A 98,549-nucleotide genomic window follows, 5' to 3' on the forward strand; every position below is an offset into this window, starting at 1 on the left:
GCTGGTCTTTGGTCAGGATAAAGCCATTGAGGCGTTAACCGAAGCCATCAAGATGAGCCGTGCAGGCCTCGGTCAGGATCACAAGCCTGTCGGTTCCTTCCTGTTCGCCGGTCCGACCGGGGTCGGTAAAACCGAGGTCACCGTGCAGCTGTCGAAGGCGCTCGGCATTGAGCTGCTGCGTTTCGATATGTCTGAATATATGGAACGTCACACCGTGAGTCGCCTGATTGGTGCGCCTCCGGGCTACGTGGGCTTTGACCAGGGCGGGCTGCTGACGGATGCGGTAATCAAACATCCTCATGCGGTACTGCTGCTCGATGAAATCGAGAAGGCGCACCCTGACGTCTTTAACCTGCTGTTGCAGGTGATGGACAACGGTACGCTGACCGATAACAACGGGCGCAAAGCGGACTTCCGCAACGTGGTGCTGGTGATGACCACCAACGCCGGTGTGCGTGAAACCGAGCGTAAATCCATTGGTCTGATCCACCAGGATAACAGCACCGATGCGATGGAGGAGATCAAAAAGATCTTCACGCCGGAATTCCGTAACCGTCTGGACAACATCATCTGGTTCGATCATCTGTCAACGGATGTGATCCATCAGGTTGTCGACAAGTTTATTGTCGAACTTCAGGTGCAGCTGGATCAGAAAGGCGTGTCGCTGGAAGTGAGCCAGGAGGCCCGCGACTGGCTGGCTGAAAAAGGCTACGACCGTGCGATGGGTGCCCGACCGATGGTGCGCGTGATTCAGGACAACCTGAAAAAACCGCTCGCCAACGAGTTGCTGTTCGGCACGCTGGTGGACGGCGGTCAGGTGACGGTGACACTCGACGCGAAGAAAAACGAGCTGACCTACGACTTCCAGGCGGCGCAGAAACGCAAGCCAGAAGCGGCGCACTAAGCGGTTCTTTTTGATGACGAAACCGGGCTCAGGCCCGGTTTTTTTATGGCTGTAAAAATGCGGTTCCAACCTGAGAACAGTCGTCAGTGAAAAACTGTGCCGGACGGTTTCCGGAAGTTCATTGTATTATTTCTGAATAAAACGACAGCAGAAAAGCGGGCTGTTAGCGGATTCAAATATTGAGAGTGACTCTTGCCGTATCCTTGTTAAAGACAAACGAAGAAGCGCCCCCGATAACCTTTCCTTTGCACTCATCAGCTATCTCTTCAGACCCTTTTATTTTTTGCTATTTTTAACTTATTGATTTTATGAAATATAAAAACCTATCTGAAAAAAGGGTCTTTAACCCAGAAATTGATTTTCTCTTTGTAGGACAATAGGATATGCCATGTGGTTTCCAGTTCACTGCCGTGCAGGCAGCTTAAAAATGGACGGGCAGTAATGTTGTGCTGTTATTGGGTGCATTGTCGCGCAGGTGGCCTAATACTTAATAAAGCAGGGTTTTGAATAAATAATAAGTTAACTGCCGTTAAGGCAGTCAATCCGTATTTAGTGATTAACCCGATCGTTTTTCGTTCCTGTTTTCGTATTTTTTAGGTGATCTTGCTGCTACTTTTTTTACATTCAGCACAAGGCATTAAGCGGATATGGCAAACTTTCAAATACGCGACAAGCACAATGCGACAGTCTCCTTTCCGGAGCTGTTCTTCGATCTGATTTATGTCTTTGCGGTGACGCAAATCTCCCATTATCTGCTGCATCATTTAACGCTTAATGGGGCGCTTCAGGCGCTGGAGTTATGGTTTGCAACCTGGCTGGTGTGGCAATACACCGCATGGGTCACGAACTGGTTTGAGCCGGATACGCGCAAATTCAGGCTCATGCTTTTCGCAATGATGCTGGTAGGTCTGTTTTACTCTGCAGCGCTGCCTGGTGCGTTTGCCGGACGTGGCCTTGTCTTTGCCCTGCTGTATGTGGTGATGCAGGTCGGACGGGCGTTTACGGTGATGAAGTTCGCCGAAGCCGGGCTGCCATTGACGAAGAATCTGCGGCGCATTTTCATCTGGCTCTGTATTTCTGCGCTGTTCTGGATGGGTGGCGGGCTGGCTGAAGGGAATATGCGGATGCTGTTGTGGGGGATCGCAATTCTCTGCGAATACGGCTCCCCGATGCTCGGTTTCTGGCTGCCCGTGCTTGGGCGCTCGGACAGCCTGACGGAGTGGAGCATCTCAGGGCATCATCTGGCCGAACGCTGCCAGCTGTTTGTCATCGTGGCGCTGGGGGAAATCATCGTGATGACGGGCTCTGCGTTGTACGATATTGAGCCGTGGTCTGCCCCGGTCATTATCAGCGCCCTGGTGGCATTTGCCTCCTGCCTGACGATGTGGTGGATTTACTTCGACGCCAGCAGCGGCAAAGCCAGCCATATTATCAGCCAGACGAACGATCCCGGAAAACTCGGGGCAAAGTTTCACTATATCCACGTCCTGCTGGTAGGTGCGCTGATTGTGACGGCAGTAGGGATTGAACTGACCATTGCCCATCCTGATGCGCGAATCGAAATGACGGCTGCGCTGGTTCTGTTCGGCGGACCTGTCGGTTATCTGGCGGCAAACGGGCTATTTCGCAAAACGCTTCATGGACGCTTTCCACGCTCTCACGCTATTGGATTGCTGCTGCTTATTCTTCTGCTGGCGGTCAGTGGGGTAACGGACAGGCTGATGATTAGCGGGTTAATTGCCGCTGTATTGATTGCGGTGGCGGTATGGGAAAGTTATTGCGTTTCGGAAGATGAGAAAATTGCGTAAATGAAAAAGGTCGGGGGAAACCCGACCTTTCTGCATTCAGCAACCTGAAAGGGGCTGACAGCGATTAGCGACTACGGAAGACAATGCGGCCTTTGCTCAGGTCGTACGGGGTCAGCTCAACAGTCACTTTGTCGCCCGTCAAAATGCGGATGTAGTTTTTACGCATTTTACCGGAGATATGCGCCGTTACCACGTGACCGTTTTCCAGTTCTACGCGGAACATAGTGTTTGGCAACGTTTCGAGAACGGTACCCTGCATTTCAATATTGTCTTCTTTGGCCATCTAGTCCTCGAGGGGTATCACTACCATAGTTTTGAACCGGCAAGATAATGCCGAAATTCAGCCATTAAGTAAAGATTTACCCGCCACCTTTCGGCCCGAAGCCGCTGGCGGGATAAAATAAGCTCGTTTTTGCGCATTGCCCGTCTGTCACAAACGAACACCGTGTGACGAGCGCAAACGTATAAGGGGGGATTCCTGAAACGATGGCGGGGCAACAGGCAGAAACGACTTCCGGCACAATTATATCACCCTGACAAAAAATGTGCCGAAAACATTTACACTGCGGGTGAAAAGAGCGTTCGGGGCACCCAGAAATGGCCTGGCAGTGGCTCCGCACGCAGTAGAGCCAGATATTCGAGATAATCGCGGCGAGGAATTTCAATGGCACCAAGCGATGCGGTGTGGCTGTTCAGCACCTGACAGTCCAGCAGCTTGCCGCCTGCGCCAGCAAAAGACTGTGTAAACACCAGCAGAGCACTTTTTGAAGCGTTATCCGCCCGACTAAACATCGACTCACCGCAAAAGAGCGCCCCCTGCGCCACGCCGTACATTCCACCCACCAGTTCATTGCCCAGCCACACCTCAATGGAATGTGCATGGCCGAGTTCATGCAGGCGGTGATAGGCCTGAACAATACTTTGCGTAATCCAGGTGCCTTCGTCACGATTGCTGGCACAGCCTGCAATCACCTGGCTAAAGGCATGGTTGAGCGTGATTCTGTAAGGGGATGCTTTATGGAAGCGCTTCATGCTGCGGCTGATGTGAAACCTGTCCGGCCACAGAACAGCCCGGGGATCGGGCGACCACCAAAGAATAGGGTCGCCTGGCGAAAACCAGGGAAAAATGCCGCGCTGATAGGCCATCAGCAGCCTTGCCGGGCTAAGGTCGCCCCCCAGCGCGAGCAAACCATTAGGCTCGCGCAGGGCACCTTCCGGCGACGGAAAGGTAATGGTATGACGTGACAACTGGACCAGCCGCATGCTTCACAACTCCACGCCTGTTAATAGAGAAAGAGTAGCTCACAGACGCTGTCTGAACTGGTAATAACGCCCTTGTTGGACCAGCAATTCTGCGTGATTACCTTGCTCAATAATCTGGCCGTTGTCCATCACAATTATTTGATTAAATCGGGCCAGGCCGCGCAGGCGGTGGGTTACCATCAGGACGGTTTTTTCGCGCATGACTTCCGCCAGCAAATCAAGGATTTGTGCTTCTGTGGTGGCGTCTAACCCTTCGGTAGGCTCATCGAGCAGCATCAGCGGAGCATCATGCAGTAAGGCGCGGGCAATAGCCAGACGGCGCAGCTCACCACCGGACAGTTGACGGCCGCCTTCGCCAAGCCAGCTGTTAAGGCCGCCATCCTCGAGCAGCTTCTCAAGGCCAGTACGCATGAGCACGTCTGCAAGCGCTTCATCTGTTGCCTGGGGCGCGGCCAGCAGGAGATTGTCCCGAAGCGTTGCGCTGAAAAGGTGTACGCGCTGCGGAACCATGCTCATGCTGCGGCGTAGCGTCATCTCATCGAAAGAAGGAAGCGGCTGCTGGTTCAGTAAAAGTTCGCCGTGCTGCGGATCCCATGCGCGGGTCAGCAGCTGCAGGAGCGTTGATTTTCCGCAACCGGTACGACCCAGAATAGCCACATGTTCGCCCGCGTTAACCTGGAGCGTCACGTGTTCCAGGGCTGGCTGCGACTGTTGCGGGTAAGTAAAGCTGATGTCGCAGAGCGTCAGGCTGATGCGGTCCGGAGAGGTCGAAACGGCAGAAGGGAAGGTCACTTCTGGCTGCTGGCTTGTCAGATCGGTAATACGCGAGGCGGAGGCCATCACTTTCCCAAGATGCTGGAACGCGGTGGTTACCGGCGCGAGAGCTTCAAAGGCGGCCAGGGCGCAGAAGACAAACAGCGCAATAAGTGGGCCAGGCTGCATGTTATCACCTACGCCGCCCGCTGCCATCCACAGCATTACAATCACCGCCGTCGCGCCGATAAGCAGCATCAGCGCCTGCGAGAGGGCGGTCAGTTCTGACTGGCGGCGCTGGGCGTCATGCCAGTTCATTTCTGTCTGCTCCATCTGCTCGCGGTAGCGCGTACTGGCGCCAAAAATGGTCAATTCGGCCTGTCCGTGCAGCCAGGATGTTAGCTGCTGACGATATTCTCCACGCAGCCGGGTCAGATTTTCCCCGGTTGGCTTCCCGGTGCGATAAAACAGCGGAGGGAGTGCAACGAGCGTCAGCAGCATAATGCCGCCGAGCGTGAGCGCTAAAGTCGCATCGAGGAAGCTGAGGCCAAACGTCACCACCAGAATCACGACCAGGGCGCTGATCAACGGCGAAATCACCCGCAGGTAGAGGTGGTCGAGCGTGTCGACATCCGCAACTACGCGATTCAGTAGTTCACCCTGGCGAAAACGTGCAAGCCCGCCAGGTGAGAGCGGCAGAAGCTTGCTGAAGGTAAACACGCGTAGGTGCTGCAGCACGCGAAACGTTGCGTCGTGGCTGACGAGGCGCTCGAAATAGCGTCCTGCGGTGCGGATGATGGCGGCGCCACGGACGCCCGCAGCGGGCAGCATATAGTTGAAGCTGTAGGCTCCTGCAAACCCCACGGCCGCGGAGGCCGAAAGAAACCAGCCAGAAAGCGTGATCAGGCCAATACTGGCAAGCAGCGTCACAATGGCCAGGATAATGCCCAGAGATAGCAGCCACTTATGCCGTTTGTACAACGCCAGATAGGGGGCTAAAACGCGCATTTAAATCTCCTCCTGGCGATGAGCGAGCAGGCTGGCGAAATGCCCCTTCGCTTCAGCAAGTTCGTGGTATGCACCCTGTTCCACAATCTGGCCCTGATGCATCACCCAGACGGCATCCCAGTCGGCAAGATTTTCCAACTGATGGGTGACCATGACGGTTGTCTGATTGGTCGACGCTTCGGTTAATGCCTGCATAACGCGTTGTTCGCTGTGCGCATCAAGGCTTGCCGCGGGCTCGTCGAGCAGCAATAACCGGCACGGAGAGAGCAGGGCGCGGGCCACTGCCACACGTTGTGCCTGACCAACGGACAGCCGCGCGGCCTGATCGCCCACTGGCGTATCAAGCCCTTGCGGAAGCTGTCCGATAAATTCGTTTACCCAGGCTCGCGCCAGCGCGTGGTGAAGCGACTGTTCATTGGCCTGGGGATCTGCCAGCAGCACGTTTTCGCGCAGCGTCAGCGCGGGAAGCTGTGGGTTTTGCCCTACCCAGCTTAGCAACTGCCGCCAGGCGTCGGGATCCAGCTCTTTTAGCTCGGTACCGTTGACGGTCAGAGAACCCTCGTACGGCAGAAAACCGGCCAGCGTATTCAGCAGTGAGCTTTTTCCGGAACCGCTCTGACCGACTAACACAATGCGCTCTCCTGCTGCCATTCGGAAATTAAGCGGTCCGGCAAGCGTTTTGCCTTCCGGTGATAAAATCACCAGCTCGCGCGCTTCAAGGCTCACGTTCTGGTTCGTCTCCGGTACAACGCTTCCACGCTGTGGCTGGGCCAGCGGCGCTTCCAGGAAGGTTTTCAGACTATCTGCTGCGCCTACGGCCTGCGCTTTAGCGTGATAAAAAGTGCCGAGGTCGCGCAGCGGCTGGAAAAACTCGGGAGCCAGAATCAGGGCCAGAAAGCCCGCCAGTAGCGTGACAGGCGTGCCGTAGCTGCCAAAATGAAGTTCGCCAAGATAGGAGAAACCAAAGTATACGGCGACAACGGCGATCGAAAGTGACGTGAAAAATTCCAGCACGCCGGAAGAAAGGAAGGCGAGGCGCAGAACTTCCATTGTACGCTGACGGAAGTTTTCAGAAGCCTGACGAATGTTGTCCGTTTCTGCTTCTCCACGGCCAAAAAGACGCAGCGTATCCATTCCTCGCAGGCGATCGAGGAAGTGGCCGCTCAGTCGAGCCAGCGCAAGGAAGTTGCGGCGGTTAGCGTCTGCGGCACCCATGCCAACCAGCGCCATGAACAGTGGTATCAGCGGTGCGGTGCACAACAAAATGAGGGCGGCAGCCCAGTTCATCGGAAAAATCGCCAGCACGATCAGCAGCGGAACAGACGCAGCCAGCGCCATCTGCGGCAAATAGCGTGCGTAGTAATCATGCATATCCTCAATTTGTTCGAGGATCAATGTCGCCCAACTGCCAGCGGGTTTACCCTGAATCCACGCAGGCCCTGCCTGTTGAAGCCTGTCGAGCACCATTTTACGGATCTCCAGACGAATGTGCTGCCCGGCATGAAACCCGACGCGCTCACGTAGCCAGACAACCCATGCACGTAGCACGAACACCATAATCAACAGGATGAAGGGGAACAGCAGCGCCTCACGGGGAATATTCTCCATAATCATATGGTGCAGAATACGGGCCATAAACCAGGCCTGGGCGACGATCAGCACTCCGCTCGCCACGCCAAGCAGACGCGAAAGCATCAGCCAGCGGCGGGAAAGGACGCTTTGCTGTTTTAACCAGCGGGTAAGCTCTTGTTGACGGGTTTTATTCATTGGCGTGCTTAGCAGGTGTCTTATAGGAAATTATCAGGCGCGCCAATGTTACAACGAGGATAAAAGAAAGGCGACTTATCGTCGCCTTATTTACCTTTGTTACTGACTTGTAAAGATTATTTGGCCTGATCGGCCAGACCGTCGAGATAACGCTCAGCGTCCAGGGCTGCCATACAGCCCGTGCCCGCGGAGGTGATCGCCTGGCGGTAAATATGGTCCATGACGTCGCCTGCGGCAAAGACGCCAGGGATGCTGGTCTGGGTTGCATTGCCGTGGATACCGGACTGCACCTTGATGTAGCCGTTTTCCAGTTCCAGCTGACCGTCGAAGATGCCGGTGTTTGGGCTGTGGCCGATAGCCACAAACAGGCCCGCCACGTCCAGAGACTCAATATTGTCGTTGTTCAGCGTGTCACGCAGACGCAGGCCGCTGACGCCCATCTGATCGCCGGTCACTTCTTCGAGCGTGCGGTGGGTATGCAGAACGATGTTGCCATTTTCCACTTTATCCATCAGGCGCTTAATAAGGATTTTTTCTGCGCGGAAGGTATCGCGGCGGTGAATCAGGTGGACTTCAGAGGCAATATTCGCCAGATAGAGTGCTTCTTCAACGGCCGTATTCCCGCCACCGATGACCGCGACCTTCTGGTTGCGATAGAAGAAACCATCACAGGTGGCGCATGCGGAAACGCCGCGGCCTTTAAAGGCTTCCTCTGAAGGCAGACCGAGATAACGGGCAGATGCGCCAGTAGCGATAATCAGCGCATCACAGGTGTATTCGCCGCTGTCGCCGATTAAACGGAAAGGACGGTTCTGCAAATCGACTTTATTGATGTGGTCGAACAGAATTTCAGTTTCAAACTTCGTCGCGTGTTCATGCATGCGTTCCATCAGCAGCGGGCCGGTCAGATCGTTCGGGTCGCCTGGCCAGTTTTCCACTTCGGTAGTGGTGGTCAGCTGACCGCCTTTTTCCATGCCGGTGATCAGCACCGGGTGCAGGTTAGCGCGTGCCGCATAGACCGCGGCGGTATAGCCCGCAGGTCCAGAACCAAGAATAAGCAGTTTACTGTGTTTGGCCGTGCCCATGAGATCCCCATAAATGTTGGCAGACAATGGGCGGGATTGTAGGGAATTTGCGGAACTAATAAAAGAGTGCAGAAATTTTGTTAACGATATGTGTAATAGATTCGGTCAATCGATTGATGATTTTATCAGCGTCAGTGATAACAAATTCTACTGCTATCGGGATGATTATAAGGAGATAACATGAGGATCAAGCCGGAGCGATAATGAATATCTGGCATGTTGTACTAAAAATCGATGTTTTGCTTTGACAATCCCCTGTGCTTTTGCGAAAACAATGAAATGAGAAAAAACAGCGTTTGCCGTGTGGTGAATTTTCATGCACGCAAATGCCATGTTTAACCGGGTCAGCATTATCGACGCATGGCGTGGACAGACGCCATACGAGATAACGGTGGCTGCCGACAGGCAACGGCTTCTCAATACGTACCCTTGGGTTATGCGTGCATCTGGTAACAGATTTTCCACGCAGGCGATGGGCACAGGCTCTGAACAGTGAAGTGCACAGGGTCCAGACGGGAGTAGGGAAGGAATACAGAGAGACAATAATAATGGTAGATAGCAAGAAGCGCCCAGGCAAAGATCTCGACCGCATCGATCGTAACATTTTGAACGAATTGCAAAAGGATGGGCGAATTTCCAACGTCGAGCTTTCTAAACGAGTGGGACTTTCTCCGACACCTTGCCTTGAGCGCGTACGTCGGCTGGAAAGACAAGGGTTTATTCAGGGCTATACCGCGCTGCTGAACCCACATTATCTGGATGCATCGCTGCTGGTCTTTGTTGAGATAACTCTGAATCGTGGCGCGCCGGATGTGTTTGAACAATTTAACTCCGCTGTGCAAAAACTTGAAGAAATTCAAGAGTGTCACTTGGTTTCCGGTGATTTCGACTACCTGTTGAAAACCCGCGTGCCGGACATGTCAGCGTACCGCAAGTTGTTAGGTGAAACCCTGCTGCGCCTGCCAGGCGTGAATGACACGCGTACTTACGTGGTCATGGAAGAAGTGAAGCAGAGTAATCGTCTGGTTATTAAGACGCGCTAACACGGAACAGGTGCAAAATCAGCGTAAGTTGATTACACTCCTGTTAATCCATACAGCAACAGTGCCGGGGAGACCCGGCGCTGTTGTCCGTTTTAGCATCAAGGACCTGGAGAGCCTTTCTTGAGCCAGGAATACACTGAAGAAAAAGAAGTCACCATTAACAGATTAAGCAGCGGGCGCCGTCTTCTGGAAGCGCTTCTGATTCTCTGTTCCCTTTTTGCCATCTGGCTGATGGCCGCATTACTCAGCTTTAATCCCTCCGATCCCAGCTGGTCTCAGACCGCCTGGCATGAGCCGATCCATAATCTTGGTGGTGTGCCAGGGGCGTGGCTCGCGGATACGCTGTTTTTCATTTTCGGCGTAATGGCCTATACGTTGCCGGTAATCATCATTGGCGGCTGCTGGTTTGCTTACCGCCATCGGGCGACGGATGAATACGTCGACTACTTCGCTGTCGCGCTGAGGTTGATTGGTGTCCTCGCCATTATCCTGACCTCCTGTGGGCTTGCGGCGATCAATGCCGATGATATCTGGTATTTCGCTTCCGGCGGCGTCATTGGCAGCTTACTCAGCACTGCGCTGCAACCGATGCTGCACAGCAGCGGCGGAACGCTGGCGCTGCTGTGTATCTGGGCGGCGGGTCTGACGCTGTTTACCGGCTGGTCCTGGGTCAGCATTGCTGAGAAAATTGGCAACTGGATCCTGAACATCCTTACCTTCGCCAGTAATCGCACGCGCCGGGATGATACCTGGGTGGACGACGAAGAGTACGAAGACGAAGAAGACGATCATGCAGAGGCCCCGCGTAATGAGGGGCGTCGTGCCCGAATTCTGCGCGGAGCCCTGGCGCGCCGTCAGCGTATTGCCGACAAATTCAGCAATCCGATGGGCCGCAAAACGGATGAGGCGCTGTTTTCCGGTAAGCGGATGGATGAGTCTGAAGAAGATATTCAGTACAGCGCACGCGGCCAGGCGGCCGACGCCGATGATGTTTTATTCTCCGGCAGCAGCGCGCTTCATCAGCCAAACGCTGATGATGTGCTGTTCTCCGGGAACAGCGCAGCACGTCCGCAGGCGTGGGATGAACAAGATCCATTAATGAACGGACATGCTGTTAACGAGCCTTTAGCTGCCGTTGCGGCAGCAACCGCCACGACTCAAGCCTGGGCAGAACCTGCCGCACCAGCAATGACTGCGCCGGTAGTATCGGCCGCTGAAATGGTCCCTCCTCAAGTTGAGTGGCAGCCCGTGCCAGCGCCGCATATGCCTGAACCGGTGATTGCGCCTTCTCCGGACAACTGGCCGCCGCAGGCACCGGTTGCCAAACCAGAGTATGTGCAGCCTGAAGCATTCCGCCAGCAGCCCACTATTGAGGAACTGTGGCCGGAGCCAGAGCAGGCGTATGTCCCGCCGGAATCAGCGTGGCAGCCTGAGCCGCAGTATTCACCGGAAACGCAATACAACGCCCAACCGCAGTATCAGCCTGTGCCAGAGCCAATGGCGCAGCCAGCGGCAGAAATGCCACCTGTTCAGAATGTGGAACCGGAAGCGGAAATCAAGCCTCAGCGTCCACCGCTTTACTATTTTGAAGAAGTGGAAGAGAAGCGCGCGCGCGAACGCGAGCAGCTTGCCGCGTGGTATCAGCCAACGCCGGAACCCGCGACGGTCATGCCAACTATGCCCGCATCGTCCATTCCAGCACCTTCCGCACCTGCGGCTGATCCTCTGGCCGCCGTTGCGCCAGTAGCGGCAAGCGTTCATCAGGCTACCGGGGCGGCAACCACTATCGCCGCCGCCGCTTCAGCGACTCAGCTGTTCAGCCCGGCGGATTCTCCTCGCGTGCAGGTGAAAGAGGGCATTGGCCCACAGCTGCCGCGTCCGAACCGTGTACGGGTGCCGACGCGCCGTGAGTTGGCCTCCGCTTCGTTTGGCATTAAGTTGCCTTCTCAGCGTATGGCCGAAGAACGTGCTCGTGAACAGGAACGCCAGCAGCACTATTCCGATGAGCCGATGGGCGATGAAGAAGCGGATGAGCTGCACCAGGATGAACTGGCGCGCCAGTTTGCTGCAACCCAGCAGCAACGCTATGGCGAGCAGTACGACGACAACAGCTATGATGAGTCGCCGGAAGATGAAGACTCTGTGGCAGAGGCGGAACTGGCGCGCCAGTTTGCTGCAACTCAGCAGCAGCGTTATGCCGGTGAACAGCCGCAGGGCGCGAATCCCTTCTCCCCTGCGGATTACGATTTTTCACCTATGAAGGCGCTGGTTGATGATACGCCGAAAGCGCCGCTGTTTACGCCGGGGGTAATGCCGGAACAGGCTCCGCAGAGCTATCAGCCTCAGCAACAACAGGCGCACCAGCCACAGCAGCCTCAGGCTTATCAGCAGCCAGCTCCGCAACCTGAGCCGCAGCCGCAGGAAAGCCTGATTCACCCGCTGCTGATGCGCAACGGCGATGATCGGCCGCTGCAAAAACCGACCACGCCGCTGCCGTCACTGGATCTTCTGACCCAGCCGCCGAGCGAAGTTGAGCCGGTTGATACGTTTGCCCTTGAGCAAACTGCGCGTCTGGTTGAGACCCGTCTGGCTGACTTCCGCATCAAAGCGGACGTGGTGAACTATTCACCTGGCCCGGTCATCACCCGTTTCGAACTGAATCTGGCACCCGGTGTGAAAGCGGCGCGTATTTCTAACCTGTCACGCGATTTGGCCCGTTCATTGTCGACCGTAGCGGTGCGCGTTGTGGAAGTTATTCCTGGCAAACCGTATGTAGGCCTGGAGTTGCCGAACAAGAAACGACAGACCGTCTACCTGCGTGAAGTGCTCGACTGCGCCAAGTTCCGTGAAAGTCCGTCGCCGTTGACCGTGGTGCTGGGCAAAGATATTGCTGGCGATCCGGTGATTGCCGACCTTGCGAAAATGCCTCACCTGCTGGTTGCCGGTACCACTGGTTCCGGGAAATCGGTGGGTGTGAACGCCATGATCCTCAGCATGCTGTACAAGGCGACGCCGGATGACGTTCGCTTCATCATGATTGACCCGAAAATGCTGGAGCTGTCGGTCTATGAAGGCATTCCGCACCTGTTGACGGAAGTGGTCACGGACATGAAGGATGCCGCCAACGCGCTGCGCTGGAGCGTCAATGAAATGGAGCGTCGCTATAAGCTGATGTCAGCCCTTGGCGTACGTAACCTGGCCGGATACAACGAAAAAATCGCGCAGGCTGCACAGATGGGCCGCCCGATTCCGGATCCGTACTGGAAGCCAGGCGACAGCATGGCAACAGAACATCCGACGCTTGAAAAACTGCCGTACATTGTGGTGCTGGTGGATGAATTTGCCGACCTGATGATGACCGTGGGCAAAAAAGTGGAAGAGCTGATTGCTCGTCTGGCGCAGAAAGCACGTGCGGCGGGGATCCACCTTGTGCTGGCGACCCAGCGTCCATCAGTGGATGTCATCACCGGCTTGATCAAGGCGAACATCCCGACCCGCATCGCGTTTACCGTATCCAGCAAAATTGACTCCCGTACCATTCTCGATCAGGGCGGCGCGGAATCCCTGCTGGGTATGGGCGATATGCTTTATGCCGGACCAAACTCCAGCGCGGCGCCAACCCGTGTTCACGGCGCGTTCGTTCGCGATCAGGAAGTACACGCAGTGGTTCAGGACTGGAAAGCGCGCGGTCGTCCGCAGTACGTAGACGGTATTACCTCTGACAGCGAAAGCGAAGGCGGAGCAGCGGGCCTGGATAACGGTGAAGAGCTGGATCCGTTATTCGACCAGGCGGTCAATTTCGTAACGGAAAAACGCAAAGCCTCCATCTCGGGCGTTCAGCGTCAGTTCCGCATTGGTTATAACCGCGCGGCGCGTATCATCGAACAGATGGAAGCTCAGGGGATCGTCAGCGAAGCGGGTCATAACGGCAACCGTGAAGTGCTTGCCCCGCCGCCATTCGATTGATTGTTCGTTTGAAAAGTTGCGTAAATAGCCAAAATTTAAGTATTTTCTCCTGTCCACACCGCAGGTGCTGAGCCTACAGTGTGGACAAAGAGACTCCCGCGTCGGGAGTGACGCATTTAAGGAATGAAGATGAAAAAATTTGCCATCACCTGTGCCTTACTGACCAGCGTCGTAGCAAGTCAGGTTTGGGCTGATGCCGCAGGCGATTTGAAAAGCCGTCTGGATAAGGTCAGCAGCTTCCATGCGAGCTTCACGCAGAAAGTGACCGACGGCAGCGGGAATGCAGTTCAGGACGGGCAGGGCGATTTGTCGGTTAAGCGTCCAAACTTGTTTAACTGGCACATGACGCAGCCGGACGAAAGCATTCTGGTGTCCGATGGGAAAACGCTCTGGTTCTACAATCCGTTTGTTGAGCAGGCTACTGCTACCTGGCTGAAAGATGCGACCAGCAACACGCCGTTTATGCTGATTGCCCGCAACCAGTCCAGCGACTGGCAGCAGTACAACATTAAGCAGAGCGGTGACGACTTCGTTCTGACGCCAAAAGGCAGCAACGGAAACCTGAAAGAGTTCACCATTAACGTCAGCCGTGACGGCACCATCCATCAATTCAGCGCCATCGAACAGGACGATCAGCGTAGCAGCTACCAGCTGAAGTCCCAGCAGAACGGCGCGGTGGATGCGTCTAAATTCACCTTTACGCCACCGAAAGGCGTTACGGTAGACGATCAGCGTAAATAAGAGGCGTGCGTGAGCAATCTGTCGCTCGATTTTTCCGATAATGCGTTTCAACCTCTGGCCGCCCGCATGCGGCCAGAAAATTTAGCGCAGTACATTGGTCAGCAACACCTGCTGGCTACCGGTAAGCCGCTGCCGCGGGCCATTGAAGCAGGACACCTGCATTCGATGATTCTGTGGGGGCCGCCGGGAACCGGAAAAACGACGCTGGCGGAAGTGATTGCCCGCTATGCCAACGCCGACGTGGAGCGCATCTCTGCCGTCACGTCCGGCGTGAAGGAAATTCGTGAAGCCATTGAACGCGCCCGACAAAACCGCAATGCTGGGCGACGTACGATCCTGTTTGTCGATGAGGTCCATCGCTTTAACAAAAGCCAGCAGGACGCATTTCTGCCGCACATCGAAGACGGCACCATCTTTTTCATCGGCGCGACAACGGAAAACCCCTCATTCGAACTCAATTCAGCGCTGTTGTCCCGGGCGCGTGTTTACCTGCTGAAATCGCTCACCGTTGAGGATATTGAGCAGGTGCTGACTCAGGCAATGACGGACAGCGCCCGTGGCTACGGCGGTCAGGATATCGTTCTGCCGGACGAGACACGCAAGGCAATCGCCGAACTGGTCAACGGCGATGCACGCCGGGCTCTGAACACGCTGGAAATGATGGCGGATATGGCGGAGCTTGATGCTTCCAGCAAGCGAGTTTTAAAGCCAGAACTGCTGACCGAAATTGCCGGCGAGCGCAGTGCCCGTTTCGATAACAAAGGCGACCGTTTCTACGATTTAATCTCCGCCTTCCACAAGTCCGTTCGCGGCAGCGCGCCGGATGCCGCACTCTACTGGTATGCGCGTATCATCACCGCCGGAGGCGATCCGCTTTATGTCGCTCGCCGTTGCCTGGCGATAGCCTCTGAAGATGTCGGCAATGCCGATCCGCGCGCAATGCAGGTCGCTATTTCTGCCTGGGACTGTTTTACCCGCGTCGGGCCTGCGGAAGGTGAACGTGCCATAGCGCAGGCTATTGTTTATCTTGCCTGTGCGCCGAAGAGTAACGCCGTTTATACCGCGTTCAAAGCGGCGATGGCGGATGCCCGTGAACGTCCGGACTATGACGTGCCGGTGCACCTGCGCAACGCACCAACAAAACTGATGAAAGAGATGGGCTACGGGCAGGAGTATCGCTATGCCCACGATGAGCCTAATGCCTACGCGGCGGGAGAAGCCTATTTCCCGCCGGAAATGTCGCCAACGCGCTATTACCATCCCACATCGCGCGGCCTGGAAGGCAAGATTGGTGAAAAGCTCGCCTGGCTTGCCGAACAGGATCAAAATAGCCCCATAAAACGCTACCGCTAAACAGGGCGTTGCGGTAAGGTTATCGCTGTATCCCTAAAGACCGCAGGCTGCGGTCTTTTTCCTCATTTTAATTCGATAAGCACAGGATAAGCATGCTCGATCCCAATCTGCTGCGTACCGAGCCAGACGCAGTCGCAGAAAAACTGGCACGCCGGGGCTTTAAGCTGGATGTAGATAAGCTGCGCGCTCTTGAAGAGCGTCGTAAAGTTCTGCAGGTAAACACCGAAAATCTGCAGGCAGAGCGCAATTCGCGATCGAAATCCATCGGCCAGGCAAAAGCGCGCGGGGAAGACATCGAGCCATTACGCCTGGAAGTGAACAAGCTGGGTGAAGATCTGGATGCCGCGAAGGCTGAGCTGGAAACGCTGCTCGCAGAAATTCGTGATATCGCACTGACCCTGCCAAACATTCCTGATGACTGCGTTCCGCTGGGCAAAGACGACAGCGAAAACGTGGAGGTCAGCCGCTGGGGCGAGCCGCGTAAGTTCGATTTTGAAGTTCGCGATCACGTGACGCTGGGTGAAATGGCGAAGGGCCTCGATTTTGCTGCCGCCGTTAAGCTGACCGGTTCCCGCTTTGTGGTGATGCAGGGGCAAATCGCGCGTATGCATCGTGCCCTGAGCCAGTTCATGCTGGATCTGCACACCGAGCAGCACGGTTACATGGAAAACTATGTGCCGTACCTGGTGAACCAGGACACGCTGTACGGTACAGGCCAGCTGCCTAAGTTTGGCGGCGATCTGTTCCACACCCGCCCGCTGGAAGAAGAAGCCGACAGCAGCAACTATGCTCTGATCCCGACCGCCGAAGTCCCGCTGACCAACCTGGTACGCGACGAAATCATCGACGAAGACAGCCTGCCGATCAAAATGACCGCGCACACGCCGTGCTTCCGCTCCGAAGCGGGTTCCTACGGGCGTGATACACGCGGCCTGATCCGTATGCACCAGTTCGATAAGGTTGAGATGGTGCAGATCGTTCGCCCGGAAGAGTCGATGGATGCGCTGGAAGAGATGACCGGTCACGCGGAAAAAGTGCTGCAGCTGCTGGGTCTGCCTTACCGTAAAGTTCTGCTGTGTAGCGGCGATATCGGCTTCGGTGCGCGCAAAACCTACGACCTCGAAGTCTGGTTGCCGGCGCAGGACACCTATCGTGAGATCTCCTCCATTTCTAACTGCTGGGATTTCCAGGCGCGCCGCATGCAGGCTCGTTGCCGCAGTAAAGCAGACAAGAAAACCCGTCTGGTGCATACGCTGAATGGTTCTGGCCTGGCTGTGGGTCGTACGCTGGTTGCCGTGCTGGAAAACTATCAGCAGGCAGATGGTCGTATTGCGGTGCCAGAAGTGTTGCGTCCTTATATGAACGGTCTTGAGTTTATCGGCTGAGTCCGACATTTCTGATGAAAAAGCGCCTGAGGGCGCTTTTTTTGTGCCTGTCTTGATGCTGAGCAATAACCCTTCGGATGAAAGCGTAGATACTCCCTTCGAATTATAAGCAGCATAAAACTCTAAAAAAGACTGATTTCGCTATATACATAACTATATAGCGAATAGATCATTTCAATGAGCAATGAAGTGAGTATCCATGAAAATTAAAGCCCCCGATGCTTTGCTGAGCGCAGAAGTCAGTCGCCGAGGTTTGATGAAAACCTCGGCGATTGGCGGGCTGGCGATCGCCAGTAGCGCGTTCACCTTACCGTTCACCCGTATCGCTAATGCAGCGGAAGCCATCGCGCCTGGCAGCGCTGACGGCAAAGTTGTCTGGAGCGCCTGTACGGTCAACTGCGGCAGTCGCTGCCCATTGCGTATGCATGTGGTGGACGGTGAAATCAAATATGTCGAAACGGATAATACCGGTGATGACAACTATGATGGCCTTCACCAGGTGCGCGCCTGCCTGCGTGGCCGCTCCATGCGTCGTCGCGTCTATAACCCGGATCGTCTGAAATACCCGATGAAACGCGTTGGCAAGCGCGGTGAAGGAAAATTTGAGCGCATCAGCTGGGAAGAGGCGTATGACACCATCGCCAGCAACATGCAGCGCCTGATCAAAGACTACGGCAACGAATCCATCTACCTGAACTACGGCACCGGTACGCTGGGGGGCACCATGACCCGTTCCTGGCCGCCGGGGAATACGCTGATTGCCCGCCTGATGAACTGCTGCGGCGGTTATCTGAACCACTATGGTGACTATTCAACCGCGCAGATTGCGATGGGCCTGAACTACACATACGGCGGCTGGGCCGACGGCAACAGCCCCTCAGATATCGAAAACAGCGAGCTGGTTGTGTTGTTTGGTAACAACCCGGGCGAAACACGCATGAGCGGCGGCGGCGTGACGTACTACCTCGAGCAGGCTCGTCAAAAGTCCAATGCCCGCATGATCATCGTCGATCCACGCTACACCGATACCGGTGCCGGACGTGAAGATGAATGGATCCCCATTCGTCCGGGAACCGATGCGGCGCTGATCTCTGCGCTGGCGTGGGTGATGATCAAAGAGAACCTGGTCGATCAGCCATTCCTGGATAAGTATTGCGTGGGTTATGACGAGAAAACCATGCCCGCGGGTGCGCCAGCGAATGGTCACTACAAGGCCTATATTCTCGGTCAGGGTAATGACGCTACGGCGAAAACGCCGGAATGGGCTTCAGCGATCACCGGTATTCCGGCCGAACGCATCGTCAAGCTCGCCCGTGAAATCGGCAACGCAAAACGCGCCTTTATCAGCCAGGGCTGGGGCCCGCAGCGTCATGCTAACGGCGAACTGGTTTCCCGCGCAATTGCGATGCTGGCGATCCTCACCGGTAACGTCGGCATTAATGGTGGCAATACAGGGGCGCGTGAAGGTTCTTACGATCTGCCGTTTGTCCGCATGCCGACGCTGGATAACCCGATACAGACCAGCATTTCGATGTTTATGTGGACCGATGCCATTGAGCGTGGAGCGGAAATGACCGCCCTTCGCGACGGTGTGCAGGGGAAAGATAAGCTCGACGTGCCTGTTAAAATGGTCTGGAACTATGCCGGCAACTGCATCATTAACCAGCACTCAGACATCAACCGCACGCATGACATCCTGCAGGATGACAAGAAATGTGAGCTGATTGTGGTGGTGGATTGCCACATGACTTCTTCGGCGAAATACGCAGATATTCTGCTGCCGGACTGCACCGCATCAGAACAGATGGACTTCGCGCTGGATGCTTCCTGCGGCAACATGTCCTACGTGATTTTTGCTGACCAGGCGATCAAGCCGCGTTTTGAGTGCAAAACCATCTATGAGATGACCACGCAGCTGGCGAAACGCATGGGCGTTGAGCAGAAGTTCACCGAAGGTCGCTCCCAGGAAGAGTGGTTGCGTCATCTGTATGAGCAATCTCGTCAGGCGATCCCTGAGCTGCCTTCCTTCGATGAATTCCGCAAACAGGGCATGTTCAAACAGCGCGACCCGGAAGGGCATCACGTGGCATACAAAGCGTTCCGTGAAGATCCGGTTGCCAATCCTTTGACGACGCCATCGGGCAAAATTGAAATCTACTCTGCGGAGCTGGCAAAAATCGCCGCAACGTGGGAGCTGACACCGGGCGACGTTATCGACCCGCTGCCAATTTACGATCCGGGCTTTGAGAACTACAACGACCCACTGAGCAAACAGTATCCGCTCCAGCTGACCGGTTTCCACTATAAAGCGCGAGCACACTCCACCTACGGCAACGTTGAAGTGCTGAAAGCCGCCTGCCGTCAGGAAATGTGGATTAACCCCATGGATGCGCAGAAGCGCGGCATCAGCAATGGCGATCGGGTGAAGATTTTCAACGGCCGCGGTGAAGTACACATTGAGGCGAAGGTCACTCCGCGCATGATGCCGGGTGTGGTGGCGTTAGGTGAGGGTGCATGGTACGCCCCGGATGCGAAAGGGGTGGACCAGGCGGGCTGCATTAACGTGCTGACCACCCAGCGTCCATCGCCGCTGGCGAAGGGTAACCCGTCGCACACTAACCTCGTTCAGGTCGAAAAAGCGTAAGGAGTAACCGATGACCACTCAGTATGGATTTTTTATTGATTCCAGTCGCTGCACCGGTTGCAAAACCTGCGAACTGGCTTGTAAAGACTACAAAGATCTTACTCCGGACGTCAGCTTCCGCCGTATTTATGAATACGCGGGCGGCGACTGGCAGGAAGACAACGGCACCTGGCATCAGAACGTTTTTGCCTATTACCTGTCGATTGCCTGTAACCACTGCGAAGACCCGGCCTGTACCAAGGTCTGTCCGAGCGGGGCGATGCACAAGCGTGAAGATGGTTTTGTGGTGGTCAATGAAGATGTCTGCATCGGCTGTAAATACTGCCACATGGCATGCCCGTATGGCGCGCCGCAGTACAACGAAGCCAAAGGCCATATGACCAAGTGCGACGGCTGCCATTCCCGCGTTGCGGACGGCAAAAAACCGATCTGTGTTGAATCCTGCCCGCTGCGCGCGCTGGACTTTGGGCCGATTGAAGAGCTGCGTAAGAAACACGGTCAGCTGGCTGCGGTTGCACCGTTGCCGTCTGCGCACTTCACAAAGCCGAGCATTGTTATCAAACCTAACGCCAACAGCCGTCCGACGGGTGACACCACCGGCTATCTGGCAAACCCGAAGGAGGTTTAAGATGGGAAGTGGATGGCATGAATGGCCGCTGATGATCTTCACGGTGCTCGGGCAGTGCGTGGCGGGCGGTTTTATCGTTCTGGCGCTGGCGCTGATGAAAGGCGAACTTTCCCGTGAACAGCAGCGCCTGGTGGTGCTGAGCATGTTTGTCCTGTGGGTGCTGATGGGCATTGGCTTCATCGCTTCTGTTCTGCATCTGGGCTCGCCACTGCGTGCATTTAACTCGCTGAACCGCATTGGTGGATCCTCGCTGAGTAACGAAATTGCCAGCGGCTCCGTGTTCTTTGCGGTGGGTGGCATTGGCTGGCTGTTAGCTGTGCTGAACAAACTGCCTCAGGCGCTGCGTAGCCTGTGGTTAATTCTGACGATGGTGCTGGGCGTAGTGTTTGTCTGGATGATGGTGCGCGTCTATAACACCATTGATACCGTACCAACCTGGTACAGCGTCTGGACGCCGATGAGCTTCTTCCTGACGATGTTTATCGGCGGGCCACTGCTCGGTTACCTTCTGCTGCGTGCGGCGGGTGTGGACGGCTGGGCAATGCGCCTTTTGCCTGCGGTATCGCTGCCGGCACTGGTGGTCAGCGCTATCGTCGTCATGATGCAGGGCAGTGAGCTTGCAACAATCCACAGCTCTATCCAGCAGGCATCTGCGCTGGTTCCGGCTTATGGCGAGCTGATGGCCTGGCGCCTGGTTGCGCTGGCGTTAGCGCTGATGTGCTGGATTGCACCACAGCTGAAAGGACGTCAGCCAGCGGTGCCGCTGCTGAGCGTGGCTTTTGTACTTGTCGTTGTTGGCGAACTGATCGGTCGCGGCGTTTTCTACGGTCTGCATATGACCGTCGGCATGGCGATCGCCAGCTAAGTTGCTATTTGCGCCGGGCCTTCATGGCCTGGCGCTGCAAAAAATGCCTGTCTTCCATGAAATTTTTCTTCTGAAAATAAGCCGCTGTTTTTCTAATTCATTAATTAAAACAATGGAATAATTTATTAATAAATTCCGTTACCGTTCCGTTGGATTAAAAAATTCTATTGTTCCTCTGAAAACCGCGTCAGCGCTGGCCTGAGGGGAATTGACATTGCGCGTGGCGGTGTCATGATGCGCACGAATTTTGAACTTCCTCACGGTTTTTTTAATCCATGTCCACGTATTCCCGCCCGGTGCTGTTTCTGCTCTGCGGCCTACTTTTGTTGACGCTGGCGATCGCAGTGCTGAACACGCTCGTCCCGCTTTGGCTCGCTCATGAGCATTTGCCAACCTGGCAGGTGGGGATGGTGGGCTCATCTTATTTCACCGGCAATCTGGTGGGCACGCTGCTCTGCGGGCGGCTGATTAAGTACTTTGGCTTCAACCGCAGCTACTATCTTGCGTCGCTGATTTTTGCCGTGAGCTGTGTAGGCTTAGGGCTGAATGTGGGCTTCTGGAGCTGGCTGAGCTGGCGATTCCTTGCGGGCGTTGGCTGCGCGATGATTTGGGTCGTCGTGGAAAGCGCACTGATGTGCAGCGGCACCTCGCGTAACCGCGGTCGCCTGCTGGCCGCCTATATGATGGTGTATTACGTGGGCACTGTCCTTGGCCAACTGATGGTCAGCAAGCTGCCGACAGACCTGATGAGCGTCCTGCCATGGGTGACCGGCATGGTGCTCGCGGCCATACTGCCGTTGCTGTTTGCCCGTATCGTTAATCACTCCCAGGAAGAGCATGCGCCGACGCAGGTCTGGCCTATGCTGAAGCTCCGTCAGGCGCGTCTGGGCGTGAATGGCTGCATTATTTCGGGTATTGTGCTGGGTTCACTGTATGGCCTGATGCCGCTGTTTCTGAACCACCAGGGCGTTAGCGATGCCGGTATCGGCTTCTGGATGGCGGTGATGGTCAGCGCGGGTATTATCGGCCAGTGGCCAATTGGGCGCCTTGCTGACCGCTATGGCCGCTTACTGGTCCTGCGCGTTCAGGTTTTTGTGGTTATTCTCGGCTGTCTGGCAATGCTCAGCGGTGCAGCGATGGCGCCAACGCTGTTTATTCTTGGGGCGGCAGGCTTCACGCTTTACCCTGTCGCGATGGCGTGGGCATGTGAGAAAGTGCAACATCATCAGCTGGTCGCCATGAATCAGGCGCTGCTGCTGAGTTACACCATCGGTAGCCTGCTTGGCCCGACGTTCACCTCTATGCTGATGCAGAACTACTCGGATAACCTGTTGTTCGTGATGATTGCCTGCGTTTCGTTTATTTACCTGCTGATGCTGCTGCGTAAAGCCGGGCATCACCCGACGCCAGTGGCGCACGCCTGAAGAAAAAAGCCTGTCGAATGACAGGCTTTTTTCTTTGCCCGCTCTTCGGTAAGGTGTCGATTCCCCGCAAAAAAGGACGCCTGATGGAACTGCTACGCTTTACGCTTGCTCAGATTGAAGCCTTCGCCTGCGTGTGTGAGAGCGGAACGCTCACCCAGGCCGCAAGGAAGCTGAAAAAAGACCGGACGACGGTGAGCGAGTTACTGGATTACCTGGAAGTTGATCTTGGGTACACGCTGTTCGATCGCTCGACACGTCCGTTAACCCTGACGCCACAGGGGCAGCTTCTTTACCGCCAGGCCCGGCTGTTTTTGCATGAGGCTGAAGCGTTCTCCCGCATTGCCAGACAGATTCCCGACAGCATCGAGACGCATCTTACGCTGTGCTATGACCTGTTTACTCCTCGTGCGCTGTTGCTTCAGCTTGCAGAGCAGCTACGTGCCCGGCATATCCAGCTGGACATGATTGCCTGCGAGCGCGTGCAGGCTGAACAGTGGCTGGACGAGGGGAGCGTTGACCTGGCGCTGTTTCAGGCGATGAACCGTTCCGTCAACGACCATCTGCACTGGCGGGCGGTTGGCAGCGTTTCACTCGCCGTTTACGCCCGTGAAGGCTACTTCTCTAAGCAGCCCGTCTCGCTCCTGCATCTGGCCTCCAGGCCTCAACTGATGCCATTTCGCGATCTCCCGCCTTCGCTGGCCGGACGGTTGCAAATTGCCGACAATTTAATTCACGTTAATGAGATCTCGCTGCTGGAAGGCCTGTTGCAAGCCGGTACAGGTTGGGCATTTCTGCCGGATCATTTCTCAGCTGAGCGGCTTAAAGGTGTGATGCGGGTGGAAACGGCAATGGGTAATAACGGGTTGACACATCCCTTAGTGGCGCTGTGGAAACCTGGGGTGATTAACGCGTCAGTGCTGAGCCAGGTCCTGGGCATCATGGAGAAAGGGCTGTTGTCAGGCGGCGCTTCGCTTACCTGATTTACGGAATGTATGCAATTGGGAAGGCGGATGCAGGCCGGGTAAGCGTTAGCGCCACCCGGCGATGCCCGGCAAACAGAGAGTCGCCGGGCAAAAAGATTCAGTACATGACCTTGTGACCATACTGCTCGAGGATCCCCTTGACGCGTTCCATGGTCTCTTTCTTCGGCGGGTGAACGCCATCAAGCTTGTACTCTTCGCCCATTGCCACCCACTTATGTTTCCCCAGCTCGTGGTAGGGCAGCAGCTCGATTTTTTCGACGTTGCCCATATCACGGGTGAATTCACCGAGACGATGGGCGGAGTCGTCATCGTCGGACCAGCCGGGAACCACGACGTAGCGGATCCAGACGTTGATATTCTTGTTCGCCAGATAGCGGCAAAATTCCAGCGTGCGGTGGTTTGAGACGCCAACCAGGTTCTGGTGGATCTCGTCGTTCATCTGCTTGAGGTCGAGCATCACCAGGTCGGTGACCTCCAGCAGTTCGTCGATCACCGGATCGTAGCGACGGACAAAGCCGTTGGTGTCGAGACAGGTATGAATGCCTTCTTTGCGGCAGGCGCGGAACCAGTCACGCACAAACTCAGCCTGCAAAATGGCTTCGCCGCCGGAGGCCGTAACGCCGCCGCCGGACGCATTCATAAAGTGGCGATAGGTCACCACTTCTTTCATAAGCTCTTCGACCGTGATTTCTTTGCCGCCGTGGGTATCCCAGGTATCGCGGTTGTGGCAGTACAGGCAGCGCATCAGGCAGCCCTGGAAGAAGGTGATAAAGCGGATCCCCGGGCCATCGACGGTGCCACAGGATTCAAAGGAGTGAATGCGACCAATTACTGACATTGCGGTGTTTTCTCCAGATACGGCCCATCCGGGGCCAGTGTATGCACAGCTCAAAACCGGCTGTGTTAAGTCTGTTTTGGCAGAGATCCATACCCGATAGTGAAAGTATAGATGGCTGGCAAAGCAGGCTGGGGCAGGAGAGGAGTTGTTAAAAAGGCCCCACGGGTGTGGAGCCTTTATTGTACGCCGATTACTGCGTAATTTCAGTCAAAATCCAATTACATGGTCTGAGTGAAGGTACGGGTAATAACGTCCTGCTGCTGTTCTTTGGTCAGGGAGTTGAAGCGTACCGCATAACCAGAAACACGGATGGTCAGCTGAGGATATTTCTCAGGATGTTCCATCGCATCGAGCAGCATTTCACGGTTCATGACGTTCACGTTCAGGTGCTGACCACCTTCGATGGACGCTTCGTGATGGAAGTAACCGTCCATCAGGCCTGCCAGGTTAGTCTTACGTACTTCGTCGTCTTTACCCAGTGCGTTTGGCACGATAGAGAAGGTGTAAGAGATACCATCTTTCGCGTAAGCAAACGGCAGTTTAGCAACGGAAGTCAGAGAGGCGACAGCACCTTTCTGGTCACGACCGTGCATTGGGTTAGCACCTGGGCCGAATGGCGCGCCAGCACGACGACCGTCTGGGGTGTTACCGGTTTTCTTACCATAAACCACGTTAGAGGTGATGGTCAGAACAGACTGAGTCGGAATAGCGTTACGGTAGGTAGTGAGTTTCTGAATTTTCTTCATGAAACGTTCTACCAGGTCAACCGCCATGTCATCAACGCGGGAGTCGTTGTTACCAAACTGCGGGTATTCGCCTTCGATTTCGAAGTCGATAGCCAGACCGTCTTCGTCACGAATTGGTTTAACTTTTGCGTATTTGATAGCAGACAGGGAGTCAGCCGCAACGGACAGACCTGCGATACCACATGCCATGGTGCGAACCACGTCACGGTCGTGCAGCGCCATCAGAGAGGCTTCATAGCTGTACTTGTCGTGCATGTAGTGAATCACGTTCAGCGCAGTGACGTACTGTTTAGCCAGCCAGTCCATGAAGTGATCCATACGGTCCATGACTTCGTCGAAGTTCAGAACGTCGCCTTTGATTGGTTCAGATTTAGGACCAACCTGCATTTTTAGTTTTTCATCAACGCCGCCGTTGATTGCGTACAGCATGGTTTTCGCGAGGTTAGCGCGAGCACCGAAGAACTGCATTTGCTTACCAACAACCATTGGGCTTACGCAGCATGCGATAGCGTAATCGTCGTTGTTGAAGTCCGGACGCATCAGGTCATCGTTCTCATACTGCAGAGAAGAGGTATCGATGGACACTTTCGCGGCGAATTTCTTGAAGTTCAGAGGCAGTTTTTCAGACCACAGAACGGTGATGTTTGGCTCCGGAGAAGGACCCATGGTGTACAGGGTATTCAGGAAGCGGAAGCTGTTTTTGGAGACCAGAGTACGGCCATCAACGCCCATACCACCGATAGATTCAGTTGCCCAGATTGGGTCACCGGAGAACAGCTCATCGTATTCTGGGGTACGCAGGAAGCGAACCATACGCAGCTTCATGACCAGGTGGTCAATCATTTCCTGAGCGTCTTGCTCGGTGATTTTGCCTGCTTTCAGGTCACGTTCGATGTAAGCATCCAGGAAGGTGGATACGCGACCGAAGGACATTGCAGCGCCGTTCTGAGATTTAACTGCGGCCAGGTAGCCGAAGTAGGTCCACTGAATGGCTTCCTGAGCGTTGGTTGCAGGACCAGAGATATCGCAGCCGTATTTTGCTGCCATTTCTTTGATCTGACCCAGCGCACGGTGCTGCTCAGAGATTTCTTCACGCAGACGGATAGTGGCTTCCAGGTTTACGCCGTTTTCCATGTCAGACTGCAGGGACAGGAACTGTGCGTATTTGTCTTTCAGCAGGAAGTCGATACCGTACAGCGCAACGCGACGGTAGTCACCGATGATACGGCCACGGCCGTAGGCATCTGGCAGACCGGTCAGAACGCCGGATTTACGGCAGTTCAGAATGTCTTTGGTGTAGACATCGAAAACGCCCTGGTTGTGGGTTTTACGATAGTCAGTGAAGATTTTTTTCAGCATCGGGTCCAGTTCGCGATCGTACGCTTTGCAGGAACCTTCAACCATTTTGATACCACCGAACGGGATAATCGCACGTTTCAGTGGTGCTTCAGTTTGCAGGCCAACGATCTTCTCAAGGGCTTTGTTAATGTAGCCCGCGTCGTGAGAAGTGATGGTGGACGCTACGGAGGTGTCGAAATCAACTGGAGCATGGGTGCTGTTTTCCAGTTTGATGCCTTCCATTACGCTATCCCACAGGGCGGTGGTCGCTTCGGTAGCGCCAGCCAGGAAGGATTCGTCACCTTCATATGGGGTGTAGTTTTTCTGGATGAAGTCACGTACGTTGACTTCTTTCTGCCAGTCACCTTTGGCAAAACCTTCCCAGGCTGTGGCTAACTTTTCATTAAGTTCGGACATGTAACACCTACCTTCTTATGTGGATTTTTTATTTACTGCCTGAAACAACCGTTAGTGCTGGTCGTTGCCACGCAGGTAAATGACCCAGTACGTCAACCCGACTAACAAACCACCGCCGATAATGTTACCGATTGTCACCGGAATCAGGTTATCAGTGATGAAGTTCATGACAGTCAAGTGTGAGAAATTGTCCGGAGTCGAACCGATGGCGGTCCAGAATTCCGGGCTGGCGAAGTTCTTAACGACGATACCCATAGGGATCATAAACATGTTTGCGATGCTGTGCTCAAAGCCGCTGGCGACAAACATCGCAACTGGCAGCACCATAATCATCGCTTTGTCCATCAGGCTGCGGCCGGAGTAGCTCATCCATACGGCCAGACACACCATCAGGTTTGCCAGAATACCGAGGCAGACAGCCTCAATAAAAGTATGATGCATTTTGTGGTCAGCGGTTTGCAGGACGTTCAGGCCCCATCCGCCGTTGGCGGTCATATATTCGCCAGAAAGCCACATTAGCAGAACAAACAGCAGGCAGCCAATCAGGTTACCAACATAGACGTTGAACCAGTTCTTAGCCAGTTGACCCCAGGTAATTTTTCCGCTGGCCTTCGCGACGACAATCAGCACCGTGGAAGTGAAGAGATCGGCCCCGCAGATAACACAAAGGATAAGTCCAAGTGAGAAGCAGATGCCGCCAATCAGCTTGGCAATACCAAACGGCATTCCTGCCGTGCCAGTCGTGGACGTAATGTAGAAAACGAAGGCAATGGAGATGAAGACACCCGCAGTAATCGCCAGGAAAAAGGTTTTAAGCGGTTGCTTCGTTGCTTTATAGACACCCGCTTCCTCGGCCACTTTGGCCATCTCAGCTGGGAGTAAAAGATCAAAAGGGTTGTCAGCTTTCACACTAACTCTCTCTTTATTAAGTCGGCGACGAGATACTAACAAAGCATTATAGAAGAGAAATTGATGTAGATCATATCTCGCCTGGCTTATAGGCCCGCAGAACGCGTGGTTTTTCAACGAATGCGGAGTAACTTTTTGATTATCAAAATAAAAATAAATTTTAAAGTTTGCAAAATGAGTTGAATTTTCTTGCTTAACCTCCTTTAATTCAGTTAATTAAAATGGAGTAATATGCATTAAAATTAACATCCCTCGTAAGCTACTAATAATAGTGTTTACGCATAATTAACTTAATTATTACAAATTAAATAATGGGCCGTAGAAAATAAAAAAGGGCCACGCTTTGTGGCCCCGTAATATAGCGCAGGCGAATAATTTCGCCATACATTATTTGTGGTTTTACTGCTGGTCTGCCCAGAAGCTGGCTTTTGCGCGCTGCAGTTTTTCATAGGCTTTTAACAGTGACTGATGCGCCGGGAAGGCGGCCAGATCGCTGTCGACCGGCTGCAGACCGTAGAAGGCCGCTTCGCCGCTCAGGGCTGCGCTTGCCGCTTCAACTGCATCTGCGCCGTACATCCGCACGAAGGCATTCAGATACTGCAGCGGCTGGCGTTCTTCTTCCTGGGAGAGCAGAAGCAGCGTTTGCAGGCAGCGGTAATAATTGGCGCGTTCAGCGCTGAAAATAGAGGCGTTGAATTCCATGGTCCACTCAGTCCAGATCAGCGCCTGTTCCAGATCGCCGCCCGCCAGCGCCAGCATAGCTTTTAGCTCGCCGATGCGCAGAGTGTACCAGCCGTTGTCTTTTCCGGTTGCCATACCCAGCAGTTCACGAACACGGGTAAAGTCATCAAGACCCTCGTCGTCCATCTGCTCGATCAGCGCCAGATAATCTTCTTTATCCCATTCGCTGTTCGGCAGCGACAGGATAGTCTCGCGCAGGTGGCTGCCCATATTGTTATTTGCCAGCCACAGATCTTCTGCCGGATAAATATCAGACATGCCCGGCACGATAATACGGCAGGCGTATACGCTCAGGTGTTCATAGTCAGCGATATACACTTCTTTATCTTCCGCCTGGAAAATCGCCATCAGCGTAGCGAACTCTTCTTCGGTGGTGCCGGAGAAATTCCAGTCCACAAACGGATAGTCCGCATCCTGCTTAAACATATCCCAGGAGATCAGACCACTGGAGTCAATGAAGTGCGTCTCAAGATTTGCGTGCTCAGCCACTTCTTCATCATCGAAGGTCGGTGGTGTAAACACGTCGAGATCTTTAAGACCACGACCCTGCAGCAGCTCGGTCACAGTACGCTCCAGCGCCACGCCAAAATCAGGGTGTGCGCCGAAGGAGGCGAAGCAGGTGCCGTTGGCCGGGTTAAACAGCACGACGCAAATTACCGGGTATTTACCGCCCAGGGAGCCGTCGTAGGCGAAGATTGGGAAGCCTTCAGCTTCGAGTTTGGCGATGGATTCCACCACGCCCGGGTAGCGCGCCAGCACGTCCGCAGGAATTTCCGGCAGGCTGATGCTTTCGGCGATGATGCGGTTTTTGATGTGGCGCTCGAACACTTCAGACAGGCCCTGAACGCGTGCTTCGTTAGCCGTGTTGCCAGCCGACATGCCGTTGGAGACATACAGGTTGCCAACGATGTTCATCGGAATGTAGACCGTCTCTCCGTCTGACTGACGGGTGAATGGCAATCCACATACGCCACGATCGTCATTCCCCGATTGCAGATCGACCAGACCGCTGGCGGTGAGCTGATCGTCCGGATCGTAAAACGCGCGCAGGCGTGCATCGAGCAGGCCTTCTGGTACGTCATCATCCTCGGGCAGCGGGAACCATTTCTCATTCGGATAGTGAACGAATGGGGCATTGGCAAGGGTTTCGCCCAGCCAGAAATCTGCGAAGAAATAGTTGGTGGACAGACGCTCGAAGTATTCACCGAGCGCAGAGGCCAGGGCTGCTTTTTTTGTTGCACCTTTGCCGTTGGTAAAGCACAGCGCGCACTCTTTATCACGAATATGCACGGACCACACGTTCGGCACCGGGTTCAGCCAGGAGGCTTCTTCAATATTGAAACCGAGGTCCGTCAGTTTTTGCTGGAAGCGGGCGATGGAGTCTTCCAGTGCGGCGTCTTTGCCGGGAATAAAGGTTTGGGTCATGGCAGTCACTTTTGTCGTACGGAAAGCGCGCAATGATACGGGTTTTGCGTGTCAGGCGCTATCGTCCCGGCGTCGTCGGCGAAAATAAAAGAGTCAGCTACGCTTAAAGGCAGTAACCTCCTGTTCAGGCAGAAAAAATGCAAGCGTTCGATCTTCACCGTATGGCTTTTGACAAGGTACCCGTGGATTTTCTTGCGGAAGTGGCGCTGCGCAGTCTCTATACCTTCGTGCTGGTGTTTCTGTTTCTAAAAATAACCGGTCGGCGCGGCGTCCGACAAATGTCATTGTTTGAAGTACTGATTATCCTGACGCTGGGCTCGGCGGCGGGCGATGTTGCGTTTTACGATGACGTTCCTATGTTACCCGTGCTGATCGTATTCGTTACGCTGGGGATACTGTACCGGCTGGTGATGTGGCTGATGTCACACAGTGAAAAGCTGGAAGATCTGCTGGAGGGAAAACCGGTGATCGTTGTTTCTGATGGCGAACTGGCCTGGGAAAAACTGCGCGCGGAAAACCTGACGGAGTTTGAGTTTTTCATGGAGCTACGCCTGAACGGTATCGAACATCTCGGGCAGGTAAAGCGGGCGATTATGGAAACCAACGGCCAGATCAGCGTCTATTACTTCAGCGATGAGGACGTGAAACCCGGTTTGCCGATTTTGCCCGGAAAGTGTGTTGAACGCTTCACTGTATTGCCGGAAGAGAACGACTATGCCTGTACCAGATGCAGCGCGATTTTTCATCTCCATGCCGGAGATCGGCAATTATGCGCCCGCTGTGCCAATCCGGAATGGGCGAAGGCCAGCAGGGCCAAACGGATCACCTGACAGCAAGAATGTCGGTAATGTGACGTCAAGCTGGCAGATTCTGTTGTGTGAGCGCCGCCGCATTTTTCGGCGTGCGAGGATTTGCCATTGCGGCCTGTGTCACTGAATGGTAAAACCGATAGCCACAGGAAACACTTATGCCTGCGGGCAGATAACTTGTATAGCGTGGTGAGGGGAAATGACTCAGGTCTTCAATTTTAGTTCTGGTCCGGCAATGCTTCCGGCGGATGTTCTTAAACTGGCGCAACAGGAGCTGTGCAACTGGCAGGGGCTTGGCACCTCGGTGATGGAAATCAGCCATCGCGGCAAAGAGTTCATCCAGGTGGCCGAAGAGGCGGAAAAAGACTTCCGTGACCTGCTCAATATCCCTTCCAACTATAAAGTGCTGTTTTGCCACGGCGGCGGGCGCGGTCAGTTCGCTGGCGTACCGCTGAATCTGCTGGGTGAGAAAACCACTGCCGATTACGTCGACGCAGGCTACTGGGCAGCAAGCGCAGTGAAGGAAGCGAAAAAATACTGCGCGCCAAACGTGATCGATGCCAAAGTCACCGTGGATGGTTTGCGCGCCGTGAAACCGATGCGTGACTGGCAGCTTTCCGATAACGCGGCTTATCTGCACTACTGCCCGAATGAAACCATCGACGGCATCGCCATTGATGAAGCCCCGAACTTTGGCAAGGACGTTATCGTTGCTGCAGACTTCTCTTCTACTATTCTGTCCAGCCCGATAGACGTTAGCCGCTATGGCGTGATTTATGCCGGTGCGCAGAAAAATATCGGCCCGGCTGGTTTGACGCTGGTCATCGTCCGTGAAGACCTGCTTGGCAAAGCGCACATCGCTTGTCCGTCAATTCTTGATTACACCGTGCTGAACGACAATGATTCAATGTTCAATACCCCGCCGACCTTCGCCTGGTATCTGGCAGGCCTGGTCTTCAAATGGCTGAAAGAGCAGGGCGGCGTGGCGGCGATGGATCGCGTTAACCAGCAGAAAGCGGATCTGCTTTACAGCACCATCGACAACAGCGATTTCTACCGTAATGACGTAGCTACGGCTAACCGTTCCCGCATGAACGTGCCATTCCAGCTGGCGGACAGCGCGCTGGACAAGCTGTTCCTGGAAGAGTCCTTTGCTGCCGGTCTGCATGCGCTGAAAGGCCACCGCGTGGTAGGCGGTATGCGTGCCTCCATCTATAACGCAATGCCGCTGGCAGGCGTTGAAGCGTTAACCGACTTTATGAAAGCGTTCGAACGTCGCCACGGTTAATGCCCCCTGTTTTCATCCCCGTAGCCCGTCTGCGGGGTTTTTATTTTCTGCTTTTGAGAGTTAAGTTTCATGGAATCCCTGACGTTACAACCCATCGCGCGCGTAGATGGCACCATCAATTTACCCGGTTCAAAAAGTGTCTCTAACCGCGCTCTTTTGCTGGCGGCATTAGCCCGTGGCACCACCGTGCTGACCAACCTGCTGGACAGCGACGACGTGCGCCACATGCTTAATGCGCTGACTGCGTTAGGCGTTCAGTACACGCTCTCTGCCGATCGTACCCGCTGCGAAGTGACCGGCAACGGCGGCCCGCTTCAGGCGGGAACAGCGCTTGATCTGTTCCTCGGTAACGCAGGGACGGCGATGCGGCCATTGGCGGCAGCGCTGTGCCTTGGCAGTAACGATATCGTGCTGACCGGTGAGCCGCGCATGAAAGAGCGCCCGATTGGTCATCTGGTTGATGCTTTGCGTCAGGGCGGCGCAGAGATTGAGTATCTGGAGCAGGAAAACTATCCACCGCTGCGTCTGAAGGGCGGTTTTACAGGTGGCGAAGTTGCGGTAGACGGTAGCGTGTCCAGCCAGTTCCTGACGGCACTGCTGATGACGGCACCACTGGCTCCGCAGGACACGGTCATCACCATTAAAGGTGAACTGGTGTCAAAACCGTATATCGATATCACTCTGCACATGATGAACACTTTCGGCGTGCAGGTTGAGAATCAGAACTATCAACGCTTTGTCGTAAAAGGCGGGCAGGATTACCACTCTCCTGGTGCATACCTGGTGGAAGGCGATGCTTCTTCAGCGTCCTATTTCCTCGCAGCGGGTGCCATCAAAGGTGGCACGGTCAAAGTGACCGGCATTGGTCGCAATAGCGTGCAGGGCGACATCCGCTTTGCGGACGTTCTGGAAAAAATGGGCGCAACCGTTACCTGGGGTGACGATTTCATCGCCTGTACGCGCGGTGAATTGAACGCTATCGATATGGACATGAACCATATTCCGGATGCTGCGATGACTATCGCAACTGCGGCCCTGTTCGCGAAAGGCACGACTACGCTTCGCAACATTTATAACTGGCGCGTGAAAGAAACGGATCGTCTGTTTGCGATGGCAACCGAGCTGCGCAAAGTCGGGGCTGAAGTGGAAGAGGGCGAAGACTACATTCGCGTGACGCCACCGGCACAGCTGACATTTGCAGAAATCGGTACCTATGACGATCACCGCATGGCGATGTGCTTCTCGCTGGTGGCGCTGTCGGACACGCCGGTCACGATTCTCGATCCGAAATGTACGTCAAAAACCTTCCCGGATTACTTTGAACAGCTCGCACGTATCAGCACGCTGGCCTGATGTTCTCCCTGCGCTGCGCCTTCAGGCGTAGCGCAGAATGACGTTTCCTGACATTCCCTCTGCGCATTTCTTCTACACTCACCTTCAAACTGTCTGTTATTTGCAACCAGTATTACCGGTTACGGGTAATGGCGCGTATAATGCGCGGCGTTTAAGTAACTGACGCCTTGAATGAAGGAGAAAACGATGACGGCAATTGCCCCGGTAATCACCATTGATGGGCCAAGCGGTGCAGGAAAAGGCACCTTGTGCAAGGCAATGGCGGAAGCGTTGCAGTGGCATCTGCTGGATTCAGGTGCGATCTACCGCGTACTGGCTCTGGCGGCATTACATCATCATGTTGACGTGACTTCGGAAGAGGCGCTGGTGCCGCTGGCTGCACACCTTGACGTGCGCTTTGTCTCCACCGACGGCAATCTTGAAGTGATCCTCGAAGGTGAAGACGTCAGCGGTGAAATCCGTACTCAGGAAGTGGCTAATGCGGCGTCCCAGGTGGCGGCATTTCCACGCGTACGTGAAGCCCTTCTGCGCCGTCAGCGCGCGTTTCGTGAAGCGCCAGGCTTGATTGCAGATGGACGGGATATGGGAACCGTGGTCTTCACCGATGCGCCCGTTAAAATTTTCCTTGACGCTTCGCCGGAAGAACGTGCTCAGCGCCGTATGCTTCAGTTGCAGGAAAAGGGCTTTAGTGTTAACTTTGATCGCCTTTTGGCAGAGATCAAGGAACGCGACGATCGTGACCGCAACCGTGCGGTGGCGCCGCTGGTTCCCGCTGCTGATGCTTTAGTCCTCGATTCAACGCGATTAAGCATTGAGCAAGTGATTGAAAAAGCGCTACAATACGCGCGCCAAAAACTGGCTGCTGCCTGATTTAAAGGCAGGTAAGCCTCCGAATTCGTAGTACCCCCGCTGCAACGGAGTGTGAGCGGGTATGTAAAACAACCCCATCCGGCATGAGGCCAGATGGACGTTAATCTAACTTTTGAAGATTAAACATGACTGAATCTTTTGCTCAACTGTTTGAAGAATCCCTGAAAGAAATCGAAACCCGTCCGGGTTCCATCGTTCGTGGCGTTGTTGTTTCTATCGACAAAGACGTCGTTCTGGTTGATGCGGGCCTGAAATCTGAATCTGCAATCCCTGCAGAGCAGTTCAAAAACGCAGCCGGAGAACTGGAAATCCAGGTTGGTGACGAAGTTGACGTTGCGCTGGACGCAGTAGAAGACGGCTTCGGCGAAACCCTGCTGTCCCGTGAGAAAGCTAAGCGTCACGAAGCCTGGATCACGCTGGAAAAAGCATACGAAGACGCTGAAACTGTTGTTGGTGTTATCAACGGCAAAGTTAAAGGTGGCTTCACTGTTGAGCTGAACGGTATTCGTGCGTTCCTGCCAGGTTCTCTGGTAGACGTACGTCCAGTTCGCGATACGCTGCACCTGGAAGGCAAAGAGCTTGAGTTCAAAGTTATCAAGCTGGACCAGAAGCGTAACAACGTTGTTGTATCCCGTCGTGCCGTTATCGAATCCGAAAACAGCGCAGAACGCGATCAGCTGCTGGAAAACCTGCAGGAAGGCATGGAAGTCAAAGGTATCGTTAAGAACCTCACTGACTACGGCGCATTCGTTGACCTGGGCGGCGTTGATGGCCTGCTGCACATCACCGACATGGCGTGGAAACGCGTTAAGCACCCAAGCGAAATCGTGAACGTGGGCGACGAAATCACTGTTAAAGTGCTGAAGTTCGACCGCGAGCGTACTCGTGTATCCCTCGGCCTGAAACAGCTGGGCGAAGATCCATGGGTAGCTATCGCTAAGCGTTACCCAGAAGGCACTAAACTGACTGGTCGCGTGACTAACCTGACTGACTACGGCTGCTTCGTTGAAATCGAAGAAGGCGTTGAAGGCCTGGTACACGTTTCCGAAATGGACTGGACCAACAAAAACATCCACCCATCCAAAGTTGTTAACGTTGGTGACGTAGTGGAAGTGATGGTTCTGGATATCGACGAAGAACGTCGTCGTATCTCCCTGGGCCTGAAACAGTGCAAAAACAACCCATGGCAGCAGTTTGCGGAAACCCACAACAAGGGTGACCGTGTTGAAGGTAAAATCAAGTCTATCACTGACTTCGGTATCTTCATCGGCCTGGACGGCGGTATCGACGGCCTGGTTCACCTGTCTGACATCTCCTGGAACGTTGCAGGCGAAGAAGCAGTTCGTGAATACAAAAAAGGCGACGAAATCGCTGCAGTTGTTCTGCAGGTTGACGCAGAGCGTGAGCGTATCTCCCTGGGCGTTAAGCAGCTCGCAGAAGATCCGTTCAACAACTGGGTTGCACTGAACAAGAAAGGCGCAATCGTAAACGGTAAAGTGACTGCAGTTGACGCGAAAGGCGCAACCGTAGAGCTGGCTGACGGCGTTGAAGGTTACCTGCGCGCTTCTGAAGCATCCCGTGACCGCGTTGAAGATGCAACTCTGGTTCTGAGCGTAGGCGACGACGTTGAAGCTAAATTCACCGGTGTTGACCGTAAGAACCGTGCAATCAGCCTGTCTGTTCGTGCTAAAGACGAAGCTGACGAGAAAGATGCAATCGCTTCTGTTAACAACAAACAGGAAGAAGGCAACTTCTCTAACGCTATGGCTGAAGCATTCAAAGCAGCTAAAGGCGAGTAATCAAGTCACTCTTTACGAGTAACTTGACAGATTGCAGGATTCGTCCTGTAATCAACAACAAAGGGCGGCTATGGCCGCCCTTGTTCAAGCTGTCAGCTTAACCTTTCCTGAAAGGAAACCGGAGGAATCATGACCAAGTCAGAGCTCATTGAAAGACTTGCAAGCCAGCAATCTCACATCCCTGCGAAAGCGGTAGAAGATGCTGTGAAAGAGATGCTGGAACATATGGCCTCTACGCTGGCCCAGGGCGAGCGCATTGAAATCCGCGGTTTCGGCAGTTTCTCTTTGCACTACCGTGCCCCACGCGTTGGGCGCAACCCAAAAACCGGCGATAAAGTCGAGCTGGAAGGTAAATACGTTCCTCACTTTAAGCCAGGTAAAGAATTGCGCGATCGCGCCAATATTTACGGCGATTGAGTTCCCGGAACGCTCCGGAACTTGAACGTGAAGAAAGCACCTGTGGGTGCTTTTTTTGTTTTTGTCTCTAATCAGTGTGGCCACTGACGGTGGGCATTTCTGAAGCCTCCTCGCAATTTCTCTTGTGTGTGCTGCAACAACGCAAACTCCCCGGAAGCCCCCTCGTAAAATTCCTTTTTAACTGACGACAAGCCTGCCTGACTTCGCAACACTGCCTGTGACAAGGAGGCGTCATGCGGTTACCGACATTAGCTACCTGCGCCATCGCCGGCATTTGCCCGCTGCTTTGGTTACCCGAGCTGCCCTCAGCGATCGTTACCGGCGGAATAACGCTGTTGGCCGCATCGCTTTGCTTTTCAGCCAGCCTATTGAGAATCATTGGATTAACTCTCCTTTTTTTCTGTTGGGGAATTTTTGCAGCTCACGATGTTGTGATTCCTGCGAATACGCTGTCAGGAAAAACAGTGCAGGCTGAGGTGGAGATAGTTGCCTCTGACGGGGAAGAGAAGCACTACGCGAAGCTACTGAGTATCAATGGGCTGCGGCAGTTTCCGGCGCCAGGGATTGTGCTTTATGGGCAGCGTTTGCCAGGTACCGTTTGCGCAGGGCTGCTATGGAAAATGACTCTGCGTATCAGAGCGGTACATGGCCTGCTGAATGAGGGTATGTTTGACAGCCAGCGATATGCATTTTCGCTACACCGTCCGCTAACAGGTCGATTTACTCATGCCACGGTCTTGCAGCAAAGCTGCAGCCTGCGCGCCCGGTTTGTCACATCACTCTTTAAGAGCGTTGAACGCTATCCCTGGCATCAAGTGATGCTTGCGTTGGCCGTTGGAGAGCGTGTTGCTGTCTCCGCGGAGATAAAAATGCTACTGCAGCAGACCGCAACTTCACACCTTATGGCTATTTCAGGCCTGCATATTTCACTGGTGGCGATGCTGGGCTGGCTTGTCGTCAGGGGTATACAAATCGTTATGCCCTGTAAGTGGATTGGCTGGAGAATACCTGTGTGTGCCACCTTTTTGGTGGGCGCCTTTTATGCGTGGCTAAGCGGCATGGAGCCACCGGCGCTGCGCACCGTCGTTGCAACCGGTATCTGGCTTCTGTTGCGAATGAGAGGTAATAAATGGACATCGTGGGAGGTATGGCTATGCTGCGTGGCGGCCATTCTGGTCCTGGATCCTTTGGCGATATTGTCACAAAGCCTGTGGCTTTCTGCTTTCGCCGTTGCAACGCTTATCTTCTGGTATCAATGGGTACCGTGCCGCCGAATCAGACGCTCTGCGCTGCTGAATGCCGTCTGGAGTCTGCTGCATCTGCAGTCCGGACTGATGTTTCTGCTGCTCCCGCTTCAGGTTTTCATTTTCAACGGGATCTCCTGGACATCCTTGCCCGCAAACTTTGTTGCCGTGCCGCTGGTTACCCTGTGTGAGATCCCACTGCTGTTAGCCGGGATGGCGCTCCATTTGACCGGCCCGGAGGTTATCGAGCAAAGTGTCTGGCTGATGGCGGACAGGTTGCTTGCTGGCCTGTTCTGGTTTTTACGTTCTCTGCCGGAAGGCTGGCGAGAGGTGGATTATCGCTGGCAAAGTCTCACGCTGTTGCCATGGCTTGCCGTTGTACTCTGGCGTCTTGATGGCTGGATAAAATGGCCCGGGATATCCCTGACGAGCTGCGTTCTGCTGGCTTCTCCATTGTGGCGCCCGCTATCGCAGGGCTGGTCCGTGACGATGCTGGATGTCGGGCAGGGGCTGTCCATGGTCATCGAGCGCAACGGCAAAGCGATTCTGTATGACACCGGTCTTGCATGGCCGGGAGGAGACAGTGCACAGCAGCTGATTGTTCCCTGGCTGCGCTGGCATCACATAACACCGGAAGGCATTATTCTCAGCCACGAGCATCTCGATCATCGCGGCGGGCTGAATACGTTACTCAAAACCTGGCCTGATGTCTGGGTACGGAGTTCTTTGTCATGGCCAAACCACCGGCCCTGTCAAAGAGGAGAGAACTGGCGCTGGCAGGGGCTGACGTTCAAAGCACTGTGGCCTTTGCCTGAAAACAGAACCGAAGGGAATAATCGTTCCTGTGTCGTTCGGGTCGATGACGGGCGAAATAGTTTCCTGATGACGGGAGATATTGAAATACCGGCGGAAATGTCGATGCTGAGCCGCTACTGGCAACATCTTGCGTCTACACTTGTTCAGGTGCCGCATCACGGTAGTAGTACCTCCTCATCGCCGGCGCTGCTGCAGGCAGTTGGTGGGCGGGCGGCGCTGTCATCTGCTGCACGGTATAACGCATGGCATTTTCCGTCCGCGAAGGTTAAGGCGCGCTATACGCAAAGGGATTACCAGTGGTTCGATACGGCCCGTCAGGGGCAGATAACGGTCAATTTTTCGCCGGAAGGTTGGCAAATCCAGAGCTTACGCGATCAAATATCCCCCCGCTGGTATCATCAGTGGTTTGGCGATGCCCGTGATAACGGGTAGAATGTGCGGCTATCTCAACATAAGCTGGTTTTTTGAATGCAGAACGACAAAGATCTCTCGACGTGGCAGACTTTCCGCCGACTCTGGCCAACGATTGCGCCTTTCAAAGCGGGCCTGATCGTCTCTGCGGTCGCGTTAATTCTTAACGCTGCCAGCGACACCTTTATGCTGTCGCTTCTCAAGCCGTTACTGGATGACGGTTTTGGTAAAACGGATCGCTCTGTGCTGCTATGGATGCCGTTGGTGGTGATTGGTTTGATGGTCCTGCGTGGTATCACCAGCTATATCTCAAGCTACTGTATTTCATGGGTTTCTGGCAAGGTCGTGATGACTATGCGCCGCCGTCTTTTCGGCCATATGATGGGCATGCCGGTCGCCTTCTTTGACAAGCAGTCTACGGGGACATTGCTGTCCCGAATCACCTATGACTCTGAGCAGGTCGCGTCATCTTCTTCCAGCGCGTTGATCACCGTTGTGCGTGAAGGGGCCTCGATCATTGGCCTGTTCGTGATGATGTTCTGGTACAGCTGGCAGCTGTCGGTGATCCTCATCGTGCTGGCGCCAATTGTTTCCTTTGCGATCCGCCTGGTTTCAAAGCGCTTCCGCAGCATCAGTAAAAATATGCAGAACACGATGGGGCAGGTGACCACCAGCGCGGAGCAGATGCTAAAAGGGCATAAAGAAGTGTTGATGTTCGGCGGCCAGGAAGTGGAAACCAAACGCTTTGATAAAGTCAGTAATAAGATGCGTACTCAGGGTATGAAGATGGTCTCTGCCTCTTCTATCTCCGATCCGATCATTCAGCTGATTGCTTCTCTGGCGCTGGCGTTTGTTTTGTATGCGGCAAGCTTTCCGAGCGTAATGGATACCCTGACTGCCGGTACAATCACCGTTGTCTTCTCCTCCATGATTGCTCTGATGCGTCCGTTGAAATCTCTGACCAACGTCAACGCCCAGTTCCAGCGCGGTATGGCGGCCTGTCAGACCCTGTTCGCTATCCTCGACAGCGAGCAGGAGAAAGACGAAGGCACTCGCGTTGTTGAGCGTGCAAAGGGTAACGTCGAATTCCGCGATGTCACCTTCACTTATCCGGGTCGTGAAGTACCTGCGCTGCGTGATATCAACCTGAACATTCCGGAAGGTAAAACCGTTGCGCTGGTTGGGCGTTCGGGTTCTGGTAAATCAACGATGGCGAGCCTGATTACCCGTTTCTACGATGTGGACAAGGGTAACATCATCCTGGACGGGCATGATATTCGTGAATATACGCTGGCATCCTTACGCGATCAGGTCGCGCTGGTGTCTCAGAACGTTCACCTGTTTAACGATACGGTAGCTAACAACATTGCGTATGCCCGCACCGACATCTACAGCCGCGAAGACATCGAGAAAGCCGCGAAAATGGCCTACGCCATGGATTTCATCAATAAGATGGATAACGGTCTGGACACGGTGATCGGCGAAAACGGCGTGCTGCTTTCCGGCGGCCAGCGCCAGCGTATTGCCATTGCGCGTGCTCTGCTGCGAGACAGCCCAATCCTGATTCTGGATGAAGCGACCTCCGCGCTGGATACAGAATCCGAACGTGCTATTCAGGCCGCTCTCGATGAGCTACAGAAAAACCGCACTTCTCTGGTGATTGCTCACCGCCTGTCGACTATCGAAAAAGCCGATGAAATCGTGGTGGTGGAAGACGGTCGCATCGTCGAGCGAGGCAGCCATCAGGACCTGATCGAACACCGTGGCGTGTACGCACAGCTGCATAAAATGCAGTTTGGGCAATGATCGCACGCATCTGGTCTGGCGAATCGCTTCTCTGGCTGCTGTTGCTGCCGCTTTCCTGGCTGTATGGCCTGGTGAGCGGCGCTATTCGTCTGAGCTACCGCCTTGGCCTTAAAAAAGCCTGGCGCGCGCCGGTGCCGGTGGTGGTGGTGGGAAATCTGACTGCGGGTGGTAATGGGAAAACGCCTGTGGCGATCTGGCTGGTGGAGCAACTTCAGCAGCAGGGTATTAAAGTGGGCGTTGTTTCCCGCGGTTACGGTGGCAAAGCGGCACGCTATCCGCTGGTGCTGACGCCCCGGACGCTCCCTTCAGAAGCAGGTGACGAACCCGTACTGATTTATCAGCGCACGGGCGCACCCGTTGCCGTTTCCCCCAGCCGCAGCGAAGCCGTTCAGGCATTACTGGCGGATCAAGATCTGCAGATTATCATTACTGACGATGGTCTTCAGCATTACCGCCTTGCCCGTGATGTTGAAATTGTGGTGATTGATGGCGTTCGTCGCTTCGGCAACGGCTGGTGGTTACCGGCAGGGCCAATGCGCGAACGGGCCTCTCGCCTGAAGAGCGTGGATGCCGCTATCGTCAATGGTGGCGTGCCGCGCCAGGGTGAGATTCCCATGCAGCTGCATCCGGGCCTCGCGGTTAACCTGAGAACCGGTGAAAAACGTAGCGTATCTTCACTTACTGATGTAGTTGCTATGGCCGGAATTGGTCACCCACCACGCTTTTTTGCCACCCTCGAGCAGTGTGGCGTTCAGCCAGTCAAAACTGTTGCGTTGAACGATCATCAGGTATTAGCAGCCGAAGACCTTCAGGCTCTGGCAACGGAAGGGCAAACGCTCATTATGACGGAAAAAGACGCCGTAAAATGCCGTCAATTTGCACAGGATAACTGGTGGTATTTACCGGTAGACGCTGTTTTCGATGACGAAAGCGCGCCGCGGTTGATTCAGAAACTGGTCGGCCTCGTCCGGCGTTAGCATTCCGCGCGCGGGCAGGCAAAGCTGACGAGGGCATTGAATGTCAGAAGTAACGCTTTCACTTACCGCCGCGCGCCACCTTCATCTGGCCGCTCAGGGCCTGCTAAAAAAAAAACGCCGCCGTCCTCAGCCTGAAGATATTCTCGCTACCATTCAGCGCATGTCTCTGCTGCAAATCGATACCATCAATGTGGTTGCCCGAAGCCCTTATCTGGTGTTATTCAGCCGCCTCGGCGCTTACCCGCAGCACTGGCTGGATGAATCGCTCGGTCGGGGGGATCTGATGGAATACTGGGCTCATGAGGCCTGTTTTCTGCCGAGAAGTGACTTTCCCCTGATACGCCACAGAATGCTTTCCCCGGATAAAATGGGCTGGAAGTACCGGCACGAGTGGATGACGGAGCACGCCGCAGACATTCAGGCATTAATCAATCATATTCAGCACAATGGCCCGGTTCGTTCGGCTGATTTTGAACACCCCCGAAAAGGTGCCAGCGGCTGGTGGGAGTGGAAGCCTCATAAGCGCCATCTGGAGGGATTATTTACCGCGGGTAAGGTCATGGTGATTGGTCGACATAATTTTCAACGAATCTATGATCTGACCACCCGGGTAATGCCCCACTGGGACGACGAACGTGACCTGCTGACGCAGGAAGAAGCCGAGGAACTGATGCTGCAGAATAGTGCCCGAAGCCTGGGCATTTTTCGCGGGCAGTGGCTGGCCGACTATTATCGCTTACGCCAGCCAGCGTTGCCCTCTTTGTTGGCGCGCTGGCAGGAAGAAGGGCGCATTATTCCGCTGGAAGTGGAAAAGCTCGGCCCGATGTGGCTGCACACCGATTATCTGCCACAGCTGGAAGAGGCGCTGGCTGGCAAGCTGACTGCCACCCATAGCGCCGTGCTCTCGCCTTTCGATCCGGTTGTCTGGGATCGCAAACGCGCTGAGCAGCTGTTTGATTTTACCTATCGCCTGGAGTGCTACACGCCTTCTCACAAGCGTCAGTATGGCTATTTTGTTCTGCCGTTGCTTCACCATGGAAAGCTGGTTGGGCGAATGGACAGCAAAATGCATCGCAAAACCGGCGTGCTGGAAATTTTTGCCCTCTATCTGGAAGAGGGCGTACGGATTACGTCTTCGCTGGAGAAAGGGCTGAAACAGGCCATTACCGATTTTGCGCGCTGGCAAGGAGCGAGTCGTATTCAGCTTAATCAGCCTCCTGGCGAACTTTTCAGCGCTCAGCCGTCAGGTTGGGAAATTGCCGCCGCATAAACGGCCTCTGTGCTATGCTGCGCCAGATACTTATTCGGTCCGCTCTGGAGGAACCATGGATCATCGCTTACTTGAAATCATCGCTTGCCCGGTTTGCAACGGTAAGCTCTATTACAGTCAGGATAAGCAAGAGCTTATCTGCAAGCTCGACAGCTTGTCCTTCCCGCTGCGCGACGGCATCCCCGTCCTGCTGGAAAACGAAGCCCGTCCATTGAGCGCAGAAGAGAGCCATCCATGAGTTTTGTCGTTATTATTCCCGCTCGCTACGCTTCAACCCGCTTGCCGGGCAAGCCATTGCAGGATATCAACGGCAAGCCGATGATCGTGCACGTGCTGGAGCGCGCCCGCGAATCAGGTGCGGAACGTATTATCGTTGCCACCGATCATGAAGAAGTGGCCCGTGCGGTTGAAGCAGCAGGTGGTGAAGTCTGCATGACCCGTGCCGATCATCAGTCCGGTACCGAGCGTCTGGCTGAGGTTGTGGAAAAATGCGGCTTCAGTGATGACACGCTGATCGTCAACGTCCAGGGCGACGAGCCGATGATCCCACCGGTAATCATTCGCCAGGTTGCGGATAATCTCGCTGCCAGTCAGTCCGGCATGGCGACGCTGGCCGTGCCTATTCACGATGCGGAAGAAGCCTTTAACCCCAATGCGGTGAAAGTGGTGATGGATGCGCAAGGCTATGCGCTCTATTTCTCCCGCGCCACCATTCCATGGGACAGAGACCGCTTTGCGCAAAGTCGCGACGTAATTGGCGACACGCTGCTGCGCCATATTGGTATTTACGGCTATCGCGCCGGATTTATTCGCCGCTATGTAACCTGGGCTCCGAGCCCGCTCGAGCAGATTGAGATGCTCGAACAGCTTCGCGTGCTGTGGTACGGCGAAAAAATTCATGTTGCCGTGGCGAAAGAAGTGCCGGGCACTGGCGTAGATACACCTGAGGATCTCGCCCGCGTTCGCGCAGAATTACGCTAATTTTTCGCTCCCCTCGGCCCTGAGGGGAGCTTTTCCTGCTTCGTTTCCCCGCGTTTTTATCCCGTTTTTGATCTTATCCGGTGACATCTCCGGCGTCGGCGCTCATTATAAAAACAGTAGTCTTCACAGGGGTAATCAGATATGGAACAACTGCGTGCCGAACTGAGCCATCTGCTGGGCGAAAAGCTGAGCCGGGTGGAGTGCGTGAGTGAGAAAACGGATTCGTCGCTGTGGTCGCTGTACGATGCGCAGGGTCACCCGATGCCGCTGATGGCCAGAAGCTTTACCACACCGGGACTTGCCCGACAGCTGGCGTGGAAGATTTCCACTCTGGCCCGTAGCGGAACGGTGAGAATGCCGGTGGTTTATGGCGTGATGACTCATGAAGAACACCCGGGGCCAGATGTGCTGCTGCTGGAGCGTCTGCGTGGCGTACCTGTTGAAGCGCCAGCCAGGACGCCCGATCGCTGGGAGCAGCTTAAAGATCAGATTGTTGAAGGTCTGCTGGCCTGGCACCGTCAGGACAGCGGGGGATGTGTTGGCACGGTCGACAGCACGCAGGAGAATCTCTGGCCGCTGTGGTATCGCCAACGGCTGGAAGTCCTGTGGGGAACGCTGAATCTTTATGACAACACCGGGCTGACGATGCAGGATAAACGCATTTTGTTCCGCACCCGCGAATGTCTGCCCGCATTGTTTGAGGGGTTTAATGACAACTGCGTGCTGGTGCACGGCAACTTTACGCTGCGCAGCATGCTGAAAGATTCGCGCAGCGATCAGCTACTGGCGATGGTGGGGCCGGGCGTGATGCTCTGGGCGCCGCGAGAATATGAGCTGTTCCGGCTTGCGGACAGCGGGCTGGCTGAAGGATTGCTGTGGCACTACCTTCAGCGCGCACCGGTGGCAGAAGCCTTTCTCTGGCGGCGTTGGCTGTATCTGCTGTGGGATGAGGTCGCCCAGTTGGTAAACACCGGGCGGTTCAACCGGGCGAATTTCGACCTGGCGGCGAAATCACTGATTCCCTGGCTCGCCTGATCCTTTCAGCCACTGCCAGATACGCCCCAGCGTTTCGTAGCCCACGCGATCGCTGTGCATCAGCCAGACGGGCGAAGGGATGATGCGTTCCCACGGGTTCAGCGGTGAGTCAATTGCCAGCTGATTTGCAGGTGCTGGTAACGGGTGCAGCCCCGCACCGCGGAAGAAAATCATCGCGCGTGGCAAATGAGAAGCTGACGTCACCAGCAGGAAGGGCGCATCGCCGATGGCGGCTTTGACAGCCGCGGCTTCCTCTTCAGTATCTTTCGGTTTATCCAGAATGATAATATCGCTGCGCGGCACGCCGAGGCTTTCTGCCACGCGAGCGCCAGCTTCGCCGGTACTCACCGGATTGGTTTTTGCCGCAGCGCCGGTAAAAATCATCTTCGCGCCAGGGTTTTGTTGCCACAAGCGGATGCCTTCCGTCAGGCGCGGTAGGCTATTGTTGATCAGGTTAGAACTGGGTGCCCATTGCGAATTCCACGTGTAGCCGCCGCCCAGCACCACCACGTACTCCACACGCTCAGTTCCTTGCCATGTCGGATAGCTATTTTCGATGGGTTTTAACAGTCCGTCGGCAACGGGCTGCAGGCTCAGGAGCAGCAATGCAATCCAGCCGAGACTAAGACAAATCTTACCTGTTCGCTGAAAACGACTAAACCAAAGTAGCGCCAGGCCGAGTGCCATCAGCAATAAGAGAAACGGCAGCGGCAGGATCAACGCGCCAATAAATTTTTTTAGCGTAAAAAGCATCCGTGTTGGTTCCTTTTTTGACCATCCGACAGGAGACTGGCAGGGATATTACACCAGATAGCTTCCCTCTCGCTGTGGGTATGACAAAATAGCGTCTTTGGGCAGTGAGTGGAGTCAGATCGTGCAGGATCGCAATTTCGACGGGATCGCAGAGCGCTTTTCGCGCAACATTTATGGCACAACCAAGGGCCAGCTGCGTCAGGCGATCCTGTGGCAGGATCTGGATATCTTGCTCGACAGCTATGGCGATAAACCATTACGCATTCTGGACGGCGGCGGTGGTGCCGGGCAAACCGCAATTCGGATGGCAGAGCGCGGGCATCATGTTACCCTATGCGACCTGTCAGCTGAAATGATCGCCCTTGCGAAAGAGGCCGCCGCTGAGAAAGGTGTGAGCCACAACATGCATTTTGTACAATGCCCGGTTCAGGACATTGCGCAGCATTTGGAAAGCCCGGTTGATCTGATATTGTGCCATGCAGTGCTCGAATGGGTGGGGAATCCCCAGGCCGTGCTGACGGCGTTGTGGTCGGTTCTGCGCCCGGGCGGTGTGCTGTCGTTAATGTTCTACAATGCTAACGGTCTGCTGATGCATAACATGGTTGTGACCAATTTTGATTACGTCGAAGCGGGTATGCCAAAGACGCGCAAGCGTAAGCTGTCGCCGGATTATCCACGCGACCCGCAGCAGGTTTACGGCTGGCTCACGGATCTCGGCTTACAGATCGTCGGGAAAACCGGCGTACGGGTCTTTCATGATTATCTGCGTGAAAAGCACAAGCAGCACGAGCGTTACGAGCAGCTGCTGGCACTGGAAACCCGCTATTGCCGCGAAGAACCCTGGGTTAGCCTGGGCCGCTACATTCATGTCACCGCGCGAAAACCGCAGGTAGATACAAGGACAAACGATGAGTGATTTTTCCCAGACAGTCCCCGAACTGGTTGCCTGGGCCAGAAAAAATGATTTTTCGATCACGTTGCCGGTCGACAGGCTGTCGTTCCTGATGGCCGTGGCGACGCTGAACGGCGAACGGCTGGAAGGCGAGCTTACCGAAGGTGAGCTGATTGACGCTTTCCGCCACGTCAGTGATGCGTTTGAGCAAACCAGCGAAACCATCAGCGTTCGTGCGAACAACGCGATCAACGATATGGTGCGTCAACGTCTGCTGAACCGCTTTACCAGCGAGTTAACCGAAGGCAACGCGATCTACCGCCTGACGCCGCTCGGCATCGGCATTACGGATTACTACATTCGCCAGCGTGAGTTTTCCACGCTGCGTCTCTCTATGCAGCTCTCAATCGTTGGCGGCGAGCTGAAGCGCGCGGCAGATGCAGCGGAAGAGGGCGGAGATGAGTTTCACTGGCATCGTAACGTTTACGCGCCGCTGAAATACTCCGTGGCGGAAATCTTCGACAGCATCGATTTGACCCAGCGCCTGATGGACGAACAGCAGCAGTCGGTCAAAGACGACATCGCCCAGCTGTTGAACAAAGACTGGCGTGCGGCAATTTCCAGCTGTGAAATGCTGCTATCAGAAACCTCCGGCACGCTGCGTGAACTGCAGGATACGCTGGAAGCGGCGGGTGACAAGCTGCAGGCCAACCTGTTACGCATTCAGGATTCGACCATGGCGCACGACGATTTGAACTTCGTCGACCGCCTGGTGTTTGACCTGCAAAGCAAACTCGACCGCATCGTCAGCTGGGGCCAGCAGGCTATCGATCTGTGGATCGGCTACGATCGTCACGTGCACAAATTCATCCGTACTGCCATCGACATGGATAAAAATCGCGTCTTTGCTCAGCGTCTTCGCGTGTCGGTGCAGAACTACTTCGATGCGCCATGGGCGCTGACGTATGCTAACGCCGACCGTCTCTTCGATATGCGCGACGAAGAGATGATGCTGCGCGATGAAGAGGTCACCGGCGAGCTTCCGCCGGACCTGGAATATGAAGAGTTTAACGAAATCCGTGAACAGCTGGCGGCGCTGATTGAAGCGCAACTGGTTATCTACAAAGAAAAAGGACTGCCTCTGGATCTGGGTCTGGTGGTGCGCGAATATCTGGCGCAGTACCCACGCGCTCGCCACTTCGATGTGGCGCGTATCGTGGTCGATCAGGCCGTCCGTCTGGGCGTAGCACAAGCAGATTTCACCGGACTGCCGCCGAAGTGGCAGCCGATTAATGATTACGGAGCCAAGGTACAGGCACATGTCATCGACAAATATTGAACACGTGATGCCAGTTAAGCTGGCGCAGGCCCTGGCCAATCCGTTATTTCCGGCGCTGGACAGCGCCCTGCGTTCAGGCCGCCACATTGGCCTGGACGAACTGGACAACCACGCCTTTTTGATGGACTTCCAGGAGTACCTGGAAGAGTTTTACACCCGCTACAACGTGGAGCTGATTCGCGCGCCGGAAGGATTCTTCTATTTGCGCCCGCGCTCCACGACGCTGATTCCGCGTTCGGTGCTTTCCGAACTCGACATGATGGTCGGGAAAATTCTCTGCTATCTCTATCTCAGCCCGGAGCGCCTGGCGAACGAGGGGATTTTCAGCCAGCAGGAGCTGTATGACGAACTGTTGAGCCTGGCTGATGAAAGTAAACTGCTGAAGCTGGTGAACAACCGTTCCACTGGATCGGACCTGGACCGCCAAAAATTGCAGGAGAAGGTGCGTTCTTCACTGAACCGCCTGCGTCGCCTGGGTATGGTGTGGTTTATGGGCCATGACAGCAGCAAATTCCGCATCACGGAATCGGTGTTTCGCTTCGGTGCAGACGTCCGCTCCGGGGATGACGCCCGCGAAGCGCAGCTGCGCATGATCCGCGATGGCGAAGCGATGGCGATTGAAAACCATCTGCAGCTCAATGATGAGAACGACGATGCGCAGCCGGATACGGATAGCGGGGAGGAAGAATAATGATTGAACGCGGTAAATTCCGTTCACTGACCCTGATTAACTGGAACGGCTTCTTCGCCCGAACCTTTGATCTTGATGAACTGGTCACCACGCTTTCGGGCGGCAACGGGGCCGGTAAGTCAACGACGATGGCGGCTTTTGTCACGGCGCTGATCCCCGATCTGACGCTGCTGCATTTCCGCAACACCACCGAAGCCGGTGCGACCAGCGGTTCCCGCGACAAAGGTCTGCACGGCAAGCTGAAAGCCGGCGTCTGTTATTCGATGCTCGACGTGATGAACTCACGTCATCAGCGCGTGCTGGTGGGCGTTCGCCTGCAGCAGGTTGCCGGACGCGACCGCAAGGTGGACATCAAGCCGTTTGCTATTCAGGGCCTGCCGATGTCATTCCAGCCAACGCAGCTGGTGACGGAAACTCTTAACGACCGCCAGGCTCGCGTGCTGACGCTTCAGGAGCTGAAAGAGAAGGTCGAAGGCATTGAAGGCGTTCAGTTCAAGCAGTTCAACTCCATTACCGACTATCACTCGCTGATGTTCGATTTGGGCGTAGTGGCGCGTCGTCTGCGCTCTGCCTCAGATCGTAGTAAATATTATCGCCTGATTGAAGCCTCGCTGTACGGCGGGATTTCCAGCGCCATTACCCGCTCGCTGCGCGACTACCTGCTGCCGGAAAACAGCGGCGTGCGTAAAGCATTCCAGGATATGGAAGCGGCGCTGCGGGAGAACCGCATGACGCTGGAAGCGATCCGCGTCACTCAGTCCGATCGTGACCTGTTCAAACACCTGATTTCCGAAGCGACCGATTACGTGGCGGCGGATTACATGCGCCACGCCAACGAGCGTCGGGTGCATCTGGATAAGGCGCTGGAGTTTCGTCGTGAGCTGCTGACGTCCCGCCAGCAGCTGGCAGCGGAACAGTACAAGCACGTTGATATGGCGCGCGAACTACAGGAACACAACGGGGCGGAAGGCGACCTTGAGGCGGATTATCAGGCGGCGAGCGACCACCTGAACCTCGTGCAGACCGCGCTGCGCCAGCAGGAAAAAATTGAGCGTTACGAAGCCGATCTCGACGAGCTGCAAATTCGCCTTGAAGAGCAAAATGAAGTCGTCGCCGAAGCTGCCGAACAGCAGGAAGAAAATGAGGCCCGCGCCGAAGCTGCTGAGCTGGAAGTGGATGAGCTGAAAAGCCAGCTCGCGGACTACCAGCAGGCGCTGGACGTCCAGCAGACGCGCGCCATTCAGTATACTCAGGCGCTTCAGGCTCTGCAGCGTGCGAAAGAACTTTGTCATCTGCCGGATCTGAATCCGGACAGCGCAGATGAGTGGCTCGAAACCTTCAAGGCGAAAGAGCAGGAAGCGACGGAAAAACTGCTGTCGCTCGAACAGAAAATGAGCGTGGCGCAAACCGCGCACAGCCAGTTTGAGCAGGCGTATCAGCTGGTGGTTGCCATCAACGGACCGCTGGGGCGTGATGAAGCCTGGAACGTGGCGCGTGATTTGCTGCGTGAAGGCGTGAATCAGCGCCACCTTGCTGAGCAATCCCATGCTCTGCGCGGTCGCCTGAACGAGCTTGAACAGCGTCTGCGCGAGCAGCAGGATGCTGAGCGTCTGCTGGCAGAATTCTGCAAGCGTCAGGGCCGTCATATTGAGATTGACGAGCTGGAAGCGCTGCACCAGGAGCTGGAGGAGCGGATTTCCACGCTCTCCGACAGCGTAACCTCCGCCAGCGAGCAACGCATGACGCTGCGTCAGGAGCTGGAGCAGCTTCAGGGCCGCATTCAGACGTTGTTACAGCGCGCCCCCGTCTGGCTTGCGGCGCAAAGCAGCCTGACGCAGCTTTGCGAGCAGAGCGGGCAAGAGTTCGAATCCAGCCAGGATGTCACCGAGTTCCTGCAACAGCTGCTGGAACGCGAGCGTGAAGCGATTGTTGAACGTGACGAAGTCGGCGCGCGCAAACGTGCCGTCGACGATGAAATCGAACGTTTAAGTCAGCCTGGCGGTTCCGAAGATCAGCGCCTTAATACGCTGGCGGAGCGCTTTGGCGGCGTGCTGTTGTCGGAAATCTACGACGACGTGAGCCTCGAAGACGCACCGTACTTCTCCGCGCTTTACGGCCCGTCGCGCCATGCGATCGTGGTGCCGGATCTGTCTCAGATCGCCGGGCAGCTGGAAGGCCTGGAAGATTGTCCGGAAGATCTTTACCTCATTGAAGGGGATCCGCAGTCCTTTGATGACAGCGTATTCAGCGTCGATGAGCTCGAAAAAGCGGTTGTGGTGAAGGTCGCCGATCGCCAGTGGCGCTATTCGCGCTTCCCGTCGCTGCCGTTGTTCGGCCGCGCTGCGCGTGAAAGCCGCATCGAAGCGCTCCACGCCGAACGCGAAACGCTGTCCGAGCGCTTCGCCACGCTGTCGTTTGACGTACAAAAAACGCAGCGTCTACATCAGGCCTTCAGCCGCTTTATCGGCAGCCATCTGGCGGTTGCGTTTGAAGCCGATCCGGAAGCGGAAATTCGTAAGCTGAACACTCGTCGCGGCGAGCTTGAGCGTGCGCTCAGCAACCACGAAAACGACAACCAGCAGAGCCGTGCGCAGTTCGAACAGGCAAAAGAGGGCGTGGCTCAGCTGAACCGCCTGCTGCCGCGGCTGAATCTGCTGGCCGACGAAACCCTCGCCGACCGCGTGGATGAAATTCAGGAGCGCCTGGATGAAGCTCAGGAAGCCACACGCTTTATCCAGCAGCACGGCAATCAGCTGGCAAAACTGGAACCAGTGGTTTCGGTATTGCAGAGTGACCCGGAGCAGTTCGAGCAGCTGAAAGAAGACTACGCGTACTCTCAGCAGGTTCAGCGCGAAGCGCGTCAGCAGGCGTTTGCCCTGACGGAAGTGGTTCAGCGTCGTGCGCACTTCGGCTATTCCGACTCAGCAGAAATGCTGGATGGCAATACCGATCTCAACGAGAAGCTGCGCCAGCGTCTTGAGCAGGCCGAAGCAGAACGTGCGCGTGCGCGTGAAGCTTTGCGTACTCATGCCGCTCAGCTCAGCCAGTACAGTCAGGTCATGGCCTCGCTGAAAAGCTCCTTCGATACCAAGAAAGAGCTGCTGACTGATTTACACCGTGAGCTGCAGGACATTGGCGTTCGCGCCGACAGCGGGGCAGAAGAGCGCGCGCGCGCGCGCCGCGATGAGTTGCACACTCAGCTTTCCAATAACCGCAATCGCCGCAGCCAGCTTGAAAAAGGCCTGACCTTCTGCGAAGCGGAGATGGATAACCTGACCCGCAAACTGCGCGGTCTGGAACGTAATTACCTCGAAATGCGCGAGCAGGTGGTAAGCGCGAAGGCGGGCTGGTGCGCGGTTATGCGCCTGGTGAAAGATAACAACGTTGAGCGTCGTCTGCATCGTCGCGAACTGGCGTACCTCTCTGCCGACGATCTGCGTTCAATGTCGGATAAGGCGCTTGGCGCACTGCGTCTGGCTGTTGCGGATAACGAACACCTGCGCGATGTTCTGCGCATGTCAGAAGATCCGAAGCGCCCTGAGCGCAAGATTCAGTTCTTCGTGGCGGTGTATCAGCACCTGCGTGAACGTATTCGTCAGGACATTATCCGTACCGACGATCCGGTGGAAGCCATCGAACAGATGGAAATTGAGCTGGGTCGCCTGACGGAAGAGTTGACCGCCCGTGAGCAGAAGCTGGCGATCAGCTCCCGCAGCGTGGCGAACATCATTCGCAAGACGATCCAGCGCGAGCAGAACCGTATCCGCATGCTCAACCAGGGCCTGCAGAGCGTCTCCTTCGGCCAGGTAAACAGCGTGCGCCTGAACGTGAACGTCCGGGAAACCCACTCTCAGCTTCTGGAAGTGCTTTCCGAACAGCATGAGCAGCATCAGGACCTGTTTAACAGCAACCGCCTGACCTTCTCGGAAGCGCTGGCGAAGCTCTATCAGCGTCTGAATCCGCAGATCGATATGGGGCAGCGTACGCCACAGACCATCGGTGAAGAGCTGCTGGACTACCGTAACTACCTTGAAATGGATGTCGAAGTTAACCGTGGTTCCGATGGCTGGCTGCGTGCGGAATCCGGCGCGCTTTCTACCGGGGAAGCGATCGGTACCGGGATGTCGATTCTGGTGATGGTTGTGCAGAGCTGGGAAGAGGAATCCCGTCGTCTGCGTGGCAAAGATATTTCGCCTTGCCGCCTGCTGTTCCTCGATGAAGCGGCACGTCTGGATGCCCGCTCCATTGCGACGCTGTTTGAGCTGTGCGACCGTCTGGAAATGCAGCTTATCATTGCGGCCCCGGAAAATATCAGTCCGGAAAAAGGCACTACCTATAAGCTGGTACGTAAGGTCTTCCACAACACCGAACACGTGCATGTGGTCGGGCTGCGTGGCTTTGCGGCTCAGCTGCCTGAGACGCTGCCAGGCACGGCGGATGCTTCGTAGCAGTAAAAGTGTTAAGCAAGGGCGGCAGTGATGTCGCCCTTTTTGTTATCACTTTTTGTCATGTGAGGGAGTATTATCTTTAATCTTCTTTACATTTGGTCAGGCAAAAGTATTTTTGTCTTCATATACTGAGAGTAAGCCCCGGTTGGTGTGGGCAGTAATAAGAGACAGGGGGCAAGGGATGTCACTGGGAAAATCAAATGGTCGTCGGTTGTCAGCGCTAAGTTTATGCCTGGCGCTGGCTTTTGCTCCACTGTTTAGCGTGCAGGCTGACGAGCCTGAACTCGTGCCGACGGACGGTTCTGCTATGCCCGGCGATGCTTCACAGGTGCTGGTTCAGGTCGATAGCCAGGCACCCGCCGTGGCGATGATGACTGGCCTCCAGCCGTTGCCGGAAGGGGCCGCAGCCAAAAGCCGGGCAGATATTCAATCGCTCCTGCCAGCAAACTACACGCCGGTTTACATGAATCAGCTCTCGGCGCTTTATGCCGCCAGAGCGATGAAGCCGATGTGGGAGAACCGCGAAGCCGTTCAGGCGTTTCAGCAGCAGCTTGCTGAAGTGGCTATTGCTGGCTTCCAGCCTCAGTTTACGCAGTGGGTTGAACTGCTCACCGACCCGGCCGTCACCGGTATGGCGCGTGATGCGGTGCTTTCCGATGCGATGATGGGCTATCTCCATTTCATCAGTAACATTCCGATGCAGGGCAACCGCTGGCTGTACAGCGATAAGCCTTATACGCTTGCCACGCCTCCGCTGTCGGTCATCAGCCAGTGGCAGCTGGCGCTGGACAACGGCGCGCTGACGCAGTTTGTTGCAAGCCTTGCTCCGCAACACCCGCAATATGCTGCGATGCATCAGGCATTGCTGGCGCAGCTGACGGATTCGCGTCCCTGGCCGCAGCTCACCAGCACCACCAAACTTTCACCAGGCCAGTGGAGCAAAGATATTCCGGCACTGCGCGAGATCCTGCAGCGTACTGGCATGATGGATTCCACACCCAATATTGCGCTGCCGGGCGACGTGGTCAGCCCGTCTGCCCAGCCTGCAAAGAAATCTAAAGCCAACAGTGCCGCCCCCGCCGTTTACGACAGACAGCTGGTAGAGGCGGTGAAGCGCTTCCAGACATGGCAAGGCCTGGGCGCGGATGGCGTCATAGGTCAGTCAACTCGCGACTGGCTGAACGTCAGCCCGGCACAGCGTGCGGGCGTTCTGGCGCTTAACATTCAGCGTTTGCGCCTGCTGCCAGGTAAATTGTCGACCGGGATCATGGTGAATATTCCTGCCTACTCATTGGTCTATTACCTTGATGGTAATCAGGTGCTGGATTCCCGCGTCATCGTCGGGCGTCCGGATCGCAAAACGCCGATGATGAGCAGCGCGCTCAATAACGTGGTGGTCAATCCGCCGTGGAACGTGCCGCCGACGCTTGCGCGCAAGGATATTCTGCCGAAGGTTCAGAATGACCCCGGCTATCTGGAGCAGCACGGCTACACAATGATGCGCGGCTGGAACAGCAAGGAAACCATCAATCCTTATCACGTCGACTGGTCAACGATCACTGCCTCAAACCTGCCGTTCCGCTTCCAGCAGGCGCCGGGTGCGCGAAACTCCTTAGGTCGGTACAAGTTCAATATGCCGAGTTCCGATGCCATTTATCTGCACGATACGCCGAACCACAATCTGTTCCAGAAAGACACAAGAGCGTTGAGTTCAGGGTGCGTGCGCGTCAATAAGGCCTCGGAGCTGGCTAACATGCTGTTGCAGGATGCAGGCTGGAATGACACGCGCATCTCTGATGCGTTAAAGCAGGGAGATACTCGCTACGTGAACATCCGCCAGAGTATTCCGGTGAATCTCTATTATCTGACAGCGTTTGTTGGGGCAGACGGAAAGGCGCAATATCGTACAGATATTTACAATTACGATCTCACCGCGCGATCTGGCGCACAAATTTTGCCAAAAGCGGAAAAATTAATCAGATAAATGAAGACGTTCAGATAATCCAGGTGTCGTAAGAAGGAGTTGTGATGGGCCCAAATTGCTACAGGGCCCGGATTGACTGGGGTTAGGGAGCCTTGACGTCACGTCTTTCGGCAGTTAAGGTGCCCTTCGTGCGCCAGAAGTGCATAAATAACGACCACTGACTTGTAGACCTGATTATCATGGACAAATTTGACGCTAATCGCCGCAAACTGCTGGCGTGGGGTGGTGTTGCGCTGGGCGCAGCGGCCATTCTGCCGACGCCTGCGTTTGCCACCCTCTCGACACCTCGTCCGCGTATTTTGACGCTCAATAACCTGCACACCGGTGAGTCGCTCAAAGCGGAGTTTTTCGATGGCAGAGGCTATATTCAGGATGAATTAGCAAGACTGAACCATTTTTTCCGTGATTTTCGCGCGAATAAAATAAAATCCATCGATCCAGCATTGTTTGACCATCTTTACCGTCTTCAGGGACTGTTGGGGACCAACAAGCCCGTGCAGCTTATTTCCGGCTATCGTTCGTTAGATACCAATGATGAACTGCGCGCTCGTAGCCGCGGTGTGGCGAAACACAGCTATCACACTAAAGGCCAGGCGATGGATTTTCATATTGAAGGCGTTTCGTTAAGCAATATTCGCAAAGCTGCGTTATCTATGCGCGCCGGTGGTGTAGGATACTACCCACGTAGCAACTTTGTGCATATTGATACCGGGCCAGTCAGGACCTGGTAACGAAACAGGAGCATCATGAACTATCGTATTATTCCGGTAACGGCTTTCGCGCAAAACTGCTCGCTCATCTGGTGCGAGCAGACAAAACTTGCCGCTTTGGTTGATCCTGGCGGCGATGCTGAGCGTATTAAAGAGGAAGTAGCTGCCACAGGCGTCACGCTGATGCAGATTCTGCTGACCCACGGTCATCTGGATCATGTGGGCGCCGCAGCAGAACTGGCACAGCACTACGGTGTGCCGGTTATCGGGCCGGAAAAAGAAGATGAGTTCTGGCTCCAGGGGCTGCCGGCGCAAAGCCGGATGTTTGGCCTCGAAGATTGTCAGCCATTAACGCCAGATCGCTGGCTGAATGAAGGTGATTTTGTGAGCGTCGGCAACGTCAGCCTGCAGGTGCTACACTGCCCGGGCCACACGCCGGGCCACATTGTTTTTTATGACGCGGCTTCGCAGCTGCTGATTTCAGGCGATGTCATTTTCAAAGGAGGGGTAGGGCGAAGTGACTTCCCGCGTGGCGATCATGGGCAGCTTATCGATTCGATAAAACGTAAATTGTTGCCGCTGGGGGATGAGGTGAGCTTTATTCCGGGCCACGGCCCAATGTCGACGCTTGGCTATGAGCGTTTACATAACCCTTTCCTGCAGGATGAGATGCCGGTCTGGTAAATAGCTGACCCAAGCATAAATAAAAAAGGCCGCAAAGCGGCCTTTTTTATTGGCTGGGTTACAGCACAGCGACGATGGCTTCACACAGCGGCGCCATGTTATCCGGCGTCATTCCGGCAACGTTGATACGACCGGAAGCAACGGCGTATACGCCGAACTCTTCACGCAGGCGAAGAACCTGCTCTTTGGTCAGGCCGCTGAACGAGAACATGCCGTTCTGTTTGGTGATAAAGCTGAAATTGCGATCCGCACCTTTCTCAGCCAGCGTGTTTACAAACAGCAGGCGCATACGCTGGATGCGCTGACGCATGTCGGTCAACTCCTGTTCCCAGATAGCGCGCAGTGCATCATTGCTGAGAATAGTTGCTACGACCGCCGCGCCGTGAGCCGGTGGGTTCGAGTAGTTGGCGCGAATGGCGGCTTTCATCTGGCTGAAGGCGCGATCGGCGGTTTCTGCATCAGCGCATACCAGCGTACAGGCACCTACACGTTCGTTATAGAGGCCGAAGTTTTTCGAGAAGGAGCTGGCAACCAGCAGCTCTTTGTGGACGGCAGCGAAAACGCGCAGGCCTTCAGCATCTTCTTCCAGTCCGCGGGCAAAGCCCTGGTAGGCGAAGTCAAACAGAGGCAGCCAGCCTTTTTCGACGGACAGTTTTGCCAGCTGCTCCCACTGCTCCAGCGTCGGATCGATCCCGGTCGGGTTATGGCAGCAGCCATGGAACAATACCACATCGCCCGCCTGTGCTTCGTTGAGGCTTGCCAGCACGCCGTTGAAATCCAGTGCGTGCTGCTCGGCATTGTAATAGGTGTATTCACGAACCTCGAGACCCGCCGAGTTGAACACGCTTTTGTGATTCGGCCAGCTTGGGTTGCTGACCCACACGCGTTTTACGGCAGTGTTTTTAGCAAGGAAATCCGCCGCTACGCGCAATGCGCCTGTGCCACCAGGGGTCTGGGCGGTACGTGCACGTTTGTCGGTAACAATTACGTTGCCTTTTCCGAACAGCAGCTCCTGAGTGCAGCGGCCAAATTCCGGAATGCCATCAATGCCGAGGTAGTTTTTGGTGGTTTCATTTTCCAGCAGATAAAGCTCCGCTTTTTTTACGCTGGTCAGAACCGGGGTCTTTCCGGTTTCATCTTTGTAAACACCAATTCCGAGGTTGATTTTACCCGGACGGTCATCAGCACGAAACAGATCGGCAAGACCCAAAATGGGATCGGCTGGGGCAGCTGTAATGTTCTCAAACATGACGAGGTTCCATTGTGGTTACGGAAGGGAAATCCGCTATCAGGTTAACGGGAGATTTACGAAAAGCCAACCGTTTGCACTAAAAAGCGAGGGGCTTTTCGAAAGTCACCATTTTTGACTGGCAGACATGAAAAAACAGGGCCGAAGCCCTGTTTTTCAAGCATATAACAAAGTGGCGTACTGATTAGAACTGGTAAGTCACACCGACTGCCGCCATGTCGTCATTGCCGTTGATGCCGCCAACAGACTGTACGTAGTCGCTGTCTTTGTCGAGCAGGTTGATGTAGTAGTCAGCCCACACGTTGAAGTTTTTGTTGAAGTAGTAAGTACCGCCAACCTGGATGAATTTAGCCAGGTCTGCATCGCCACCACCGAAGGTGCCAGAGGCTGGCAGGTCTTTACCTTTAGTCTGAACGTAAGAGATAGCTGGACGCAGGCCGAAGTCGAACTGATACTGTGCAACCACTTCGAAGTTTTGGGTTTTGTTGGCGAAGTTGCCTTCATTGTCCAGAGTGGTGTTCAGTGTTTCAGCGTAGGTTGCTGCCAGGTAGATGTTGTTCGCGTCATATTTCGCACCCAGACCCCATGCCTGAGCGTGGTCACCGTTACCATCCTGTTTCTGGGCGATAGTACGGTTAGCATTGCTGTAAGAACCGACTACGCCGAAGCCTTCACCGAAGTCGTAACCCAGGGAGTAGCCTACGCCGTCACCGTTAGCAGCTGTTACATCGCTACGCTCGTTTTTACCCTGGTACTGTACGCCGAAGTGCAGACCGTCAACCAGACCGAAGAAGTCGTTGTTACGGTAGGTCAGCAGACCGGTGCTACGGCTGGTCATGAAGTTGTCAACGTGGTTACCCGCCCAGGTCATACCGGAGAAGGATGGTGCCATATCGGTGTAAGAACCCACATCGTAAACGATGCCGTAGTTACGACCGTAGTCGATAGCACCCGCGTCAGCGATTTTCAGACCTGCAAAGGCCAGACGGTTTTTGTTCGCCTGAGAACCTTCTGGGGTGTTCGCCATCGCACGGTATTCCCACTGGCCGTAACCGGTCAGTTGGTCGTTGATCTGAGTTTCGCCTTTGAAACCGATCTGAGCATAAGTGCCATCGGTGCTGCTGGTATTGTCACCAGAAGTAACGAAATCATGCTCGCCGTTAACTTTGCCGTAGAAGTCCAGCTTGTTACCGCTTTTGTTATAGATTTCTGCTGCGTTTGCCGCACCAGCTACCAGCAGGGCAGGGATCACCACTGCCAGAATATTGCGCTTCATCATTATTTATTACCCTCATTGGTTTTTTTATTGACACTCGCCACTGCCGCCAATGAATTCCGTCAATAAAAATTTACGGAACTATTGATGAGAGTTTGGTGTCTTTCTGTGTCTGACAGGCATATTTCCATTCATGACACCGTTTCGCTAGCCGGAAAGTGCTACAAAGGTCGTAACTGAGTAACAAAAAGAAATAATATGTAATAAATTGTGTAAAACAGGGAACTTTGTGAACCACCTCAAATTTCCTCGTCGACCGCTGAATTAATCATCGAACCGTTATCTATCTATATGAAATGCTTATTTTAATTTTTAATAAGGGCCTTTCTTATCTAAGAATGCTTCTCATCTCACTTTTTCTTATGACGCAAAGTTAGCTTTTCGTGCGCGTTGCTGATGGTTACTTCGTGTGCTAAGTGAATGTGTTTTACTTAAGCGCCACTGGAGTAATGCGGGAAATATGTGCGGAATTATTACAGGACATGGGGTGTAACATTTTGGTTAAGATATGCGGTTGACCTTTAACTTTGTAGAAATTTGTTAACAAAACCTGACACAGGCCAAAAAAAGCCAGCACAGGTGCTGGCTTTCGATACTGAGTAAAATCAGAAGCTGGCGTTGCGCGGGGTGCGCGGGAATGGAATCACGTCACGTACGTTCTGCACACCGGTCACGTAAGCAATCAGACGCTCAAAACCAAGGCCAAAGCCGGCGTGCGGTACGGTGCCATAACGGCGCAGGTCACGATACCAGCCATAGTCTTCCTTATTGAGGCCCATTTCAGCCAGGCGCGCATCAAGCACGTCCAGACGCTCTTCACGCTGCGAACCACCAATGATCTCACCAATGCCCGGAGCCAGAACGTCCATTGCGGCGACGGTTTTACCGTCATCGTTAAGGCGCATATAGAAAGCCTTGATGTCTTTCGGATAGTTTTTCACTACGACTGGCGCTTTAAAGTGTTTCTCTGCCAGATAGCGCTCATGCTCGGAAGAAAGATCCACGCCCCAGAACACCGGGTTCTCGAAGGTCTGACCGCAGTTTTCAAGGATGGTGATCGCGTCGGTGTAATCCACCTGGGCGAAGTCCGCTTCCACGAAACGTTCCAGACGGGTGATTGCATCCTGGTCAACGCGCTCGGCGAAGAACTTCATGTCATCAGCACGTTCTTCCAGTACCGCCTTGAAGACGTACTTCAGCATGGCTTCTGCCAGTGCGGCGTTATCTTCCAGATCGGCAAACGCCACTTCTGGCTCCAGCATCCAGAACTCTGCCAGATGGCGGCTGGTGTTGGAGTTTTCCGCACGGAAGGTTGGGCCGAAGGTATAAACCTTCGACAGCGCACAGGCGTATGTTTCGGCGTTCAGCTGGCCGGAAACGGTCAGGAAAGACTCACGGCCAAAGAAATCTTTGTCGTAATCTACTTTGCCCTGGTCGTTACGCGGCAGGTTTTCCAGATCCAGCGTCGACACGCGGAACATCTCACCCGCGCCTTCAGTATCGGAGGCGGTGATCAGCGGGGTAGACACCCAGAAATAGCCCTGTTCGTGGAAGAAACGATGTAATGCTTGCGCCAGGGTGTGACGTACGCGAGCCACTGCACCAATCAGGTTGGTACGCGGGCGCAGGTGCGCGACTTCACGCAGATACTCAATGCTGTGACGTTTCGCAGCCATTGGGTAAGTGTCCGGATCTTCGACCCAACCGGTCACTTCAACCTGAGTGGCCTGAATTTCGAAGCTCTGACCTTGACCCTGAGATGCCACGACTTTGCCGGTGACAATCACGGAGCAGCCGGTGGTCAGGCGCAGGATTTCCTGATTGTAATTGGGCAGAGAATTATTGATGACGGCCTGTACTGGATCAAAGCAGGAACCGTCATAGACGGCGAGGAAGGAAAAGCCAGCTTTTGAATCTCGACGGGTACGCACCCATCCGCGCACGGTGACTTCGCTGTCAACGGCTACGCGGCCCTGGAGTACGTCGGCTACAGGCACAACGCTCATAGTTATCTCTCTGTTAGTAATCCGAATAATGTTGTCTCTTTCCACCCTTTATAAAAAGGGGGCTCTCTATGTTACCTGTCATCTTTTAACAGACAAGCGGAAATCGCAGGGAGACGAGGAGAATTGAGAAAATAATAAGAAGAAGGGAGCCCCGAAGGCTCCCTTTTGCGGATTAGCTGGCTTTTTTGACCTGAGGCAGGTCAAAGGCTTTGCGTAACGCCCGGACGAAGGCCTTATCGTGACAGATGGTTTTCCCCGGGCTGTCGGAGAGTTTAGCCACCGGCTTCCCGTTACATTCCACCAGTTTAATCACGATATTCAGCGGTTTCACCTGTGGGATATCGCACGTCAGGCGCGTACCGATCCCGAAGCTCAGATTCACTCGTGAGGAGAAGTGACGGTAAAGCTCAATGGCCTTATTCAGGTCGAGATTGTCGGAAAACACCAGCACTTTACTCATCGGATCGATACCGAGCTTCTGGTAATGCGCGATAGCTTTTTCCCCCCACTCAACCGGATCCCCGGAGTCGTGACGCAGGCCCTGATAACGCTCGGCAAACTCCGGGCCGAAGTCCCGCAGGAAGGCATCCATCGTGATGCAATCGGTCAGCGCAATGCCAAGCTGGTCTGGATATTCTTCAAGCCAGGCAGCAAGCGCCACGCGTTGGCTTGTAGCCAGTTCAGGGCTGATTTGCTGATGAGCCTGGAACCACTCGTGCGCCTGGGTGCCCATTGGCTCAAGGGAGAGACGGCGAGCCAGATCGTAGTTGCTGGTGCCGATGAACCATTTCTCCTGCTGAAGACGTTCGACAATCGCCTGCTGCACTTCGCGGGAAAAACGACGGCGGGTACCGAAATCCATCAGACGGAAGCCTGACATATCGATATCCTGGGTCAGCTTATTGAATTCTACGAGTTTGCGTTCCAGCGTTTCCAGAGCAAGGTCAACACCTGCTTCCGGTGAACGGTAACGGTGCACCAGCTCGCTGATCACGGCCAGCAGCGGCACTTCCCACATGATCACTTCGCGCCACGGGCCACTGATGCGAATATTCAGTTTACCATTGTCGTTGCGAACGACGACCTGCTGTGGGTTGTAGCGGAACTCGCGTAGCCAGCTGAGATAGTCCGACTTAAAAAACGGCAGGCCAGACAACCACTGAAACTCGTCGTCCTGCAGCCGTAGCGACTGCATCGCTTCGACTTGTTCACGAATGGCGTCTGCATAAATTCCAAGCAGGTCGTCACCGCGGCAGCGGAATTCTGCAGCTACCTGCACATCATAATAATGATGGAAGACGGCCTGCTGCATATGCAGCTTATAAGCATCTGTATCAAGCAGAGTCTGCAGAACAGGGGAAGCGAATTGTGTCATGGTGCGCAATAGCGTCCTCATAAAGGAGCGTTTAGTACAATAAACAACGGCTGAAACCGCAGGAGTATACCTTGTTTATCGATTTATTGAACCCCGATCACACCACAAGGTGCCAGACGGGTCGAGGGCAAATCGTGCCGCGTGTTATCAATATGTAGCAATTTACGTGTTTGCCCCTGAAAAGATGAACATTCTGCGTAGCGCCAAAGTAACAACAGGAATAGACTGAAGCCGACATTTACAAAAGATGCTAAAGGTTTTTTATGACACAACAGCCCCAAGCCAAATACCGCCACGACTACCGTGAGCCGGAATACCTGATCAGCGATATCGACCTGACCTTTGACCTGGATGCCGCAAAAACCGTCGTGACGGCCGTCAGCCAGATTACCCGTCACGCTGCGTCTGCCACGCCACTGCGTCTCAACGGCGAAGACCTAACGCTGGTTTCACTGCAGGTCAACGACCAGCCGTGGAGTGACTATAAAGAAGAAAACAACCAGCTGGTGATCGACGGCCTGCCGGAGCGTTTTGAACTGCGCATCGTCAACGAAATCAGCCCGGCGGCCAACACCGCGCTGGAAGGGCTTTATCAGTCCGGCGAAGCGCTTTGCACGCAGTGTGAAGCGGAAGGGTTCCGCCATATCACCTGGTATCTCGACCGTCCGGACGTGCTGGCGCGTTTTACCACCAAAATTATCGCCGATAAGAGCAAGTACCCTTATCTGCTGTCCAACGGCAACCGCGTTGCTGAAGGCGAACTTGAAAACGGTCGTCACTGGGTACAGTGGCAGGATCCGTTCCCGAAGCCGTGCTACCTGTTCGCGCTGGTGGCCGGTGATTTCGACGTCCTGCGTGATAAATACGTCACCCGTTCTGGCCGCGAAGTGGCGCTGGAGCTGTTCGTCGATCGCGGCAATCTTGACCGCGCGCCGTGGGCGATGACTTCGCTTATCAACTCCATGAAGTGGGACGAAGAGCGTTTTGGTCTCGAATATGACCTCAACATCTATATGATTGTCGCCGTCGACTTCTTCAATATGGGCGCGATGGAGAATAAAGGCCTCAACGTCTTTAACTCTAAATACGTATTGGCACGTACTGACACCGCTACGGACAAAGATTATCTCGATATCGAACGCGTTATTGGTCATGAGTATTTCCACAACTGGACCGGTAACCGCGTTACCTGCCGCGACTGGTTCCAACTGAGCCTGAAAGAGGGCTTAACCGTATTCCGCGATCAGGAGTTCAGTTCAGACCTCGGTTCGCGTGCGGTCAACCGCATCAACAACGTGCGCACTATGCGCGGTATGCAGTTTGCCGAAGACGCAAGCCCAATGGCTCACCCGATTCGCCCGGACATGGTCATCGAAATGAACAACTTCTACACACTGACGGTGTATGAGAAGGGTTCAGAAGTGATCCGTATGCTGCATACGCTGCTGGGTGAAGAGAACTTCCAGAAAGGGATGCAGCTGTACTTTGAGCGCCACGATGGCAGTGCCGCCACCTGCGACGATTTTGTGCAGGCGATGGAAGACGCTTCTAACGTCGATCTCTCCCATTTCCGCCGCTGGTACAGCCAGTCCGGTACGCCGGTGGTGACCGTTCATGACGACTACAACCCGGAGACGGAACAGTATACGCTGACCATCAAACAGCACACGCCGCCGACCGCCGAACAGCAGGAAAAGCAGCCTCTGCACATTCCGTTCGATATCGAACTGTATGACAACGAAGGCAACGTGATCCCGCTGCAGAAGGGCGGCCATTCGGTACACAACGTGCTCAACGTCACTCAGGCCGAGCAGACGTTTATCTTCGATAACGTCTATTTCCAGCCGGTGCCGTCGCTGCTGCGTGAATTCTCTGCGCCGGTTAAGCTGGAATATAAATGGAGCGATCAGCAGCTCACCTTCCTGATGCGTCATGCCCGCAACGACTTCTCCCGCTGGGATGCGGCGCAGAGTTTGCTCGCAACCTACATCAAGCTTAACGTCAATCGCCACCAGCAGCATCAGCCGCTCTCCCTGCCGGTTCACGTGGCCGATGCCTTCCGCGCTATCTTGCTGGATGAGAAAATCGACCCGGCGCTTGCGGCGGAAATCCTGACGCTGCCTTCGGTGAATGAAATTGCTGAGCTGTTCGAGATTATCGATCCGGTGGCGATTGCGACGGTACGCGAAGCGCTGACCCGCACGCTGGCTACCGAGCTGGCAGATGAGTTCCTCGCGGTTTATAACGCCAACAAGCTCAATGCTTATCGTGTTGAACATGCGGATATCGGCAAGCGTTCTCTGCGTAATACCTGCCTGCGCTACCTGGCGTTTGGCGATGCAGAACTGGCGGATAAGCTGGTGACGCATCAGTATCATCACGCGGATAACATGACGGATGCCCTTGCTGCGCTGGCTGCCGCGGTTGCCGCACAGCTGCCGTGCCGCGATGCGCTGATGCAGGAATATGATGACAAATGGCACCATGACGGCCTGGTGATGGACAAGTGGTTTATTTTGCAAGCCACCAGCCCGGCGGAAAACGTGCTGGAAACCGTGCGTGGTCTGCTGAATCACCGCTCGTTTACCCTGAGCAACCCGAACCGTATTCGTTCGCTGATTGGCGCGTTTGCAATGAGCAACCCGGCGGCGTTCCATGCGCAGGACGGCAGCGGTTATCAGTTCCTGGCAGAAATGCTGACCGAGCTGAACAGCCGTAACCCGCAGGTGGCTTCTCGTCTGATTGAGCCGTTAATTCGCCTGAAGCGTTACGATGCTGCCCGTCAGGAAAAAATGCGTGTGGCGCTGGAGCAGCTGAAAGGGCTGGAGAATCTCTCAGGCGATCTGTTCGAGAAAATCAGCAAAGCGTTAGCGTAATACAGTGCCGGAGGGCGCTGCGCTTATCCGGCCTGGATTCTCTGGTTGAGATTTTACAGGCCGGGCAAGGCGTAGCCGCCGTCCGGCATTTTTATCCCTGCCTTCTGACTCGCGTGTCTGCTTCACCCCGCTTCATCACCCGATCCAATACCTCAGCCTCCAGCTCCGCCAGGTGAGCAGAGCCTTTTCGTCGTGGGCGAGGAATATCAATCGTCAGATCCAGCCCAATTTTGCCTTCTTCTATCAGCAGCACGCGATCGGCCAGCGCCACTGCTTCGCTGACATCATGCGTCACCAGCACCACGGTAAACCCCTGGCTTAGCCACAGTGATTCAATTAAATCCTGCATTTCAAGGCGGGTGAGGGCGTCGAGCGCGCCGAGCGGTTCATCCAGCAGCAACAGACCCGGACGATGAATCAGCGCGCGTGCCAGCGCCACGCGTTGCTTTTGCCCACCTGATAGCGCGGCGGGCCACTCTCTGGCTCTTTCTTCGAGACCGACAGAAGCAAGCGTTGTGAGGGCGTTATCGCGCCAGTTCCCTTTCAGCCCGAGGCCAACGTTATCGATGACGGTTTTCCAGGGCAGCAGGCGTGCGTCCTGAAACATCATGCGTGTTTCCTGCTGGCTGGCGCTTAAAGGGCCGTTACCTGCCAGCAGTTCACCCGCATTGGGTTGCTCTAACCCGGCAAGCAGGCGCAACAATGTGCTTTTGCCGCCGCCGCTGCGGCCAACTACCGCCACAAACTGGCCGGCAGGAATGTGCAGATTAAGTTCATTCAGCACGTTGTTCGTGCCGTAGCGCTTGCCTATGCCATTCAGCAATAGGGGGATACCGGGATTCAGACGTGCTGTGTTCATACCGTCGTCTCCTGAAGTTGATAAGCTGGGTTCCAGCGCAGCCAGACGCGCTCCAGGAGCTGTGCGCTGATGTCAGCAAGTTTGCCGAGCAGGGCATAAAGGATAATGGCGACCACCACCACGTCCGTTTGCAGGAATTCGCGGGCGTTCATGGCCAGATAGCCGATACCGGAGTTAGCGGAAATGGTTTCTGCAACAATCAGCGTCAGCCACATCAGGCCAAGCGCAAAGCGCACACCGACCATAATCGACGGCAATGCGCCCGGCAGTACCACGTGCCGGAACAGGGCAAAGCCGGACAGCCCATAGCTGCGCGCCATCTCCAGCAGACCGCGGTCAATATTACGGATACCGTGCCAGGTGTTGATGTAGATCGGAAACAGCGTGCCGAGCGCCACGAGGAAAATTTTGGCGCTCTCGTCGATACCGAACCACAGGATCACCAGTGGGATCAGGGCCAGATGGGGCACGTTACGCAGCATCTGAATGGACGTATCCAGCAGGCGCTCGCCCCAGCGCGACAGGCCGCTGATAAGCCCCAGTACCAGCCCTATTGATCCCCCAATCGAAAAGCCGATCAGCGCCCGCCATGAGCTGATCGCCAGATGCTGCCACAGCTCGCCGCTGGCCGATAACGACCAGAAAGCTTCAACGACGCCCTCGGGTGAAGGCAGGATCCGGTTTGACAGCCAGCCGGTTACCGAGGCGATTTGCCAGACGATTACGATGCCCACCGGCAGCAGCCAGGGGGCAACGCGCAGCAGCCATTTGTTTGCAGGCGTTGCCATAGATACTCCTTAGCTCTGTGCGACTTTGCGGGGCAGGAAATCATTGGCCACGGCTTCGCCCTGAAGCTGCAAAGCCTGCGGTTGAGGAATGGCCGGAATCGCGACGTCTAAGTGCGGGAACAGCAGTTCGCCGACTTTGTAAGCCTCTTCAAGATGCGGATAGCCGGAAAGCACGAAGCTGTCGATACCTAACGCCGCGTATTCATTAATGCGTGCCGCAACGGTTGGACCATCGCCAACCAGCGCCGTGCCAGCGCCACCTCGTACCAACCCTACGCCTGCCCAAAGATTCGGGCTGATTTCCAGGTTGCTGCGCCTGCCGCCGTGCAGGGCGGCCATGCGCTGCTGGCCCACGGAATCCGTCCGGGCGAAGGCTGCCTGCGCTTTGGCTATGGTGTCGTCGTCCAGTCGTGAAATCAGGCGGTCGGCAGCGGCCCAGGCTTCAGCATTGGTTTCCCGAACAATAACGTGCAGTCGGATACCGAAACGGACCTTGCGTCCGTGCCTCGCCGCTTTTTCACGGACCTGAGCAATTTTCTCTTTGACCTGTTCAGGCGGTTCGCCCCAGGTCAGGTACAAATCAACCTGTTCGGCCGCCAGCTCCTGAGCGACATCCGATGAACCGCCAAAGTAAAGCGGTGGGCGAGGCTGCTGAACCGGCGGGAACAGCAGTTTTGCCCCCTGTACCTTTTGATACTTGCCGTCAAAATCAACGGTTTCACCTTCCAGCAAACGCCGCCAGATATGGGTGAATTCCGCCGAGGCTTCATAGCGCTCGGTGTGATCGAGGAACACGCCGTCGGCGGCCAGCTCCTGCGGATCGCTGCCGGTGACGAGGTTGAACAGCGCCCGGCCATTAGAAAGCCTGTCGAGCGTCGCCGCCTGTCGTGCAGCAACGGTTGGTGAGATGACGCTTGGGCGCAGCGCTACCAGGAACTTAAGCCGCTTCGTTACCGGGATCATTGATGCGGCGACCAGCCAGGCATCCTCACAGGAGCGGCCCGTCGGGATCAGCACGCCGGTAAAGCCGATCCGGTCTGCGGCTTGAGCAATCTGTTGCAGATAATCATGGTCAACCGGGCGGGCCTGTTCATCGCTGCCCAGATAGTGGCCATCGCCATGGGTTGGTAAAAACCAGAACATATTCAGACTCATGATTTCGCTCCTTGTACGGAAGTGGGCTGCCAGATACGGCTTTTGATATCAACTTTTTTGGGCACCAGACGGTTATCGTAGAAGAGGTCGGCGGTTTGCTGCTGGCGGCGGGCGGTTTCTTCGCTGACTGGCCCAATCACCGTCGGCGGGCGATGACTCAGGTAGCTGGCAATCACGGCTTCCGGCAGGCCCATAGTTTTCGCCAGCAGCGCGGTGCTCTGCTGACGCTGGCTGATGGTCAGCGCGTCTGCCTCGCTGAAGGTATCCAGCACGCCTTTAACAAAGGCACTGTTTTTTTCGGCATACGGACGGGAGGCGAGATAGAACGAGCCGGTTTGCTTCAGCTCACTGCCATCCGTTAAGACGCGAACGCCGCCCTGCAATAATGCCGCGGAGTAGTAAGGATCCCATATAGCCCATGCATCAACGTTCCCCTGCTGGAAGGCGGCGCGGGCATCGGCTGGGGTCAGATAGGTTGGCTGGATATCCGCAAATTTCAGGCCTGCCAGCTGCAATGCGCGAAGCACTAAGTTGTGCGAGCTGGAGCCTTTCTGGAACGCGACCTTGTGGCCTTTCAGATCGGCTACGGTTTTAATCGGGCTGTTTTCCGGAACCAGAATAACCTCTGCTTTCGGCTTCGCCGGTTCCGCCCCGACATACACCAGATCGGCCCCGGCAGCCTGAGCGAATATCGGCGGAATATCGCCGGTGCTGCCCAAATCAATGCTGCCGACGTTCAGCGCTTCCAGCATTTGTGGGCCCGCGGGAAATTCAACCCAGGAAATGTTGGTATTCGGGTAGCGTTTTTCGAGCAGCTCGTGGCTTTTGGCCAGCACCATACTGACGCTGCCTTTCTGGTAACCGATACGTAATGCATCCGGAGCCGGCTCGGCAGCCTGACTCCAGGCAGACAGTGTCAACAAACCGGTCAGGGCAAGCGTACGAATGCGCGGACGGAACAGGTTAAACATGGGCGGCTCCTTGCTTAAGATGAAAAGCCGGGACGCGAATGTCGCGGCGATGCAGCGCCTGCCAGAAGGTTTCCAGGGCGCTGTCGAGGCGTTTTTCGAGGTTGGGGCTGAACTGCGGTTTGTGCTGATAGTCCTGCACCTGGCTGTCGTCGGCGAACACGCCGTGCAAAATTTCCTGCGCCTTCAGCGCGTTAAGCACCGGTTTCAGGGCGTAATCCACCGCCAGCATATGCGCCACGGTTCCGCCGGTCGCCAGCGGTAGCACGATTTTTCCTTCCAGTGCGCGCTCCGGAAGCAGATCGAGCAGGGTTTTTAGCGCGCCGGAAAAGGAGGCTTTGTAAACCGGCGTGGCGACAATCAGCCCGTCTGCCTGGGCCAGCTGTTCAGTCAGCGTTTGCAGGGCGGGGCTGTCAAAACGGGCATACAGAAGATCTTCAGGCTCGAAGTTTTGCAGATGCCAGTGGAAGACCTCTACATCCACACGTGAGAGGGTATCTCTGGCATATTCCAGCAGAGCGCTGGAGCGTGAGGGAAAACGCGGACTGCCCGCTATCGTAATGACGCGCATACACACTCCTTATAACCAAATGTTTGCTTTTATCTAACATTGATAACAATAAGGCGAGTGTGTCAGAGGGCAGGGCGTTCATTAAATGATTTATCCGGCACTCGTTTGCTGAAAAGTGAAAATAAGTAAACGTTTGCGCATAACGTGGCATTTTTTGCCGCAGGTCAATTCCCTTTCGTAGCTGGATAGAACATAATACGCCCCCGGTTTGCTACCGGGAATCCAGGAGAGTTCATGTACTACCCCTTCGTTCGTAAAGCCCTTTTCCAGCTCGATCCAGAGCGCGCTCATGAATTAACGTTTCAACAATTACGCCGTGTGACAGGCACGCCCCTTGAAGCGCTGGTGCGCCAGAAAGTGCCGGCAAAGCCGGTGACCTGCATGGGCCTGCAGTTTAAGAACCCACTGGGATTAGCCGCAGGGCTTGATAAAAACGGGGAGTGCATCGATGTGCTTGGCGCGATGGGCTTTGGCTCCATCGAAGTCGGTACCGTCACGCCACGCCCGCAGCCGGGAAATGACAAGCCGAGGATCTTCCGCCTGGTCGATGCCGAAGGTCTGATCAACCGGATGGGTTTCAATAATCACGGCGTTGATAACCTGGTTGAGAACGTAAAAAAAGCCCACTTTGATGGCGTGCTCGGCATTAATATCGGCAAGAACAAAGACACGCCGGTGGAGCAAGGTAAAGATGACTATCTGATTTGTATGGAAAAAGTCTATGCCTATGCCGGTTATATTGCGGTGAATATTTCATCGCCAAATACCCCAGGCCTGCGTACGCTGCAATATGGTGAGGCGCTGGACGATCTCTTATCGGCGATTAAAAATAAGCAAAACGAACTGCAATCTGTGCACCATAAATATGTGCCAGTGGCGGTGAAGATCGCACCGGATCTTTCACCTGAAGAATTGATCCAGGTGGCCGACAGTTTAGTTCGCCATAATATTGATGGTGTTATTGCCACCAATACCACCCTCGATCGTTCACTTGTCCAGGGAATGAAACATTGTGATGAAACCGGTGGTTTAAGCGGTCGCCCATTACAGCTAAAAAGTACGGAAATTATTCGCCTGCTGTCAGCGGAATTAAATGGTCGCCTGCCGATTATCGGCGTGGGCGGTATCGATTCTGTGATGGCGGCCCGCGAGAAGATGGCCGCCGGTGCTACGCTAATACAGATCTATTCCGGGTTTATTTTTAAAGGCCCACCGCTGATTAAAGAAATCGTTACTCATATCTAATCTTTCCTGCGCAAATTCCAACCGGGGCTTTATTTCTGGCCCTGGTTGTTTTATATTCCACCAATGTTGCTAATTTAAACTTTATGGTCTTTTCTTAATTCAGGCAAATAAACGAAACGGGATCAGAAAGTTTCGCGCAGCGGATGCTTAAGAGGACGGGGGAGAGAAATGCGAATTAAACCTGACGATAACTGGCGTTGGTATTTTGATGAAGAGCATGACCGTATGATGCTCGATTTAGCCAATGGTATGTTGTTTCGCTCACGTTTTGCCCGCCGTATGTTGACGCCGGATGCCTTTGATCCCTCAGGGTTTTGTGTTGACGACGCCGCGCTCTACTTCGCTTTTGAAGAAAAATGCCGCGATCTTGAATTAACGAAAGAACATCGCGCAGAGCTCATTCTCAATGCGCTCGTTGCCATCCGCTTCCTGAAACCGCAGATGCCAAAAAGCTGGCATTTTCTGGCCCATCATGACCGCTGGCAACCCGTTACGGGCGATGCCGCAGCGGTGTGGCTGAGTGACAGCGGCGAACGAGTGAATTTGCTGGTGGTAGAGCCGGGCGACAATGCGGCGCTCTGTTTGCTGGCCCAGCCTGGCCTGATGCTGGCCGGTCGGACGATGCAGCTTGGCGATGCGATTAAGGTAATGAATGACCGCCTGCAGCCGCAACCTCTGCAGGATGCAATGCGCTACGGCCAGGCCGTTTAGCGCGCAAGCCGCAGCGCAGTTTTTGGCACGCAGCTGCAACAAAGAATAGTGCCATCGTTGGCCACGGCGCTTTTCTTCATCGGGCTGACTTCCCCTTCAAGCAGCGTAATACGACAGCTTCCACAAATTCCCGCCCGGCAAGAATAGGGCACGCGGATCCCCTGTTGCTCCAGCTGTTCCAGCAGCACCTGCTGGTTATTGCCTTTGAACACTTCGCCCTGCCAGTCGATCTCGACGACGGCGTCTGATGCTTTGACGACATCTAACGTCTCTTCCACTTCACCTGCACCGTAAACTTTGCCCGGGCCGGTAGAGAGAATGTCAACTTTATCGCCAACGCGAACCACGCCGCTGTTGCGGGCAATCAGGTTCTGGCCGAAATCAACATCGCCGTTGTCCTGGGCAGTGCGGAACTTTTGCAGCGTCGTGAGCGGCTCCCCGGCCGGATGTTTTTGCCCTTTGGCGGGGCTGACGGTGGTAAAAACGCAGCGGCTGCAGGGTTTAACCACGTCAAAGACAACCTCGCCGATGCGCACCACTTTCCAGGTGTCCTCTTCCCAGGCCTGCGTACCGGTCACCACCAGATTGGGGCGAAACTGCTCCATCTGCACGCTCGCCGGACAGCGGTTTTGCAGGTCCCTGAGTGATGCTTCGCTGGTCAAAAGATAAGGGAAACCATCTGCAAAAGAGAGCGGAATGGCATCATAGCGTTTTACGCGGCGGGTTGGCTGCGCGCCGACCCAGCGTAGCTGGACATCACGTTTGAAAAAGCCGGAAAGCCACTGGTTAATATCAGCAGGTGCAATCAGTGCAGTGAAGTGGTTTCCCCAGACTTCGGTAGGGGCAGCATCGGATTTGAAATCTGCGAAACGCACAATTGCGGCGCTGCCGTCTGGCGCCGTCAGGTGCAGGCCATCATGGATTGGCACCGGCGTGAAACGTACCATCTGCGGGTACTGGCGGGCAGTAATGAAAGTGCCGTCCGGTTCGGTCACCATAAAGATACGGTCAAAAGCCATCCCGCTGATATCAGCCAGCGCGTGCGTTATACCGATCCCCCGCATCGATTTGACCGGGTGAATAAAGAGCCTTGATAACGTCGCCATCCCGCTGTCCTCTGCGTTTGAAAAAAGTCGCCCTATATGAAGCCCAGATTCGCTATAATGCGCAACAATTTTCTGCGAGTAATAAGTGACGATATGAATTCTCTGTTTGCCAGTACGGCCCGTGGGCTGGAAGAGCTGTTAAAAACTGAACTCGAAGGCCTGGGTGCGACCGGTTGTCAGGTGGTTCAGGGTGGTGTCCATTTTGAAGGGGACACGCGACTGCTGTACCAGAGCCTGATGTGGAGCCGCCTGGCGTCCCGTATCATGATGCCGCTTACCGAATGCAAGGTTTACAGCGATCTGGACCTGTATCTCGGCGTGCAGGCTATCAGCTGGACAGAGATGTTCAATCAGGACGCGACCTTTGCCGTCCACTTCAGCGGCGTGAATGAAGAGATTCGCAACAGCCAGTACGGCGCGCTGAAGGTGAAAGATGCTATCGTCGATGCCTTCACCCGTAAAAATCTGCCGCGTCCGAACGTCGACAAAGAAAATCCGGACGTGCGCATCAACGTGCGCCTGAATAAAGAAGTCGCGCATATTTCTCTCGATCTGAGTGGCGAAGGCCTGCACCTGCGCGGTTACCGTGATGCCACCGGCATCGCGCCAATTAAAGAAACGCTGGCGGCGGCGATTGTTATGCGCTCCGGCTGGCAGCCAGGCACGCCGCTGCTGGATCCGATGTGCGGTTCCGGCACGCTGCTGATTGAAGCGGCCATGCTGGCCACTGACCGTGCGCCAGGCCTGCACCGTGGGCACTGGGGTTTTAAAGGCTGGGCGCAGCATGATGAAGCTGTCTGGCAGGAAGTGAAAGCCGACGCGCAAACCCGCGCTCGCGCAGGCCTTGCCGCCTATGAATCTCACTTTTACGGTTCCGATATCGACAGCCGCGTGATTGAGCGTGCGCGCAGTAACGCCCGCCGTGCAGGCGTTGCCGATCTGATGACCTTTGAAGTGAAAGATGTAGCGAAGCTCAGCAACCCACTGCCAAAAGGTCCGTACGGCACGGTGATTAGCAACCCGCCTTACGGTGAACGTCTGGATAGCGAGCCGGCGCTGATTGCCCTGCACAACCTGTTGGGCCGCATCATGAAAACCCAGTTTGGCGGCTGGAACCTGTCGCTGTTCAGCGCCTCACCGGATTTGCTGAGCTGCCTGCAGCTGCGCGCCGAGCGTCAGTTCAAAGCCAAAAACGGCCCGTTGGACTGCGTGCAGAAAAACTACCATCTGGCGGAAACCGACGGTGCAACCGCGCCAGTTATGCTGGCGGACGACTACGCCAACCGTCTGCGTAAAAACCTGAAGAAGCTCGAGAAGTGGGCGCGTCAGGAAGATATTGAGTGCTATCGCCTGTACGATGCCGATCTGCCGGAATATAACGTGGCGGTCGATCGCTACGGCGAATGGGTGGTGATTCAGGAATATGCGCCGCCGAAAACCGTGGATGCGACCAAAGCGCGCCACCGCCTGTTCGACGTTATCGCCGCCACCATTTCCGTGCTGGGTATTGCGCCTAACAAGCTGGTGCTGAAAACCCGTGAGCGCCAGAAAGGCAAGAATCAGTACGAGAAAATGAGCGAGAAGGGCGAGTTCATGCAGGTCAGCGAGTATAACGCGCGACTGTGGGTGAACCTGACGGATTACCTCGATACCGGCCTGTTCCTCGATCACCGCATCGCCCGTAAGATGCTTGGCCAGATGAGTAAAGGAAAAGATTTCCTTAACCTCTTCTCCTACACCGGCAGTGCCAGCGTTCACGCAGGCCTGGGCGGTGCTCGCAGCACCACGACTGTGGATATGTCACGCACTTACCTGGAGTGGGCCGAGCGTAACCTGCGTCTCAACGGCCTGACCGGCCGTCCGCATCGCCTGTTGCAGGCCGACGTGCTGGGCTGGCTGCGCGATGCTGATGAGCAGTTCGACCTGATCTTTATCGATCCGCCGACGTTCTCCAACTCCAAACGCATGGAAGACACCTTCGATGTGCAGCGCGATCATCTGAAGCTGATGACCGATCTGAAACGTCTGCTGCGCAAAGGCGGGACGATCATGTTCTCCAACAATAAGCGTGGCTTCAAACTCGACACCGACGGCATGGCGAAACTCGGCCTGAAAGCACAAGAAATTACTCAAAAAACGCTTTCGCCAGACTTCGCCCGTAACCGTCAGATCCACAACTGCTGGCTGATTACCGCAGCCTGAAGGAAAGAATAAATGTCTTTAATTAGCATGCATGGCGCCTGGCTGTCGTTCAGCGATGCGCCGCTTCTCGATAACACCGAACTGCATATCGAGGATAACGAACGCGTCTGTCTGGTCGGGCGCAACGGCGCCGGGAAGTCGACGCTGATGAAGATCCTCAACCGCGAGCAGGGTCTGGACGACGGTCGCATTATTTACGAGCAGGATCTGGTTGTGGCGCGTCTGCAGCAGGATCCGCCGCGTAACGTACAGGGTAGCGTATACGACTTTATCGCCGAGGGCATTGAAGAGCAGGCGGTTTATCTCAAGCGCTATCACGAGATTTCCCATCTGGTGATGACCGATCCGAGCGACAAAAACCTGAACGAGCTGGCAAAAGTTCAGGAACAGCTGGATCACCACAATCTGTGGCAGCTGGAAAACCGTATCAACGAAGTGCTGGAACAGCTGGGCCTGGAAGCTGATATGCAGCTGAGTGCGCTCTCCGGCGGCTGGCTGCGTAAAGCGGCGCTGGGCCGGGCGCTGGTGAGCGGCCCACGAATCCTGCTGCTTGACGAACCGACGAACCACCTGGACATCGAAACCATCGACTGGCTGGAAGGGTTCCTGAAAACGTTCAAAGGCACCATTATCTTCATTTCGCACGACCGTTCGTTTATCCGCAACATGGCGACGCGTATTGTCGATCTCGATCGTGGCAAGCTGGTGACCTATCCTGGCAGCTATGACCAGTACCTGCTGGAAAAAGAAGAAGCCCTGCGCGTCGAAGAGCTGCAGAATGCAGAGTTTGACCGCAAGCTGGCTCAGGAAGAAGTGTGGATCCGTCAGGGCATCAAGGCGCGCCGCACCCGTAACGAAGGCCGCGTGCGCGCGCTGAAAGCGATGCGCCGTGAACGCAGCGAGCGCCGTGAAGTTATGGGCAGCGCGAAGATGCAGGTCGAAGAAGCCAGTCGTTCAGGCAAAATCGTGTTCGAACTGGAAAACGTCGATTATCAGGTCGACGGTAAAGTGCTGGTGAAGGACTTCTCCGTTCAGGTTCAGCGCGGAGACAAAATTGCCCTGATTGGCCCGAACGGCTGCGGCAAAACCACGCTCCTTAAACTGATGCTGGGCCAGCTTCAGGCTGATAGCGGACGCGTCCACGTCGGCACTAAGCTTGAGGTCGCGTATTTTGACCAGCATCGCGCCGAGCTGGATCCGGATAAAACCGTGATGGATAACCTGGCCGAAGGCAAACAGGAAGTGATGGTCAACGGCAAGCCGCGCCACGTGCTTGGGTATTTGCAGGACTTCCTGTTCCACCCGAAACGCGCGATGACGCCGGTGCGTGCGCTTTCTGGCGGAGAGCGTAACCGTCTGCTGCTGGCGCGTCTGTTCCTTAAGCCAAGCAACCTGCTGATCCTCGATGAACCGACCAACGACCTCGACGTGGAAACGCTTGAACTGCTGGAAGAGCTGATCGACGGCTATCAGGGCACCGTTATGCTGGTCAGCCACGACCGCCAGTTTGTTGACAACACGGTGACCGACTGCTGGATTTTCGAAGGTAACGGCAAGATTGGCGCCTATGTTGGCGGCTATCACGATGCTCGTGGCCAGCAGGCGCAGTCGCTGGCGAAAAAACCATCGGTTGATACGAAGGTTCTGAAAGAGCAGCCGAAAGCAGAAACTGTCAAACGCGCGAGTAGCAAACTAAGCTATAACCTGCAGCGCGAATTAGAACAGCTTCCTCAACGCCTCGAAGAGCTTGAAGCGAATCTGGAGAGTTTACAGGCCCAGGTCGCGGACCCTTCTTTCTTCAGCCAGTCACATGACCACACCCAAAAGGTGTTGTCCGATATGGCTGCGGCTGAGAAAGCGCTGGAAGAGGCGTTTGAGCGCTGGGAAGAGCTTGAAGCGTTAAAAAACGGCGGTTAATGGAGAGGAACGCTCATGTGCGATGAACACCAGAGGGCAGGGCATATCCTGTGTCCGCAATGCGATCTGCTGGTGGCGTTACCGCACCTGGAACATCGTCATAAGGCGTCGTGTCCTCGCTGCGGCACGACGCTCACCACGGAATGGGATGAGCCGCGGCAGCGTCCGACAGCCTATGCGCTGGTGGCGCTGTTTATGCTGCTGCTGGCAAACCTGTTTCCTTTCGTCAATATGAACGTCGGCGGGATCAGCAGCGAAATCGAGCTGCTCGAGATCCCGCACGTTCTGTTTTCCGAAGACTATGCCAGCCTTGGCACTTTTTTCCTGCTCTTTGTGCAGCTGGTGCCGGCTTTCTGTCTGGTCACTATTATTGTGCTGGTGAACCGCGTCCCGTTGTCGAAAAAGATGCAGATTTTCCTTGCCCGCGTTTTGTTCCACCTGAAAACGTGGGGTATGGCAGAGATTTTTCTCGCTGGCGTGCTGGTGAGCTTCGTCAAGCTGATGGCGTATGGTGACATCGGCGTGGGGTCGAGCTTTTTGCCCTGGTGCCTGTTTTGCCTGCTTCAGCTCCGGGCCTTCCAGTGTGTCGATCGCCGCTGGCTGTGGGATGACATCTCGCCTGAGCCTGAGCTACAGCAACCGTTCAAGGTTGGCGTGGCGGGCATTCGCCAGGGGCTGCGCTCCTGTCCATGCTGCACGGCGATCCTTCCGGCGGACAACCCTGTCTGCCCACGCTGTGAAACAAAAGGTTTCGTGCGGCGTAAGCACAGCCTGCAGTGGACGCTGGCGCTGCTGATAACCTCTGTCATTCTTTATCTCCCCGCTAATATCATGCCCATCATGATCACGGATTTACTGGGAGATAAAATGCCTTCTACCATTATTGCCGGGGTCGTACTGCTGTGGAGCGAAGGATCTTACCCGGTGGCGATGGTGATATTTATCGCCAGTATCATGGTGCCCACGCTGAAAATGATCGCTATCGGCTGGCTGTGCTGGAATGCAAACGGCAACGGCAAGCGCGATAACGAGCGCATGCATTTGCTGTATGAGGTAGTTGAATTTGTTGGCCGATGGTCAATGATTGATGTTTTTGTGATAGCGGTGCTGTCGGCGCTGGTGCGCATGGGAGGATTAATGAATATCTATCCGGCGATGGGGGCAGTAATGTTTGCGCTGGTGGTCGTCATGACCATGTTCTCCGCCATGACCTTCGATCCAAGACTGTTATGGGATCGTGAGCCAGAACCAAGCCATGAGGAAAAGTAGCAACATGGAAAACAAGAGTGGAGAGGCCAAAGTGCAGAAGGTGAAGAACTGGTCGCCGGTGTGGATCTTTCCCATCGTGACCGCGCTCATCGGTGCGTGGATCCTGTTTTATCACTATAGCCACCAGGGGCCGGAAGTGACGCTGATGACCACTAACGCGGAAGGCATTGAAGGCGGGAAAACTCGCATCAAGAGCCGAAGCGTGGACGTGGGCGTTGTTGAAAGTACCACCCTGACGGACGATTTGACGCACGTCGAAATCAAAGCACGGCTCAACACCGGAATGGAAAAGTTGCTGCACGGTGACTCTGTCTTCTGGGTGGTGAAACCGCAGGTCGGCCGCGAAGGCATTAGCGGCCTTGGTACGCTGCTTTCCGGGGCATATATCGAGCTTCAGCCCGGGACGAAAGGGGCTGAACCTGCGCAATTCCAGCTGCTGGATGCTCCACCGTTGGCACCGCCTGATGCGAAAGGGATCCGCATCCTGCTGGAAAGTAACAAAGCGGGCCAGCTTTCACCGGGCGATCCTGTGCTCTTCCGTGGCTACCGCGTAGGTTCGGTTGAAACCAGCACCTTCAATCCGGAAAAACGCACAATTTCCTATCAGCTGTTTATCAATGCACCGAACGATCGTCTGGTGACCACCAACGTGCGCTTCTGGAAAGACAGCGGGATTGCGGTAGACCTGACGGCCGCCGGTATGCGCGTTGAAATGGGATCTCTGTCGACGCTGTTCGGCGGCGGCGTCAGCTTTGACGTGCCGGAAGGGCAAGATTTGGGTGAACCGGTGGCGAATAAAACCGGATATCACTTATACGACGATCAGCGTAGCATTCAGGATTCCATCTACACGCAGCATCTTGATTACGTGATGTTCTTTAAGGATTCGGTTCGTGGACTCCAGCCTGGCGCCCCGGTGGAGTTCCGTGGTATTCGCCTTGGCACCGTCGGCAAAGTCCCGTTCTTCATTCCTGGGCTGCATCAGCGTCTGAATGATGATTACCGGATTCCTGTGCAGGTGCGTATCGAACCTGAACGTCTGATCAACCAGCTTGGCGGCGACACGGACATCAAAGCGCACCTGGACGGGCTGATCGATCGCGGTCTGCGTGGCTCACTGAAAACCGGGAATCTGGTCACCGGAGCGTTGTATATCGATCTTGATTTCTATCCGAAGGCGGAGCCGCGCGGCAAATTCCGTGAGTTTGGTGGGTATGACATCATTCCAACCGTCAGCGGCGGTCTTGCGCAAATCCAGCAACGCCTGATGGAGGCGCTGGATAAGATCAATAATCTGCCGATTAACCCGCTGCTTGAGCAGGCCACCAGTTCACTGGCTGAAAGCCAGAAAACCATGAAGCATGTGCAAACAACGCTGGATAATCTGAACAAGATTACCGGGAGCCAGTCGATGCAGGACCTGCCAGCGGATATGCAGAAAACCTTGCGTGAGCTGAATCGCAGTATGCAGGGCTTCCAGCCGGGCTCCGCCGCTTACAACAAAATGGTCGGTGACATGCAACGTCTGGATCAGGTATTGCGTGAACTGCAGCCGGTGCTGAAGACGCTGAACGATAAGAGCAATGCGCTGGTGTTTGAAGCGAAGGATAAAAAGGATCCGCAGCCGAAGAGGGCGAAACAATGAAAAAATGGCTACCCGTAGTAATGGCCTGCATGCTGTCGGCATGCAGCAGTACCGGCAGCGACAGTAAAACGTATTATCAATTGCCACTTCCTCAGGCTGGCGTACAGAGCACGGCCAGCCAGGGAAATCGTCTGCTGTGGGTTGAGCAGGTTAACATCCCGGACTACCTCGCTGGCAGCGGCGTGGTGTATCAGACCAGCGACGTTCAGTATGTGATAGCCAGCAATAATCTGTGGGCCAGCCCGCTGGATCAGCAGCTTCGGACGACGCTGGTGGCAAACCTCAGTAACCAGTTGCCTGGCTGGGTCGTTGCCTCACAACCGCTAGGAAGCGATCAGGACACGCTCAACGTCAACGTCAGCGGTTTTCATGGGCGCTATGATGGCACGGTGATTGTCAGCGGCGAGTGGCTCCTGAACCACCAGGGGCAGCTTATCAAACGCCCGTTCCACATCGAAGTGAAGCAGCAGCAGGACGGTTATGACGCAATGGTAAAAACGCTGGCGCAGGCCTGGAGTCAGGAGGCAGCCTCGATTGCCCAGTCGATGAACCGCTTGCCATAAGTAAAATTTATCATCATAAAAACCGCAGCAGGCGTGTTCCTGCTGCGGTTTTTTTGTTTTTACCCTCAGGCAGTTAGTTGTCGCGGTTCACATTTTTTGTACAAATGAACTTCTGTGTAGCTCACAAATATGACACTGGCGTGAATTTTGCGCATTGACGATGCCGTCGAATCGGGTTATCCCTAATATGTGGTTGCACATTTGGTGACCACTGTTTTCTTTTCCACCAGATCAAAAAATGAGGGAAACGAGGCATGAAGAGACAAAAACGTGATCGCCTGGAACGGGCACATCAACGTGGGTACCAGGCAGGCATCGCTGGCAAATCAAAAGAAATCTGTCCTTATCAGACCTTAAATCAGAGGTCACACTGGCTGGGAGGCTGGCGAGAAGCCATGGGGGACAGGGCAGTAATCGCTTGATGCTGTCTCTTTAAAACAAAGAAGCCTCTGCATGCAGAGGCTTCGCCGTTTCTGTCAGCCCGATCGGGCAATGTCCATAGATTAGAACGTTGAAGTATCCTGGAACAGGCCAACCTTCAGGTCGGTTGCTTCGTAGATTTTATGGCCGTCTACCAGTACTTCACCATCAGCGATACCCAGAATCAGGCGACGGTTAATGACGCGCTTGAAGTGGATGCGATAGGTGACTTTCTTCGCCGTTGGCAGGATTTGACCGGTGAATTTCACTTCACCCACGCCCAGCGCGCGACCTTTACCTTCACCGCCGAGCCAGCCCAGGTAGAAGCCCACGAGCTGCCACATGGCATCAAGACCCAGACAGCCAGGCATTACCGGGTCGCCGATGAAGTGGCAACCGAAGAACCACAGGTCAGGATTGATATCCAGTTCTGCTTCCACGTAGCCTTTATCGAAGTTACCGCCCGTTTCGGTCATTTTGATGACACGGTCCATCATCAGCATATTCGCTGACGGCAGCTGCGGGCCTTTTTCGCCAAACAGTTCACCGCGACCGGAGGCAAGAAGGTCTTCTTTTGTATAGGATTCGCGTTTATCTACCATGTTTTCAGTAAGCCTTATTTTGAGTTCGCGACGCAGGATAGCTAACACGTGTACGCTGAACAAGTCCGATCAGTTTGCATTGAACCAGTTTAACCAGCGAAGTGCCCACGGGCGATGTCGGGTATCCTGCTGATTTGCCTGAGCAATACGCTCATGAATGGTTTGCAGGAGCGTTGTCTGGCCTTCGCCATCCCAAATTAATTGCGTGAGTAAAGGAAGTGCATCGGCCACATCGTCGATGGCCCACAGAGAGAATTCGCCAGCTTCTATAGTCTGCTGGACATCCTGTGCCAGGCTGAGATGACGCACGTTGGCAGAAGGAATAATCACACCCTGCTTACCGGTTAAACCACGCTGCTGGCAGATGGCGAAGAATCCTTCGATTTTTTCATTGAGTCCACCGACAGGCTGCGCCCGCCCGAACTGATCTACGGAGCCGGTAATCGCCAGGCTCTGACTAACCGGCACGTTAGCCAGCGCGCTTATCAGGGCACATAATTCCGCCATTGAGGCGCTGTCACCATCCACTTCGCTGTAGGACTGCTCAAACGTCAGCGACGCTGAGAAGGGGATTTGCTGATCGAGGCCCAGCTCAGACATCAAAAATGCTTGCATGATCATCATGCCTTTGGCGTGTATGTTGCCGCCAAGCTCAGCTTTACGTTCGATATCCGTGAACTCGCCGTCACCCACGTGCACTACGCAGCTGATACGTGACGGCTCCCCGAATGCGCGTGGATGTCCTGGGAATTCAATCACGGAGAGCGCGTTGATCTGGCCGATCTGCTCGCCTTCTGTTTCAATCAGAATCTGGTCGAGCAGGATTTCGTCCTGCATACGCTCGGCGAGATAGCCTTCACGCCATTGACGCTGATTGAGCATTGTCGTCAGCTGTTCTGCATTAAAGCGGTCACCTTCACAGAAAGCCGCAGCCTCACGAAGCTGGCGGCTAATCCATAGTGGAGAGAGCGGCAGCGTTTGCTGGTCACCGGTATAACGGGCGCCTTCCTGGATCAACAGCGGCCAGGCACTGGCGTCAGGGCCAGGTAAATTCAGGCCGCGGGCAATGTGCCAGACCCACTGACACCACAATTTTTGCGTCTCTTCGTCGACGACCTGCAGCGTGTCTTCATATTCACTGTAGATGGATTTTTCGCACAGCTCCGGTTCGATCTCCTGAAAATCCGCCAGCGACTCACGCTCGCCGACCAGCATCACTTTGAGCGAAAGCGGCATGGAAGGAATTGAGACGGGCAGGGGCCGTGAATCATCAAAGGCCAGCCAGTCAAAACGTTTGTGGGTAACAATGTTCTTCAGGCGCATCCACAGCAGTGGCTGTGAAAGCAGGCTGCGAAGTGACAGGACAAGCACGCCGCCGTTGGCCTGGTGCACAAGCCCGGGCTGCAGGGTGATGTTTCCGTTAAACTGGCGCACGCAGCCAAACAGCTGCTCGGCTTCAACCCAATCGGCCTGAATAATCGGACCATGGCTGGCAAAATTATCTTCAGCCGATGTGGCGGGCGTCAGCGTCACGGAGCTGCCGTTTACTTCATATTGAACACCGCTGAGCTCAGGCGAGCTACTTCGCAGCTCGCGTGTGGCTTCGGCGAGAAGTTCAAGATATTCAGGCTCTTCCGGGGCTTTAACCAGCAGGAAGTCGGAAATAGCCTGAGGATAGAGGAACTGGTCCAGCGCGTAATGCAGTCGGGCCTGCAGTTCGCCGGGTAAGGAATCGGTTTCGGTTGCCAAATCAGGCTGGGCAAACAGCGTCTGATAAGCCTCGAGGTCCGGGGCTACATCGCGCCGTGAAAGTTTTGTAATCGTCAAAGTCGCTGTTTTTTAGTCAGATGTAAAGCGGAGGATTATACCTCAAGGTGCCAGTCCGCACACGGGGATTCACAGGCCAGTTTCACCGGGTGCTTAGCCTCCCGCGTTGAGGATGATTTCTTCTCAGCACATCAGCAAAAACCTGTTATCCTGAAATGAGTTACACGGTCACATTGGGATCGCAATGAAATATCAACAACTGGAAAATCTTGAAAGCGGCTGGAAATGGAAATACCTGGTGAAGAAGCACCGGGAAGGTGAGCTTATCACTCGTTACATCGAGGCCAGTGCGGCGCAGGACGCAGTAGAAGCCCTGTTGACGATAGAAAATGAACCGGTTCAGGTGAATGACTGGATTGAGCAGCATATGAATCCCGCTCTGTTTAACCGCATGAAGCAGACGATCCGGGCCAGGCGTAAACGCCATTTTAACGCGGAGCATCAGCACACCCGTAAGAAATCTATCGACCTTGAATTTATTGTCTGGCAGCGTCTGGCCGGTCTTGCACAGCGTCGGGGCAAAACACTCTCAGAGACGATCGTTCAGCTGATTGAGGATGCGGAAAATAAAGAGAAGTACGCCAGCAAGATGACAACGCTGAAGCAGGATTTGCAGGCCCTGTTAGGGAAAGAGTAGAGCAAACCAGGTCAGCAGTTAAGCGAACAAAAATAGACAGGGTTTGAGATTGCTGGACCGTGCTCGTCAATGTTCCAAACAGGCACAAAAAACAAAAAAACCCCGCATCGCGGGGTTTTTTATTAGACGTTAAACTTAAGCCGCTGGCTGAGTTACTACGTCTTTAACGCCTTTAACTTCGATCTCTACGCGACGATCTGGTGCCAGGCAGTCGATCAGTGCAGCGCGAGCTTTCACGTTGTCACAGGTGTTACCGGTGACTGGGTTAGCTTCGCCCATACCACGTGGGGAGATCTTGTTAGCCGGGATACCTTTAGAGATCAGGTAATCGACAACAGACTGTGCACGCTGCTCAGACAGTTTCTGGTTATAAGCGTCAGAACCGATACGGTCGGTGAAGCCCAGAACTACTACGGAACCGTCTTTAGGATCCAGGTTGCTCAGCTGGGAGTACAGCTGATCCAGTGCCTGCTGACCTTCTGGTTTCAGGGTAGACTTGTTGAAGTTGAACAGAACGTCAGACTTCAGAGTGAAGTGCTTGGTCTGTACTTCTGGTGCTGGAGCCGGAGCAGGAGCAACAACTGGAGCAACGTCGTTCTGACCGAAACGGTAAGAAACACCAACGCTCAGCATGCCGTTGTCTGGACGAACGCCTACTGTGCCTGCGTCGCCGATGTTGTTAACCCACTGGTATTCCAGACGGGTTGCGATGTCACGGGTCATTGCCCACTCAACACCGCCAGCGAATACTGGGGATACGCCAGTGTCGTGGTTGTCACCAGCAACGTTGTTGCTGGAGTCAGCGCGCCAAACCATGCCGCCCAGACGGGTGTAAACGTCCAGATCGTCGGTTACCGGGTAACCCAGTTTAGCAGTCAGCTGAACGCCCTGAGCTTTGAATGCACCGTTGGTAACGTCGCCTTTGTAAGGCATACGGCCCAGCCAGTCATAACCCATTTCGAAACCAACATACGGGTTTACCTGGTAACCACCGAAAGCACCAGCGCCAAGCTGACTTTCGTGGGTTGGACCGTTGTTGTTCAGGGAGCTGTTATACCAGCCGGTATCGTGGAACTGGGACCAACCCAGTTTACCACCTGCATACCAGGTGTTATCTTTCGGTGCGGCCTGCGCTACGGTAGCGAAGCCAGCCAGTGCCACTGCAATCGCGATAGCTGTCTTTTTCATTTTTTGCGCCTCGTTATCATCCAAAAATCGCCATGAATATCCATTTAGAAGTTCACGGTTAAATCCTTCACCGGGGGCGGGACCTAATCATAAGTACGCCATAATCTGTGGCTTAAGCCGATCACCCCTGGCGATGTAAAGTCTACAACGTACTTGAAAACTTACAAGTGTGAACTCCGTCAGGCATATGAAAAAAAAAGAGTTGTATACACAATATTTAACATTTATGTTGATTTTTTGTTCGGGATAAAATGCTGAGAACCGCACCAGACAAGCATTTTCGTAAAATAACCCGCACGAAAGAGCGGGTTACCGATCGAGTAAAAAAAATGCCAGGAAAAATCTTAAATTTACTTAATGATACAAGTTTGAGTGAATTTTCAGGCCAGAAAACTGTCTGGTGGGCTGAGAGGTCGCCCTGACAGGACGCATAACAAAGCCCATCGCATTCCCTTCCTCCGCTGCGCTTGCGAGCAGACGCTGATCTTCTTCACTGAGTTCTTCTGCAACCCAGCCGATGACCACGCTGTAGTTTCCTGTACGAAGGGCACGAATCATCGACTCCAGCGTCGCGCCTGGTAACATTTGGTTAACCTGCATCACTTTTGATAGCGGTAAACCGGATGCCTGAACCCACTGACGACTCAACTTTTGCTGCGGCGTGAGCCACAGTTGCCAGCGATCTTGCTGGCCGAGCTGTTGCAAAAGTGGCAGCAGCAGTAATTGAGTCATCATCGGTTGATCCTCACGATACAGCACTTCGCTGATAAGCCCAGTGGTACTATGCTGCGGTTGACCGACGGTTGCTGTTGCCGGCGCCAGTGATTTACGATTTACATAGCCTGAAGTGTACATAGTGAATCCCGCCCTGTGGGTTACTGTATGGATATACAGTACGCCGTGCAGGACTAAAGATCAACCTCATTTTCTGAAAGCGCCTCGCAAAATTGCACAGAAGTGCCTGGCTTAGAAAATAACCGCTTGCCCCCTGAAATGAAGTTCCTTATTTTCATTATTAACGGATCCGTTAGCATAACTCATTCATCTAACTACCTGATTATAGGAAGAATCATGGGAAAAGTCTCATATAAACGGATCCATCAGTGTAAAGAGTACTTTGCCTCTTTGGGCACTATTCGCCATCGCGCGCTTTTCGGGGGATACAGTCTTTCAATCGATGATACTGTGTTTGCGATGGTTTCTAACGGGGAGCTTTATCTCAGGGCTTGCGAGCAAACCACTGGGTATTCCACTGGGTATTACACAACGAATTCAAGACGGCTTTTGACCCTCAACAAACGAGGCCGACCTGTCTCTCTCAACTATTATCTGGTAGACGAAGTCCTCTGGCGGGATCGATCATTGCTTTTGAAGATGTCAGAGATGTCACTGCAAGGAGCGCAAAGCGAAAAAATACGACGCGGCGATCCACGGCGGCTTAAGAATTCACCCAACATTACTTTTCAGCTGGAACTTTTGCTCTCGGAGGCCGGAGTCCAGGACCTGGAGATGCTCCAGGCTTTAGGGGCAGTAGCGGCCTGGCTGCGCCTTCGCCGCATTCGTAAAGATCTCAGCATTAATGTCCTCTTCGCCCTTGAAGGCGCGATTCAGGGGATTCACGCAACACGAATCCCCTTGCTTCGCCGTCAGCATCTCCAGGAACTGGCGGAGAGGCTACTGGATAAAAGTACAACTAAGCTGACGGAGGAGTAACCTGCTGCTGCAGCCGGCAAAATTCTGGCAACAGGCTCACCATCAGCCCAATTTGCTGCAGCACCAGCGGTTCTTTGGACTCCGAACCGGGCTCAAGATGGCGTATCCGTTCCATGAGCCCAGTTAGCGCAGCCTGAACGCGCTGCTCGTCAGAAGGCGTATGGTGGAAGGCATCGTCAACGTAACAGACTGCATCATCAAGCAGCAGCAGCGTTTCAGGGTTACTGAGTTTTTCGCGATGTGCCCCCAGCGCGGAAATATAGCTGGTGAAGGTGTGGTTCAGGCAGAGCAGGCGGAAGGCCGTTTCGCGCATTTGCGCCGTAGCGCGTGGTTCCGTTGACAGGTTGGACACCACCGAAGCCAGCTCCGCATCTCTGTTATGTGCGTCACGACGAGCAATTCGATAAGCCAGACGGTTGTCCCGTCCTTGATGATATTGCTCAAGGATCGCATCCAGATAGCGGCAGTTGGCATCGACCGCTCTTGCCATGACCGTCGGCAGATTACGAAACTTCCAGTCAGGCCAGATAAAACTGACGGCTGCCCAGGCGATACCACAGCCGATAAGCGTATCAATGATACGTGGTAACGCTACTTCAAATCCCTCACCAAGCAGGTTGAAACACAGCAGAACCAGCAGCGTGATAAACATTGTGGCGTGTGCGTACTGAACGTTTCGGAAAGCGAAAAAGAGCACGCCAGTAAGCACGATAAGCAACAGTTGTCCTTCCACGGAGGGCACCAGTATCAGGATTGGCAAACCGATCGCCACTCCAATTAATGTACCAATGACGCGAAGTGCGAGGCGGTGTCGCGTGGCATTGTAGTTTGGCTGGCAGACAAACAGGCTTGTAAGCAGGATCCAGTAGCCATGATCCAGCCCGGTAAACTGGATAAATGCGTAGCCCGCACAGAGGACCAGAGACATGCGAACCGCGTGACGAAAGAGGGCTGACTCCGGCGAAAAATTCCGACTCAGGCGTAGCCAGACGTCGCTCATCCCGTGCAGACGATCGTCCGACAGCTGAGTTTCCGTTTCATTCTCAGGCAGCGCCATCTGCTGTTCTGATTCGATCGTGGCGAGTTGGGCATCGATGGCCCGAAGATTATTCAGCAAGAAGCCAAGGGCGTTCATTTGCTCTTTTGCCGCGCCAGTCGTGCTCACACGTTCCAGTGCGGCGTCCAGGTGCGCAAATGCGCGCTCGAAACGGGAGTCGTGCTGGTAGGGCGTACGCAACAGAATCGAGCGGGAAAGCTGCTGGCAGGCCTGCGCCTGCATTGAAAGCAAGCGCTGGAAGCGAAACATCACATCGCTGTAGCGGAAGCTGTCGCGCAGGGGCTGATACTGCACGTGCGACGAGCTGGCGCGTTCGTGGATATCCTGGGCCACAAAATAGTAATGCAGCGTGCGGCGGGTGCCGCGCTGCCCACGATCGCCACGAAGACGCGTCAGTAACGACGCTTTGGTTTGATTCAGCGTCGCGACTAGCTGTCCGTTTGCCATAGCCAGTTCCACCAGAGGTGCCTGAGCATCATGCTCAATGTCCGGGTCGAAGAGGCGGGATTTCAGTTCCAGATAGTGAGCCAGCTGTTCATAACTGCGGGCGAGGTTATCCTGCAATGGGCGAATGGGAAAAATGAGATGGCCGGTAAGCGTCAGCAGGTTGTACCACACGGCCCCCGCGATCAGCAGTAAAGGCTGCTGATACCAGTGCTCGTAAAGCGACACACCGAGCATGGTGTAGATGGCTATCAGGAGAGCGCCAAACGCGATTGTGGCGTAGCGCTGCCCAAGGCCGCCCAGCAAAATAAACCCGCTGGTCGACAGTGTGAGTCCCAGCGCAAAGGCCCAGGGCCAGGGAAACAGCAGTTCAACGGAAGCGGATGCAATAAAGAAACAGATAAGCGTAATCACCAGATTGCGCAGTCGCCCGGCCAACCTGTCATCCAGATCGGCCAGGGCGGCAGCGACCACGCCAAGCGTTAACGGGATGGTAAGCTTCACTTCACCGAGCCACCATGGCAGGGCTACTGTGCCGCACAGGGCAATAAAAATGCGGGCGTTATACAGCCAGGCGCTGTTCCAGGTGTAACGACGTAATAAAGGGCTCAGCATGCGATGACGGGCCCTGGTCACTGGAATCGGCGGCGCGCGTTGGCTTCACGTGCTGCACGAGCGGTCTCAACGGACACCACGCGACGGCCAACGGGCCAAAGAGCGATGGCGGCAATCTTGAAGTTGGCGATCCCCACGGGAATGCCGATGATGGTGATGCACTGCGCAATACCGGCCACGATATGCGTCAGGCATAGCCACCAGCCGAACAGAACGAACCAAAGAATATTCAGCACGGTACCGCCAGTATTCAGCAGGTTGCTTTTATCATTCGGGTTCAGTTCATCAACATGTACGGCTTCGTTGCCAAATGGCAGCAGCGACAGCTTAGTGATTTCCCAGCAGGAGCGGGTCAGCGGCAAAGTGATAACCAGTATGATGCTGACAACCGTCGCAAGCAGCCAGCCTAACGTGGTGGCGAACCCACCCAACACAAAATTCAAAATATTCAGAACGGTGCGCATATGACCTCTGTTCAGTCCTGTGAAAAGAAAGACCTGACGATTGTAACGTTTTTTAGCGCTGGAGCACCTGGAATCTGGCAGTTACACTGTCAGAGATAAGTCTAAATCCGGGATTTGGCAAGACATGGAACTAAAAGCAACCGCCCTCGGCAAGCGAATGGCGCAGCACCCTTATGACAGGGTTGAACTCCTTAATGCGGGCGTAAAGGTTTCCGGGGACCGCCATGAGTACCTGATCCCCTTCAATCAGCTGACGGCGATCCACTGTAAACGAGGTCTGGTCTGGGGCGAGCTGGAGTTTGTTCTGCCTGAAAACAAGGTCGTGCGCCTGCACGGCACTGAATGGGCAGACACGCAGCGTTTTCACCATCATCTGCAAACCCGCTGGCAGCAGTGGAGTGATGAGATGAGCGCTATCGCCGCTGAAGTACTTTCGCGGCAGCTGACGCTCATTGCCAACTCTGATGCTCAGGGTAAATGGCTCACTCGCGAGGCAGTGGCGCAGGTGCGGCAAAAAATTCACCAGGCGCTGGAAGCGCTTCCGGTGCCCGTCAGTCGACTCGAGAGTTTCGACAACTGTCGTGAACTCTGGCGGCAGTGTCAGGCATGGCTGAAAGACCGGGATGCCAGTCGTCTTCAACACAACCAGCATTTCACTGAGATGATGCTCGAGCACTATTCCGCTTTCTTTAAAAATATCGAATCCTCCCCGCTCAACGACGCGCAGGCCAGAGCCGTGGTCAACGGTGAACGTTCATTGCTGGTGCTGGCTGGTGCGGGAAGTGGCAAAACCTCAGTGCTGGTGGCCAGAGCCGGATGGCTTTTGATGCGGGGGGAAGCCGCAGCTGAACAGATATTGCTTCTGGCGTTTGGTCGCAAAGCGGCGCAGGAGATGGACGACCGCATCCGGGAGCGGCTCAATACTGAAGACATTAGCGCAAAAACGTTCCATGCGTTGGCGCTCTACATCATTCAGCAGGGCAGCAAGAAAGTGCCGGTTGTCAGCAAGCTGGAAAATGACACTCAGGCCCGGCAGAAGCTGTTCACCGACTGCTGGCAGCAGCAGTGTCAGGAGAAAAAGGCTCAGGCTAAAGGCTGGCGACAGTGGCTGGAGGAAGAGATGGAGTGGGAGGTGCCGGAGGGGGATTACTGGCACGATCCGAAGATCCTTCGCCGGATGGGCAGCCGTCTCGATCGCTGGGTGAGCCTGATGCGCTCGCACGGTGGCTCCCAGGCCGAAATGATCGACAGCGCTCCTGACGAGATCCGAGAGCTGTTTGGCAAACGAGTCAAGCTGATGGCACCTCTGCTGAAGGCCTGGAAAACGGCCTTAAAAGAGGAAGGGGCTGTCGATTTCTCCGGGCTTATCCATCAGGCGATCAACATCCTGGAAAAAGGGCGTTTTGTCAGCCCATGGAAGCACATTCTGGTTGATGAATTTCAGGATATATCACCGCAGCGTGCTGCTTTACTGGCGGCGCTGCGCAAACAGAATTCTCACACCACGTTGTTCGCCGTCGGCGATGACTGGCAGGCGATATACCGCTTCAGCGGGGCGCAGCTCTCGCTGACTACGGCCTTTAGTGAGACCTTCGGTGAAGGAGACAGCTGTGCACTGGACACCACCTACCGCTTCAATGGGCGTATTGGCGAAGTTGCCAACAGCTTCATTCAACAAAATCCGCATCAGCTGCGAAAACCGCTTAACAGCCTCACTGCCGGGGATAAAAAAGCGGTAACGCTGCTGCCGGACGACCAGCTTGATGCCTTGCTCGACAAGCTGAGCGGTTACGCCAAACCGGAGCAGAGAATTTTGGTGATGGCGCGATACCATCACCTGAAGCCATCGGCGCTCGACAAAGCGGCGACGCGCTGGCCGAAGCTTACGATAGATTTTATGACCATTCATGCCAGCAAAGGTCAGCAGGCAGATTACGCGATTGTTCTCGGATTGCAGGAGGGGCAGGATGCGTTTCCGGCTCCCGCGCGGGAATCGATCATGGAGCAGGCATTGCTGCCGCAGCCGGAGGATTTCCCCGATGCGGAAGAGCGGCGTTTGCTGTATGTGGCAATGACCCGTGCGCGTGAACGCGTCTGGCTGATGTTTAATAAGCAGCAGCCTTCGGCGTTTGTTGATGCGCTGAAATATCTGGATGTGCCGGTGGCGCGTAAACCCTGAAAAAAATCCCCTCGTTGAGGGGATTTTTGTTATTTCAGGCGTTCAGCCAGATAGCGCTGGTAATCAGGTATCTGGATATCTACCGGCGCGTTGAAGTTGGGTGACTGAATAATGAAATCCGCCGTCGCTACGTTGGTCGCCACCGGAATATTCCACACGGTTGCCAGACGCAAAAGGGCTTTAACATCAGGATCGTGCGGCACCGCATTCAGCGGATCCCAGAAGAAAATGAGCACGTCGATTTTGCCTTCGGCGATCATCGCGCCAACCTGCTGATCGCCGCCCATTGGGCCGCTCAGCATGGCGTTCACTTCAAGACCGGTTGCGCGCTGCACCAGATTACCGGTGGTGCCTGTACCATACAGAACGTGCTGAGCCAGCAGCGGCTGATGACGCTCAACCCAGGCCTTCAGCATCTGTTTGCAGTGATCGTGCGCCACCAGGGCGATGTGCTTGCGGCCCGGCAGGGTGCGGGTTGTCTGTTCCATAATCATTTCCCCATCATCAAGATGCGGACAGATTACTGAAAGTGACTATGGCTGCAAGCGCTAACGATACTTTTTCCTGTGCTGGGTCATGATATCAGGAGGAGGGTTGCGATTTTACCCACTCCAGAAAACGATGGCGGGTTTGCGGATCGGCCAGCTGGAACCAGTATTTCAGCCGCTGTTCGGTCAGCGTTTGCGACTGTAAGGCCGGGTTATCCAGTTCGTTGGTTTTCGACAGCAGCGTGCTGTCGTCTGGCACGGCTGCGCTGAACTGAGTGCTGGAGGTTTGCTTGTTGGCGAGGTTCCAGGCGGTGGTGGCCTTCTCATAATCAATGTCGCTACCGGCCTGAGTAATCGCAAGGATATCGAGTTTGACCGGGATCGGCATCGCATTGCCGTCCAGCAGGCTGACGTGCGGGGTGTCGGTGAAAGCCTGAGTGTCCTCCAGCGTTTCGAGTCTTGGCAGGCTGAAGTTGATCTGACCTATAAGCTGGGAATTAAAGTTTGCGATAAGCGGCGGTGAAACGTAAAGCTGTCGATTTTGGTCTGGCAGAATAATCATTTTCTCAACCCGGAACACGACCTGGTGCGGCCCATTATCCACTTCAAGGCTTTCCGCGCCACGCAGCAGCAGGCTCGAGACTTTCTTACCGTCCAGTACCAGCAAATTGATGTCGCCAGAAAGCCGCAACGTTGTGGCGAAAACGCTGCCAGGCATCAGAAGTAACAGACACACCACGACCCATCCTGCTTTCATTCCCGCTCTCCTGAAAGGACCCGCCCTTAGAGTGTATCAAAATTTTACGAAAGTGATTTTCATTAACATATAGACATAAACCACGATTCTGCCCTCATACTCTGGTATGACTGAATGGCTGACGTGCCTGGATTGTCGTACACTTTGCAAAATTGCCCGGAGGACAGAATGAAAGAGAACGATATAGCAGGCATTTTAAAGCAAACCCGCACCATCGCACTGGTAGGGGCCAGCGATAAGCCCGATCGCCCAAGCTACCGGGTAATGAAATATCTGTTGGATCAGGGGTATCACGTGATTCCGGTATCGCCGAAGGTAGCAGGGAAAACGCTGCTCGGTCAGCAGGGCTATGGCACCCTTGCGGACGTACCGGAGAAGGTGGATATGGTCGACGTATTCCGCAATTCAGAAGCCGCATGGGGCGTTGCCCAGGAAGCCATCGCCATTGGGGCGAAAACCCTGTGGCTGCAGCTTGGGGTGATTAACGAACAGGCCGCCGTGCTGGCAGGCGAAGCGGGATTGAACGTCGTAATGGACAGATGCCCGGCGATTGAAATCCCAAGGCTCGGGCTGGCTAAATAAAAAGAAAACCCCGCAGGCGCGGGGTTTTTTGATCAGTTCCGCAGGCGTGGCGCCTGAAGCTGTTGGCGAATGGACTGGGCCAGTTCGTCCATTGAAGGTTGTTCCGGATGTTCGTCGGAGGCTTCGCTTTTTAGCTGCGCCTCGGCGAGGTAGGTATGGACGGGCTGACCGTCATCATCTTCCATCACCACGTGATACCACGGCGACGCGCGCAGTTCATCGTTTACTGCCACCTCGTCTTCCGCCGGATCCTCCAGCGAATATTCCGGGTCGATATCCACCACCACGCCCAGATACCCTAACAGGGAATGCCGGACCTGCTGGCCGATACCGAATTTGCTGGCAATCATCATAGTCACCTCCCGGGAAACATTACTGACAATAAATATGCGGGCAATGTTTCACTTTTCAACTTACATGACGCGACAGGCAAACCCTTTCAGATACAGCCCTTCCGGGTAGGTTGCAATCACCGGGTGATCGGCTGCCTGACGGAACTGTTCTATAAATTGTACATCACGCCCGGCGTCTACGGCGGCATCGGCGATGATTTTCTGGAATAAATCCGTGGTCATCAGGCCTGAGCAGGAGTAGGTCATCAGCACGCCGCCTGGGTTCAGCAGCTGCATTGCCAGCATATTGATGTCTTTATAACCGCGGCAGGCGCCCATCAGCTGATTCTTGTTTTCGACGAACTTCGGCGGATCCATCACGATCACGTCAAACTTCTCGCCTTCATCGCGGTATCTGCGCAGCAGCTTAAATACGTCGTCACGCACGAAATCGGCTTTATTCAGATCGAGCTTGTTGAGTTCGACGTTCTGTTTCGCCACATCCAGTGCCTCCTGTGAGGTATCGACGCTGATCACCTGACGGCAGCCGCCCATCAGCGCGGAGACGGCAAAACCGCCGGTATAAGAGAAGCAGTTCAGGACGCGCTTGTCTGCCACATAGCGGCGGGTCGCCAGGCGGCTGTCGCGCTGATCGAGGTAGTAACCGGTCTTGTGACCGTTCTGAATATCCACCAGCAGCTTCATACCGTGCTCTTCAATCGGCAGCAGGGCAGGTGGGATTTCGCCGGTTACTGGCCCTTGGGTCAGCTCCATTCCCTCTTTTTTCCGTACCGCGACGTCGCTGCGGTCGTAAATCGCGCAGTCCGGGTAGAGCGTTTGCAGAGCGCTGATTAACGCAGCACGTTGGTACTCTGCGCCAGCGCTGAGCAGCTGTAGTACGAGGAAGTTGCCGAAGCGGTCGATGGTCACGCCAGGCAGACCGTCAGATTCACCGGCGATCAGACGATAGCTGTCGAGGCCATCTTTCTTCGCCAGCCAGTCACGCCAGGTTTGTGCCTGCTGCAGACGGCGCTCGAAGAAAGCGATATCGATGGTTTCGTTTTTATCGAACGTCCAGACGCGCGCGCGAATTTGTGAGGATGGAGAGTACGCGCCGCGGGCCAACCACTTCCCCTGATGGTCAACAATATCAATGGTTTCACCGGAAGAGGCTTTGCCTTCCATGCGCGCGACGGCGCCAGAGAAGATCCACGGGTGGCGGCGAAGTAAGGATTTTTCGCGGCCTTTGGCTAACACTAAACGTACGCTCATAATTTGCTATTCTGTTGATTCAAAGAAAATGGGCGCCATTTTCCCACGTCAGCGGGGAAATGCAACGACTAACCGGGAGAACAGGTATGGCGCAGGTATGCATGATTGCATGGGTTCACGGCCTGGTGCAGGGCGTCGGGTTTCGCTATAGCACCCAGCGTGAAGCGTTAAAGCTCGGGCTAACCGGGTATGCCAAAAATCTGGATGACGGCAGTGTGGAAGTGCTGGCGTGCGGGGAAACGGAAAAGGTGGAACAGCTAATCGCCTGGCTTAAAGCGGGCGGGCCGCGCAGCGCCCGGGTGGATAAGGTTCTGGCTGAACCACACCAGCCCGGGAAAACATGGACCGACTTTGGGATCCGCTATTAAATGCACTTCACCGGTTTTGGCAGGCCAGCGATTTTTGTGGCCTGCTTTGCCGGGCCTTTCGGAAATAAGCGATACAGGTAGCGGCTGTTGCCTTTCTCTTCACCGAATTTATTGGCCATCGCTTTGACCAGCATACGGATGGCAGGCGAAGTATTGAATTCGAGATAAAATTCGCGCACAAAGCGCACCACTTCCCAGTGCTCAGGCGAGAGGGTAATGTCCTCTTTTGCGGCAATCACTTCCGCCAGGCCTTCGCTCCACTGGCTGCTCTCTTTCAGATAACCGTCGTTATCGGTCTCGATCTCTTTATCGTCAAAATTCAACATAGTTTTTCATAACCATCTTCAGAAACCGCCGCAGTGTAGCAAAAAACAAAGCCCCGCATAAGCGGGGCCCGGGTAACGCATAAATCGTCTTAGTCTCTGCTGGCGAAGCCGAGAATGCTCAGCAGGCTGACAAAGATGTTGTACAGTGACACGTACAGGCTGACGGTGGCGCGAATATAGTTGGTTTCGCCACCGTGAATGATGTTGCTGGTTTCATACAGAATGGCACCTGAGGAAATCAGGATAAACACTGCGCTGATCGCCAGATGCAGCGCCGGCAGCTGCAGGAAGATGTTGGCAACCATACCGATCAGTACAACCACGATCCCTGCCATCAGCATACCGCCGAGGAAGGACATATCTTTGCGGGTGGTCAGCACGTAGGCGGAGCAGCAGAAGAACACCAGCGCGGTTCCACCGAGCGCCATGCCGATCACATCACCCATACCTGCAGAGATATAAGCGTTCAGCATTGGGCCGAGGATATAACCGAGGAAGCCGGTGAAAGCGAACGCAGACAAAATACCCACAGGTTTGTCTGCCGTTTTATAGGTCAGGAACATCAGGCCGTACATGCCGACCAGCGTCAGGATAAGGCCCGGAGAAGGCAGCATCAGAACGGTACTTGCCGTCGCCGTGATAGCGGAAAACGCCAGCGTCAGGCTCAGCAGAAAATAGGTATTACGCAGGACTTTGTGTGTGCTAAGTAGCGATGAACGATCGCGCGACGAGGTAATAATACGATCCATAGTGTCACTCTCTTTATAGACAGTTGTCATAACTGCTGAGAATAAGTAAACAAAGTCCAAAGCTCTAGTGCTTTTACCCATCTTTACCGACCCGTTTTCCCTGCCCGGTAGACGAAAATATCGGCGATAAAATTCATCGCAGCACGTTCGTTGCTTTTTTGCCGTTAACCAGATCGACATCTTATAGGTTACTGAAAAATATTGCCTTATTGCGAAACCACCGCTAACACTGAAAACGGTGTCACCCATAATGAAATCAATAAGGCAAAGGATATGAAACCACAAAAGCACAACCCTATTACGCAGGTGCTGCTCCTGGCTGGACTGCTCGGCGCTACTTCCCTGAGCTGGGCGGCGCAGGTGCCGGAAGGTACAGCGCTTGCGGACAAACAGGAGCTGGTCAGGAATAACGGTAGCGAGCCTGCCACGCTTGACCCACATAAAGTGGAAAGTGATGTCGAGGGCAATATTATCAGAGACATCTTCGACGGGCTGGTGGCGGTGCGTGCCGATGGCTCGATAGAACCGCGCCTGGCGGAAAAGTGGGAGGAGAAAGACAATACGGTCTGGACTTTCCACCTGCGCCCGGGCATTACCTGGTCTGACGGAACCGCGATCACCGCACAGGATGTGGTCTGGAGCTGGCAGCGTCTGGTTGATCCCAAAACTGTCTCCCCGTATGCCAGCTATCCCGGAAATATGCATATCGTGAATGCTGCAGACATTGCCCTTGGTAAAAAATCACCCGACGCATTAGGTGTAAAAGCCCTGGATGACAACACGCTACAGGTCACGCTTTCCCAGCCGAATGCCGCGTTTCTTTCTATGCTCGATCATTATGTGATGGTTCCTGTCGATCCGGTACTGGTGCAGCGCTTTGGCGACAAGTGGACTCAGCCGCAGCACATTGTCACGAGCGGCGCATACAAGCCGACGCAATGGGTGGTGAATGAACGTATCGTTGCAGAACGTAATCCGAAGTACTGGGATAATGAACATACGGTGATTAATAAAGTGACCTATCTGCCGATTGCCTCTGAAGCGGCGGATGTGAATCGCTATAAGGCAGGGGAGATCGATATTGTCTATACGGTTCCGATTAACCAGTTTGCGCAGCTGAAAAAGACCATGGGCAGCCAGTTGGACGTTTCGCCGCAGCTTGCCACCTACTACTATCAGTTCAATACGACCAAAGCACCGTTTAACGACGCGCGCGTGCGTCGTGCGCTGAATATGGCGCTGGATAAAGACATCATCGCTGACAAAGTGCTGGGGCAGGGGCAGCGCCCGGCCTGGTTAATCAGCCAGCCGGAAATCGGCGGCGTCAGTCTGAAAAATCCTGACTACGCCAGCTGGCCGCGTGATAAACGTATCGCCGAGGCGAAAAAGCTGCTGGCGGAAGCCGGATTTGGCGAGAATCATCCGCTCTCTTTCAACCTACTGTACAACACCTCTGAATCTCATCAGCGCATTGCTATTGCCGCCAGTTCGATGTGGAAGAAAAATCTGGGCGTGGAAGTGAAGCTGCAAAATCAGGAATGGAAAACCATGCTGGACTCCATGCATACCGGTAACTTTGACGTCGTGCGCTATGCCTGGATTGCCGACTACGATGATGCTTCAACCTTCCTGAACAACTTCCGTACCGGCGACAGCGAAAACACCAGCAAATACAGCAACACGACCTTTGACCAGATGCTGGTGGATGCGGCTAAAGCAACGGATGTGGCAAAGCGAGGCGAATATTACCAGAAAGCAGAAGATATTCTTGCACAGGACGTTCCGGCTATACCGGTTTATCACTATGTGCGTACCCACCTGGTGAAACCCTGGGTTGGTGGCTTCACGCCGGATAAGCTCGGGTTCTACTACACCAAAGATATGTTTATCAAAAAGCATTGAGCAATTTTTTCGGGTAAAAATGCTGAAATACTGGTCAATGCGTTGTAATTTAAGCCAATTAAACACGATTTGACTGTTTTTCAGGCAAACGAACGAGGTGGGGGTTTACAGGATGCCTTCTGATGTTTAAAGTACGCCTCACTTAGGAAGCGTGGCCGAGCGGTTGAAGGCACCGGTCTTGAAAACCGGCGACCCGAAAGGGTTCTAGAGTTCGAATCTCTACGCTTCCGCCAAA

At 54.7% G+C, this 98,549-nt stretch carries 79 protein-coding genes and 1 tRNA gene; 48 read left to right on the top strand and 32 right to left on the bottom strand.

Going from position 1 to position 98,549, the window contains the following annotated elements:
* Positions 1-904, top strand: a 904-nt coding sequence (locus tag RTU33_RS14595) for an AAA family ATPase (RefSeq protein WP_312628289.1), incomplete at its 5' end; no start/stop codon positions are given.
* A 647-nt stretch (positions 905-1,551) separates the two neighbouring features.
* The gene (locus RTU33_RS14600; RefSeq protein ID WP_312628290.1) at positions 1,552-2,712 is read left to right on the top strand and encodes a low temperature requirement protein A; all 1,161 of its coding nucleotides are present in this window, start codon (positions 1,552-1,554) and stop codon (positions 2,710-2,712) included.
* 64 nt (positions 2,713-2,776) lie between these two features.
* Here the strand turns inward: RTU33_RS14600 and infA are convergent, their stop codons facing one another.
* The 5 genes from infA to trxB form a co-directional block, all read right to left on the bottom strand.
* Positions 2,777-2,995: a translation initiation factor IF-1 gene (infA, locus tag RTU33_RS14605; protein ID WP_001040187.1), complete on the bottom strand. Its 219-nt coding sequence runs from the start codon at positions 2,993-2,995 to the stop codon at positions 2,777-2,779.
* Positions 2,996-3,270: 275 nt separating this feature from the next.
* Complete coding sequence (gene aat / locus RTU33_RS14610) at positions 3,271-3,975, bottom strand: leucyl/phenylalanyl-tRNA--protein transferase (RefSeq protein ID WP_312628291.1); 705 nt, start codon at positions 3,973-3,975, stop codon at positions 3,271-3,273.
* A 39-nt stretch (positions 3,976-4,014) separates the two neighbouring features.
* On the bottom strand, positions 4,015-5,736 hold the full coding sequence (gene cydC / locus RTU33_RS14615) for a heme ABC transporter ATP-binding protein/permease CydC (protein WP_312628292.1): 1,722 nt from the start codon (positions 5,734-5,736) through the stop codon (positions 4,015-4,017).
* Positions 5,737-7,503: a heme ABC transporter permease/ATP-binding protein CydD gene (gene cydD / locus RTU33_RS14620; protein ID WP_312628293.1), complete on the bottom strand. Its 1,767-nt coding sequence runs from the start codon at positions 7,501-7,503 to the stop codon at positions 5,737-5,739.
* A gap of 116 nt (positions 7,504-7,619) precedes the next feature.
* Positions 7,620-8,588, bottom strand: a complete 969-nt coding sequence (trxB, locus tag RTU33_RS14625) for a thioredoxin-disulfide reductase (protein ID WP_312628295.1) — start codon at positions 8,586-8,588, stop codon at positions 7,620-7,622.
* A 548-nt stretch (positions 8,589-9,136) separates the two neighbouring features.
* On the opposite strand from trxB, the gene lrp reads away from it, so the two are divergent.
* From lrp to RTU33_RS14675, 10 genes are all read left to right on the top strand, one after another.
* Positions 9,137-9,631 carry a leucine-responsive transcriptional regulator Lrp gene (gene lrp, locus RTU33_RS14630; RefSeq protein WP_002439523.1) on the top strand — a complete coding sequence of 165 codons (495 nt, stop codon included), beginning with the start codon at positions 9,137-9,139 and terminating at the stop codon, positions 9,629-9,631.
* Between the two features lie 120 nt (positions 9,632-9,751).
* A complete protein-coding gene (locus RTU33_RS14635) occupies positions 9,752-13,597 on the top strand; it encodes a DNA translocase FtsK 4TM domain-containing protein (protein WP_312628298.1) in 3,846 nt (1,281 codons plus the stop codon).
* Positions 13,598-13,726: 129 nt separating this feature from the next.
* Complete coding sequence (lolA, locus tag RTU33_RS14640) at positions 13,727-14,338, top strand: outer membrane lipoprotein chaperone LolA (protein WP_312628299.1); 612 nt, start codon at positions 13,727-13,729, stop codon at positions 14,336-14,338.
* A 9-nt stretch (positions 14,339-14,347) separates the two neighbouring features.
* Positions 14,348-15,691: a replication-associated recombination protein RarA gene (rarA, locus tag RTU33_RS14645; protein WP_312628300.1), complete on the top strand. Its 1,344-nt coding sequence runs from the start codon at positions 14,348-14,350 to the stop codon at positions 15,689-15,691.
* A gap of 92 nt (positions 15,692-15,783) precedes the next feature.
* Positions 15,784-17,076: a serine--tRNA ligase gene (gene serS / locus RTU33_RS14650; RefSeq protein ID WP_312628301.1), complete on the top strand. Its 1,293-nt coding sequence runs from the start codon at positions 15,784-15,786 to the stop codon at positions 17,074-17,076.
* Positions 17,077-17,275: 199 nt separating this feature from the next.
* Entirely contained in the window at positions 17,276-19,720 is a 2,445-nt protein-coding gene (gene dmsA, locus RTU33_RS14655) for a dimethylsulfoxide reductase subunit A (RefSeq protein ID WP_312628303.1), read from the top strand.
* A gap of 10 nt (positions 19,721-19,730) precedes the next feature.
* Positions 19,731-20,348, top strand: a complete 618-nt coding sequence (locus RTU33_RS14660) for a DMSO/selenate family reductase complex B subunit (protein WP_312628305.1) — start codon at positions 19,731-19,733, stop codon at positions 20,346-20,348.
* Between the two features lies 1 nt (position 20,349).
* On the top strand, positions 20,350-21,213 hold the full coding sequence (locus RTU33_RS14665) for a dimethyl sulfoxide reductase anchor subunit family protein (RefSeq protein ID WP_312628307.1): 864 nt from the start codon (positions 20,350-20,352) through the stop codon (positions 21,211-21,213).
* A gap of 275 nt (positions 21,214-21,488) precedes the next feature.
* Entirely contained in the window at positions 21,489-22,637 is a 1,149-nt protein-coding gene (locus RTU33_RS14670) for an MFS transporter (RefSeq protein ID WP_312628309.1), read from the top strand.
* A gap of 83 nt (positions 22,638-22,720) precedes the next feature.
* Positions 22,721-23,617, top strand: a complete 897-nt coding sequence (locus RTU33_RS14675) for a LysR family transcriptional regulator (RefSeq protein WP_312628311.1) — start codon at positions 22,721-22,723, stop codon at positions 23,615-23,617.
* A 100-nt stretch (positions 23,618-23,717) separates the two neighbouring features.
* Here the strand turns inward: RTU33_RS14675 and pflA are convergent, their stop codons facing one another.
* The 4 genes from pflA to ycaO form a co-directional block, all read right to left on the bottom strand.
* On the bottom strand, positions 23,718-24,458 hold the full coding sequence (gene pflA, locus RTU33_RS14680; RefSeq protein ID WP_312628312.1) for a pyruvate formate lyase 1-activating protein: 741 nt from the start codon (positions 24,456-24,458) through the stop codon (positions 23,718-23,720).
* A 218-nt stretch (positions 24,459-24,676) separates the two neighbouring features.
* On the bottom strand, positions 24,677-26,959 hold the full coding sequence (gene pflB / locus RTU33_RS14685) for a formate C-acetyltransferase (protein WP_312628313.1): 2,283 nt from the start codon (positions 26,957-26,959) through the stop codon (positions 24,677-24,679).
* Positions 26,960-27,010: 51 nt separating this feature from the next.
* Positions 27,011-27,868 (bottom strand): formate transporter FocA, encoded by an 858-nt coding sequence (gene focA / locus RTU33_RS14690; protein WP_312628314.1) that lies wholly within the window; start codon positions 27,866-27,868, stop codon positions 27,011-27,013.
* A 399-nt stretch (positions 27,869-28,267) separates the two neighbouring features.
* Positions 28,268-30,034 (bottom strand): 30S ribosomal protein S12 methylthiotransferase accessory factor YcaO, encoded by a 1,767-nt coding sequence (gene ycaO, locus RTU33_RS14695; protein WP_312628316.1) that lies wholly within the window; start codon positions 30,032-30,034, stop codon positions 28,268-28,270.
* A 137-nt stretch (positions 30,035-30,171) separates the two neighbouring features.
* Between ycaO and RTU33_RS14700 the strand changes: the two genes are divergently transcribed.
* The 13 genes from RTU33_RS14700 (at position 30,172) to RTU33_RS14760 (ending at position 45,110) form a co-directional block, all read left to right on the top strand.
* Positions 30,172-30,864 carry a DUF421 domain-containing protein gene (locus RTU33_RS14700; protein WP_312628318.1) on the top strand — a complete coding sequence of 231 codons (693 nt, stop codon included), beginning with the start codon at positions 30,172-30,174 and terminating at the stop codon, positions 30,862-30,864.
* A 178-nt stretch (positions 30,865-31,042) separates the two neighbouring features.
* Positions 31,043-32,131 carry a 3-phosphoserine/phosphohydroxythreonine transaminase gene (serC, locus tag RTU33_RS14705; RefSeq protein WP_312628319.1) on the top strand — a complete coding sequence of 363 codons (1,089 nt, stop codon included), beginning with the start codon at positions 31,043-31,045 and terminating at the stop codon, positions 32,129-32,131.
* 69 nt (positions 32,132-32,200) lie between these two features.
* Positions 32,201-33,484 carry a 3-phosphoshikimate 1-carboxyvinyltransferase gene (aroA, locus tag RTU33_RS14710; protein ID WP_312628320.1) on the top strand — a complete coding sequence of 428 codons (1,284 nt, stop codon included), beginning with the start codon at positions 32,201-32,203 and terminating at the stop codon, positions 33,482-33,484.
* Positions 33,485-33,670: 186 nt separating this feature from the next.
* Positions 33,671-34,354: a (d)CMP kinase gene (gene cmk / locus RTU33_RS14715; protein WP_312628322.1), complete on the top strand. Its 684-nt coding sequence runs from the start codon at positions 33,671-33,673 to the stop codon at positions 34,352-34,354.
* Between the two features lie 125 nt (positions 34,355-34,479).
* Positions 34,480-36,153 (top strand): 30S ribosomal protein S1, encoded by a 1,674-nt coding sequence (rpsA, locus tag RTU33_RS14720; protein WP_312628324.1) that lies wholly within the window; start codon positions 34,480-34,482, stop codon positions 36,151-36,153.
* 129 nt (positions 36,154-36,282) lie between these two features.
* A complete protein-coding gene (gene ihfB, locus RTU33_RS14725; protein ID WP_097163563.1) occupies positions 36,283-36,570 on the top strand; it encodes an integration host factor subunit beta in 288 nt (95 codons plus the stop codon).
* A gap of 233 nt (positions 36,571-36,803) precedes the next feature.
* Positions 36,804-39,062, top strand: a complete 2,259-nt coding sequence (locus tag RTU33_RS14730; RefSeq protein ID WP_312628327.1) for a ComEC family protein — start codon at positions 36,804-36,806, stop codon at positions 39,060-39,062.
* A 36-nt stretch (positions 39,063-39,098) separates the two neighbouring features.
* Complete coding sequence (msbA, locus tag RTU33_RS14735; RefSeq protein ID WP_312628329.1) at positions 39,099-40,847, top strand: lipid A ABC transporter ATP-binding protein/permease MsbA; 1,749 nt, start codon at positions 39,099-39,101, stop codon at positions 40,845-40,847.
* Positions 40,844-41,824 carry a tetraacyldisaccharide 4'-kinase gene (gene lpxK, locus RTU33_RS14740; RefSeq protein WP_312628331.1) on the top strand — a complete coding sequence of 327 codons (981 nt, stop codon included), beginning with the start codon at positions 40,844-40,846 and terminating at the stop codon, positions 41,822-41,824. Before msbA ends, lpxK begins: the two co-directional genes overlap by 4 nt.
* Before the next feature lie 40 nt (positions 41,825-41,864).
* On the top strand, positions 41,865-43,094 hold the full coding sequence (locus RTU33_RS14745; RefSeq protein WP_312628332.1) for a winged helix-turn-helix domain-containing protein: 1,230 nt from the start codon (positions 41,865-41,867) through the stop codon (positions 43,092-43,094).
* 55 nt (positions 43,095-43,149) lie between these two features.
* Positions 43,150-43,332 (top strand): protein YcaR, encoded by a 183-nt coding sequence (ycaR, locus tag RTU33_RS14750; protein WP_312628333.1) that lies wholly within the window; start codon positions 43,150-43,152, stop codon positions 43,330-43,332.
* Complete coding sequence (gene kdsB / locus RTU33_RS14755; protein ID WP_312628334.1) at positions 43,329-44,075, top strand: 3-deoxy-manno-octulosonate cytidylyltransferase; 747 nt, start codon at positions 43,329-43,331, stop codon at positions 44,073-44,075. Before ycaR ends, kdsB begins: the two co-directional genes overlap by 4 nt.
* A gap of 141 nt (positions 44,076-44,216) precedes the next feature.
* Positions 44,217-45,110 carry a YcbJ family phosphotransferase gene (locus tag RTU33_RS14760; protein WP_312628335.1) on the top strand — a complete coding sequence of 298 codons (894 nt, stop codon included), beginning with the start codon at positions 44,217-44,219 and terminating at the stop codon, positions 45,108-45,110.
* Here the strand turns inward: RTU33_RS14760 and elyC are convergent.
* Complete coding sequence (gene elyC, locus RTU33_RS14765; RefSeq protein WP_312628336.1) at positions 45,087-45,863, bottom strand: envelope biogenesis factor ElyC; 777 nt, start codon at positions 45,861-45,863, stop codon at positions 45,087-45,089. The two genes, RTU33_RS14760 and elyC, sit on opposite strands and share 24 nt — an antisense overlap.
* Before the next feature lie 121 nt (positions 45,864-45,984).
* Between elyC and cmoM the strand changes: the two genes are divergently transcribed.
* The 7 genes from cmoM to RTU33_RS14800 all read left to right on the top strand — a co-directional run bounded on the left by cmoM (position 45,985) and on the right by RTU33_RS14800 (position 56,611).
* Positions 45,985-46,779 carry a tRNA uridine 5-oxyacetic acid(34) methyltransferase CmoM gene (gene cmoM / locus RTU33_RS14770; protein ID WP_312628338.1) on the top strand — a complete coding sequence of 265 codons (795 nt, stop codon included), beginning with the start codon at positions 45,985-45,987 and terminating at the stop codon, positions 46,777-46,779.
* Positions 46,772-48,094, top strand: coding sequence for a chromosome partition protein MukF (gene mukF, locus RTU33_RS14775; protein ID WP_312628339.1), 1,323 nt, complete (start codon positions 46,772-46,774; stop codon positions 48,092-48,094). The genes cmoM and mukF overlap by 8 nt, the downstream gene beginning before the upstream one ends.
* The gene (gene mukE / locus RTU33_RS14780) at positions 48,075-48,785 is read left to right on the top strand and encodes a chromosome partition protein MukE (RefSeq protein ID WP_312628341.1); all 711 of its coding nucleotides are present in this window, start codon (positions 48,075-48,077) and stop codon (positions 48,783-48,785) included. Before mukF ends, mukE begins: the two co-directional genes overlap by 20 nt.
* Positions 48,785-53,233 carry a chromosome partition protein MukB gene (gene mukB, locus RTU33_RS14785; protein ID WP_312628343.1) on the top strand — a complete coding sequence of 1,483 codons (4,449 nt, stop codon included), beginning with the start codon at positions 48,785-48,787 and terminating at the stop codon, positions 53,231-53,233. Before mukE ends, mukB begins: the two co-directional genes overlap by 1 nt.
* 181 nt (positions 53,234-53,414) lie before the next feature.
* Positions 53,415-55,217 carry a L,D-transpeptidase gene (gene ldtD / locus RTU33_RS14790; protein WP_312628345.1) on the top strand — a complete coding sequence of 601 codons (1,803 nt, stop codon included), beginning with the start codon at positions 53,415-53,417 and terminating at the stop codon, positions 55,215-55,217.
* 179 nt (positions 55,218-55,396) lie between these two features.
* A complete protein-coding gene (locus RTU33_RS14795; protein WP_312628347.1) occupies positions 55,397-55,948 on the top strand; it encodes a YcbK family protein in 552 nt (183 codons plus the stop codon).
* A gap of 15 nt (positions 55,949-55,963) precedes the next feature.
* Entirely contained in the window at positions 55,964-56,611 is a 648-nt protein-coding gene (locus RTU33_RS14800) for an MBL fold metallo-hydrolase (RefSeq protein WP_312628349.1), read from the top strand.
* 58 nt (positions 56,612-56,669) lie between these two features.
* Here RTU33_RS14800 and RTU33_RS14805 read toward each other — a convergent pair whose 3' ends face one another.
* From RTU33_RS14805 to pncB, 4 genes are all read right to left on the bottom strand, one after another.
* Positions 56,670-57,860 carry an amino acid aminotransferase gene (locus RTU33_RS14805; protein WP_312628350.1) on the bottom strand — a complete coding sequence of 397 codons (1,191 nt, stop codon included), beginning with the start codon at positions 57,858-57,860 and terminating at the stop codon, positions 56,670-56,672.
* A 184-nt stretch (positions 57,861-58,044) separates the two neighbouring features.
* Positions 58,045-59,139, bottom strand: coding sequence for a porin (locus RTU33_RS14810; protein ID WP_312628351.1), 1,095 nt, complete (start codon positions 59,137-59,139; stop codon positions 58,045-58,047).
* Between the two features lie 602 nt (positions 59,140-59,741).
* Entirely contained in the window at positions 59,742-61,142 is a 1,401-nt protein-coding gene (asnS, locus tag RTU33_RS14815; protein ID WP_312628352.1) for an asparagine--tRNA ligase, read from the bottom strand.
* A 172-nt stretch (positions 61,143-61,314) separates the two neighbouring features.
* On the bottom strand, positions 61,315-62,517 hold the full coding sequence (gene pncB, locus RTU33_RS14820; protein ID WP_312628353.1) for a nicotinate phosphoribosyltransferase: 1,203 nt from the start codon (positions 62,515-62,517) through the stop codon (positions 61,315-61,317).
* A gap of 263 nt (positions 62,518-62,780) precedes the next feature.
* Here pncB and pepN point away from each other — a divergent pair, with 263 nt between their 5' ends.
* Complete coding sequence (gene pepN / locus RTU33_RS14825; protein ID WP_312628355.1) at positions 62,781-65,393, top strand: aminopeptidase N; 2,613 nt, start codon at positions 62,781-62,783, stop codon at positions 65,391-65,393.
* A gap of 91 nt (positions 65,394-65,484) precedes the next feature.
* On the opposite strand, the gene ssuB is transcribed toward pepN, so the two are convergent.
* From ssuB to ssuE, 5 genes are read right to left on the bottom strand one after another with little or no spacing between them, the layout of a single operon-like run.
* Positions 65,485-66,252: an aliphatic sulfonates ABC transporter ATP-binding protein gene (gene ssuB, locus RTU33_RS14830; RefSeq protein WP_312628356.1), complete on the bottom strand. Its 768-nt coding sequence runs from the start codon at positions 66,250-66,252 to the stop codon at positions 65,485-65,487.
* Positions 66,249-67,040, bottom strand: a complete 792-nt coding sequence (ssuC, locus tag RTU33_RS14835) for an aliphatic sulfonate ABC transporter permease SsuC (protein ID WP_312628357.1) — start codon at positions 67,038-67,040, stop codon at positions 66,249-66,251. The genes ssuB and ssuC overlap by 4 nt, the downstream gene beginning before the upstream one ends.
* A 9-nt stretch (positions 67,041-67,049) precedes the next feature.
* Complete coding sequence (ssuD, locus tag RTU33_RS14840; protein ID WP_312628359.1) at positions 67,050-68,195, bottom strand: FMNH2-dependent alkanesulfonate monooxygenase; 1,146 nt, start codon at positions 68,193-68,195, stop codon at positions 67,050-67,052.
* Complete coding sequence (locus tag RTU33_RS14845; protein ID WP_409438252.1) at positions 68,192-69,166, bottom strand: sulfonate ABC transporter substrate-binding protein; 975 nt, start codon at positions 69,164-69,166, stop codon at positions 68,192-68,194. The genes ssuD and RTU33_RS14845 overlap by 4 nt, the downstream gene beginning before the upstream one ends.
* Complete coding sequence (gene ssuE, locus RTU33_RS14850) at positions 69,159-69,734, bottom strand: NADPH-dependent FMN reductase (RefSeq protein ID WP_312628361.1); 576 nt, start codon at positions 69,732-69,734, stop codon at positions 69,159-69,161. Before ssuE ends, RTU33_RS14845 begins: the two co-directional genes overlap by 8 nt.
* A gap of 234 nt (positions 69,735-69,968) precedes the next feature.
* On the opposite strand from ssuE, the gene pyrD reads away from it, so the two are divergent.
* Both pyrD and zapC read left to right on the top strand, forming a co-directional pair.
* Positions 69,969-70,979, top strand: a complete 1,011-nt coding sequence (pyrD, locus tag RTU33_RS14855; RefSeq protein WP_312628363.1) for a quinone-dependent dihydroorotate dehydrogenase — start codon at positions 69,969-69,971, stop codon at positions 70,977-70,979.
* A gap of 168 nt (positions 70,980-71,147) precedes the next feature.
* Positions 71,148-71,690, top strand: coding sequence for a cell division protein ZapC (zapC, locus tag RTU33_RS14860; protein WP_312628364.1), 543 nt, complete (start codon positions 71,148-71,150; stop codon positions 71,688-71,690).
* Here the strand turns inward: zapC and RTU33_RS14865 are convergent.
* Entirely contained in the window at positions 71,687-72,796 is a 1,110-nt protein-coding gene (locus RTU33_RS14865) for a YcbX family protein (protein WP_312628365.1), read from the bottom strand. The two genes, zapC and RTU33_RS14865, sit on opposite strands and share 4 nt — an antisense overlap.
* Before the next feature lie 93 nt (positions 72,797-72,889).
* Here RTU33_RS14865 and rlmKL point away from each other — a divergent pair, with 93 nt between their 5' ends.
* From rlmKL to rmf, 6 genes are all read left to right on the top strand, one after another.
* Positions 72,890-74,998, top strand: a complete 2,109-nt coding sequence (gene rlmKL / locus RTU33_RS14870; protein ID WP_312628367.1) for a bifunctional 23S rRNA (guanine(2069)-N(7))-methyltransferase RlmK/23S rRNA (guanine(2445)-N(2))-methyltransferase RlmL — start codon at positions 72,890-72,892, stop codon at positions 74,996-74,998.
* Positions 74,999-75,010: 12 nt separating this feature from the next.
* The gene (locus RTU33_RS14875; protein ID WP_312628368.1) at positions 75,011-76,915 is read left to right on the top strand and encodes an ABC transporter ATP-binding protein; all 1,905 of its coding nucleotides are present in this window, start codon (positions 75,011-75,013) and stop codon (positions 76,913-76,915) included.
* Positions 76,916-76,930: 15 nt separating this feature from the next.
* Positions 76,931-78,184, top strand: a complete 1,254-nt coding sequence (gene pqiA, locus RTU33_RS14880) for a membrane integrity-associated transporter subunit PqiA (protein WP_312628369.1) — start codon at positions 76,931-76,933, stop codon at positions 78,182-78,184.
* Positions 78,185-78,188: 4 nt separating this feature from the next.
* Positions 78,189-79,829 carry an intermembrane transport protein PqiB gene (gene pqiB, locus RTU33_RS14885; RefSeq protein WP_312628370.1) on the top strand — a complete coding sequence of 547 codons (1,641 nt, stop codon included), beginning with the start codon at positions 78,189-78,191 and terminating at the stop codon, positions 79,827-79,829.
* Positions 79,826-80,392, top strand: coding sequence for a membrane integrity-associated transporter subunit PqiC (gene pqiC / locus RTU33_RS14890; RefSeq protein WP_312628372.1), 567 nt, complete (start codon positions 79,826-79,828; stop codon positions 80,390-80,392). Before pqiB ends, pqiC begins: the two co-directional genes overlap by 4 nt.
* Before the next feature lie 254 nt (positions 80,393-80,646).
* A complete protein-coding gene (gene rmf / locus RTU33_RS14895; RefSeq protein ID WP_097163605.1) occupies positions 80,647-80,814 on the top strand; it encodes a ribosome modulation factor in 168 nt (55 codons plus the stop codon).
* Between the two features lie 81 nt (positions 80,815-80,895).
* Here rmf and fabA read toward each other — a convergent pair whose 3' ends face one another.
* Positions 80,896-81,414, bottom strand: coding sequence for a bifunctional 3-hydroxydecanoyl-ACP dehydratase/trans-2-decenoyl-ACP isomerase (gene fabA, locus RTU33_RS14900; protein ID WP_312628374.1), 519 nt, complete (start codon positions 81,412-81,414; stop codon positions 80,896-80,898).
* A gap of 69 nt (positions 81,415-81,483) precedes the next feature.
* Positions 81,484-83,241: a Lon protease family protein gene (locus RTU33_RS14905; RefSeq protein ID WP_312628375.1), complete on the bottom strand. Its 1,758-nt coding sequence runs from the start codon at positions 83,239-83,241 to the stop codon at positions 81,484-81,486.
* A 184-nt stretch (positions 83,242-83,425) separates the two neighbouring features.
* Here RTU33_RS14905 and matP point away from each other — a divergent pair, with 184 nt between their 5' ends.
* A complete protein-coding gene (gene matP / locus RTU33_RS14910) occupies positions 83,426-83,878 on the top strand; it encodes a macrodomain Ter protein MatP (protein WP_312628376.1) in 453 nt (150 codons plus the stop codon).
* A 135-nt stretch (positions 83,879-84,013) separates the two neighbouring features.
* Here the strand turns inward: matP and ompA are convergent, their stop codons facing one another.
* Complete coding sequence (gene ompA / locus RTU33_RS14915; protein ID WP_312628377.1) at positions 84,014-85,066, bottom strand: porin OmpA; 1,053 nt, start codon at positions 85,064-85,066, stop codon at positions 84,014-84,016.
* Positions 85,067-85,420: 354 nt separating this feature from the next.
* The gene (sulA, locus tag RTU33_RS14920; protein WP_312628379.1) at positions 85,421-85,921 is read right to left on the bottom strand and encodes an SOS-induced cell division inhibitor SulA; all 501 of its coding nucleotides are present in this window, start codon (positions 85,919-85,921) and stop codon (positions 85,421-85,423) included.
* A gap of 216 nt (positions 85,922-86,137) precedes the next feature.
* Between sulA and RTU33_RS14925 the strand changes: the two genes are divergently transcribed.
* Complete coding sequence (locus tag RTU33_RS14925) at positions 86,138-86,779, top strand: TfoX/Sxy family DNA transformation protein (protein ID WP_312628380.1); 642 nt, start codon at positions 86,138-86,140, stop codon at positions 86,777-86,779.
* Here the strand turns inward: RTU33_RS14925 and yccS are convergent.
* Together yccS and RTU33_RS14935 are read right to left on the bottom strand one after the other, a co-directional pair.
* Complete coding sequence (gene yccS / locus RTU33_RS14930; RefSeq protein ID WP_312628381.1) at positions 86,760-88,895, bottom strand: YccS family putative transporter; 2,136 nt, start codon at positions 88,893-88,895, stop codon at positions 86,760-86,762. The genes RTU33_RS14925 and yccS overlap by 20 nt on opposite strands.
* 17 nt (positions 88,896-88,912) lie before the next feature.
* On the bottom strand, positions 88,913-89,359 hold the full coding sequence (locus RTU33_RS14935) for a YccF domain-containing protein (protein ID WP_312628383.1): 447 nt from the start codon (positions 89,357-89,359) through the stop codon (positions 88,913-88,915).
* 124 nt (positions 89,360-89,483) lie between these two features.
* Here RTU33_RS14935 and helD point away from each other — a divergent pair, with 124 nt between their 5' ends.
* Complete coding sequence (helD, locus tag RTU33_RS14940) at positions 89,484-91,538, top strand: DNA helicase IV (RefSeq protein ID WP_312628384.1); 2,055 nt, start codon at positions 89,484-89,486, stop codon at positions 91,536-91,538.
* Positions 91,539-91,567: 29 nt separating this feature from the next.
* Here helD and mgsA read toward each other — a convergent pair whose 3' ends face one another.
* Together mgsA and csgI are read right to left on the bottom strand one after the other, a co-directional pair.
* On the bottom strand, positions 91,568-92,026 hold the full coding sequence (gene mgsA, locus RTU33_RS14945) for a methylglyoxal synthase (protein ID WP_312628385.1): 459 nt from the start codon (positions 92,024-92,026) through the stop codon (positions 91,568-91,570).
* A gap of 94 nt (positions 92,027-92,120) precedes the next feature.
* On the bottom strand, positions 92,121-92,783 hold the full coding sequence (gene csgI / locus RTU33_RS14950) for a curli synthesis inhibitor (RefSeq protein WP_312628386.1): 663 nt from the start codon (positions 92,781-92,783) through the stop codon (positions 92,121-92,123).
* Between the two features lie 168 nt (positions 92,784-92,951).
* Here csgI and RTU33_RS14955 point away from each other — a divergent pair, with 168 nt between their 5' ends.
* Complete coding sequence (locus RTU33_RS14955; RefSeq protein ID WP_312628387.1) at positions 92,952-93,365, top strand: CoA-binding protein; 414 nt, start codon at positions 92,952-92,954, stop codon at positions 93,363-93,365.
* Between the two features lie 32 nt (positions 93,366-93,397).
* On the opposite strand, the gene hspQ is transcribed toward RTU33_RS14955, so the two are convergent.
* Both hspQ and rlmI read right to left on the bottom strand, forming a co-directional pair.
* Complete coding sequence (gene hspQ / locus RTU33_RS14960; protein WP_312628393.1) at positions 93,398-93,715, bottom strand: heat shock protein HspQ; 318 nt, start codon at positions 93,713-93,715, stop codon at positions 93,398-93,400.
* 63 nt (positions 93,716-93,778) lie between these two features.
* Positions 93,779-94,969, bottom strand: coding sequence for a 23S rRNA (cytosine(1962)-C(5))-methyltransferase RlmI (gene rlmI, locus RTU33_RS14965; RefSeq protein WP_312628388.1), 1,191 nt, complete (start codon positions 94,967-94,969; stop codon positions 93,779-93,781).
* Positions 94,970-95,055: 86 nt separating this feature from the next.
* Between rlmI and yccX the strand changes: the two genes are divergently transcribed.
* Positions 95,056-95,337, top strand: coding sequence for an acylphosphatase (gene yccX / locus RTU33_RS14970; RefSeq protein WP_312628389.1), 282 nt, complete (start codon positions 95,056-95,058; stop codon positions 95,335-95,337).
* On the opposite strand, the gene tusE is transcribed toward yccX, so the two are convergent.
* On the bottom strand, positions 95,334-95,663 hold the full coding sequence (gene tusE / locus RTU33_RS14975) for a sulfurtransferase TusE (protein WP_312628391.1): 330 nt from the start codon (positions 95,661-95,663) through the stop codon (positions 95,334-95,336). The two genes, yccX and tusE, sit on opposite strands and share 4 nt — an antisense overlap.
* Before the next feature lie 89 nt (positions 95,664-95,752).
* A complete protein-coding gene (gene yccA / locus RTU33_RS14980) occupies positions 95,753-96,412 on the bottom strand; it encodes an FtsH protease modulator YccA (protein WP_097163620.1) in 660 nt (219 codons plus the stop codon).
* A gap of 273 nt (positions 96,413-96,685) precedes the next feature.
* Here yccA and RTU33_RS14985 point away from each other — a divergent pair, with 273 nt between their 5' ends.
* Positions 96,686-98,314 (top strand): ABC transporter substrate-binding protein, encoded by a 1,629-nt coding sequence (locus tag RTU33_RS14985; RefSeq protein ID WP_312628392.1) that lies wholly within the window; start codon positions 96,686-96,688, stop codon positions 98,312-98,314.
* A gap of 145 nt (positions 98,315-98,459) precedes the next feature.
* Positions 98,460-98,547 (top strand) — tRNA-Ser (locus RTU33_RS14990).
* Positions 98,548-98,549 lie beyond the last annotated feature (2 nt).

Origin of the sequence: Scandinavium sp., assembly GCF_032012665.1 — a bacterium.
GTDB lineage: Bacteria > Pseudomonadota > Gammaproteobacteria > Enterobacterales > Enterobacteriaceae > Scandinavium.

Bases quoted from the DNA above. Each gene is read 5' to 3' on its own strand.
- RTU33_RS14925 (WP_312628380.1), top strand. From the start codon at position 86,138: ATGGGAAAAGTCTCATATAAACGGATCCATCAGTGTAAAGAGTACTTT.
- RTU33_RS14800 (WP_312628349.1), top strand. From the start codon at position 55,964: ATGAACTATCGTATTATTCCGGTAACGGCTTTCGCGCAAAACTGCTCG.
- msbA (WP_312628329.1), top strand. From the start codon at position 39,099: ATGCAGAACGACAAAGATCTCTCGACGTGGCAGACTTTCCGCCGACTC.
- rlmI (WP_312628388.1), bottom strand. From the start codon at position 94,969: ATGAGCGTACGTTTAGTGTTAGCCAAAGGCCGCGAAAAATCCTTACTT.
- yccX (WP_312628389.1), top strand. From the start codon at position 95,056: ATGGCGCAGGTATGCATGATTGCATGGGTTCACGGCCTGGTGCAGGGC.
- RTU33_RS14700 (WP_312628318.1), top strand. From the start codon at position 30,172: ATGCAAGCGTTCGATCTTCACCGTATGGCTTTTGACAAGGTACCCGTG.
- elyC (WP_312628336.1), bottom strand. From the start codon at position 45,863: ATGCTTTTTACGCTAAAAAAATTTATTGGCGCGTTGATCCTGCCGCTG.
- sulA (WP_312628379.1), bottom strand. From the start codon at position 85,921: ATGTACACTTCAGGCTATGTAAATCGTAAATCACTGGCGCCGGCAACA.
- RTU33_RS14935 (WP_312628383.1), bottom strand. From the start codon at position 89,359: ATGCGCACCGTTCTGAATATTTTGAATTTTGTGTTGGGTGGGTTCGCC.
- matP (WP_312628376.1), top strand. From the start codon at position 83,426: ATGAAATATCAACAACTGGAAAATCTTGAAAGCGGCTGGAAATGGAAA.
- RTU33_RS14810 (WP_312628351.1), bottom strand. From the start codon at position 59,139: ATGATGAAGCGCAATATTCTGGCAGTGGTGATCCCTGCCCTGCTGGTA.
- RTU33_RS14660 (WP_312628305.1), top strand. From the start codon at position 19,731: ATGACCACTCAGTATGGATTTTTTATTGATTCCAGTCGCTGCACCGGT.
- pqiC (WP_312628372.1), top strand. From the start codon at position 79,826: ATGAAAAAATGGCTACCCGTAGTAATGGCCTGCATGCTGTCGGCATGC.
- yccS (WP_312628381.1), bottom strand. From the start codon at position 88,895: ATGCTGAGCCCTTTATTACGTCGTTACACCTGGAACAGCGCCTGGCTG.
- RTU33_RS14730 (WP_312628327.1), top strand. From the start codon at position 36,804: ATGCGGTTACCGACATTAGCTACCTGCGCCATCGCCGGCATTTGCCCG.
- pflA (WP_312628312.1), bottom strand. From the start codon at position 24,458: ATGTCAGTAATTGGTCGCATTCACTCCTTTGAATCCTGTGGCACCGTC.
- mgsA (WP_312628385.1), bottom strand. From the start codon at position 92,026: ATGGAACAGACAACCCGCACCCTGCCGGGCCGCAAGCACATCGCCCTG.
- serS (WP_312628301.1), top strand. From the start codon at position 15,784: ATGCTCGATCCCAATCTGCTGCGTACCGAGCCAGACGCAGTCGCAGAA.
- rpsA (WP_312628324.1), top strand. From the start codon at position 34,480: ATGACTGAATCTTTTGCTCAACTGTTTGAAGAATCCCTGAAAGAAATC.
- ycaR (WP_312628333.1), top strand. From the start codon at position 43,150: ATGGATCATCGCTTACTTGAAATCATCGCTTGCCCGGTTTGCAACGGT.
- cydC (WP_312628292.1), bottom strand. From the start codon at position 5,736: ATGCGCGTTTTAGCCCCCTATCTGGCGTTGTACAAACGGCATAAGTGG.
- aroA (WP_312628320.1), top strand. From the start codon at position 32,201: ATGGAATCCCTGACGTTACAACCCATCGCGCGCGTAGATGGCACCATC.
- ycaO (WP_312628316.1), bottom strand. From the start codon at position 30,034: ATGACCCAAACCTTTATTCCCGGCAAAGACGCCGCACTGGAAGACTCC.
- RTU33_RS14745 (WP_312628332.1), top strand. From the start codon at position 41,865: ATGTCAGAAGTAACGCTTTCACTTACCGCCGCGCGCCACCTTCATCTG.
- pqiB (WP_312628370.1), top strand. From the start codon at position 78,189: ATGGAAAACAAGAGTGGAGAGGCCAAAGTGCAGAAGGTGAAGAACTGG.
- asnS (WP_312628352.1), bottom strand. From the start codon at position 61,142: ATGAGCGTTGTGCCTGTAGCCGACGTACTCCAGGGCCGCGTAGCCGTT.
- RTU33_RS14795 (WP_312628347.1), top strand. From the start codon at position 55,397: ATGGACAAATTTGACGCTAATCGCCGCAAACTGCTGGCGTGGGGTGGT.
- zapC (WP_312628364.1), top strand. From the start codon at position 71,148: ATGCGAATTAAACCTGACGATAACTGGCGTTGGTATTTTGATGAAGAG.
- RTU33_RS14865 (WP_312628365.1), bottom strand. From the start codon at position 72,796: ATGGCGACGTTATCAAGGCTCTTTATTCACCCGGTCAAATCGATGCGG.
- RTU33_RS14875 (WP_312628368.1), top strand. From the start codon at position 75,011: ATGTCTTTAATTAGCATGCATGGCGCCTGGCTGTCGTTCAGCGATGCG.
- pflB (WP_312628313.1), bottom strand. From the start codon at position 26,959: ATGTCCGAACTTAATGAAAAGTTAGCCACAGCCTGGGAAGGTTTTGCC.
- ssuC (WP_312628357.1), bottom strand. From the start codon at position 67,040: ATGGCAACGCCTGCAAACAAATGGCTGCTGCGCGTTGCCCCCTGGCTG.
- ssuB (WP_312628356.1), bottom strand. From the start codon at position 66,252: ATGAACACAGCACGTCTGAATCCCGGTATCCCCCTATTGCTGAATGGC.
- dmsA (WP_312628303.1), top strand. From the start codon at position 17,276: ATGAAAATTAAAGCCCCCGATGCTTTGCTGAGCGCAGAAGTCAGTCGC.
- RTU33_RS14985 (WP_312628392.1), top strand. From the start codon at position 96,686: ATGAAACCACAAAAGCACAACCCTATTACGCAGGTGCTGCTCCTGGCT.
- cydD (WP_312628293.1), bottom strand. From the start codon at position 7,503: ATGAATAAAACCCGTCAACAAGAGCTTACCCGCTGGTTAAAACAGCAA.
- mukF (WP_312628339.1), top strand. From the start codon at position 46,772: ATGAGTGATTTTTCCCAGACAGTCCCCGAACTGGTTGCCTGGGCCAGA.
- rmf (WP_097163605.1), top strand. From the start codon at position 80,647: ATGAAGAGACAAAAACGTGATCGCCTGGAACGGGCACATCAACGTGGG.
- cmk (WP_312628322.1), top strand. From the start codon at position 33,671: ATGACGGCAATTGCCCCGGTAATCACCATTGATGGGCCAAGCGGTGCA.
- mukB (WP_312628343.1), top strand. From the start codon at position 48,785: ATGATTGAACGCGGTAAATTCCGTTCACTGACCCTGATTAACTGGAAC.
- trxB (WP_312628295.1), bottom strand. From the start codon at position 8,588: ATGGGCACGGCCAAACACAGTAAACTGCTTATTCTTGGTTCTGGACCT.
- ssuD (WP_312628359.1), bottom strand. From the start codon at position 68,195: ATGAGTCTGAATATGTTCTGGTTTTTACCAACCCATGGCGATGGCCAC.
- RTU33_RS14670 (WP_312628309.1), top strand. From the start codon at position 21,489: ATGTCCACGTATTCCCGCCCGGTGCTGTTTCTGCTCTGCGGCCTACTT.
- mukE (WP_312628341.1), top strand. From the start codon at position 48,075: ATGTCATCGACAAATATTGAACACGTGATGCCAGTTAAGCTGGCGCAG.
- ldtD (WP_312628345.1), top strand. From the start codon at position 53,415: ATGTCACTGGGAAAATCAAATGGTCGTCGGTTGTCAGCGCTAAGTTTA.
- lpxK (WP_312628331.1), top strand. From the start codon at position 40,844: ATGATCGCACGCATCTGGTCTGGCGAATCGCTTCTCTGGCTGCTGTTG.
- fabA (WP_312628374.1), bottom strand. From the start codon at position 81,414: ATGGTAGATAAACGCGAATCCTATACAAAAGAAGACCTTCTTGCCTCC.
- hspQ (WP_312628393.1), bottom strand. From the start codon at position 93,715: ATGATTGCCAGCAAATTCGGTATCGGCCAGCAGGTCCGGCATTCCCTG.
- tusE (WP_312628391.1), bottom strand. From the start codon at position 95,663: ATGTTGAATTTTGACGATAAAGAGATCGAGACCGATAACGACGGTTAT.
- pncB (WP_312628353.1), bottom strand. From the start codon at position 62,517: ATGACACAATTCGCTTCCCCTGTTCTGCAGACTCTGCTTGATACAGAT.
- pqiA (WP_312628369.1), top strand. From the start codon at position 76,931: ATGTGCGATGAACACCAGAGGGCAGGGCATATCCTGTGTCCGCAATGC.
- RTU33_RS14600 (WP_312628290.1), top strand. From the start codon at position 1,552: ATGGCAAACTTTCAAATACGCGACAAGCACAATGCGACAGTCTCCTTT.
- RTU33_RS14760 (WP_312628335.1), top strand. From the start codon at position 44,217: ATGGAACAACTGCGTGCCGAACTGAGCCATCTGCTGGGCGAAAAGCTG.
- RTU33_RS14675 (WP_312628311.1), top strand. From the start codon at position 22,721: ATGGAACTGCTACGCTTTACGCTTGCTCAGATTGAAGCCTTCGCCTGC.
- serC (WP_312628319.1), top strand. From the start codon at position 31,043: ATGACTCAGGTCTTCAATTTTAGTTCTGGTCCGGCAATGCTTCCGGCG.
- pyrD (WP_312628363.1), top strand. From the start codon at position 69,969: ATGTACTACCCCTTCGTTCGTAAAGCCCTTTTCCAGCTCGATCCAGAG.
- csgI (WP_312628386.1), bottom strand. From the start codon at position 92,783: ATGAAAGCAGGATGGGTCGTGGTGTGTCTGTTACTTCTGATGCCTGGC.
- kdsB (WP_312628334.1), top strand. From the start codon at position 43,329: ATGAGTTTTGTCGTTATTATTCCCGCTCGCTACGCTTCAACCCGCTTG.
- RTU33_RS14805 (WP_312628350.1), bottom strand. From the start codon at position 57,860: ATGTTTGAGAACATTACAGCTGCCCCAGCCGATCCCATTTTGGGTCTT.
- RTU33_RS14955 (WP_312628387.1), top strand. From the start codon at position 92,952: ATGAAAGAGAACGATATAGCAGGCATTTTAAAGCAAACCCGCACCATC.
- aat (WP_312628291.1), bottom strand. From the start codon at position 3,975: ATGCGGCTGGTCCAGTTGTCACGTCATACCATTACCTTTCCGTCGCCG.
- RTU33_RS14845 (WP_409438252.1), bottom strand. From the start codon at position 69,166: ATGTTTAACCTGTTCCGTCCGCGCATTCGTACGCTTGCCCTGACCGGT.
- lrp (WP_002439523.1), top strand. From the start codon at position 9,137: ATGGTAGATAGCAAGAAGCGCCCAGGCAAAGATCTCGACCGCATCGAT.
- infA (WP_001040187.1), bottom strand. From the start codon at position 2,995: ATGGCCAAAGAAGACAATATTGAAATGCAGGGTACCGTTCTCGAAACG.
- ssuE (WP_312628361.1), bottom strand. From the start codon at position 69,734: ATGCGCGTCATTACGATAGCGGGCAGTCCGCGTTTTCCCTCACGCTCC.
- ompA (WP_312628377.1), bottom strand. From the start codon at position 85,066: ATGAAAAAGACAGCTATCGCGATTGCAGTGGCACTGGCTGGCTTCGCT.
- rlmKL (WP_312628367.1), top strand. From the start codon at position 72,890: ATGAATTCTCTGTTTGCCAGTACGGCCCGTGGGCTGGAAGAGCTGTTA.
- pepN (WP_312628355.1), top strand. From the start codon at position 62,781: ATGACACAACAGCCCCAAGCCAAATACCGCCACGACTACCGTGAGCCG.
- lolA (WP_312628299.1), top strand. From the start codon at position 13,727: ATGAAAAAATTTGCCATCACCTGTGCCTTACTGACCAGCGTCGTAGCA.
- ihfB (WP_097163563.1), top strand. From the start codon at position 36,283: ATGACCAAGTCAGAGCTCATTGAAAGACTTGCAAGCCAGCAATCTCAC.
- RTU33_RS14665 (WP_312628307.1), top strand. From the start codon at position 20,350: ATGGGAAGTGGATGGCATGAATGGCCGCTGATGATCTTCACGGTGCTC.
- yccA (WP_097163620.1), bottom strand. From the start codon at position 96,412: ATGGATCGTATTATTACCTCGTCGCGCGATCGTTCATCGCTACTTAGC.
- helD (WP_312628384.1), top strand. From the start codon at position 89,484: ATGGAACTAAAAGCAACCGCCCTCGGCAAGCGAATGGCGCAGCACCCT.